Origin of the sequence: Candidatus Methanoperedens sp., assembly GCA_027460525.1 — an archaeon.
Classification (GTDB): domain Archaea; phylum Halobacteriota; class Methanosarcinia; order Methanosarcinales; family Methanoperedenaceae; genus Methanoperedens.
On record JAPZAS010000032.1, the window covers coordinates 1 to 112,885 of the forward strand.

A 112,885-nucleotide genomic window follows, 5' to 3' on the forward strand; every position below is an offset into this window, starting at 1 on the left:
GCGCCGCCGCCGTGGCCGTAAAGCGGCTTCATCACGATGTCGCCGTGCGCCGCGCGGAACGCCTTGATCTCGGCAAGGTCGCGCGTGATCAGCGTCGGCGGCATCAGCTAGGGGTTCAAGCATCCCCTCCACTGTCAAGCCGACCATAAATGTGGTAGCAGTAAGCGCGCTTGGTCAGGGACAGCTTCACAAGGTGCTTATCGATGACGATACCAAGCGCACCATATCAGTGGGAAGCACCCTGACTCTGCAGGAAGGGTATGTCCTGAAGGCAACGGACATAAGCGTAGCCGACAGGATAATGCTCATTTCCTTATTGAAGGACGGAAACGAATTGGACACAGCAACCCTCCAGACAGGTCAGACCTATGTTTATGCCCCGAGCAGGGTAGGCAATGTACAAAACCTTCCTGTAATAATGGTGAGGTTTGACAGCGTGTTCTCAGGCATGGAAGTGCAGGCAGCGTTCCTGAAAGGGGTGTTCCAGATCTCACAGAACCCGACCACGGTTAAAACCGGAGACCAGTACAACGATATGAAAGTGACAACCGTGGGGCAGGATAAAATCGTTATGAGCAACAATAATGATATCAGCCTTGATAATGGCAGGGTTGAACAACTGATGGGCAATATTAAACTGAAGGTAGGCGATACCTCAGCCACGGATGGTCGTCTTCGGTTTTACTTTGCTGTGGATGTAACCCCTGGAATGATTGCAAATCAGCTTTTGATAGAAGCCCCAGCCAAAGCCACTGCCGGCGATCCAATTAACATAAAGGTTACTGCGGGGGGAAAAGCGGTTGATGGCGCTTCTGTATCAATCGGCTCCTCTGGAATCGGGAACACAGACACAACCGGTGTACTTAACTATACCCTGCCCAGAACAATGAAGGGAGTGCAAAATATAACAGCAACCAAGCTGGGCTATCAGCAGGCTACCAGCAGTATAGACGTACTGGAATATATCGAATACAGACTGAGTATAGATGCACCTGTAAATGCTAATCAGTTTGCTACAATAACCATACGGGCTACATACAATGGCACTGCGGTAAGCGGAGTGGCTGTAGGATACGACAATGCATCTATTGGCACAACTGATAGTAATGGTGTATTGAACTACACGCTACAAACAAGCGGCACGCACACCATATCGGCATCAAAGAGCGGTTATATCACTGCTGTAAGGGATATTAATATCAGGGCACCTTTTTCCCAGTATCAGGCGCTCGATATCAATATTACGCCCAGCATGGTTTTCACAAACGAGCAGGCTTTAATCAGGTCGAATATCACAAATGTGGGCACGAAACCAGATACACTCCCTGTGGAGCTTGTTTCTAATGGCACGGTCGTGGACAACAAATCGGTCTCTCTTGCTCCGGGTGAGATAAAGGAGATTGATTTCACGAGAAAAGAAGCTCTGCCGGGCAATTATACGGTTGAAATCCTGGGGAAGAAAGGATTACTGGTGGTTAAGGTACAGCCTATGAACCTGCTTCTGATTGGAGGAATCGCCACGGTTTTTGGGGCGATTATCATATACCTGTTTACAATGAAAAGCAAGATTAGCCTCGAAGCGATTAGAAACCTTTTCGCAAATCTTGGAAAAAAGCCGCCTATGAAGTGAGAAATAGCGACGAGAGGGGGACTTGAACCCCCGAGTTCCTTGTGGGAACACAGGGTTAGCAACCCTGCGCCATACCGGGCTTGGCTATCTCGTCAAAAAGCGGTTCAGAATAAATCTGTGTTTATCTGCGGTTCCTTATTCCCTGTTTGCTATTTAACACTTTTTGCATTTAAAAGGATATATAGCCTAAGATGAATAACAAAATAACCATGAGACTCCTTGCCATCGATGTTGGAATGGGGACACAGGACATCCTTCTCTACGACAGCAATAAAAGCATCGAAAACTGCTTCAAGATGGTGCTGCCCTCGCAGACCCAGATTGTAGCACAGAGGATCTCCAGGGAGACAAGGCTGAAGCACGATATTATTCTCACCGGAGAAACCATGGGTGGAGGACCCTGCAGCGCAGCAGTGCGAAAACATATCAAGGCAAATCTCACTGTTTTCGCAACCGAAAGAGCTGCCCTCACGCTCAACGATGACATGGATAAAGTGAAGGAAATGGGCGTGGTTATTGTAAGTGAAGACGAAACGAGCGAATCAGGTATTCCGAGGATTGAATTATGCGATGTGGATAAAGATGCACTTAAAAAAGCTCTGGAACTTTTTGGAATTCCGCTTCCAGATAATTTTGCCGTCGCAGTGCAGGACCACGGATATTCTCCTTCTGTGAGCAACCGGCTATTCCGTTTTGAGTATTTTAGAGATATTCTAAAAAGGGACGGGGCTCTTAATTCGTTTGTTTATAAAAACAATATCCCTGAGCGCTTTTCAAGGATGAAAGCCGTTGAAAGAATGCTGCCTGGCGCGCTTTTTATGGATACGGGGATTGCCGCGATAAGGGGTGCTATACTTGATGAGAATGCAAAAGCTCCGTATCTTGTGGTAAATATCGGCAATGGTCACACGCTTGCTGGTGTCGTGAACGGAGGTGCGCTTCTCTCCCTGTTCGAGCACCATACCCGCCAGATGACAGCAGGCAAGCTCGATACATACCTGAAAAGGTTATGCGACGGAACACTGGATTTCCGGGAGGTTTTTGATGACGGCGGGCACGGCTGCTTTGTCAGGGAAGCAATCGGATTTAATAAACTCTCAATTCTCATCACAGGACCCAGACGCGATATAATGCGTTCTTCCAGGCTGAATGTTCGCTTTGCTGCTCCTTTCGGGGATATGATGCTTACAGGTTGTTTTGGATTGCTCGATGCTTACCTTAATTATGTTTCAGGTTAAAATCGGGAGAATACATGAACAAAGAATTATACAGACCTGCAACGAGGGCGATAATCGCTCTTTTTTTAATAGTACTAATCAAAATCGTTGCAATGCTGACGCTCAGGGACGTTGTCACGGCTTATTCCGTTACGAATGTTGTTCTTTCAATAGCGGTAGTTCTCGTTTTACTGAGATTCGGGCTGGATTTCAACAGGCAGCTCGAGATTTCAAAGCCAGATTTTCCGGAAGCTCGATCATTTGTTACGGGTATTGTGCTATTGCTGGTCATACTCACACTCTACGGGACTTTCCTTCCCTATGCAGACACGCTGCCCTATAGAACATATAACATCCTGTTCTTCATTCTGGCGCTCATTCCTGTATATACCCTCTGGAACATTCTCACTAAACACGCCGAGAGGCTGTCTCAGCTTCTTCTATTTATTTCACAGGAAGAAAACCCTGAATGCTCATGCGGCTGGAAAAACCCGGCTTCGGCTAACTTTTGCAACAGGTGCGGGTTACCCCTGGAAAAGGGTGGTAAATGATGAAGAACAGGGCACTTTCTGACCAAAAATGTCCGACCTGCGGAAGCTGGATGCGCTCTGTGCTGAAAAAAAGCGAGAAAGGAAGGGACATTATAACCTATTCCTGCCCTGAGTGCGGTCTGACCTACAGCGCAGAAGGGTAAAATAAATCATGCCTTCCCTAGTATTCGAAGGGCAAGGTGTGCAGCATTTTCGCCATTATCTATTCCCACGCACGCCACAGGCACGCCTTTTGGCATCTGGGCTATGGATAAAAGGGCATCCATTCCCCCGAGTTTTGAACTTACAGGTACACCGATAACAGGTTTTTTTGTGCGGGATGCAATTACGCCTGGAAGGGCTGCAGATAATCCTGCAATCGCTATAAAGACCTCTGCGTCACTTTTTTGTATGTAATCCTCTAATTCCACCGGGTTCCTGTGGGCTGAGAAAATCCGTATCTCATAATCCACGCCTGCGCTGTCCAGCACGTTTGCCGAAAGCTGCGCAATCTCCCTGTCGGATTCTGAACCTATCAATATTGCTATTGTTACCATAGCCTATAAAAGTCGGTTAATCCATAAAATCTTTTTGCGAAGAAAAGAGTGCATAACTGAGGTGAGGGGATGACCAGTCCCCCTCTCATGGCATCCTACCCGATTTCATCATCGTCAAAAGATTGCCTTATATGTCTTCCGAACATGGAAAGCCACATTGAGCACTTCCCATGGGATATTAATCCGCTGTTTGGGAAAGAGGTCTCGTTAAGGTAATTTGAATCCTGCCCCAGTTCTGCAGTGTCCTGAAAGCACAATCTCATCGCTCCATTTTTCTCAAAACCGAGGGAGATGTTCAGATCCTGTGCTTGCGGGTTTTGAATCTGGACAGACGTGATATATCGTATGGCTTTCATAACATACTACTCTTTATCATCGCATTTCAGATAATGATATACTGCTTTTGAAATGGCTTCTTTTACGGAGGACTCTCCCGATTTTGCCTTAAGTGCGATTACATCTTCCTGTGGAAGTACCGATTGGACATGAACTATCTTCATTTCGTTTATTCCTCCGTATGCCAGTAAACATACCATAATGATACTCATAATGCTAATCATGTATAAACCTTTCTATTAATTCATCAATTCAATCATAATATTAATAGGTAAAGCCGGTTATATATGGCACTCGAAAACATATGATCGGAAGATTCAGTAACGGAAGCGAGATTTTCTACGGCAAAATCGAAAGTGATCGGGTTATTGTTGACAAAGGGCTGTACAGCGATACGTTTTTGCTCTCGGAGCTGGAGCTTCTGCCTCCAGTGCAGCCAAGCAAGATAATCTGCGTGGGACTTAACTACAGCGACCACGCCAGGGAATTGGACATGCCGATACCCGAGAAACCATTGCTGTTTTTAAAGCCTCCGTCTGCGGTTATAGGTCATCTTGGAAATATTGTTTATCCCAGGAACACAAAACATATGGATTATGAAGCAGAGCTTGCAGTGATAATCAGCAGGCGCTGCAAGAACATCCGTGCAGCCGACGCCGATAGAGTGATAATGGGATATACCTGTTTCAATGACGTGACAGCGAGGGACTTACAGAAGGAAGATATACAGTGGACAAGAGCCAAAAGTTTTGATACTTTTGCGCCAGTTGGTCCTTATATCGCAGATCCAACATTTGATGTCAGCGACCTTCGTATCAATACAAGGGTAAATGGAGAACTAAGGCAGGAATCCAGGACTTCCAACCTGATTTTTGATGTTCCGCAGTTGATTGAGTTTATCTCCGCTATCATGACACTTGAGCATGGTGATATTATTGCTACAGGTACGCCGCCCGGGGTAGGTGAGCTTTTCATCGGGGATGAAGTGGAAATAGAGATAGAGAAGATAGGGGTATTGAAAAACAGTGTTATCCGAGCCGACTAACATCCCTTTGTTTTATTAAGAATGAAAGTAATTAAAGGTACTGACAACAATTCGAAAAAAGGTGAATATAATGTCCGATGTATACGATAACGTATGGGAGAGCCGCAAACGCAAGCCTCCTGCAAGGGAGGAAAAAAAGCTTCCTGAAGTGAAACCGCCTTCTACAGACCGCGAGAGGTTAAAAGACACCATCGAAAGGCGAAAAAAGAATGTATATGGAATGAAATAAAATTCTTAATTCCTCCATATTATGCTTTTTTGTATTTCAAATAAGGAGGCATTTAAACAGTGGAAGTTTCGATAATCCTGCCGGCTTATAATGAAGCGCCACGTATAGAAAGCACAGTTGAAAGGACTGCCGCAGCCCTTTGTGACATCACACCATCGTTTGAAATCATAATCGCCGAGGACGGAAGCCATGATGGCACGGACAGAATTTGCGCCGCACTTGCGAAAAAATATCCCTTTGTGGTACATCTGCATTCTGATGAAAGGCTGGGAAGGGGAGGCGCTATGAACCGAGCGTTGCGGGCATCAAAGGGAGACATTCTTTGCTATATTGATGTTGATCTTGCCACGGATATGAAACATTTAAAAGAGCTTGTTCAGGCAATCCGCGATGGTTATGATTTTGCTACAGGCTCGCGGCTGCTTGCGGAAAGTGATGTTAAAAGACCATTAAAGAGGGAACTTGCAAGCAGAGGTTTTAATTTTCTGACACGTCTCTTGCTGGGTTCAAAACTATACGACCACCAGTGCGGGTTCAAATCCTTCAAGCGTGATTCCATTTTTGCGATTATGGATGCCGTCAAAGATACCCACTGGTTCTGGGATACTGAATTACTCGTCAGGGCACAGCGCGCAGGATACAGGATAAAAGAGTTCCCGGTCGAATGGAAGCACGGGGGCGCAACTAAAGTTAATCTAATAAAAGATGTCTTCGGAATGGGGTCTTCGATATTCAGGTTATGGTATGAACTCTTATGGGATTGAAAATAGTCATACACTACTGCCGTATTGCTGAAGCCCACTCAACATAGCTATTAAAATTTAAGAAAACGTCACATACGATTCTATGACTGACAAAATACAGCTTCTTACTGGAAAAATGGATACAAAAGATGTATTCATAGATGCACAGGAATTTGTTACCGGAAGAACGTGCGTAATAGGTCAAAGCGGGAGTGGTAAAAGCTACTTAATAGCAGTACTCTGCGAACAACTGCTGCAGAATAATATCGCTTTTTGTATAGTTGATACAGAAGGAGAGTATTTTTCTTTGAAAGAAAAGTTTCAACTGCTATGGGTTGGCGGGGATGAAGCGGATGTTAGAATAGACATTGATTTCTATGAACTCATAACAAAGTCAATAACAAATAACGTCTCTTTAATTTTAGATGTATCGGATGTCCTGGATCAAAGAAAAGTTGTTTCTGATTTTGCAGGTAAATTATATGAAATCGAAAGCCAGATAAAGCAGCCGTATTTATTGATTATCGAGGAGGCGGACAGGTTTGTTCCACAAAGCAAGGACTCTCTAAAAGAAATCGAGGAGATTTCAAAAAGAGGGAGAAAACGGGGGTTGGGTTTGCTTGTTGCGACTCAAAGACCATCGCTTGTAAATAAGAATGTCCTGTCCCAATGCGGAAACCAGTTTATCGGGAAATTAACAACCGAAAACGATTTAAAAGCGGTAGATTTGTTTTTTGCAGACAGGAAAGAACTGGAATTATTGCCTAAATTGAACACCGGCGAATTTTTTGTGATGGGGAATGCGGTGAAAGAAAAAACCAGGATGCAGACTGTCCAGAGAATAACACAGCACAAAGGGCTTACCCCGAAACTGATTCAAAAGGCGACAGGTAAAATTACCGAACTAAAAACAAGTTTGGGCTCTGCAGGGATAGCGGAGGAGACGGAGAAAGTAAAAGAGGCTTATGAGTCTGGCGAGAGAAAAATAAGGGGAGTTAAGGCGAAAATCCCAAAAGAGCAGATAGAAGCTATCGTTGATGGCAAAAGAAGGAAAAAACATTGGTTGTCTGGGGAAAAGGAGCATGTAAAATCTATCGAGCTTATCTATCATCCACTTGTCTGGGTTGAAATAAATGCTCAGGAAGGATTTATCACGAAGAGTCTTACATCGCATTCACTTATAGTAGATTCTGCAAGCGGCGAATTTGTGGATATTAAACATGGATTAAAATACTCAACAGGTATTTCTAAATTAATCGGTTTGAATGAAAACGAGATCAGGATTCTGTTGGAAATTTATAGAACTAAAAAAATTACAATCGGAGATCTTGAACTTAAAACCAAACTGTCCGAGACGACAATTAGAACTATCGTACACCATCTACAGGATAGAAAGATGGTAACTTTTTCAAAAGAAGGAAATTTAAAATTATATTCTTTTCTTATCAACTTTGAACCCCCGGATTTAAAACTGTCTTTAAGCCGCCCTGAGATACGGCAAATTTCCGGAAGAACAAATAAACAGGCGCTTAGAGAGGATGATTTGCGAAAAATAATCAAGGGTCTGGAGGATGAAGCTGACATAACAAAATTTGAGGTTTTTTATTACCCCATATGGTTTGTAAACCTGGAAAATAGAAGCCTGAAAATAGATGGGGTCACAGGGAAAGAAATCTGAGGCTCGTTTTGGTACAGGATATTAGTTTGTCAGTTAATTGTCAGTAATCCATTGATACCATGTTTGTTATATATCTGAAAAAGGATTAAATGCCTTTGGTGTTAAGCCTTATGGGATTAAACCTGTTTGATATCTTAATCTGGTGGCTGGTTTTAGAAATAGTAGGTTTGGCAGCCTTTCCTATCGCTTCGCAAGTTGCCCGAAATTTGAAGGACCACGGATACTCCATTTCAAAGCCGCTCGGATTATTGCTCCTGACGTATATTAGCTGGATTATTTCAATGTTTTCCGGATACTCTTATTTTTCAGTTTTGGTTTCTCTGGCGGTTATCGGGGCATGTTCATTTATAATCTGCATTTTAAAGGGAAAACCACAGGTTGATAAAAAGTATTTAATCGAATTTGAACTCTTGTTTGCAGGAGCATTTGTGGCTTTTGCGATAATCCGCGCATACAGCCCCGATATTTACTGGACAGGCGGTGAGAAATTTATGGATATGACATTCATAAACAGTCTTCTGCGAACTGCGCAATTTCCGCCTCTTGACCCCTGGATGTCCGGGGCAGTGATCCAGTATTATTATTTTGGATACCTGATTGTAGCGAATCTGATAAAAATCTCCACAATTTTACCATCAGAGGCATTTAACCTCGCCACTTCTTCATTTTTTGCGCTCTCCGCTACCACAGCCCTGGGTATTGGATATAACCTCACCGGAAGAATAAAGTACGGTATTATCACTGCTTTTTTTGTAACGATAGCAGGAAACCTTGTGGGTTTTTTACAATTGCTTGATATCCTGTGGAAAGGAGACGTCGTAAACCACATTCTATCATTTGATTACTGGACGAGTTCGAGAGTGATACCGAATACCATCAATGAATTTCCATTTTTTAGCTTTCTTCAGGGTGATGTCCATGCCCATATGATATCGATTACTTTCCAGCTTCTTATTATACTTCTTTTGTTGAATATCATGAAATCCACGGCGCAGAGCTGGGGTTCCATTTTTATTCTTGGACTTTCCATAGGTTTCCTGTATCCTCTGAATACATGGGATTACCCGGTTTACCTGTTTCTTGCAATTATTGTCTTAGCTTTTCGTTTTTTTATAGATTCCACTTTTTCAGTATTAAAAAAGAAGTTCTCAAAACCAATTTTTGCAATATGTGCAGTCTCAGCCTTCAGTTATCTATTGTATCTTCCATACCATAATTCCTATAGACTTGACAGAACGGTTTCCATCATAACTTCGGGGAGAACATCGCTGATATTTTATATTGCTATTTATGGATTATTCCTTTACCTGATATACAGGTTTGTTATATCAAAATCCAAAAAATCCGGCTTAAAATCCGTGTATTTTATAATAACTCTGATTTTGCTTTCTGTACTCGCTGTATTACTAAAATTTGAATTGCTTATTTTACTTATCCCGATGCTTATTCTGTCCATCGTATCAATAATAAAGGAACAGAATAGAGACCATGCTTTTGTGCTAATCCTGATTATAACAGGTATTCTTATATCTTTATTTTGCGAGTTGTTTTATATCCAGGATGCGCTCGGAAATGCATTGCCCTCCTATTTCCGTATGAATACGGTATTCAAATTGTATGTGATGAACTGGGTTCTATGGGGTGTTTCTGCAGGCGCCATAGTATTCCAGTTCAGGGATTCTTTTTCCCGGAAAAAGACATGGGGTGTTGTAGCAGTACTACTGATTCTGATGGTTTCCGTATATCCGGTGTTTGCAACGATAGGAAAATCCGGCGGCTTCAATGGCGAACCTAATCTCGACGGCGAGACTTATGTCCAAAAACAGCATCCGCAGGAGTATATGACAATATTGTGGTTCAGGAATATAACAGGTCAGCCTGTGGTTTTGCAGGCACCCGGGGAATTGTATAAATGGAATACTTACATCACTGCGTTTACAGGGCTCCCGACAGTGATTGGGTGGTACTGGGATGAGCTTGAATGGAGAGATCCACACAGGCAGGAAATAGACGCCCGATGGTCAGATGTTAACACGATGTACACTTCTCTTAATCCTGATGAGGTTAGTTCGCTTTTGCGAAAATACAATGTATCCTATATCTATTTTGGCGAGGCAGAAGCGAAAAAATACAGCAGCCCGAGATTATTTGAGTCGCATCCCGAGAAGTTTGAAAAGGTATTCGAATACGGGGACGTCGTGGTTTATAAATTCAAGTTAGACCGTTAAAGCTTTTTACTAATAAGTTGTGCAACAGGCGGATGAAAGAAAGGTACAACCCGCATGAAACCGAGGAAAAATGGCAGCTCAGGTGGGCTGAGTCAAGAATATACGAGGCAGAGCCAGATGAGCGGAAAAAGTTCTTCATCACCATCCCATACCCTTACCTGAACGGCAACCTTCATGCAGGTCATACAAGGACTTTCACCATCGGGGATGTAATCGCGCGGTATAAGAGAATGCTTGGGTACAATGTCTTATTTCCGATGGGTTTTCATGCCACAGGTACGCCGATCGTTGGTCTGGCTGAACAGATTCAAAAAAAAGACCCTGAGACCATAAGGGTCTATAATAAGCTTCATGAAATACCCCTCGAAGTCCTGGATACCATCCAGAGCCCGGAGCAAATCGTGGAATACTTCAGCAAGGAAGCAGAAGCCGCAATGAAAAGCATCGGGTTTTCCCTTGACTGGAGAAGAAAGTTCACAACCACAGACCCGCATTACCAGAAATTCATCACATGGCAGTTCAATCTTCTCCGTGAAAAAAACAAGGTAGTTAAAGGTGCGCATCCTGTGAGATGGTGCCCGAACGATGAAAATCCGGTTGAAGACCATGACATCCTGAAAGGGGAAGATGCCACAATAATTGATTATACCCTGATAAAATTTAAACTTGGAAGCGTTGTTCTTCCCTGTGCCACGCTTCGACCCGAAACTGTATTCGGGGTTACGAACCTCTGGGTGAATCCCAAAAATATTCATGTAAGAATAAAAGTAAATGGCGAAACATGGATAGTCAGTAAAGAAGCCTATGAAAAGCTCAAGTTCACAGATAAAAAAGTGGAATTCCAAGAAGATGTCAATGGCGATGAACTGATAGGAAAAAAAGTTAAAAATCCGGTGACAGATTCTCTTGTTTTGATACTGCCTGCCTCTTTTGTAAGTCCTGAAAACGGAAGTGGAATCGTGATGAGCGTCCCGGCTCATGCGCCCTACGATTACCTTGCCCTGCGGGATTTGCGGGGCGCGGAGCTAACAAAATACGGCATCAGCGAGGATGTTTCCTCAATACCGTTTATTTCTTTGATAAAAGTGCCTGAATACGGGAAATACCCTGCAGTGGATGCGGTTTCTGAATTGAAGGTGAAAGATCAGAACGACCCCAAGGCAGAGGAAGCCACGAAGCTTGTATACAGGCGTGAGTTTCACGGTGGAACGCTTGCAGAAACCACAGGGAAATATGCAGGCATGGCGGTTTCCAAGATCAAAGACGTCCTGACACGCGACCTTGTAGCTGCGGGAATTGCTGAAATCTTCTATGAATTCAGCGAACAGCCAGTGATATGCAGGTGCGGTGCTACATGCGTGATAAAAATGGTTGAGAACCAGTGGTTTTTAAATTATTCGGAATCCTCCTGGAAGGAAGGTGTTTACAGGTGCCTTGGCAACATGCAGATAATCCCGCCTGAAATGAGGGTGGATTTTGAAAACAAAATTGACTGGCTGAAAGACAAAGCCTGCGCAAGGCGAAAAGGGCTGGGAACGAGACTCCCCTGGGATAAGGAATGGATGATAGAATCCCTCGCTGATTCCACAATCTACATGTGCTATTACATCATTGCAAAATACCTTGATAAAATCCAGCCTGAACAATTAAAGGAAGATTTTTTCAACTATTGCCTGCTCGGAGAGGGCACACCTGAATCTGCAGCAGCAAAGACAGGGATAGACATTGATGTTATCAACAAGGTTCGAAGCGATTTCCTGTACTGGTATCCGGTTGACCTGCGCTCCTCAGGCAAGGACCTTATACCCAACCATCTCCTGTTTTTCCTTTTCCACCATGTTGCCATATTCCCGGAAGTTTGCTGGCCCCGCGCTTTAGCCATTAACGGTTTCGTCTCCCTTGAAGGTGAGAAAATGAGTAAATCCAAGGGACCTCTACTCACGTTGAAATCTGCAGTAAAGGAGTACGGGGCTGATATTACCCGCCTTTATATTCTGAGCACGGCTGAGCATGTCCAGGATGCCGACTGGAGAGCTGCGGATGTGGAATCCACCAGAAAGCAGGTTGAAAGATTCTATAAAATAGCTTATGATATCCTGAATAAACAAGATGATGAGGAATTAAAGTTCATTGACAGATGGATGCTGAGCAGATTGCAGTACAGGGTACGGGAAACAAGGGATGCACTGGATAAAATACAAACACGAAGAGCGGTTCAAAATGCTTTCTATCTTCTGATGAACGATATGAAATGGTATGAGCGCCGCGGAGGCAGTGCTGCTCGAAAGCAGGTTCTGAGTACCTGGGTTCGGTTAATGGCGCCTTTTACTCCGCATATATGCGATGAGATCCAGGAAAATCTGGGCGGGAATTTAATCTCGTCAGCCCAATACCCTGAAGCCGACCAGTCACTTATTGATAGAGGCGCAGAACTTGCGGAAGAAATAACGAGCAATACACTTCGGGACATAGAAGAAATACTCAGGCTTATTAAAATAAAGCCTAAAAGGATAATTCTCTATACCTCAGCCTCGTGGAAAAAGACAGTGCTGAAGAAAGCTTTAATAATGAAAAAAGAAAATGTTCTTGATATGAAGACGCTGATGAATTCGCTTATGAACGACCCTGAGATGCGTTTATATGGGAAAGAAATTCCAAAATATGCACAGAAAGTAATCACCGACATCCAGGGCATGGATAATGAATTTATGAATTCCTTGATCGAAGTGGATTTCGATGAAGCTATTGCTTTAAATGAAGCCCTGGATTTCTTGAGCCATGCGGTGGACTGTGATATAGAGATATACAACGCCGACGCACCAGGATACGATCCGCAGGTGAAAAGCCGCCTGGCAGCCCCTATGAGACCTGCTATATATATTGAATAGGAATAATAGATTTATGATAATGCTTATCATACTAATCATAATATATAAGAAAATATATATCTAATGAGGATGGTATTAAATACGGGAGTATTATGACTACAACCGAAATGCTTGAAAAAATCCTAAATGACATTAATAACATAGGGGGTGTCGAAGCATCGGCAATAGCAAGCAGAGACGGTTTGCTTATTTGTTCAACCATACCTAAAAAACAGCATGCTGAGACATTTGTAGCAATGTCGGCTACAATGATAGGAGCTGCAGAAACCGCAACAACAGAGCTTGGCAAAGGGATTCCAGACAGGATAATCGTGGAATCCAAACACGGAAAAATATTAGGAACAGGAGCAGGCGGAAAAGCGTTGCTGTTGGTTATGACCCGACCGGATGCGGGTCTTGGATTAGTTCTGATAGAGATGGCAAAGGCATCAGAGAAGATAAAGCAGGTTCTGGGCTGATTACAAGAGTTTCACGGGTGGTTATATGAAGCAGGTTCCCACAGGCGTAAGCGGTCTTGATTCTGTGCTGGAAGGGGGGTACCTTCGTCCCTCGATTGTATTGATAGCAGGCGCTGCAGGCACGGGTAAAACCACTTTTACACTGCAATCACTGTTCAATGCAGCAAAAAATGAAGAGATTTGCATGTATATCACAGCACTTTCTGAACCAATAGCCATGATCAATAATTTCATGTCCAGATTCTCCTTCTATAATATTTCATTGATGGGAAAGGGTAATGTAAAATATGTGCCCATTGATATCGAAATCATCCATAAAGGCTCTTTCGGTATCATACAGGAAATGGAAAGGAACATAGAAACAATCAAGCCCGACAGGATCGTAATCGACCCCGTGAATGTGTTTGCCTATGGGCTGGATGAAGGGTCTCAGCGCCAGTTCTATTATGATTTTTTTTCGAGCATGAAGGGATGGAATTCTCTTGTTTTATTAACGGGTGAATTTACTGAAAATGAGCTTATTAAAAGTACGCTGAGCTATCTCGTGGACGGTATTATTTGCCTAAGCAGTGAACCTTCTTACAGGCAGAACATACGTTACCTTAATGTTCTCAAAATGAGGGGAACGGATTTTCAGGGAGGCAAACATTCCTGCAAGATAACTAATGATGGATTCGTGATATTTCCAAGATTACCTGTGAGCGTAAGAGGGTCAGTATTAAAAGAGCGGATATCCACAGGAATAAAGGGATTGGATAAGATGACAGATGGAGGTTTCATTGGAGGTTCGGCTATACTGCTTTCAGGCAGCAGCGGAACAGGTAAGACTATAATCGGGACGCAATTCATTCTGGATGGTTTGTTGAAAAAAGAACCTGGTGTGATAGTATCTTTTGAAGAAGATGCAATCCAGATACGTGAAAATTCGAAGATGTTTGGCTGGAATTTAAATGAGTTTGAAGATAAGAACATGTTGAGAATAATATCATCACTCGGATTTGATGCCCAGGAACTGGCGACTCAAGTAAAAGAAACAATTGAAGAAATTAAAGCCAAACGTTTGCTGTTTGACGGAACAGCCTGCCTTCAACGGATGCTGCCGCAGTATACGTCATTACCTGAGTTTATGGAGGATATGGTGAATTATTTAAAAAATAAAAATACTACAGCAATCTACACAAACGAGACTTCAAACCTGACCGGGGCAACGCAGATAACCGGTACGGGTATTTCCTCGATGATGGACGCTGTTATTTTACTGCGGTATGTGGAGATAAAAAGCGAAATGCGAAAGGCTATATCTGTACTTAAAATGAGAGGCAGCAATCATGATAAGGAGATCAGGGAAATTAGTATCAGTGAAAAAGGTGTTGAAGTCAGACTGCCGTTCAGCGGGTATTCAGGTATTTTGTCGGGCAGTCCGACGAAGACCCCCTCTGAAGCTTTCGTAGAAGCTTTTAAAAAATAACTTTATGGTAGATTTGATTTTTCTCCAGAAAATTATTGAGATATATTCCTGGACTGCTGCAGGTGTTATAATGATATGTATAGCAGCAATAGCTAATTTTTATCAAAAGAAATTTGGTGTAAGGACTTTTTATTATTTCTTTACTGTTCCGGTAATAGTACTGCTGGCTGCAGCAGTTCACATATTTTCATATAATACATTTTTGTCCGAATCCATAGAATTCCTGGGCTCTGCCACTTCTTTTATTGCAAGTTTTTCCTTGTATAGAATTATGGTTGGTGTAAAAAAATGAACTTTTATATCGAATCAATCGATTCCATATCATTTCTTTTGTTTACATTGATACTTTATTTTTTGAGTGTTCTTAGTAAACGATTGGGTGATGTTATGGGAACGGAAAAATATTATTATATTTATTATGCAGGCATGGTTTTTACTTTTTTAGGTTCCCTTATAAAAACTGTATCACTGGCAGGTTTTGGAAATTTGATTTTGATTGCATATATTTTTTTTGCGTTTGGATTAACTCTTGGCATAATTGCCTCGATAAAATACTGGGGATGGTTAATCAGAGAAATAGTCAGGGGATAATGTAAACGAAAAATGTATATTGCTTTCCTTCCTAATGGAACACCAGAGATATGAGGAAAGTCAAATGAGTTTCAGATACAGGATTATTATTTCGACATTAGTTATAATATTTTTAATAATAACAGGGTCTTATCTGGTCATTCAGGATATTCAAACCGGCATCATTGAAGGGGATTTTCGCGAAAAAGGCTTTTTAATAGCAAACCACCTGGCAATGGAGGTTACAAACCCATTGCTTGTAAATGATTTAACAGGAGTCAGAAAGGCGGTTGAGGATTCAAGGAATAGTTTTCCTGACATAGAGTATATTTTTGTGACAGATTCTCAGGGAATAGTGCTTGTGCATACGTTTGAGGGAGGTTTTCCAAAAGCACTTCAAAATCAGAGTAAACCTTCGAATGTTAAGAGAGAAGATGTATTTGAAACCGACAAAGGGATTATACATGAATTTGATGCATCGCTCTCTAATATAGGTTACGTTCATGTGGGCTTATCCGAAAACGGAATAAGGGCACAGATTCGTGAAGCTTCGCAAAAGCTGCTGCTACTGGCTGCAACAGCGATAGTTCTGGGAGGGTTATTTGCATATTTCATCGGGAGAAGGTTAACAGAACCTATCATGAGGCTTACTGAAGGTGCAAACAGGATAAATAAAGGTATCCTCGACCAGAAGATAGATATAGGAACTGGCGGCGAGCTGGGTGAACTTGCCAGAACATTTAATGAAATGGCTTCGAGTCTGGATCAAAAAATCAGGGATTTAGTCGCATCAAAAGAAGAAACAGAGATGGCACAGAAATACCTTGAAACGCTGTTTAACAGCATTGAAGATGGTATTGTTGTTATGAATATCAATCATGAAATTATTAAAATTAATAAATCATTTTTAAGGTTAATGGGCTTGAAGGAAGAAGATGTATTGGGCAGGAGCTGCCATGAAATAATTTTTGGCTCGCAAAACCGCAAAGAATGCCCTATAGATAATTTACTGCAAATCGAGAATCCATCCAGGTTCATACATGAGATAAAAGCCAATGGGAACAGAAAAATACTGGAAATAAATCCTTCTTTTTTCCGGGATAAAAAAGGAGCAGAAAACATAATTTTAGTAACCAGGGATATAACGCAGCAAAAAATGCTTGAGGAAGAAAATATCTCGTTTTACAATAATATAAAATATTTGAATGAGTTCAACGAAGAGATACTGAACAATGTTAATCTGGCTATCCACGTCGTGGATAAAGACATGAATATCCTTGCTGCTAATGATGAATTAATTAAACTTGGCAGGGGCAGGTTCAAAAAGGAGCAGATAATAAATAAAAACCTGTTTGAGGCATTTCCAGTCCTTAAAGAGAAACACATTGATAAAGAATACGATTATGTCCTGAAAACTGGAGAAACTTTCCTGAGCGAGGAAAAAACCGGATACTATGATGAAGAAATTTACACCAGTACAAGCAAAATTCCAATCAAGGACAAGAACGGCAATGTAGAAAAGATCATCACCGTTATCAAGGATGTTTCCGACCAGAAAAAACTTGAAGAGGAACTTAGGGATTCTTATGTGGAACTAAAATTAACCTATTCAAAGCTTAAGGAACTTTATAAGATGAAAGATAGTTTTCTCTCGAATGTATCTCACGAACTCAGGACACCGCTTACGTCAGTTATAGGATTTACAGAGCTGATGCTTGAAGAAAATTTAACGCAGGAACAGCGGCATAAAGCAGAAATAATTCTACGAAACTCAAAACGGCTATCCAGATTGATCAGAGCGCTTCTCGACACAACACTTATCGAATCCATGAATTTTCAACTCGACTGGCAGATGGTGGAAATTAATGAACTTGTTTCCTCGGTTGTAGAAGATACGAAAAATATCGCCAAAAGTAAGAACCTTCCCATAAGTATCGATATTCCGGATCACCTGATTATCAGAGGCGACAGAGACAGGTTATTGCAGGTATTTTCAAATATAGTAGATAACGCTATCAAATTCACAATAGCAGGTGAGATAAGAATAACAGCAACGCAAGAAGCTGAAAACGTACATTTAAAGTTCAGCGATACAGGCATTGGGATTCCAGAAGACAAGCTGGAGCGGATATTTGACAGATTCTATCAGCTGGATTCATCAAACTCGCGAAAATTTGGAGGCATCGGGCTGGGTTTATGGATTTCAAAAAATATCGTAGAGGCACATGGCGGGAAAATCTGGGCGGAAAGTAAAAATAGGGGAAGTACATTTCATATTTTATTACCAAAAACGGTGGAACAATGAATAACGATATCAAAAAAGTGCTTGTAGTGGACGATGAACCTGATGCGCTTGAGCTTGTTAAATTAGTCCTTGAGAGCGGGGGTTTTGAGACAATTCTTGCCACAAGCGGAACGGAAGCCCTGGCTCAAATTGATAAAATAAGACCTGATCTGGTGCTTCTCGACATTATGATGCCTGACATGGACGGATGGGATGTATTCAGGAAAATCAGGGAAAAAAATTCAAGGATACCCATTGCGATTCTGACAGCCAAGGCACAGAATATAGATAGATTGCTTGGACTGCACGTTTTAAAGGCTGACGATTATATAACAAAACCCTTTGGGAAAAATGAATTAATTGGAAAGGTAAGGAAATTAGTTGGTTTAACCAAAAATTAAAGTAAAGCAAGGATAAATGGAGAAATCATGCAGGAACAAAAACATATAATGCCGTTCTATACCGAGGAGCGGTGGCATAACTGGATAGGCAAGGTAAAAGAAAGCGGTTTTAAGATCGAGGATGAGAAAAAAGGTGCAGTTTTTGTTAATATGGAGGATGATGTGGTTCTTGCATGCCTGAAAATAATAGCAAAATACGATAAGAACCTGATATCGCGGGAGGAGGCGCTGCAATATCTTTCGGAAATCAAAGGAATAGTCCTCCAAAAAGTCGAACCCATAAGTGAAGATACCGACATGATGATCGAATCTGTGCAGTTATCATTGATGGGCGTTTTTGCATCATGTGAATGTTATGTAGAGAAGGCATTTGAAGAAACAAAATCCTTCGGCAAGCTGATAAAGGGCGCGGTCGAAGCGGAAAAAGAGGACAATATGGGTGCAGCGCTGGGCAATATTGCAGAGATTGGCGCAAATATCCTTGCCGGGAAAAAGCTCAAAGAAAAAGAGCTCGATGCCGTGCCTGAAGGGCTTGTGGCTGAATGGCTCGACGGCATAGATTCTATCAGCGCAGCAATGGTGGGCGATTCAAGCTATCGCGATGATGAACCCGATGAAGGCGATTAACCCAAGTCGCGCCTCATCTGCAGTTTATATTAAAAAACCACAGAGAGCACAGAGGACACAGAGAAAAAAATAACAACTCTCTGTGCTCTCTGTGTCCTCAGTGGTTAATTATCTGACCGGGATTGATAATCCAGAATAAAATAATATGAAATCAACTTATCTATTCAATAGCGGGATAAGAAAATGCGTTTATAAATTCCTATACGTTAAAAAATAATGTAGATTCGATATGCTTATTCACGATATTTTAGGGCTTGAGGCACATGACAACATTTATTTTGTTGAAGAAAGCTTCGCATCATTAAAAAACAACACATTGTCGCTGCAGTATTTAGAGAATATCCAGAAAGAACCGAATGAAGACATAGATGGGATAAAGGATGAAAAAGGCGAGATAACCGGATTGGTTGTTTTCAATCCTGAAACTGACGAATCGGTAGAGTTTCGGGCTATTTTCACGAACCTCATATCCTCAAGACCTGTGCCGAATGAAAGCAGCAGGAGATTTTCCAGCATTGCAAAGGATTTAGAGTTAAATAAGGTATACAATACCACCCGCAAGGAATTTAACGAAGCAATAATTGAATATTATTCCTTATCACTGGTAAACAGGCAGTTATGCGAGAATTGCCACATATCCAAGGAACCGTATGAGATGGTGTATATAGAAAGCCGGAATGTCAAATTGAAAGCATTACTGGATAAATATGAACTCAGGGGAGAGCTGCTTGAAATATGCTGCGGCAACGGCATGTCCACGCTGCCGCTTCGCGAATCGGGCTACGACCCCATAACAATAGACTACGATAAATGCCAGATATGCCAGGGACTTGAGCATAATGTGCTGGACCCGAAAAGGACGATAGTACTTGATGCTACCCGGCTTTCTGAATTTTTTCAGGACAATGCATTTGACACCATAGTTGGTTTCATGCTGGGTACGATATATCCTTTTAACAGGAATATATGGGAAAAAATGATGGCTGAGGCAGTTAAAGTCCTGAAACCCGGGGGTATGATAATGCTAACAGTAAATAAAAAGGAAGAGATAGAGGTTCTTGGAAACGCACTTGAGGAAAACCATATCACAGGGATGAAGGTTGATAATACCGATGAAAAAGGCATTTATGACCAGTGGGCGTATGTAGGTTACAAGGATGCCTCGTGATAGAAGGGATTATTTTTACAGAAAAGCCAAGGATGAGGGATACCGCTCCCGTGCCGCTTTTAAACTCAAACAGATAAACCAGAGGTTTAATGTTATCAAAAAGAGGGATACTGTTGTCGACCTCGGCGCTGCTCCAGGGGGATGGCTCCAGGTCGCCAAGGAACTCTCAGGCGGGAAAGTGGTGGGTGTGGATATGCTGCCCATCGAGGGAATCGAGGGCGTTGGTACGATAAAAGGGGATATACGTCTTGACAGCACCGTGGAAAGAATCAAAGAGCTGATTAAAAAGGAGGCGGATGTGGTGATATGCGATGCCGCTCCCAATCTTTCGGGGAACTGGAGCTATGACCACGCCCGCTCCATCGACCTTGCAACCTCAGCGCTTGAGTGTGCAAGGAAGCTCCTGAAACCAGGAGGAAGATTTGTTGTAAAGGTGTTCCAAGGGGATATGTTTCCTGATTTCCTCGATAAGGTGCGCCGGCATTTCGTGAAAGTCCAGGCTTTTTCGCCAGAGGCTTCGAGAAAGCAGAGCGCTGAGATATATGTTATAGGAAAGCGATTGCTGCCGGATGCGGTAGAATAAATACAAAATGTTTATTTAGTATAGAAATGCAACTGCTTTATTAGAAATATGGAACTACGCAAGCTTGAGCGGATTTTAAAGAAAGAACCCGAGGAAGCAGCCGAGGAATTATTGAAAGAGGTTGAAAAAGCCTACGGTGAAATCCCATATATTCTTAATTTTATGAAGCAATCTCCTGAACTGCTCATTGCGAAGGTTCTTTACGAAAATCAGATAATCCGGGAATTCAAGCGCCTCGATGCGAAAACGATAGAGTTAATCTCCATAGGCGTATCAGCAGCGCTTCGATGCGAGCACTGCCTCAAGCTGCACATCCGTGTAGCCCAGCGCATGGGAGCGACAAAAGAAGAAATATTTGATGCCATACTCATAGCAGGTTCATTATCCAACAATGCAGCGCTTGCCGAGGGCACAAGAGCGATGGATTCTGAACTGAAAGATGAATGCAAGGTATGCGGCATGCCAGAAGAGAAAGAAACGTATCAAGGCTAAAATTTCGGTCTGGTTCCAAGTACATTAATCATCTGGATTAATTCGGTGAAAGCCTCTATTTCTCTTGCGAGAACCTCGTCTTTCGCCATCGAAATGCTCATTTCCCCATCCGCGGTGAGCATATCAGGACCTCTTCTCACCAGCCTCTCTATCCCGTCACTTGATAGTATTTTCTTGATTTCAGTGTCATGAACGAACGCCCTGCCGGGGAAGAAAACCGTTTCTTTTATCTGACTTATATCCAGGGCTTTTATGTCTTCGATGGTAATCAGGCATCCCACGTCCTTTTTTACAGGGATGACATTTACCAGCCCTCCCAGCTTATCGAAAATCTCTTTCAACAGCGGCGCCGCAACTTCACCTGTTATAATAGTGGCTTCTTTCGTTATTTTTGGCAATTTCGAAAGCGCATCGCTATCATTTCTTATAGCGAACGGCGAACCGATCTCGGGGTCGTATAACGGCGTACCCGTGACCCGGAACCTGAATCTCTTTTTCATGTCATCAACGATTGACTTGAAATCAGAAAGGGTATGAGGCACAATGCCTTCAATCAAAGGCGCATTATTTAGGATCAAGCCCTGCTCGCGTGCATTGGCAAAACGCATCAGAATGAGACCTTTCACGCCCATTTCCTCAAGGTCGGCGCATGTTTTTAAAAGAACTTCGCCGTCATTCACGCCTGGAATAAGCACAGCAGCAGCATAAACATCGCATTTTTCTGCAAGGATGCGAAGCGCTTCAAGCGAATCCAAAGGTGTCCTGTCGTTCATGTATTTTTGACGAAGTTCAGGGTCGGTTGCAAAAACCGTAAATGTTACTTCACTTACCCCGTGATTGATGAAGAACAGGGCGTCTTCTTTATTCAGCCCTTTTCCGCTTGTGTAGCCGAGGTGTATGGGTTTTTTATACTGCGAGAGAAACTTCACAAGCGATTTAAGCTCGGGATAGCAGCTCACATCCCCTCCCCCGCTTACATTGAATTTTGAGACATTTTTGTTGAAAAAAACCGCCTGCTGGATTTCCTGTGCCACCATGGACAACGGTTTAAAACCAAAATAGCCTTCTTTTACGTTTTTGGTGCAGTAATTACAGCCTTTCTGGAAGGGAAGGCAGTGCTTGCAACCAAAGGCAGGGACTTCCTTTACTCCTTTGAAATAGCAATACCTGCAAAAACCCCTGCAGTCAAGCCCGGGGCGTCCTCCTATGTCTGCGAGAATTTCCATGCTTTTATGAAATGTGAGAGATTCTAATAAACCTATTGTAAGCGGTATGGGAAGCTATATGATGCTCCATGAGAAAAAGAGCTTGAAAATTTGCAATCAATCAAAGTGAACAATTAAGAAAGTAGTGACAAAATGAAATTGGTGATACCGCATCCTGGGCATTTTTTAGCACTAAAAGAAATATGCGGGGAAGCAACCAAGGAAGCGTATGAAGTTTATATGGCAGGCACCCCGGAAGTACTGGGGAGTGGAAGAATTACCTTACATGCACCATTGCTGGATGAAATAGAACAGCAAACCCAATACCTCCATGATAAAAAATTGGAAATGGGGATTGTCATGAATCCTTCCTGCATGGGCGGTCAGCATCTCACCTCGCAGGGATATAACATGTTCAAATGGTACTTTGGAAAACTGAACGATATGGGGGTGGATTCGGTGACAGTTGCAGAACCCTACTTGATAGAATTGCTAGCCAAGGAATTCCCGGATATGAAGGTTGTGGTGTCCACCATTTCACATGTGGATTCGCCTGAAAGAGCAAGGTTTTTCAAGGAACTTGGTGCGGATGCCATAACACTGGACACCAATATAAATCGAGACTTCGAGATCATGGAAGCCATAAAGGATGTTGTGGACTGTGAGCTAAGGCTGCTGGTGAATGAAGCCTGCTTATATAAATGCCCGTTCAGGTATTCCCACTTCAATCTATTCTCCCACATGACCGGGGTCGGGAACAAGCCCAATATTTTTAGCGACTACTATTATGAAAAGTGCATGTCATTCAGAGTCAGGTATCCGGAACTGGTTATAAAATCTCCCTGGATAAGACCGGAAGACCTTGGGGCATACGAGGCTCTGGGTATAGATTGCTTCAAGATGTCAGGCCGAGCCAACACCATACGCTGGATAATAGATGTCATGAAAGCGTATTCAAATCGGTCGTACGATGGAAATCTAATGGACCTGCTGGATTGCCCAAGTGAGCTGCGCGATATGTTCTATATTCCAAACAAGGAATTAGAGGGCGCAATAAAACAATGGATGAATTGCAAAAAATTTTGTCATAAGTGCGGGTTCTGTAAAGCTACTGCTGAAAGAATTATAAGGGTTTATGAATTCAAGGATATGCAAAGAAAGACCCTGCCTTTAAGAGAGGTACAAACAAAATGCGCGATTTCGTAGAAAAAATTCCAGAGAGCCGTGGAAAACTTGAAAGTACCATAAGGAAATTCAAAGGGGCACCTGTTTATGTTGCAGAATTAAAAGTGTTTGGAACCGCATGCGGATGCATCGGCATGCTCGCGGATGTGAGGGGATTGCAGACCGAGGACATAGAAGTTTATCAGGAACAGTTTGTGGGTGTTCTATCGGAAATAAGCAAAAACCTTGGCTTGAAGCCTCATTTAATCTATGCCCGTACCTTGCCAGGATCTTTCGAGGTAGTGGCATTTACGGCTCGAGAACTATGCAGCAGGTGCAGGAACGAGCTTGCCAGTTTTGAAAAACCAAGACCGGACTTGATAATACTTGCAAAGCCGCAACGATAAAGCCAGGTTTGCAGCCGGGATAAAGAATAAAAAATATATCGATAACTACATCGAGAAATGGCTGAAGCTGGATACACTTGACAAGCCGTACGTGGAATGCGAGATTTGCGGATACATAAGCAATGCCTCTATTCATCAGAATCTCCTTCTCCCAGAGAAACTGGATTCAAACAGTAACCGAATTATCCACTTATGTGCAAACTGTGAATATGAATTTCGTGCCCTGATAGATAAGTACCAGCTTAAGATGACTCCTGAAATAATACCACAGATGTACGAGGAGGCTTTTGAAAAATTAAAAGATAAGAAAAAGCGCTACAGGGAAATGCATCAGAGCATTGAGAGAGTAGAAATCTGATATCGGCAGGGAACCCTAATCATCCGTTTACAATCGCGTCAACCATCTCTATTTCGCCGCGGAAGTTATCCATATACCACTTCTGGAAGTCGTATTCTTTCTTCTTCAGCCTCAAAGCCTGTCTTTTCATGTCGATATAGTAGAGGCAATTCACCCACACTCTGCATGGACACTTGCGTTCTTTGCACCCATTCATATTCAGATTGCCCTTATTATTATAATTATCATGATATCACTTACTACTATATAATAATTTCGGTTAAATTAAAATACTGTAGAGTATCATCTGATACTGGAAGTTCTGAACTGGCCCGAATGATGTAATTGATCTTTTTATCTGTTAATTTTACAACTTTATTTCGTTTTCCCATGCCAAATGGATGGTTTATAAAGTCAAAGATTTCGGGACTACCAATAAAGCTATATCATACTAAAATTAACATAGTTTTGATGGGAACAGTAAGCGTCAGGAAAAGGCTTGAATCCATAGAAAGAGATGTTCTCCCATCTATGTTTGTGGGGGTGTTGAGCAAGGACGATGAGTGGCTGAAGCATACGCTGAATGATACGCTGCCAAACTTTGAAGAACGCGCCCTTCGCCTTGCGAAGGAATGCAAAGAAAACGGGGAATGCGCTGAGGGCGAGGCGTTGTGCGATGAGGCGCGCATCAGGGCTGTATTTGCGCAAACTAGGAGCAAGCTTGAAAAAGAGCATGTGGTCAGGGAATCACGGACGAGGTTCCACCACTGAGATGGGCACGGAGTATTCTGTGAGTTTTACCTAACGCAAATATCCCATGAAATCCTTTGAGGAGTTTGAAATTATTTAGCTTTTACAAGCGTTTCATTTTGCAATATCCGCTGGAATACGTATTTCTCATAATCAGCCGCCAAATCCAGACCATCTACAACCAACAGGTTCTCATCGTTGTTCTTCTCTGCATTGTTCGTCCAGTTGAAGCTGCCAGTGCAGATTGTCTGGCTATCGAAGATGCCTACTTTATTATGCATAAGGGCTGTCTGTCGAACGGCGAGGCGGACATCAACACCTGCCTGAATAAGTTTCTTTATCATCGCCGCCATGTTCGCATTTTTACTCTCAGTGTTATCTGCCACAACAGCTACTTTGACGCCCCGCTTATTTGCAGCTATCATCGCATTAACAATATTTGGTTCTGTCAAAGAATATATGGCAACATGTACTGTTTTCTTCGCCTGATTGAAAAGACTGATGACCGCAGAAGCGCAGTCAAATTTGGGATCGCTGGTTGCCGGTGTGGTTCCCAGGCTGAAAAACACACCGCGTACAGTCCCTGTTGCGTCTAAAGTTTCCATTTTACCCTCCTATATCTATTGTTAAATTGCAATGAAAACCCTTATTTTCTCCTTTTAATAAAATGTTCTTTTACTATATATGATTAATCTTGATTCTTTTCAAAAAGCCAGGGAACATGAGAGACAAAGAATGGAAAAATTCTCTGCCGCTAACTATTTATTCCGCTCTTGCGATTTATCATCCATGCAAAGCCTCTCCAAGGAAAAGTTCGAAGAAGAATACACGCTGTGGATAAGCTCCGCTGCAAAGGATATAGCTTTTACAGTAAACCAGTTGAAGCCCGATGAAATAAGGAGCATAATCTCCCGCAGCGAGCAGTATCTGGAAAACCCCGAATGCGTTTTCGGGACTGATGGTCTTGAACCTGCTAAAAAAATAGTGCCTCACAACATTCTGCTGCTTTCAACCGACGCTGTGGTGTTCTCGCAAAGCATCTTTGCCCCGTATCCGGGAGTGCTTGATTATGCGGTTGCTATGAACAGGCGCTATTACCTCGGTTCATGGTATTCCATAATAACCCTCAACACCACGTACGTGAAAGAAGCCAGCGAAACCATGTTGAAATATGCGCTTTTCCACGAACTGCTCCAGAAGGAAATATACGAGGAAAACGTGAGAAGCGAAAGTCGCAAATTCACACATGAGGAAAAGCGAAAAATCAGCGACGAGACTAAAAATTCAGCAATTGAAAAGAGCGGTATAACCAGAGAAGAGCTTGTCAGGGAAAACCATCTCATGCTAAAAATTTCCTACCATTCGCCGCTTATCCCCAAACCCTTTGCCGAAACAGCTCTTTACTGGTACATGGAAAAAAAACTTGAAGACTTCAAACAATTTGCCGAGGAGAGCAGGACTGAAAAGGAAGATGCCATCGGAAAGAAATTAAATTCAGACTTCAAGGGCTGGCTTGATTTCTCCACCAATACATACAGGGCTTTCCTTCACGAGGTCAAAAAAGAATTGAACTACATGGATTACGGATACGCATGAAGATAATCACGCTTGCGGATACGCATATAAAATCTGGCTCGCTCATTGCCCAGCTGCCCCGTGACCTTATCGGGTTAATAAAAGATGCCGACATGGTTATACATGCAGGCGATTTTGTCACAAAAGCAGCATACGATGAACTTTCAGAAATTTGCAGACTTACCGCAGTTCATGGAAACATGGACGAAGCAGAATTAAAGAGACTGCTTCCGCAGCGGAAGGTTATCGAAATCGAGGGCATAAGGCTCGGAATAGTCCATGAGGCAGCGCTCTCGCTTCAGGACACCACTGGCGCATGGTACATGGCAAAAGAGATGGGCGTGAATGTGCTGGTTTTTGGTCATATTCACATGCCTGTTATTGAAAGCCAGGGTGTGCTTCTCGTTTGCCCTGGAAGTCCCACAGCCCCGAGATTATCCGAACCGAGCGCAGTTTTGCTCAGTGTTGAAGATGGGAAACTCTCAGGAAAAATCATCACCCTTGAGGGAACGAGGTGCGGGGCGCTTGAGAGCGCAAGGCAATTTGGTAAACCCTAAGCTTTAATAGTTTCAGGTAAAAATAATTAGACAATGTTCGAGTACAAAGGGATTAGAATTGCGTGGTTAGGGCATGACGGATTCAGGATAGAGAGCGATAAAACAATATACATAGACCCATTCAGAATAGGCACCACGAAAAAGGCGGATGTTGTTTTCATTACACATGAGCACCACGACCACTGCAGTCCTGAGGATATTGGGAAAATAGCAACCCGAGATACCACGATAGTTACAATACCCATGGCAGAGCCTGCACTGGAAGGGTTAAAGGTAAAGGAAATAAAACTCGTAAAGCCCGGGGATGAGGTTGAGATTGACAACATCAAGGCGATAATCTTTCCTGCATACAACATAAACAAGTTCCGCTCTCCTGGAAAACCTTTCCATCCAAGGGAAGACGGTAAGGTCAGTTATCTTTTGAAGATAGGCACAGTTAGAATTTATCATGCGGGCGACACTGATTTCATACCCGAGATGCGGGACGTGGAGGCTGATATAGCCCTCCTGCCTGTGAGCGGCACCTATGTAATGACAGCAAAAGAAGCTGCCGGGGCTTCAAAAAATATGAAAATAAAACTTGCAATACCGATGCACTACGGAAGCATTGTCGGGAGCGAAAAAGACGCCGAGGAGCTCAGAAGGCTGGCTGGTTGCGAAGTGGTAATCCTTAAAAAAGAAGAGGATTGATCGGGACTCCCCAAAAGAGAAAGCGCGCAAAGATGAGAAGCACAAGTAATATAAATCAAAAATGCCATGAGTCAGCCAATGAAGATATACAGGTCATACGAGGATTTACCCAGAATCAAGCTGCCGCTGGGACAGGAGATTTTCATAAGTGACAGCACCATCCGGGACGGCTCGCAGATGCCCGGGATAGTGATGAAAAAAAAGCACAAGCTTGAGATTTACGAGTATCTTCATAAAATCGGCATTGAAAAGCTTGAAACTTTTGTCTACAATGAACGCGACAGGGAAGCAGTAAAGGGAATGCTTGACATTGGCTACGAATTTCCAGAAGTTACAGGATGGGCTCGTGCAAATCCCAGGGACATTGATTTTGTTCTCAATATGGATGGGATGAAGGAAACAGGCATACTGATGTCGGTTTCGGATTCTCATATCCTCGATAAAATGGGGCTTTCAAGCCGGGAGGAGGCATGGAAGAAATATACAGATGCTCTGCAGTATGCAGTTGATCACGGGCTTCGTACCAGGGCGCATATTGAAGACATGACCCGTGCTGACAATGAAGGTTTTGTGTTCCCGCTTGTTGAGAAATTGCTTGATATCGACCCAGATTGCATAATCCGTTTATGCGATACAGTTGGCTATGGCGTCCCTTTCCCTGAGGTGGATGAGCCGTACGGCATCCCTCGTATGGTTTGCCGGCTTCGTGAGATAGGAGCAAAAAATATCGAGACACATGTCCATGATGATTTCGGATTATCCGTAGCGTGCTCCCTTGCGGGATACTGGTACGGCGCTAACTGGTCAAGCCTGACGTTTCTTGGGTTGGGAGAGCGGGCGGGGAATGCAGAGCTTGAGAAGGTTGTCCTGTTCCTAATTCAGAGGGTGGAAGGATTCCAGAAGTACGATTTGAAATCTGTTACGGAATTTGCGCGATTCATGGAAAATGAGATCGGAATAAGGGTTCCGCGCAATAAGTCGGTTGTGGGTAAAAACATTTTTGCACACGAAAGCGGCATCCATACAGCAGGTATCATAAAGAATCCTTTTACCTATGAGCCTTACCCGCCTGAACTTGTGGGAGGGAAGAGGGAGCTGATGATAGGCGATTCCTCAGGGCTTGAGGTAATACGCTATAAAGTTGAGGAAACGCTTAACGAATTGATGCATGTCGCAACAAAGGTTGAGAAAAACGACCCGCGCGTGCGGGCTATCCAGGCTGAGATCCAGAAATTGTACGACCAGGAGCAGCGCGTTTCTGCCATCTCTGATGATGAGTTAAAGAAATATGTCGAGAAATATTTCATGCTTGAGTCGATAATCGAGAAGCACAGTACCAATGATGTGCACATGAAAAAATAAGAAGGGAAAAACCCCGATATTCAAATACGAGATTTATGCTGTCGCCTGACACTAACTCAGAACTTCATCCACTGGTTTATCCGCAGTCCATTCCGTAACCCTTGTGTCAGGCATTGTCGCGTGTACCGCATTGGGGTTGTCTGTACGGTCATCGATATTGGCTCTGCCGTTCTCCCGCAAGGACCTATCAACACGATTTTTTCCAGAATTCGTAGTTCTGGACATATTTATATTAATTTATGAGTATTTAGGGTTTATCCAGCCGGGTCAGGACTCTACAATCCGAGAATAAAACCGACAACTTTATATTATAATAGGTGATTAAAACCCTTGGGATAATATGGTAAAATTTAAATCTATCATTCTTATAACTGTCATTGGACTGGTCATTCTCTTTTCGGGATGTGTAGGGCAGCAAGGAGTTACACCAACTCCTGCACCAACGGTAACAACAACATCAACAGTAACAGCCACACCAATAGCAACAGCAACACCAACAGTAACGGTAGCAACACCTAAACCGACAACACCCATGGGACAACTGTCAGGCGCTATCTATGTGGATGCACGAATGAAGCAACCTTCGATATGGGGAAATGGCACATATGGGCTTAATTCAGTGCAAGTCCAAGTATCTAGTCTAGTAAATACTCCTATCTCAATAAAAGCACAAATTGTGAGTGATGGGCAAATTCTTGAAGAAAAATCGTTCACTCTTCAAAGTGTAGGCAGTAGTTATGCGTTTGGAAATGAAAAATCACATTTCATCAATAGCACCAATGTAACCCTGTGGATGTTGGCTGAAGGTTACCAGCCAAGTGAGTATACATTAAAAATAAATCGTTAAGACGGATTTAGACGTATTTGAGGTAAAAAGCTCTATTTCTACCTGTAATCCTTCTTTGAGGGACTTAGATAATAAGAGTGCTGGATAGATTAATATCCTGCTATCCTCGTAACATCTTCATTATATCGTGCTTTGTCATCACAGCAACTACCTTTCCTGCCTCGAGCACCAGGACTGCCGGATTTTTCTCAAGAATCCTTGAAACCGTGTTTGCATCCGCTGTGGGCGAGACAGTTGGAAACGAGTCGCCCATGATATCCCGCACATGAAGGTGGGACACCTTTTTTATATCATGGTCTGTCATTGAGCTAACTATCTGATCTGTAGAGATGCTGCCCACAGGGACGCCATTATCGATTACAGGCATCTGGGAAAAGCCGTGTTTTTCCATAATCCTGGCAGCATCCTCTATCGAATCCCCTGAACTTGTATGTATTACAGGAGAGTGCATTATATTCCTCACCACTACCCTCTCTTTTCTGGCAGCATCAAAGGCATTGAATATCTTGTGCAGGGTGGAAAGCCTTGAATCAACGTCTCCCGATTCTATGCGCGCAATCAGGGGCTGGCTCACGCCTGCGCGTGAAGCGAGCTCATGCTGGGTCAGACCGAGTTCAAGCCTGAGCTTCTTTATGTCGTCTGGCGTTGGGAGGGACATTATATTACTATGAGTAATAAGTTATATATTAGCATTACTATTGTGCAAGGAATATTATTACGAGGCAGCCTATTCTCCAGCGTCTTTGCCTTTTCCGTTAATTATAAGTCATCAATAACCTCTTTGAGGTTGCTAATCATGGAACTTAACAAATACAAAAACCTCACCCGCGGCGTCTCGGACACCTACGTCAACGTACACCCGATCCAGCGCGGGGGCGTGCTGACGGCAGAAGCGCGCAAAGCGCTGCTTGAATTCGGCGACGGCTATTCGGTATGCGATTACTGCTTTGAGGCAAGGGTGGATCTGGTAGAGAAGCCGCCTGTCCATGATTTCACGCAGGACACGGCTGAATTCCTGAATATGGACGATGTCAGGTTCACAGCAGGATGCCGGCATGCCAAATGGGCTGCCATGCGCATGATATGCGAACCTGGCGACACAGTAGTGCTGGATGCCCTCGCTCATTATACGTCATATCTTGCAGCAGAGGCGAATAAACTGAATATCGTGGAAGTGCCGCATAACGGCTATCCCAGATTTGAGATAGATATCGAGGGCTATGCCAGGAAATTCGACGAAGTCGAGCAGAAGACGGGCAAACTGCCGGCGATGGCATTGCTCACTCACGTGGATTACAGATACGGCAATCTGGCAGATGCCGAGAAGGTGGGCAGTATATGCAGGGAATATGGAGTTCCATACCTGCTCAATACCGCTTATTCCTCGGGTATAATGCCGGTGGACGGCAAGAAGCTCCATGTGGACTTCCTGTGCGGCTCGGGGCACAAGAGCTGGGCTGCATCAGCCCCCATTGGAATATTAGCCACCACATACGAGTGGAGCAGCAAGCTATTCACCAAATCCATCTGTAGAGGCGACTGGAGCGGCAGGGGATTCACGAAAAAAGAAATTGCGCTGTTTGGATGCTCGCCTGTCTTCGGTGCGCCTGTAGCAACGCTTATGGCATCGTTCCCTGCTGTAGTTGAGAGGGTAAAGCACTGGGACGAGGAGGTCAAAAAGGCACAGTATTTCGTAAACGAGCTTGAGAAAATCGAGGGCTTCCACCAGATGGGGGCGAAGCCGAAACAGCACACGTTGATGAATTTTGAGAGCCTGCCCCTTCATGAGATTGCCGATAGAGATAAGCGCCGGGGATATTTCCTCTACCACGAATTGAAGAAGCGAAAGATACTTGGAATTCATCCCGGCATGAGCAAGAATTTCAAGATCAATACATACGGCTTGAAGCGGGAACAGGTAGAGTATGTAGCCAGTGCTTTCAAGGATATTGCAAGAGAAAACGGGATAAGAGTTGAGGAATAACGATGAACAATTTTTTAAAAAAATTGATCAAACGAGGGGTATGCGAATGCATACCCCAACACCGCGTAAACTGAGGTGTCGGTTTATGGAATATGCAGAATTATCGATGAAATTCAGGAAATTTTTCGAACTGCCGTCATCTCCTGTGGCGGTCAGGATCATAACCGGTTCAGCACAGAAAACCAGCATGCAGCCAATGAGGTTCTGCGAAATGGTGAGAAAAAGTGCGGTATACGGCGAGAGTTTCGTGTTTGGCGTTGAAGAACTAACATGCACAAGCGGGGAACTTGCGCTTGGATTCACAGAACCGTGTTACGGTGAGGTCTATCCCAGGATCAAGCCAGCGAACACAAAATTCGTGAGCGTTGAGCCCCTTGAAAAAGCTGATAAGAAGCCGGATGTCGTTATAGTCGTGGGTACTCCGCGCAAGATAATGCGCATCTCCACTGTCCTGGCGCAGTTGCATGAAAAGCAGCCGTTAGAGGTGAAATTCAAGGGAGAATTTGCAGTATGCGGCGAGTGTACTGCCATACCTTTCATGGAGAAAAAAGTGAACCTCTCCATGCTCTGCAACGGTGCAAGGATGTTCTCAGGATACCGGGACGATGAAATAGTGATGGGCTTTCCACTTCCGGATTTTATTCGCCTTGCAGAGAGTACGGAAGAGAAGGAAATTACAAGCGCGCTGTGCGGCTGCATCATGGATGATATTCCCGCAAATGCGGTAGATGCTATTGAAAAGATAGGTTTTGGTAAGGGTACAGACCAGTTTTTCGGTCGCTTCGGGAATGAGATTGTGCGGCTGTACACGCCAAAGGATAAAGAGGGTAAAATTACCTCTCTGACGCTGCATATCCCGGTTAAGTTCAAGGACAGCGAGACGGCATCCAAAGTTAATGAACGGGTAAAGGAGATACTCCAGGAACCCCTGCTTCACGGGGTAAGGGATAACTGGGTTGATATCGCGCTCCCCGTAGACCTCGGCGAGACGCTGAACAGGGCGAGTATGCGCGGTGAGAGGTTCGAGGCGCTTGTCAGGGGAGGGATAGATACGATATTGAAGGAAGCGGAAAAGGTTAAGAGAAAATTTGCAAGCTAAAATTTTTACGATATATTATATATTCAACCAGCGTTTCTCTCCAATAAAACCGCCACTCCTGCCTCCACTTTAACTCTAATCGGGGCATTTATCCTCATGAAAAATGCGGAAGGGGCGCCCCGTATCATCGCTCTCTGCATCGGGTCATAGTAATCAAGGTACCATACCCCGTCGTGTGATGAGGCATTGATGGCTACAGCATAGGCTCTCCATTTGAACATCCATACCTGTGGCAGCCCACCTGCCGCATCGAGAGCCGCATCCAGATTTTCTCCGCTTGAAACTATGTTCATTCGTAGAACTGTCTCATTGTACATCGAGCTTTGCCGAAGTCCGTTGTATTCGTATATCCTGATTTTATCCTTATCTTCTCCGAGAACATACCATTCAAAAGGATTCATGGTGGGATAGGCTTCCAGGTTCGTTCCACGAAAGAATTGCTCCGCGCTGTTTTTTTCAGCAATTCGAAGACCTCCAAGCACTGCGAATGCTAAGAGGAACACAACTAAGAATTTCGTGGTGTTACGCGTCTGCAATGGTTTTTTATATAAAATTATTATAATTACCAGGCTTAATATGGTGAGATATATGTCCGTGTAGAAAAATACTTCAGCTGAGTATCTTGAAGCCTGGAAAGGATAAAAAAACGGGACACCTCTGGTTGTGGAATAGTCCAGAAAAAGATGGATGATCACCCCTGCATAGGCGAACATCACTGTGCGGAAATTTATAACTGGTTCGAAATCGACGTACTTTCGGACTATGGTTTTCACACGGTTGCGTGAAGCGAGATAAAGTACTATCATGCCAGCAAAGAACCCGAAAAACAGGGAATGGGTCAAGCCGCGATGCGTGATGAGGTAGGGAGTGGGGTACAGATAGTTAATCCACAGGAGAAAGACATCAAAATCGGGAGCTATGCCGCCGAGGATAAGGGCGGTGATTTCTTCTTTCCTTCGTTTAAAGAAATTTCCGAGCAGATACGGAAGGAGTCCATGAGAGAGAAGGTCCATTATATCGCCTCTTTAGTTTACTGTTCCCCGCTATAAAACCATACCGTGCCAGCAAGTATCCATTCTACTCCTGAGTTATACATTTTGGGGAATCTGGATATTCAAGTATCTCCAAAACCGATAATTCTATTAATCATGCAACTCATCACAGCGGCAATATGGAAATTCCCAGGGAATACGATTACAACGCTATCGAGGAAAAATGGCTCAATGCATGGCAGGACTCCATGTATTATTTTGACCGGAACTCTGAAAAACCCAGGTTCATAATCGACACACCTCCGCCTTACCCGACCGGGAATTTCCATATAGGCAATGCCTTAAACTGGTGCTATATAGATTTCGTGGCGCGATATAAGAGGATGCGGGGCTACAACGTCATGTTCCCCGAAGGCTGGGACTGCCACGGCTTGCCAACAGAAGTGAAGGTTGAAGAGGCGCATGGCATTACAAAGAGCCAGGTATCTCGCGAAGAGTTCCGGCGCCTCTGCGTTGAACTCACCACAAAGAATATCGAGCGCATGAGAAAAAGCCTGCGTCGCCTTGGCTTCTCCATCGACTGGAGCAACGAGTACATAACCATGGAGCCTTCGTACTTCGTAAAAACACAGAGGTCTTTCGTGCAGATGTACAACAGCGGCATGATATACCAGCAGAACCATCCCGTGAACTGGTGCCCGAGATGCGAAACCGCTATAGCATTCGCCGAAGTCGAATACGATTCCCGAAGTACTATTCTGAATTACCTCAATTTTGATAAACTTACGATTGCAACCACGCGACCTGAACTTCTCGCGGCTTGTGTAGCGGTTGCAGTTAATCCTGATGATGAAAGGTTTCGCGAGCATGTGAATACCGAGGTAAGCGTGCCTGTCTTCGGTCATAAGGTCAAAGTAATTGTTGACAAAAGCGTCGATCCTTCCTTTGGTACGGGCGTGGTCATGATATGCACCTTTGGCGACAAGCAGGACGTGAGATGGTGGGTTGAACATGCCCTTCCGCTTCGCAAAGCCATAGACAGGACGGGTAAGATGACGGAACTTGCAGGAAAATATGCGGGGCAAAGCACAGAGGAGTGCAAGAAAGCCATAATCGAGGACATGAAAAAGAATGGGATTCTTTACAAGCAGGAGGAGCTGCCCCAGAACGTGGGGCTTTGCTGGCGCTGCAAGACGCCAATCGAGATTCTTTCCGAGAAACAGTGGTTTGTCAAGATCATCTCTGAAGAAATACTGGACACTGCAAATACCATCACATGGGTTCCTGATTATATGAAAGTGCGGCTTGAGAACTGGACCGGCACCATGGAATGGGACTGGTGCATTTCGAGGCAGAGGATTTTTGCCACGCCGATCCCTGCGTGGTACTGCGGTAAGTGCGGTAAAACCAGGGTTGCAAAAGAAGAATGGCTTCCGCTTGACCCGACACAAAAAAAGCCGCCTGAGGCGTGTGAATGCGGTTCCTCGGAGTGGAAGGGCGAAGAGGATGTGCTTGATACATGGATGGATTCATCCATCTCGGCGCTTCACGTTGCAGGCTGGCTCAGCCCAGGCAGGGCTCCGCTTCTGCCCACGCAGCTTCGGCCGCAGGGTTATGATATCATCCGCACATGGTCTTTTTATACGATTCTGAGGGCAAAAGCACTGCTTGATACAAAGCCCTGGGATACCATACTGCTCAACGGCATGGTGCTGGGCGAGGACGGTCACAAGATGAGCAAATCCCGAAACAACTTCGTTGTGCCTGAAGAGGTGACCAAAAAGCACGGCGCCGATGCCTTCAGGCAGTGGGCTGCCATAGGAGGCACCACGGGCTCGGACATCATTTTTTCGTGGAAGGATGTAGTCGCAGGCTCGCGCTTTTTGCAGAAACTCTGGAGCATTGTGCGTTTTTCCCTGCCGCATATATCGGATAAGCCTGCGGAATTCAAGCCTGTTGATAGATGGCTCCTGAGCAAGTTGAACAGGCTGGTGAAAGACGCAACGGAAAAGATGGATGCTTACCAGTTTGATGAGACCTTCAAGGCAATCCGCGGATTTGCATGGGATATTCTTGCGGATAACTACATAGAGCTTGCAAAATCAAGGTTATACGGCGAAGCCGAAGGAAAACAGGCTGCCCAGTATACGCTTTTTGTTACGGTTGAAACACTTTCACGGCTTCTTGCGCCGTTTTTGCCGTATTTCTCCGAGGAGGTATATTCCCACATAAAGAAGGAGAGCGTGCATCTTCAGGCATGGCCGGAGGTAAATGAATCGCTCATCGATGAAGAGGCCGAGACGACAGGCGAATTGATAAAAGAGATAACTTCTGCTATCAGGCGCTATAAATCAGAACACGGCATGGCATTAAATTCTCCACTTGCGAATATAGAGATATATTCCTCTATCACAGATGGTTCTGATATTGCAGGGGCGGCAAATTCAAGAATTTCACTTAAGACCGGAAAACCCGATTTTGAGCTTGTTGCTCATGAAATCATACCGAACATGAAGATTCTCGGCAGGACATACAGGAGCAAGGCAAAACCCATTGCAGAAGCCCTCAGGAAAGCGGACCCCAAACTTGCAGATTCAGGAAGCATAGCACTTTCTGTGGACGGGGAGAACATCATCCTTGACTCCTCATGTTTCACGGTGGAAAAGGAAAAGCTTTTAAAAGGAAAAGCTGTGGATGTCTTGGAAGTGGGAAGCGTGGTTGTCGTTATTGTAAAGTGATTAAACCATAAGGTATCCAAATGCCCATCCGATTCGACAGATTCACCATAAAAGCCCAGGAAGCATTTGCAGATGCGCAGAGCATAGCAATTGATAGAAGCCAGCAGCAGCTTGAGGTGGAGCACCTCCTCCTTGCCCTCATCAACCAGAAAGAAGGCTTAACCCTCCAGATTCTCCAGAAACTCGGCGCCGGCATTGCCGGAATAATCTCACAACTTGAAGAGGAAATAGACAACCTTCCGCGCGTGGAAGGTGCTGGCGGGGGTCAGATTTACATTTCTCCGCGATTGAATACCGCTGTCGAGGCTACATTTGAAGAGATGAAGAATCTCAAGGATGAATACCTGAGCACAGAGCATCTCCTGCTCGCCATAGCGGAAGAGAAAGGGGGCATCGCCGCGCGAATCTTGAAAGAGAACGGTGTATCAAAGGACTCTCTCATGAAAACCCTGAAGGAAGTAAGAGGCTCATCCCGCGTCACAGACCAGAACCCTGAAGAGAAATACGAGGCGCTCAAAAAATATGGTCACGACCTCACAGAACTTGCTGCTCGCGGGAAGCTTGACCCTGTGATAGGACGCGATAATGAAATACGCAGGGTTCTGCAGGTTCTTTCCCGTCGTACAAAGAACAACCCTGTGCTCATCGGGGAGCCCGGCGTCGGGAAAACAGCTATAGCTGAAGGCCTGGCTCTCCGGATATTTGCTGGAGATGTGCCTGAGAATATCAAGGACAAAAGAGTGGTCGCCCTCGATATGGGCGCGCTCGTGGCCGGTACCAAGTTCAGGGGTGAGTTCGAGGAGCGCCTGAAGGCTGTGGTAAAAGAAGTGCAGGATTCGGAAGGCAAGGTCATTCTTTTCATTGACGAACTCCACACCGTAGTGGGAGCAGGAGCGGCGGAAGGCGCTATCGACGCCTCTAACTTACTCAAGCCCGCCCTTGCCAGAGGGGAACTGCGCTGCATCGGTGCCACCACGCTGAATGAGTACCGAAAATACATCGAGAAGGATGCTGCGCTTGAGAGGAGGTTCCAGCCAATACTTGTGGGAGAACCCACCGTCGATGAGACAATATCCATCCTGCGCGGGCTCAAGGAAAAATACGAAGTGCATCACGGCGTGCGGATACAGGACGCCGCGCTCATCGCAGCCGCAATCCTGTCCCAACGCTACATTACAGACAGGTTCCTGCCCGATAAGGCCATCGATCTTATCGATGAGGCTGCGTCGAAGCTCAGGATAGAGATAGATAGCATGCCTGCCGAGCTTGACGACATCGAGAGGAAGATAAGGCAGCTTGAGATAGAGCGCCAGGCGGTGAAGAAGGAAAAAGACGAATATTCCAAGGAACGCCTTGAAAAGATAGATAAAGAGCTCTCAGACCTGAAAGAGAGAAGCAGCCAGATGAAAGCCCACTGGCAGCTTGAAAAAGATTCCATCCAGAAAATAAGGAAGATAAAGGAGGATATCGAGAAAACGCGCATGGATTCTGAAAAAGCGGAACTTGAAGGAAATCTTGAGAAAGCGTCTGAACTCCGCTACGGCGTATTGATTAACCTCCAAAAACAGCTTGAAGAGGAAAATAAAAAACTCGTGGAGCTTCAGAAAGACCAGAAGATGCTCAAGGAGGAAGTGGATGAAGAGGACATCGCCGAGGTCGTCTCACGATGGACGCACATACCTGTGAGCAGGATGCTCGAGGGTGAGATGCAGAAACTGGTCCACATGGAGGAGCGAATAAAGCAGCGGGTGGTGGGGCAGGATGAAGCCGTCATCGCTGTGGCTAACGCTGTCAGGAGAGGTCGCGCCGGCATATCCGACCCCAAGCGTCCCATAGGCTCGTTCATGTTCCTGGGCCCCACGGGCGTGGGCAAGACAGAACTCGGGCGCGCGCTCGCCGAGTTCCTGTTCGATGACGAGGCTGCCATGATCCGGCTTGATATGAGCGAGTACATGGAAAAGCACACGGTTGCAAGGCTCATAGGCGCTCCACCTGGCTATGTGGGTTATGAAGAGGGCGGCCAGCTAACTGAGGCGGTGAGGCGGCGGCCGTACGCGGTCATTCTTTTCGATGAGATCGAGAAGGCGCATCCCGATGTGTTCAATCTCTTGCTCCAGATACTGGACGACGGCAGGCTTACGGACGGCCACGGGCGCACGGTTGACTTCAAGAACACTGTTATCATCATGACATCCAACATCGGAAGCCAGTGGATATTCGAACTCGGGGACAAAGAGGATGAAATGAGGGAGAAAGTGATGGAGATGGTTCACCGCCAGTTCAAACCCGAGTTCCTGAATCGCCTGGATGAGATCATTATTTTCAATTCATTAAAGCTCCCGCAGATCACGAAGATTGTGGATATCCAGTTCGGGATATTGAGCAAGCGCCTTTCTGAAAGGAAGATCACCATTTCTCTTAGCGAAAAAGCTAGGGATTTCATAGCAAAGGCAGGTTATGACCCGCTATACGGGGCAAGACCCATCAAACGCACCATCCAGCACAGGATACTTGACCCCCTCGCGTTGAAGATACTCAATAAGGAGTTCGCGGAGGGGGATGCCGTGAAAGTTGATGTGAAAAAGGATGAGCTCGTGTTCAGGAAACTCGGGAGTTAAATCAAAAAATAACGTCCTGACTGTAATTGCTTGTTGGTGGTTTAAAAGAAATAATAATTAATAAACATTTATTGTACCTTCTGCATAGGTTTTTGGTGATATACTGGGGTCGCTTGAAGGAATAACACCTTTAAAAGGGTATGTTCCCTCTTTATTAAAAGTGACAAAGGCAGCGCCGCCTGATCCTCCAAGGTATTTTTGATACGAATTGTTCAGGATAAGCGTCAGTTGGTAACGTAACGGTTGAGAAGTGATCCTGATCAAAACAGATTGTCCGGGGTGAACAGATACGGGACTCGGGATTACATTGTTGTTTTGGTCAAATGTTACTGTTGCATCCGGAATATCTGTGGATGGGTTATAATAATCCTTCACAATGAAGTCGCTTACAGTTGGAGTGACAGTCGGAGTAGGTGAAGTGGTGGGGGTTGGAGTAGACGAAGGGGTTGCAGTTGGACTGGGTGAAGGTGTCGGAACTGGTGTAACAGTTACAGTCACAATTTTCTCAATCGTCGCAGGTTTATGAGCAACATACCCTATCGCCACTCCAAAAATGAAGAATACGATAATCAAAGGGATTAATGTTTTATTTAATGGAGCCATAATCTCAAATCTTCTCAACCCCTAATGAATTCTTTATTGAGTATATAGATTTCTATCTTTTGATGAACTGTCTAAAATGACATTGGTAGAACCGTGGATCTCAAGAACATATTTAATCAATACACAGTTATTGTACCCTCTGCATACGTTCGTGGGTTTGTACCAATTTGACTTGAAGGAATGATAGCTTTAAAACTGTATTTTCCCTTATTATTAAAAGTAACAAAGGCAGCGCCGCTTACTCCAAGGTTCTTGGAGTATGACGAATTCAAGATAATTGTCATGGGATATGCCAGAGAAGTATCAGTAATCTTAATTAAGACACTCTCTCCCTGATGAATGTATAAAGAATTAGGATCTGCATACCCAAAATTTCTAAGCTGTATTGTATAAGTCGGAATATCTATGGAAGGGTTAAAGTAATCCTTTACAATAAAGTCGCTCACATTGGGAGCGGCAGTCTGAGCAGGCGTGGGGCTCGGAGTTGGAGCAGGTGAAGATGTCGGAGTTGGAGTCGGTGTCGGAATTGGTGTAACAGTTACGGTCACAATTTTCTCAATCGTCACAGGTTTATGAGCCACATACCCTACCGCTATTCCAAAGATGAAGAATATGATAATCAAAGGTATCAAAGTTTTATTTTTTGGATCCACAATCTAAATTCTCCTCACGACACCATAAATTCTTTATTCAGTAATATAGATTTCTATTTATTCGTTTATTCGGTAATCATTAAGTACTTTCCATCCAATAAAACAAATATGTTCCCGACCACTCGCATGCGAAGGCTGCGCTCGCCTAAGTTTTTACCGCTTGTACGTGAAACGACACTGGATGTTAAAGACCTGATTTGTCCTGTTTTTGCCGATGAAACCGCAAGTGAGCCTGTTGAGATAAATTCCATGCCTGGATATTTCCGCATGCCCCTTGAGATGGTTGCAGATGAGGCAGCATGCATCGCTGAGCTGGGGATACCGGCTATTATACTGTTTGGAATACCAAAAGAGAAAGACGAGATTGGTTCGCATGCCTACGGGGATGACGATGTGATCCAGAAAGCGGTCAGGGCCATAAAAAGCCAGGTCGGAGAAGATCTTGTTGTCATAACCGACCTTTGCCTGGATGAATATACATCCCACGGACATTGCGGATTGGTACGCGGTACTGAAATCCAGAACGATCCAACCCTTCCTGTTTATGGGAAGATTGCGGTAAGCCACGCCCGCGCAGGCGCAGACATGGTTGCACCGTCAGGGATGATGGACGGCATGGTTGGAGCTATACGTCGTGCACTTGACGATAACGATTTCCAGAACATTCCTATAATGTCCTATGCTGCAAAATACTGCTCTGCATTCTACGGACCTTTTCGGGAAGCAGCCTGTTCAGGTTTTACTTTTGGCGACCGTTCGTCGTATCAGATGGACCCCGCAAACACAGATGAGGCGCTGCGTGAAGTCGAACTCGATATCGAGGAAGGTGCGGACATCATAATGGTCAAACCCGCCCTCCCCTACCTTGATATCATTTACCGAATAAAGAAGAAGTTCAGGATGCCCACTGCAGCGTACCATGTCAGCGGTGAGTATGCCATGATAAAAGCTGCTGCACAGAACGGCTGGCTGGATGAGCGCAAGGTGGTGTATGAGTCATTGGTTTCGATAAAACGTGCAGGAGCGGATATGATTCTTACCTACTTTGCAAAGGACATGGCTCGTGAATTGAATTCTGAATAATGCCCGGCTATAATGTACATAGAATATTCAATTACTTGCTTTTTATCACCATTGTAGCCTTACTTTATGTCTGGAAAATACCGGTCATTAGCCTGAAACAACTGCTTGTTTTTGTTGCAGGTTTTTATATAGGCACCGATTTCATAACCCCTGACCTTGATATTGAAAGCACCGCTATGAAAAGGTGGGGTAAACTAAAAATTTTATGGCTTCCATACAAGTGGATATTCAAGCACGGGCAAAGTTCCCATAATATCGTATACGGAGCGGTTGTCAGAATATTGTATATCAGCCTTATAATTCTCGGTGTATATTATCTTCTGTTCAAGTCTTTACCGCCCGAGACGATGTTTTCATCTATTCACGTTTTTATTTTTCTGAGCGGAATAATAATAGCCAATGCACTGCATGTAATACTGGATAGTTTGTTCTGACTTTTGGCAATGGATTCGAAGCCGCCACGTTTAATATCCTCTTTCTCCATAGGTACTACCATGGCATGTTTATTGTTGCATGGTGAAAATACCAGGTGATAGAGATTTGAACAGGTATTGCCTGCTGTTTATCTTCATTTTTGTGTTATTTACAGGATGCATAACGACTGAAGAAGGCCTGAATACTTCAACAGTACCCCAAAACCCCTCTCCAACTCCTTATCCCACCCCTGTACCAGGGACGATTGCTTCTTATACGCCAGCAGCTATTGTCCAGCCAACCGAGGTTGTTCAAAAAGTTGATGACAAACCCAGTGCATCGCTATATGAAAACAGATCCAATGCCATGGAAGTCAATTATAGAGCATATGTGGACTGGTTCAGGAATCATAATCTCAATATAAGGTCGTACACGCCGCTGGAATATATCTGCGGTCAGTACACCGCTGATATGATAAACGCCTCAGAAAAGGCTGGATACAAAGCTTATTTTGCTGCCGTTACATTCTCCGATGGGTCAGGGCATGCAATTGTATCGTTCAAATCAACGGTACTCGGCTCCACATCATGGTATTTTTTTGAACCCCAGACAAACAACCTGATGACCCCGGAGACTCTTGGTGAGGAACTCGACAAGAATATGGGGAAAACGGTCGTTGAGGTTAATATTTTTGGTTATTTTGATGATGCAGGAGATAAAGACCCTTCGACTTGGCGATTTGCATATCCACTATTTAATAAAAGATATTGAAAAAATAAAAATAAGAATTTAGTTATACGCAGGAGGAATGACATTTACACATTCCCACTTTGACTTTTTTAATCTTTCTTATTGTCATTTAAATCACCCTATTAATTGTTGGTCATGGATACTTAAATAGTTTGTCCCAGAACAGCATACAATCTCATAAGGAGCTAATGAGTTCCTTCCAATTTCAACTCGTCTATGTGCGCCATTTCCTCAATATCTAGAAGTATTGACATCTCCTGCGTATCAATATCAATACCATGCTCCTGGACAAGTACCATCGGGTTTGTGCCGCCTATCACCACAATACCAAGTTTGTCCCTTCCCACCTGGACGCCCAGGATATCGTTATTGGGTTCCCCCACTTCCAGTATACATGAAAATCCTGCTTCGACAAGCGAATCAAGCACCTGTTCTATCTTATCGCGGGCATCCATTGGAGCTTCCCTCAGATTTGCCAGTATCTTGCCAGAACCTGTATTGATCATCTCGGTTACCGATGTGAGTTCCTGCGACATCAGTACATCGAGCGGGTCGATTGTTGTGCTTTCGTATGTCAGGATATCGGTAAATCGCAACGGCGAGCCGTCATGTATTTCCACCACGCCTCCGAATTTAGGTTTAACAGGTATTCCTGCCTTAAGCAACACACCGTCTATCGTGATGCTGCAGGCTGTGGCTATTCCTATCTTCCCGCGTTCGATCTTTACATTCCCGATTTTTTCACCGGGATATATTATTTTGATATAAGGGCTTACCGATAGACCGCTGTGGACAGCCTGTTTGATGAGACCAAGAACTCTCTTAAAATCGGATTCGTTTACAATGGAGATATTTACTATTATGTTGCCTTTGCGTTTTGTGGGGTCAAAGGTTACCTCATACATCATATTTTCAATTCGTGAGGTTATGAACATTATGTCGGGCATCTTCATTCAGCAATCATGTATAATTACTATGTGTTATAAATATACCGAATTTGATAATCCCGTCTAATAAGAAAGTATATCTTTGGGTTTATCAAAAAGATAAGATAAGTATTTCAGTCAGGCAAGAGGAATTATGTACATGGCTAAGCAGGCAGTAGTTGATATTGTAAGAAATATTTTTTCGCACTACGGCTACATCACGAGTTCTTCTGACATCTGCGACCTTCTTGCCGAAAAGGATACGGAGCGCCTTCTGATAAAATTTGAAAACGACCCGAATTTCAACAGCACCAGATATTTTTCCAACATCGTGCAACGGTACAGGGGTAAAGGAATCCTGATCTCGGAATCCTTTGACGATAAGACACGCGCTGCTGCTCTCGAGGATGGGCTTACGCTCTGGGACAGAGGCGAGCTTGAATCCCAGATAGGCAGGGCTGTCCTTGGAGGCATGGGACATGGGGAAAAAATACCGCTCAAAGAGAAGATTGAACTTCCAACTATGGAAGTTCCGGCAGAAGTCCAGGCTTCGAAGCAGGAATATGAAAAAACCATCAGGATACTCTTGCGTTCTGTTCCGATCAATATAGGGAAATCAGATGCTTTATCCATAGCCGAGGCGAAAGTCGGTACCGCAAAAAGCCAGGCATTGAAATTCATCCCTATCTGGCATTATAGTTATTCTTTTAATATCCAGAAAAAGTTCAAATCAAAGGCTATTGAGCTTTCTGGCGAAGGAGAGGGGAATATCCACGCTATTACTGGAGAAAATTCTTTTACCAAATACAAGGAAATCCAGGACAACACCTTCATACCCACCCAGAATTACGAGATAAGGCAGCCTCTGGTGCAGAAAAAGGATGCGGTGAGTAAAGCCCTGAACTCCATTATCAGGGAACATTTAAAAGAAGTAAGGCTGAACGAGATGATAGGCGATACGATAGTTTTTGAAAACAAGATAATTTCTCCAGATCCGGAGAATATAAACCTGAAAATGGATCTCATACATATTCCTGTATGGGAGATAAAAGGCAAGCGCGAGGTAATAGAGATAAACGGGTATGATGGTCATATAATGGCTGTAAAGCTCTATAACGATGCGGAAATGGTCTGACCAAATCCTGTATTGAATCTAATTTTGCTCTGCTCTCTCATACTTTGTGTTCCCGTTGTTTAAATCTACTACATCCTCGGAGTGAACTGGCATAAACCATTTCTGTGCTATGAATGTCGGGATTACTGCGCTGGCTATTACAGCCCCAATCAAAACCGAATACTGCACCTGATCTATAAATCCAGAAGTTAAACCAAAAACACTTGCTATTGTCCCAAAAGTCAATCCTGTGCTCATTAAGAGTGTAGTGTACACACTCCCATCAGGAATATATTTTCTTGCAAGGAAGTAAACGCCGAGAAATTTAGCCACTATTTTGAGGGCAAAAAGAATGACAAAAAGCCCAAGTGCGGATAAAATCAAAGGAAATGAAACCTTCAAACCTCCGACAATAAAAAATATGGGAGTAATAACGGCGTAAGCGACAGTTCTCAATCTATTTCTGAGCTCTTTTGTCTCAGAGGTCTCGATAAAATGTTTTGACATTAATAGCCCTAATACGAATGCCGGCAGGACGGCTTGTCCCTCTCCCAAATTTGCGAAATACATAAAAATAAACAGCATCAGGAATATATACTTTATTTCTGGTTCAATCACTTTGTTCTTCAACTTTGGATTATGGAAAACATGGTGTGAAAATTTTCCTGCAAAGTAAATAACACATAATGAAACCAAAACAAAAATGACTGTATAAAGCGTAGGCTTGACGAATAAAATGCTTAATGCAATCGCAGTTCCCATATCGGTAATAAATGTAGATGCCATAATTAATTTGCCAATTTCAGTTTTTGATAATCCCGTTTCTACAAGAACTGAATATACAACGGCAAGAGATGTTGTGGATAGTGCAGTTCCCGCAATTAGGGATGCCTGGAAATTCCAGCCCGCCACGTAATAAGTATACATAAAAACAACGACAAAAGGCAGCAAAAAAGAGAATGTACCTATAAGAAAACTCTCTTTAAATTTTTCTTTCATCAACTTTGTATCAATCTCGGTTCCTGCAAGAAAAGTCAGGAGGATTCCGCCAAAACTTGCTAAATACAGCATCCAATCGTCAGGTTGAACCCCGAAATTCCCGGCAATAGCACCCAAAATAATTTCAATTATTGCTACCGATAGCCCGACTCTCAAGGAAATTAAACTTGAGATGAAAACCAGTACGCCTGCTACCAAAATTATGTCCGCTCTCATATTCTGTCTCCTTTCAGCTCTGGTAGGAGTTATCAGCTATCAAGCGGTTAAAGGCGAACTCCATCGCCTGTTTCTGTGAAACAGCAGCTTTAAATGTATTACAGGTAATTAAGCTTTTCAGTTGGGGTATAACATTTTCAGTAATCTTTTAATCTTATGTGAACCTGTAATGGATGGTGATAATTATTCAGGAGTATTCATTTAAACGAGGTTTTTCGCAGGATGCAGGGCGAATCAGGGCAGAGCTTGAGAAAAATTTTCCAGCGCAATTAAAGGAAGAGAACGGGAAATGTACAATAAATTACGGCGCTTTTAAACGGTTAACTGTCTGGGTTGATAATAAAAAGCTGTGCGTGGAAACAGAATATAACGAAGACGTTAAAGACGATGTTATTCTCGACACCAATAAGCGCTACAGGGTCTTTCTTGAAGATGCAACAGGTTACACTGCCAAGGAACGCCTCGCAAAAGCCAAGAAAGAAGTGCAGGGATAATGTGGGATGTCATTAAAAGACCTGATGTTCCCGCATGCCTGCGGATATGTGCGGGTACGGACGGCTCGGTCACGCAGCTTCTTGAGGTGCTCACAGGGAAAACGGTAGAAGTCAAAACGCTTGAGCAGAGTCTTATAAAAGCAACGCATGATATCGCAAAGCTTTTTGATATTGATGTCGGGGAGGAGGTTAACAGCCGCCTTGTGACACTGGATGCCGGAGGGACTATTTACGTTCTGGCAAAATCCCTGGCGCCTGTTAAAAGAATGCCGCAGGCGGTAAGGGATGATCTTATGAAAGCCGATATCCCGATAGGAAGGATTCTGCGGGAGCACAAACTTGAGACAAGGCGTGATATACTGAACATCAAAATTGTGCGGCAGGATTTTTTCGGGAAGGTTCCTGTGCTTTCAAGGGAGTACAGGATAATCTATGAGAATAAGGTGCTTATGTGGATTAATGAGTGCTTTCCTGTGGATGAGAGGTGGAAGATGTGAATAATAACCATGCAGTTCCAGGCGCAAAATATGATTTGAGAGGGCTGTTAGAAACCAGCACCAAATCAACCAAGCTAAAAATATATAAATTCAAGAGGCTTAACAAGAATTAAGGAGAAACTTATGCAACTTCCTAACAATAAATCGAACCGCAAAGCTGTTGTACTCACTGCTGATAAGTTTGAGGATATGGAAGTCTTCTTCCCTGTTTTCCGCTTGCTGGAGGAAGGATGGCAGGTGGACATCGCCGCACCCGGCATGAAGGAGATAAGCGGTGAAAACGGCTACGTTTTAAAACCCGACAAAACTATTGAAGAAGTTGATTCCGGCGAATACGATCTTCTTATCATTCCGGGCGGAGCGGCGAATGGAGCGCCGGCAACCGTGCGCAAGATCAAAAAAGCGCAGGAGATAGCCAAATCATTCTTTGCCAAAAATAAACCCATCGCCTCTATCTGTCATGGCCCCTATACTCTTGTGTCGGCAGGCCTTGTGAAAGGGAGGCACCTTACTTCTTATTGGCATGATGGTGTGCCCGAGGAGATACAGGAGGCAGGCGGAATTTGGGAGGATAAAGAGGTGGTCGTTGATGGCAATCTCGTCACCTCGCGCTGGCCGATGGACCTGCCCGCGTTTATGCGAGAGGTAATGAGGATGGTTAAAAAGGTCGAGAAATAGCAGTAATGGACTCTCCGCTTTCGATAATATCTTCTATGTGCAGGTGGATGGCGTCTTTTATATTTTCAAGTGCTTCCTCATAGGTATCCCCCTGGGAGTAGCAGCCCTGTAAAGCCGGGCACATTGCAAAATAGCCGAATTCATCTTTTTCTATTACTACAGGAAGAGTATATTTTTCCATCTGATATCTCCTTATGAGTCTAATTAGACAGGCAGGTATTTAAGAATTACATCAGTCATCATTAGAGCATACCCATGCCATGATTCAATTGTTATTTTGGTTTTAATTATCCTAATGGGTGCACCTAACGCCTATCAATACAAATCTTTAAAATCCATGAGATTCTATTTACTCTCATGGATGCTGTTGCAAATCTGGATGAATTAAAATCAGAATTGAAAATGGAGCTACGGCAGGAGATTCTGACAGAGGTTCTGGATATAATTCGAGATGAGTTTTATCCTCCTGAAGAAAAAATTCGCAAAGAATTTATAAAAAAGGTTGAAGAAGCCGAGCAAAGGGTGAAAGAAGGTAAATTTTCAAAATACACCCCTGAAGAATTTGAAAAAAAGTTTCTTTGATCATGCCGTATACCATCCAAATTGAGACTGCCTTAGAGACAAAACTGGATAAACTCAAAAAGAAGGATAATTCTCTTTATCAGAGGCTAATCCACAAAATAATCGAGACAAGCAAAAATCCCGAACTGGGCAAACCACTCCGAAACGTGTTAAAAGGTAAACGGAGAATTCATGTTGGTTCATTTGTTCTTTTTTATTCGATTGATAAGAAAAACGAGATTGTAACTTTCCTTGAGTTTGAGCATCACGATAAGGCATATCGATAAAACTGCCCGACCTAAGCAAATCGAAGCAGTAGAAGCAGGCTTTATTTAACCAGCACCTTCATCTTTCTTGTTATCTCAGCCACCCTGTCAAAGAACATCTTCTCGGTATCAAGAGGTCCGGGATGCGCTTCAGGGTGATACTGCACCGATACTATATCCAGATTTTTATGCTCAAACCCCTCTACTGTGCCGTCATTGGCGTTTAATTGCGTGATAGATACCTCTTTTCCATCCATGCTGCTCTCATCCACCGCATAGCCGTGGTTCTGCGATGTGATGTAAACTATACCCCTTTTGCGGTCTTTTACAGGCTGGTTGGCTCCGCGGTGACCGAATTTCATCTTGTAGGTTTCGCCGCCGAGGGCGAGAGAAATAATCTGGTGACCAAGGCAGATGCCGAAGATAGGAAGCTCCCCAGCAAGCTCTTTTACGACCGAGATGCCGTTTGTCGCCTGCTGAGGGTCTCCTGGACCATTGGAGAGCAGCAGGGCATCTGGCTCGTAATTCATGATATCTTTTAACTTTGTATTGGCAGGAACAACCATGACATTGATTCCCCGGTTATTCAGGCTCTTGATGATGTTTCTCTTCGCACCGAAATCCATGAGCACGATATTGCCCCCGCCTTCATACCCTTTTACCTGGTACGGCTCTTTGCATGTGACCCTGCTGATCAGGTCAAGTCCTCCTATATCTGGCTGCTCCCTTGCAAGTCTTACAGCTTCCTCGCCGTCATCGTCCCCGACAATAATAGCGGCTTTCATAGTGCCGTGCTCCCTTGTTTTTATTGTGAGCATCCTCGTATCTATTCCCATGATGCCTGATTTGCCCTCGTCTTTTAAGAACTCATAGATGCTGCGTCTGGATTTATGATGTGAAGGATGGTCGCATGCTTCTCTCACCACCAGCCCTTCCGCCTGCATGTTATCAGACTGGAAGGTCTCGCCGCTTATGCCGTAGTTGCCTATGAGAGGATAGGTGAACATCAGTATCTGACCCTTATACGAGGGGTCTGTGAGAGCCTCCTCGTAGCCTGTGTACTGCGTTGTAAAAACAAGCTCGCCCTGGACAATTCCCTCCACTCCAAGACCGTCTCCTTTTACGAAAGTTCCATCCTCAAGCCCGAGTACCGCTTTCATGCTCTCCTGCTGACGTTTCTCCTTGATTACCGCTTCTCCACCTGCACAGCCTTTGCGCCGCGGTTCATCGCAATCTTTCCCGTTCTTACCATCTCTTTTATCCCGAACTGGCGAAGCAATTGCTCCATGGCATTTATCTTGCTCTCATCGCCCGTCACCTCGACTACAAGCGATTTTATGCCTACGTCCACGATTTTTGCCCTGAACACATCCACTATCTGCATCACTTCCGCACGCGTTCCGGAATCCACACCAACCTTAATTAGCGCAAGTTCCCTGTTCACCGATTCCTCTGGCGGAATGTCGCTGACCCTGATTACATCGATGAGCTTGTTTAGCTGCTTCATCACCTGCTCAAGGACGCGGTCGTCGCCTGTTACGACTATCGTCATGCGAGAGGTATCAGGATTCTCTGTGACGCCTACTGCAAGGCTTTCGATGTTAAAACCTCGGCGTGAGAATAAACCCGCCACCCTCGTGAGGACGCCGGGTTTGTTTTCCACGAGTATTGCCACTGTATGTTTCATTCCTTCTCACTCCAGGTCAAGTATTTCGTTGATGGCTGCACCGGCAGGAACCATGGGTGCGACATTTTCCTCCCTCTCGACCACGAAATCGATGATCGTCGGGCGTTCTGATTTCACGGCTTCTACGATGACATCTTTCACTTCGCTTTTCTTTGTCGCACGCAGTCCCAATGCCCCATAGGCTTGCGCCAGTTTGACAAAGTCAACGCTCTTCTCAAGACTCGTTGCCGAGTAGCGCCTGTTGAAGAACAATTCCTGCCACTGCCTCACCATTCCCAGGAAGCCGTTGTTCAGGATTGCCACGATTACCGGGATGTCGTTTTGGACAACTGTCGCCAGTTCCTGTGAGTTCATCTGGAAAGAGCCGTCCCCGGCTATGTCTATAACCGTGGATTCAGGCTTTCCCACCTTTGCGCCCATGGAAGCAGGGAACCCGTAGCCCATCGTTCCAAGGCCGCCGCTCGATATGAAGGTGCGCGGGTTCTTGAAATTAAAGAACTGGGCTGCCCACATCTGGTTCTGCCCGACTTCAGTGACTATTATCGCATCAGGACATATCTCGCTTATCTGTTCGACCACAAACTGCGGGCGCAGGCGATTATCCTTCTTATACGTGAGTGGATATTCCTTTTTCCATTTCGCTATCTTTTTATTCCATGCTTCAGTTTTAACCTGCTCCTGCTTTACATACTTGAGAAGGGCTTTCAGTATATTCTTCGCATCTCCAACTATCGGTATGTCAACGCGGACATTCTTTCCTATCTCTGCCGGGTCAATATCTATGTGGATTATCTTTGCACTGGGAGCAAAGGCAGAGATCTTACCTGTAACACGGTCATCAAAGCGGACACCGACGGCTATAATCAAATCCGATTCCTGGATTGCATAGTTGGCATACCGCGTGCCGTGCATGCCAAGCATCCCGACCGACAACGGATGAGAGGTTGGAAAGGCGCTCATGCCCATGAGAGTCGTGGTGACAGGCGCCATGATACCTTCCGCCAGAGCACGAAGCTCTTCTGTTGCATTCGAGAAAATAATGCCTCCGCCCACGTAGAAAATGGGCTTTTCGGACTTCAGGATAAGGGAGGCTGCTTTCTTGATCTGCAGCTCATTTCCCGCATAGGTTGGCTTATACCCGCGCAGTTTTACCTCCTGCGGGTATTCGAATTCTATTATTTCTGTCTGGGTGTCCTTGGGCAGATCTATCAGCACCGGACCCGGGCGCCCGGTCTGTGCTATATAAAAAGCTTCCTTGAATATTCTCGGGATATCCTTTGTGTCCTGGACAAGGTAATTGTGCTTTGTTATGGGAAGGGTTATTCCCGTGATATTGGCTTCCTGGAATGCATCATTGCCTATAAGAGGTCTCGGTACCTGCCCTGTCAAGGCTATTACAGGTATCGAATCCATGTAAGCCGTTGCAATCCCTGTAACAAGGTTCGTGGCTCCGGGTCCTGAGGTGGCAAGGCATACACCCGCTTTGCCTGTAGCCCTTGCATATCCGTCTGCAGCATGCGCAGCTGCCTGTTCATGCCTTACAAGAATGTGTCTTATATTTGCATCATAGAGTTCATCATACAGGGGCAGCACCTGACCGCCGGGATAGCCGAAGATAACCTCTACGTTCTCTTTGTAAAGTGATTCGATGACCGCCTTTGCGCCCGACATTTTTGTTTTTGTCATTTAATCTCCTACCACAGATTAATATTGTATAAATATTTCCTAAGAATTCCTGTTCTTTTCCTGTACCAGCCGGTTTATTCCCTCAAGCACTGCCTCAACCGAAGCCATTATGATGTCTGTTCGAGCGCCGCGGGCTGTTATTGTCCTTCCGCCTTTACTGAGCTTTACCCAGACCTCGACTAACGCATCAGTCCCGCCCGTTATCGCATCCACATGGTACTCATCAAGCTGGATGTCAGCCACACCCGATACGGCTTTTTTCAATGCGTTGATGGCTGCATCCACAGGGCCTGTTCCAACGCCTGCCTCGACTACATGGTTTCCATTGACCTTTAGCCGGATGGAAGCTGTGGGCATCACGGTATTGCCAGCTACTACTGTGAGCTCCTCAAGCTTGACCTTGGCTTCCTGGTATATCCCTAAAACCGTTTCTGCAATAGCCTGAAGGTCGGCGTCGGTTACCCGTTTTCCTTTATCGCCGAGTTCTTTTATTCTCGTAACTATATCGTCGATCTGCTTTTCGCTGGCAGCAAGTCCCAGCTCCTTCAATGCAAGCACGACAGAGCTCCTGCCTGCATGCTTGCCGAGCACGATTCTTCTCTCTCTTCCCACAAGTTCGGGTGTGATGGGCTCGTAGGTTGCGGTGTTTGCAAGAAGCCCGTGAACATGGATGCCCGCCTCATGGGTAAAGGCATTCCCGCCTACGATTGCCTTGTTGGGAGCTACGGGGATGCCGCTTAACCTGCTCACCAGTCTTGACGTGGTGTACAGACCCTTTATATCGATTTTTGTTTTATGCTTATACAATGAATAAAGCACCATCACCACTTCTTCAAGCGAGGTATTTCCTGCCCGCTCGCCGATGCCGTTAATGGTGACATGCGCTTCGCTGGCTCCGGCACGCAGCGCAGCAACAGTATTGGATGTAGCCATCCCGAAATCGTTGTGGCAGTGTACGCTTATCGGGGCGCGAAGCTCAGCCAGACCGCTGAAAATTTCATAACTTCTTTCAGGGACAAGTATTCCCACCGTATCGCAAAAACACAATCTGTCCGCCCCTGCGTCCATTCCTGCGTCGTACACGGATTTCAGGTAATCCAGGTCAGCGCGGGATGCATCCTCTCCGCTCAGTTCCACGAGCAACCCGTGCGATTTTGCATACTCTGTCATTTCAACAGCCATTGCACGCACAGTCTCGCGGTCTTTTTTCAGTTTTTGTTGGATGTGGAGGTCAGATACAGGTACCACAAGATGGATTGAATCAACATCGCAGCCTATGGCTGCATCGATATCCTCTTTGCGAATACGGCAGTAGCTGCAGATTTCAGCCTTCAAGCCTTCGGCGGCTATTTTTTTAATCGAGGCGCGCTCGCCTTCAGAAGTAATGGCAGAACCAGCTTCGATAATATCCACGCCCAGGGAATCAAGCTTCCTTGCTATCAATAACTTGTTTTCTGTCGTGAGTGAAACTCCAGGTGTCTGTTCGCCGTCTCTCAGCGTTGTATCCAGAATTTTTATATCGTTAAATAAAGCCATCCCTTCTGTTCATTGTATCACGTGAACTTTTTAAATAAGCTTTCTATTAGAAAAACCTATCCACAATTTCGACCGCTCTTGCAACAAGTTTAACGGCGTTCTCAAGGTCGCTCATACTCATAACTGATACAGGTGTGTGGATGTACCTTGATGGCGGGCTTATGACGCCAGTGGGGATTCCTTCCTTGGTGAGATGTATCGCCGATGCGTCCGTGGTTCCGCCGCTTCCCACTTCAAGCTGGTAGGGGATGCCGTTCGATTCTGCCGCTTCCTTAAGCCATTTCAAGACAGGCTCGGGAACGATGATGCCCCGCCCGTCTGCATCACTTACAGTAACCGCAGGTCCTTTTCCCATCTCGGTGGATGCCTCTTTCTTTTCTATGCCCGGATGGTCGCCTGTTATTGTGACATCGGTAGCCAGTGCCACATCGGGATTCAATCCGAAGGCACTTGTCTTTGCTCCCTTCAATCCCACCTCTTCCTGAACTGTAAATACGGCATGGATGGTCGCTTTAACATCCTTCATCTCTGCAAGAGCCCCGATGAGCATCGCACAGCCCGCACGGTTGTCAAACGCTTTGCCGGTGACCCTGTCGTTGCCGAGCGATTTAAACTCCGCATCAGAGGTGGCGGGAGTCCCGATCTTCACGCCAATCCTGTCTGCTTCCTCTTTGCTCGTTGCCCCAAAGTCGAGGAACATATCCTCGGCTTTTATCACCTTGTTCTTATCCTCTTCTTTAATGGCATGAGGAGGCTTTGAGCCGAGCACGCCGTAAACCTGGCCGTTCTCTGTGTGCAGTATCATCCTCTGGTTAAGGAGCGTCTGGTCGAACCATCCGCCTGTCTTGGTAAAGCGCGCAAAACCCTTATCGTCCACGTATTTTACCATAAGTCCGATCTCATCCATGTGTGCAGCGAGCATGACCACGGGTTTGTTACCAAATTTTGTGGCAATCAGGTTTCCCATTTTGTCTGTTCTTATCTCATCAACATAAGGTCTCACTTCTTCTTCGATAATTTGCCTGACGTTTCCCTCGTATCCGGAAACCCCGTGGGCATTGGATAATCGTTCCAAAAGATCTTTCAGGTCACTCATAGTATCACTCCTGTTCTAATTGTAAGGGGAAGTAATTAAATTATTGGAAAAATTCCCTGGTTGTAAGCCCTTGAATGTTTTTACTTTTTTGCAAAAGTATAAATACTAAACAGCGAATATAAAAATCTGATGACTGAGGGAAGGATGAGTAAATGAGTTTCGGACTTTTATTGAATGCAATCGTTTGTTTTGCTATTGTACTTGCTGCTTTTGCTTTTGCTGTGAGCTTGCACCAGAATAAAAAGAACCAGAAAGAAGAAAGCATGCCCACAGTCAATGCCCTCATCGTGTTCTGGTCGTTTGTTGGAGCGTTTTTTTTATTTGCAGGTTTAAGGACTCTGGCAGCATATGGGAATTTCACGGAAATCGCGGAAAATCTGTATTATGTGGGCGCGCTCCCGTTTGCATTTGTTACAGTCCCGCTCGTTTATTTTATAATATACATCATTCTCGGTGATACCCGCATCAGCCTTGCAGTATCAACCGTTTTCCTCATTTTCGGCGGGATTTACTTAGTTGCACTTTTCGGTTTCGGGATTATCGGTCCATCCACAACTGAATGGGGTTCCACTTTTGCGATAAACAGCGCCATCGCGATAAATGTATATCTCTCAGGATTATTTATCGTGCCGACAAGCATGATTATGGGGCTATTGCTGCTGATACTTCTTCGGAGGATTCCAAAAAGGCTCCAGAATAAGATCGCTTTCTCCCTCGTTGCCATCTCCTTGATCTTTGATTTCATGCTCCTCGATAATATAGCGCCTTCGGGAGCTACCCAGATGGCTGCGAGGATTTTCACATTCATAGGCGTGGTTCTGGGTTTCTTTGTATATTTCACGCCTTTATCCTTCGACCAGGATATCATGGAGGACAGGCTCGGCTTATCCCAGACCGAGCTTCTGGATTTTGAGCATGAAGACGAGTGAGGGACTATGGAAATTGATATCGAATCCGAGAAGGAAGTGGCAAACTTCTATCAATCCATGGGGATAACCACAGGTCCAGGGGATATCCAGTACAGGTTGATACTTCTTGTTCTTGCGAAAAACGGAGAAGACAGGGTGACGCGGTTCTCTGAGATCAGGGAATACACAGACAGGATTGCTGACCGGGGCAGCATAGGCAGCAAGTTAAAAGCGACTTTCCAGCTTGAAGGGCTGGCTATAAAGGTGGGGCACGGCGGTTATATAATAACGCATAAAGGACTTCTGGCAGCGGATTTTATAAAGTCCACTTCCGATTATTACAGGAAGGTTAAAACTGTAGAGAAGATAATCGAACGCATCCCGGCTTAATTCCTTGTTTGAGTTGTTCTTTATATAAGCATTTTTATGTTGTTATGTTGGCTGTTAAGAATTTGCAACCATTAACTATATATATAATAAAGCTCATAAGAATGTATGATACTCATGATAAGTATCATAAAAAGAAGGAGGAAACATATATGAAGGCATTAATAAAAAGTGAGGAGGCACAGGCTGGCGTCGGCACGCTCATCATATTCATCGCAATGGTGCTCGTGGCGGCTGTCGCGGCTGCTGTGCTTATCCAGACATCAGGTACTATGCAGTCCAAGAGTACATCAACCACAAAGGAGGCTGCATCGGCAATTGGAGAAAATATTAATGTGGAATCTGTCGATGGATATGCTGCCAATGCTGGAACATTAACTAGTATTAATGTTACAATAAGACCTGCAGCAGGTAGTTCACAGATTGACTTGAGCAAGGTTTTGATGAAAATGGGCACAAACCCCTATAGCTATAGCAATACTACAACATCAGGAACCACGTTCAGAGTGTATTCATTAAGGGATCCAAGCAACCTTACCATTACTCCAATCAATTCTTATACTGGTGCAGCTAGTCCGGCACTTGGAACTGGCGCGTTAGTGAGACTCGATGCTGATGTCTCAGGTTTATCCCTCACATCGAAGGCGAGTATAACACTTACGCTGACCCCAGAAAAAGGCTCATCATTCAACCTGCAATTGACACTTCCAGCAATTGCCGCAGGTAATAATTCGATATACCCATAAAGTATATCGGATTTTTTTCTTTTTTATCGCAACCTTTAAGTTAAAGTACATATCATGATAACAATCATAAGCATAATAGAGGACTTGAACTATGGGCGCGGAAACTTCGGTTGTGGTTGCATTGTTCTTTCTGGGATTTCTGATCGTATCTGCTTTCACATACTCATGGGTTGATCCCGATCAAAATCTTGTAACAAACGCTCAGAATGTGCATGATACCACGAAAAATGCCTGGTTGCAGACAGATATCAAGATAACGAACGTCTCATTCTTGAATTCCTCTGGAAATGTCTACCTGAATATTTCACTTAAAAATACAGGCAAGACCACGCTCAATACAGGTCTGCTGGAATTTTTTGTTAATGGGAACTATATCGATTCCTCTTACTGCCTAAATGCAGCAATAAAAACATGGGTTCCAAAAAATATCACGAACATCTCAATTTATTCCGTAGTGGGAAATATAACGTTAGATAACGCAACATCAACAGCAATCGGATCTGCTTCTTCGATTACATGGTCGCACACCGTCTGGTCCTTGTCGCACTCATTGTTGGTAGTCGGGGTCGATATTGACAAGACGAATGGTTCAGTCACGAGCATTACTTATGCCGGGGTTCCTTTGACAAGAGCAGCGTACTCTGTGGTGAACACTGGTGATACGGTGAGAGCAGAATTGTGGTATCTGGCAAATCCTAAGGCTGGAACGAACAATATAGTGGTGAATCTTAGCACGACAGAAGGAGCAGCAGCAGGAGCCGTATCCTTTTCAGGCGTGGACGGGACCACCCCGATTCCCACAACAGCGACAGGTTTTGGCTCAAATGGCAATGCATCCACCTCAATAACAACGGCCAATGCCTATGCCTGGATTATCGATACGGTAGTACGGGACAATACAGCTGCAAAGAATGCAACAAGCCCTCAGGTGGAAAGATGGAATATAGCATCAGGCATCGGCGGAGGCGGAAGCACAAAAAACACCACCACTCCAGGATCTCAAACAATGGGTTGGAGCGGCACCTCAGGGTGGGCGCAGGTTGCGGCAGAGATAAAGCCATTTATGTGTAGTACTCCCACGAAAGGTCGCATAAAAGTTGTAACAGAGAACGGTATATGGGATTATGCGATTGCATCTTAGGTGATGAATGGATATTTGATTTCATACAGGATGTGATAAGGCAGGCTTTGCACCTGAACCCTTAATTTTTGCATATCGCAACCTTTAAGTCTACGTATACCTTATAATATGATGATAAGCATAATGAGCATAATAAAGGTCATATATCATGGGCGCGGAAACTTCGGCTGTAATGGCATTATTATTTCTTGCGTTTCTGGTCGTTTCAACTGTCGGTTACTCGGCTGTTGATTACTCTAAAAACCTTGTAAAAAATGCGCAGTATGACCAGGATACTATGAAAAAAACAAAAATGCAGACGGATATCACTATTACGAACGTCACATTCACGACTAACTCAGGAAATCTCTACCTGAATATTACACTTCAAAACACAGGCAAGACCACGCTCAATACAAGCCTGCTTGATATATTTATAGATGGAGTATATTCTCCCTCTTACATCCTGTCGACGGGAAATACATTGGCTCCAGAAAATAGCACCAACATCTCATTTTATCCCAGCGGGGCAATAACATTAGATAACGCAGGAGCAAACATATCAAACAGTTCCACCAAAGTATTAAACCTCACAAGCTTTGCCATAGGAAGCGGAACCAACAGGCTCCTGGTTGTGGGTCTTAACTACAACAATACCCCTGGCACCACATCAACCGTGAAATACAACAATACAGACCTGACACTTGCAATGAGAGCTAATAACAGTAATAAAAACTACACCGAACTGTGGTATCTGGTAAACCCGCCAAGCGGCTCGTACAACATCTCCCATAATCAAACCAATGCCACTCAAATGGTGATGGGAGCCTGGTCATACACAGGCGTAGACCAGGTCACACCAATAGGAAATATCACAAACGCAACAGGTACTTCAACTAACTCCAACGTCAGTATAACAACCACTGTGGCAAACAGTGTTCTTGTAGATGTGGAGACAGACGGAAGTACGTTATTAACCGTTGGTGCTGGGCAGACTCAAAGATACAAAGCCAATACAACCAAAATCAATGGGGGAGGAAGCGAGATGAGCACCTCCGCTGCAGGAACTTACAATATGAATTGGGCATTGGGAAGTAGTGCAGCATGGGTAAATATAGGCGCTGAAATAAGGCCGTATTTGAGTAATACGGTCAATTCCACGATCAGTCGCATAAAAGTTGTAACAGAGAACGGGATATCTGATTATGCGCTTGAATCTTAGGTGATAAAATGGGATATGCAGTCACAATGTTCGGGGTTCTTCTTATCATGTCGGCGGTAATGATGACCACATATAATTACGGGATTGCGAAGGACAGCCAGACAGCACCGCTTCAGGCTAAGAATGACTATGCTGCCAGGGAGACGGGAAAAGCGCAGACTGTTCTTACTGTTGTCCAGACGTGTATATACCCCTTGGATGCCGCTAAAGATCGATATGTTACAGGCTTTACTAATAATAAGGAGAAATCAGGACCATATTCTTTCAATTTAACCGTTAGAAATAATGGGAGTATTGTATTGAATTCATCGAAACCAACAGTGATTTATATATCAAGAAATACATCAAACAAAACAGTAATTTATAATAGTTCTTATGTTGGATTTCCCAAAACTCCAAGGAACGTCTGGGCGCCCCAGACAAATGCGAGTCTGAATGTATCCGGCGTTACAATTAATACTCCTTATGACTGGGATTTTCACATGGGGACTGCGCCTTTTGGCATCGAATTGATAGATCTATTTGCAAACCCATGGGATGAATTAAGGATACTGGTTGCAGCAGAGAATGGAATTACAGTAATTCCACCAACTTCCCCCATAAATTTCACGGGCGTGGAGGGTTGGAGCGGTGTCAATTGCTGTGTTAATGTTACCTTCAGATGGAATGCCTCATACTCTGCCAATGGAATCGCATTTTATCGTCTGTATCTATTTACTACCGCTACAACAGGACATTGCCCACCTACACCTTATGCCATTATACAAATTCCAGCAAATTCCACTTCTTACTTTCTTGCTAACCCTATTTGCGAGCCTGTTGCTTACGTGACTGCTGTCGATAAACTTGGAAATGAAGGTGTGCCATCCAGAGCTCTAGACTGCGATCAAGGAGGCCCCTACCATGAGGTGCTTTGTCAAAACAAGTAGGAGAGAAAAATGGCAGGCGAAGCAATAACCCAGTTGATATTCTTCATAGGCGCCATCGTGGTAGCCGTGGGTGTCATCGGCGTGCTAACAACCAACGTGCACTCCATCACAGCGTCCTACGGCATGAGCAGCCAGACGCTGGCTGACCAGTTAAAGACCGATATCACCATAATCAATGACCCTGCGGCGATTCCCTACGATACGAATCTTGACAATTACAGTTTCTTTGTAAAAAATACAGGGAAAAATACCCTTGATCCCACTGCTGTCAGCATGTTCATTGACGGAAATTATGTAAATACAACAAAAAAATGGACTATCATGGACAACACAAGCAGTTCCCTCTGGTACCCCACCCAAGTGCTGAGGCTGAATTACACATATAGTCCAAGCCCATATCCATCGCCTGGATCTCATACAGTACGCGTGGTTGCACAAAACGGCGTATCCGATACACTCCCTTTTACGACTTGATATTTATGAGCGCAGGTATTCGTTCCTTTGAATTAAAACGCGATGAAGTGTGCAGCAGACTGGGTGGAGGCTTTCCGTCAGGCTCCATAATAGTGATAGAAGGTGGCAACGGGAGCGGAAAAAGCACTGTCTGCCAGCGGCTTGCATACGGGCTGATGGAGAATGGCTCCTCGGTGACCTATGTTTCAACCCAGTTGACAACCAAGGGTTTTATCAACCAGATGTATTCGCTTAACTACAAAGTAGCCAGTTTTTTGTTAAAAAAGAAACTGCTCTACATCCCTGTCCTTTCCCTGATAGGTCCTACGCCGGCAAGAACGGATTTCATTGAACGGTTAAGAAGCGGAAAAGAACTTTTCGATAACGATGTAATAATAATAGACACCATATCATCCCTCATCAAACACAGCGCAAATGTAAAAAAAAGTCTTGAACTTATATCGTTTTTCAAAAAATTGACCGGAATAAAGAAGACTATTATCCTCTCGATTGACCCTTCTGAGCTGGAACCTGAGATACTTTCGGAATTTGCTGGTGGAAGCGACGTAAACCTTTCTTTGAAGGTGAGCACGCTCGGCAGCAGCATCAAGAGAACGATCATAGTAAATAAATTTACCGGGGCTTCTGCTTCAGTTGAAAGTATGATCGGTTTCAGGATTGAATCAAACGTGGGTCTGGTTGTTGAAATCGCATCCGTGTCGTGATGGAAATGAACGAAACACTTGATGATGCACTAAAGCGCAACCCTCATCTTTCAGAATATCTTAACGAACTCCAAAGAAATAATAAAGCAATCCCTTCATTTGTCATCCAGATTCCCAGAGAGATGGCGCTTGAAAAAACGCCCAACATAATATACCCTGTGGGAGACCCGATATTCGTACATATCCATGGCGAATCCGGAAAGGAGATTACATATACTGCCATCGAACCGCGCCTGAAGCCGGATAAAATCGCTAAATACAACCTTATTGTTGAAAAAGTCCTTGAGAAAGGGCTTAAAAATAAAACTCCTGTTTCAAAAGAGAATCTGAAAAAGATTCTACTAACGATTCTCGACGAGACAATAAAAGTAGGACCGATCGGAAAAAAATTATCCGGGGTTTCTGCGATTCCGGTCACGAAAGAAGAATACGACGATTTCAGCTATCTTATAGTAAGGGACATTATTGATTCAGGACCAGTTGAAGCCACAATACGTGACCCGTATCTTGAGGATATACACTGCGTTGGCTTAAATCCGGTATCGCTTGTGCATAAGACATTCGGGAATATCACATCCAATATACGGTTTGACTCAAAGCAATCGCTTGATAACTGGCTGCGAACCATGAGCGAACGTATAGGGAGACCTATAGGCGACGCAAATCCAATAGCAGGCGGGACTCTCCCCAGCGGTTCACGTATCGCCATCGCTTACAGCGACGATATAAGCAGGCGTGGAAGTTCATTCACTGTTCGAAAATTCACAAAAACCCCTCTCTCCATAACCCAGCTCATCAAATGGGGGACATTTAGTTCCGAAGAAGCAGCATATCTCTGGCTCTGTCTGGAAAATGGCATGAGCGTATTTATGTGCGGGGAAACAGCCAGCGGCAAAACGGCTGCTTTGAATGCCACGCTCATATTCATAGACCCCAAAGCCAAGATATACAGCGCAGAAGATGCCACCGAAGTCACCCCTCCGCATGATGTATGGCAGCAGCTTGCCACAAAAGAGGATGGAGCAGAGGAATCACAGGTTCACATGTTTACCCTCCTTAAGGCAGCACTTCGCTCGCGTCCCAATTATATTATAGTAGGTGAGATACGGGGCGTGGAGGGTGCAGTGGCATTTCAGGCAATGCAGACAGGTCATCCTGTTATGGCAACGTTCCATGCATCATCGGTAAAAAGGATGATACAGAGGTTTATAGGCAACCCGATAAACGTCCCGGTCACGTTCATAGATAACCTCAACGTATGCGTGGTACTTCATGCCATGTACAGGAACGGCATGCTGATAAGACGTATAACGGCAGTGGAAGAACTTGAAGGGTACTACGAAGAAGCCGGCGGCGTGATAACGCGAGCCGTTTTCGAATGGAATCCTTCAACCGACAAACAGGATTTCAGGGGATTGAATAACAGCTATATCCTCGAAGAAAAGATTGCAGCAAGGCAGGGTTACACGGATAAACGAAAAATCTATGAGGAACTTGCAACCAGGGCAAGGATTCTTGATGCGATGGTTGAAAACGGGGTATTCGATTTTATGAAGACGTTTGAAATCGTGAAAGCATACCGGGAAAAAGGTCTTGAAGGGATTCCTTTTGCAGTTTGAGGCACCATGACACTTGAAGAGGCTGTCAAAAATAATCCCCATCTTGGGAAATACCTCCGTGAATTCCAGGAAAAAAACGGCACGATACCAGAGTTTGTTCCGCAGCTCTCAAGGGATATAGATAAGAAAAACGTTAATGCGATTTATCCTGTGGGAGACCCGATTTTCATTCATATTTACGGAACCCCAAAAGCCCCTGCTATTTATTATTCGATAGAACCTGAGATGACAGAGGTCGAAAAAAGCAAATATGAAGAAATTTTAGGCATAATTCTGAAAAAAACACCGCAAGAACCTGCAGCAGAAAACTCGGAAAAACTCAGAGAACATTTCAGGAGGCTTCTTGAAAAAATAACTGTTATAGGAGAAAATATAAGAGACAAGGAGAAAGTTGCATTAACAGAAGAGCAGTTTAAAAAAATCAAATATTTTATCGACAGGAATGTAGTAGGTCACGGTATAATCGAACCCATTATTCGCGACCCTTATCTCGAAGATATTAATAATATAGGCAAGCAAAATATATTCGTGGTGCATAAAATTTTTGGCATGATGGAGACGAACATTTTTTTTCCGTCGGATGATGAACTTGATGAATGGATGAGGGTGATGAGTGAGCGCATTGGAAGACCTGTGAGTGATTTCAGACCAATCGCGGATGGCGCTTTGCCCGACGGTTCCCGTATCAATATAATCTACAGCCGCGAAGTAAGCAGGCGTGGCAGCTCGTTTACCATGAGAAAGTTCAATGCCATTCCAACAAGCGTGACGCAGCTCATAAAATGGGGCAGCATCAGTGCAGAGATAGGGGCTTACCTCTGGCTTTGTCTTGAAAACGGCATGAACGTCTTCGTGAGTGGTGAGACAGCCAGTGGAAAGACAACGGCACTTAATTCCATACTGCCCTTTATAGATTCAAAGGGCAAAATATACAGCGTCGAGGACACAGCCGAGGTCATTTCCCCGCAGGCAGTGTGGCAGCAGATGATTACCCGTGAGACAGGTCCGAAAAATTCGCAGGTGGATATGTTCTCGCTGCTGAAGCTGGCTCTTCGGTCGCGTCCTACTTACGTAATCGTAGGTGAAATCAGGGGCGTAGAGGGAGCGGTGGCATTCCAGGCGATGCAGGCTGGTAATTCTGTCATGGCAACATTCCACGCCTCGTCTGTAAAGAAACTCATCCAGAGAATTACAGGCGACCCCATTAAGGTGCCTGTTACTTTCATCGATAACCTGAACGTGGTGCTAATCCTGCAGGCAGTTTACAGGCAGGGCGTGTTTCTGCGCAGATGCATCTCGGTTGAGGAAATAGAAGGGTATCAGGAAGAATCAAAGGGCGTTGTAACAAGAGCGGTTTTCCAGTACGACCCTATCCATGATAAGCATCATTTCAGGGGATTGAACAACAGCTACATCCTTGAAAATCTCGTGGCTCAAAAACTTGGATATACTGATAAAAAAAAGATTTACAAAGTGCTTGAAATCAGGGCAAAAGTGCTTGAAAAAATGGCAGAGCTGAACATAACTGATTATTATAAAGTAAAAGATATAATATGGGCTTTCGAAAGAAACGGAGTTGATGGGCTTCCTTTTGTACTATAGGTGAACAATGTTAAAAAAAGCATTCGAATGTATGGACATGACCCAGGAGCAATACACGAAGAAGTTTGCTCTGCCTATTGCAGGTATGGGTGTTCTTTTCCCGCTCATCATGCTTCTAGTTGCACCAAGCCTTGTATCAGGCATATTCCTGTACGTGCTTTTACTTGTTCCCGTGATCTGTATAGGACTTGTAATTTTTTATCCCCTTTCCGTGATGGGTGCCAAGAAAAGTGAGATTGACCTGAACATGCATTATTATATCACGCATATGGGCGTGCTGGCAGCATCCAATATGGCAAGGAAGGAGGTTATTCATCATCTTTCCATGCATGAAGCGTACGGCTATCTTGCCACGGAAACAGGTAAGATTTATTCATTGATGAACGACTGGAATCTCAGCCTTGCCCAGGCTTGCAGGTTTATTGCGAAAAGAACACCCTCAGCGATTTTTGCGGATTTTCTCGATAGACTGGCGCATTCTGTCGAAGCGGGAGAGGCCTTTGACGAATTTGTATGGACGGAACAGAAAGTCGTGATGAATGAATTCGACACCATGTATAAGAAATCCCTCGGTGAAATCTCAATGACAAAAGAGATATTCGTTGCAATGATGACCGCACTCATCTTCCTTACATCGATCTCACTGATAATGCCTGTAATAACTGGTATGTCGCCGCTTATTCTCATGGGGGGCTCTATTGTGACATTCCTTGGGGCTGAAGGGGTTATTGTGTATGTCATGAAAACGAAGGCGCCAAAAGATAAAATCTGGCACACACTTAATATCGAAACAGAGGCAGAAAGGGTTATCCGTATGTCTTTTCCGATTTCTATAATCGGAACCACAGTTCTGTCAGTCGTATTATTGCTCTTTGGGGGAGGACTCCCGGTTACCATAATGATTGCAATAGCCCTATCTCCCCTTGCCATAACAGGGTACTATGCCAGAAGGGAGGAAGAATCGATAAAAAGAAAAGATGATAATTTTTCTCAATTCGTGCGTGCCCTCGGCTCAACTTCGGGAGCAAGAGGCGGTATTATCCGCGAATCGCTCCGCAACCTGACCTACCATGATTTTGGTCCCCTCACTCCTGAGGTCAATGATTTATACAAACGGCTTGAGACAAGAATCAATAAATATATGTCCTGGAATTATTTTGCAGCAGGTACGGGCAGCAACCTCATCGAGCGGTTCGCCACGATATTTGCAGAAGGAATCGATATGGGAGGGAAACCAGAAGTTATCGGCGAGATAATCGGGGACAACTTTATGCGCATTATATCATTGAGAAAACTTCGTTATTCTCTGGCAACAAGCCTTGTTGGGGAAGTATATGGATTGACAGGCGGAATTGCCTTCACCATGTTTCTCACGCTCGGGATTGTCAAGATGCTTATAAATATATTTTCAGGTACCGACATGCCTGCCGGAATGGCCTCGATTATTTCTCTGTCCGGTGTCGTTGATATAAATCTGCTTGCACTGTTGCTTATGAGCATGATGGTAGGGCACTCTTTGCTATGTGCACTCATGTTAAGGGCTGTGGATGGGGGCAGTGTTTTCAATTCTTATATTCATTTTGTGGGCATGGTATGGCTTTCTGCTATTGCAGCAGAGGTTTCGTTTGCCGCGATGCTCCACATGCTGGGATGAGGAATAAAAATGGTATCAAAACAATTTACAACGCTCAGTATGTTAATGCCTGTAGCGATGTCCATAGGAACGCTGATTTCCGTATACGCATACAAGAACTCATATCAAAGCCTGGCATTGGTAACAATGGCAGGAACCGCACTATTAATTATATTGCTGTTCTACACATATGGCAGAAGCAGAAAAAAGATCAAGTAACCAGGATTTCACTGCTGCGGATAATCTTGTCAATATCCCGCTCAAGTCTTGAAATTATATTCTTATCTATCTTTTTACCTTTTAATTGTTCTATAAACAGGAGGGATTTTGTGTGGTCTTCAGGCAGAAGTTTCCATGTCGGTCTTTCCACATGATAATCTATCCCATTCGCATAATCCATCATTATTGAACTTACTTCTTCGCTTATCCAGCCTATTTCAATATAATATTCAAGTATATCGATTAAGTTATTTCGTCCCACCTTTTCCAAAAGGAATTGGATCCAGTTCAGTAGAATGACCGAGGTCTCAGGCCTGTTATCAAGAACAGCAAGCCTTACGCCCTGATCTTCGCTGTATCGGGATGCTTCTGATGTTTGCTGTTCAAATGCCTTCGCCGCTTGGGGGATTGTAGAAACCCCGGACTTTGGCGATTGCATCCCAGGTTTGATGTGTTCCAGAACCTGCCCTGAAACTTTTTCAACCAAAGCCTCTTCATTTACAGCATTTGACTCCGCCATTTTTTTCAAGTCTTCCATATTGCTTTCAATAGCTTTGAATTTATTATCAAGATCCGTTGTGAGATTTTCTGGTACCTCCGGGGTTTTCTGGCTCAGCTCTTCTACCTTTTTCTCAATATCAGCCAGCTTTTCAACCATTGGGTTCTCTTTATTATCCAAAAAGGGGTTCACAGTACTGGACACGACTTCATACAGCGACAATAATTCCAGGACAGTTTCATCCATCTTGTCCAGCCTTGCCTTAAAATCGTCTATGCCTTTTTTTCCTGACGATACAGCTTGTTCCAGCTTGCTGAACTGTGACTCGATGTTCTTTACCGCTTCTGCATTGGCTTTTATCTGCTCTGATTTTGAATTTATCATCTCTTCGATTTTTTTGGTAAGCTCTTCGGGGGTTTTTTTAAGCTCCTCCCTGAGCTTTTCTATTACATCCTGGGATAAGTCGCCACCCTTCGTCTCAGGTGCCACCGAAGCTTTTTTTAGCCTCTCAAGTTTTTTAATAAGAGACACTTCGGGCATTGCCAATCCAAATTTTCCCGACAAGTCTTTAAACATAGATTTCCTTAACCTTCTCTTAAATAGGTTATAATTATCATCATGAGATATAATATTATGGGTTTACTATTTAATATTTATTATTATATATTTATTTGGTGTATATATACTCTATCCGTTTTGAGGTTTAAATTCGGATATTGCATCCATTTTGCCAGTACAAACAAGAAAAAGTTTAAACCAATAGAATTCAATTATGAGCATAATGAGCATAAAAATTGTAATATGTTTCATAATAATCGGTATCCTCCCAATTGCATCTGCCAGCACAACAGATAATGTCTGGGTTGCCAAAAACTCTGGATTTATCAAATCCAACCAATCAATATCCTTTGAGAATTATCTCATAAAATCACAAACATTAGATAATACAAAAGCCGCCGTGACCGTTTACAGAGGCGGGAATCCGATAGAAACGAGAGAGTTTTATGTAAACGATTTCAATAAATACGATACCATCGGAATAACCCTGCTTGGAATTAAGGGGGATTATTCGTGGATAGCAATCAGTAAACCTGAAAATGAAAACATCTGGAGTCCGTTAGCTAAAACGGTGTTGAAATGGGGCGAGGCATACTCAATCGAAAATTATACTTTCAATATCGACACCCTTGGTAGCGATTCGGTTAACCTTATAGTATCAAACAACAGCATGACTGAAACAAATGCTTTTTCAAATAATGGCTCAAAAGACTACGGGGACCTAAGGTTTGTTGTCAGAGATATAAACAGAACAGGTTCTATAGAGCTTGAATTCTTTACAAATAAGGCTCCTGCCATTCAAGCTGAGGTTGTAACGGATAAGAATGAATATTTTCCGGATGAAACCATTCCTGTTACAATAAAAATAGCGAGCGATGCTGCCCAGAATATAGTGGGCGTAACTCTGCAAAGCAACCTGAACGCTGAAATCCTGCCAGATAGTTTCGCAGCAACAGGTTTTAACGGTACACAGTCCTTCCATTCACAAATAACTAAGCTGCCTGCTGATTCCACACTTACCGTCACTGCAAAAATCGAGACACGGGATTATTACAACAATGCCCAGGTAATCACAGCGAGCAAGGATGTATTCATCACACCCGAGCTCTCGGTAATAAAACGAGCCCCGACTGATACGGATGACGAAAACGTCACGGTGGAACTCTATGTTCATAATTCAGGATCGAATAATAAATCAATACATGTCCACGACTCGGTACCGGACGAACTTGCGGCAAAAAAACTGGACTGGGATGTCGAACTTGGGCCCAAGAATTCCACAACTATTACGTATTATGTAACACCGCAAAGACCTGGATTGTATTTTCTTCCCGCTGCAACTGCACAGTGGGATGGTGGATCATCCACTTCTAAAAAAGTGGGAATGACAATGCATATGCCCTACATAAGTATGACTAAAACAGCAGTGAACAATGGCAGCCAGACAGAGGTTAAACTTGTTATAAGCAATACAGGTGACAGGAAAGCGAGCGTGAGTGTATCTGATAACATTCCTGATGGTTATCCGGTTGCCAGTGGGATAACAACGATGTCGGGTTTTGTTGATGGGGGTGGAAGTGCTACCATCACGTATTCCTTGAAGGGTAATATCGAAAAACTTCCAGCAGCAGATGCAACATATCGGGATATTCGCGGCGTCGTAAGACAAGCACAATCAAATATTGTTGAACCCGGAGCAAAAGGAATTAATGCTAATATGGAGAAAAAAGAAGAAGCATCAACTTTAAATTCCGGGCAGTATGAGATAATGTCGTTTATGATTACATCGTTCATTGCGATTGCAGGAATTATCGCAGGCGCGGCGCTGATTGTATATTTATTAGCCACAGTTAAAAGGAGGAAATAATATGGATATTGCTTCAATTATAATATTTTTTATATATGTTATTTTAATTTTAATGATTCTGGTATACATCTCACCTATACTTTCTTTACTCGTGCTTATGCTTGTCCCTGTGGCTTCGGTCTATCTCCTGCCCGGCCTGACAATAGCGTTCTTTAAACAGCAGGAATTCTCATTTGTAGGTATATCCATACAGAATCTCCACATCCTGCTTTTAATCTGGTCTGCAATTATCGGAGTAGTTGCTTCTACCGAGATCGTATCCTGGTACCTTTTAAAAGAGGAAAAACCCGCACCAATGGTCAAGAAGCCAGAAGTGCTGGAAAAACCAGTTGCTGCATCTGTACCTTTAAAACCCGGTGAAGCACAAAAATCAGTAAAGAGTAAAGTAGAGAATCTCTTGCTTAAACTCGGGAAAATTATGAGCGGAAGAAAGAGCTAATGATAGTCCTCATGTCCGATCTCCACAGGCTCGCATTCAGCGCATTCGCATTGTAACGTGGTATGCAATATCCTGAACCTATCCTTTGCCATCCTGCTGATTTTGCTTATTAATATCTCCGTCTGCTGAACATGTATCCTGTCCACGAGAACATGGGCGCTCATGGCATGGATATTCGAACAGATGCTCCAGATATGGATATCATGTGCGCCTTTGATTCCTTCAATTTCCATCATGGCCTTCGCCAGTGTATCTGCATCAACATGCTTTGGCGCGAATTCGAGCAGGATGCGCGCCGAGCCGAATACGAGTTTGAATGCACCGTAAAACAGCATCGCACCGATTAAAATACTAAGCACAGGGTCGACAACACTTTTTCCAGTGAAAATGATAATTACTGCGCCTGCTATCACTGCCACTGAAGCGAGAGCATCGCCAATTACATGCAGGTATGCCGCCTTGATATTGAGATCATGATGCCCGTGCAACTTTAAAGCCGCCCATGTATTGACAATCAATCCTATGGTGGCTATAACCAGCACTTGAACGCCATTTACAGTCGGCGGTTTCAATATCCTCCCATAAGCTTCATAGAAGATGAAAAATGCAATCCCGATGATCGTCAATCCATTGATCATTGCAGCAAAAATCTCAAATCTGTGGTAGCCGAAAGTCACGTTCCTGTTGGAAGGACGGGTTGATATTTTTAAGGCACCGTATGAAAGAACTAATGCCACCACATCCATAAATACATGGACAGCGTCGGAGAGAAGGGCAAGGCTGCTCGAGATTATCCCGCCTGCGAATTCCAGGATAAAGACGAGTGCGGTGAGGATTATTGCAATCTTCAGATTTTTATGAATTTCTTCCATGGCATCAATCCGTATTTAAATACTGGGTCTTAAGGATTGGGGCATGATAAAATATTTCTATCGGTAAAACCACGTAGAGTTCATGCTCATTGAAGAGATTAAACTTGAAAATGGCAGTGCTCTTGGACTGAAGCTGGATATGCATGCGCCCCAAAAGCCGTTGATGTCTCAGAGGCTGCTAAGAAGCTCGGCATAACGGTCGGCATGCCTGAAAGAGAAGTTCTTAATAAGATGTTTTAATTATGGCTGGCGTCAGCCACTTTGCATACATCCAGCTTCTTGCATATTTCGCAATCTTCTTCGCATGGCTCGATGTGAATTAATATCGAAAGGTTGGGGATTTTCTCCTTGATATCTTTTTCAAGATGGTCGCAGAATTCATGCGCATCCGCAACGTGCTGGTTCTTAGGAACAACAAGATGCAAATCCACATACCTCTCGGCGCCCGACATCCTTGTGCGAAGGTCATGATATTCGGCGTACTGGGAGTAGTGCTCGGAAATTATAGACTTAATGATATTCTCTTCATCATCCGAAAGTTTTACATCCATAATTCCGGATACGGAGCGTTTTGTCAGGTCATACGATGCCTTAAGAATGATGAGCGCAACGATTATTGCCAGAATGGGGTCAAAAATCTCAATACCTGTCAGCTTGATAAGCACAAGACCGATAAAGACACCTACTGAAGTGTACACGTCTGTAGATAAGTGGTAAGCATCTGCTTCAAGGGCTATGGACTCTGCTTTTAGTGCAACCTTCATGATTTTCCTGGAAACAATTAAGTTCGCCACGGCGGATACGCCCATGATAATGATTCCTGTGCCAATGTATCCTTTCAGTAATTTTTCACCACTCATAAAGAGTAATATCTTTTGACCTGCCTCAAACAATATGATTAATGCCGCTATGAAAATAAGAATTGCTTCGATTGTACCCGATACATTTTCAAACTTGCCGTGCCCGAATTTGTGTATCTCGTCAGCAGGTTTTCCGGCCTTTCTCACCGAATAATTGGCAATAACAGCTGCCAGCAGGTCAATGCCTGAATGGAGGGCTTCTGAGAGTACGCTTATCGAGCCCATGAAAAGGCCTGCTGCAAGCTTCATGATAAGTAAAAAAGTATTGGAGTAGATTGAGAGTCTCGCAACCTTGGCTATTTCATGAGATGCTGCAAAATATTTGTTGTTATCAGGCATTTTATCAATCCCCTTATTCCCCGTATTTAAATACGGGGTCGTAAACGGGATATTTTACTTAATCTTAGTGATAGTATAAAGGGATATAGTCCCAGAATTAGTTCATGGGTATTTAACATTTCAAAACCTATTTATCACCGTAATTATTCTAACATATTGAGAGAAAACACAAAAAACGGGATTGAACAAGGTACGTGGATAGAAATGACATCTCTTGCAATAGTCCGGGCAGCTGATTTCCTGAAACTTAATTCGATGCTTCTTGAGATGAACAGGGCTGGCTTGAACTTTGAAGGAAAACCTAAGGAGATAAATCCGGCTTCGATAGAAAAATTATTGTCCTTGGAATCATCTGGCGGAAATGCTGAGGTTTGCGCTTTGGTCTGCCTGAGCCAGGATTATGAATTCTCAAGAAGCAAAGTACAGAGTCATCCACTCATATCAGATGTGCTCATCCTTGATGTCCCGCACAAATTTTTTGAATACTTTGTCAAATTGATACCAGTTCTACCCGATCTTGTAATATCACATGCATATAAACACACGGATTCAAAGGAGAGATCTTCCAGAGTTTATCTTGGAGTTTTTGTGAACAGGAAAGTAGAGGTACAGACAGTTTCCGGATCGACGCATGCAGGGGTTCTTAAACATGCAGATTCATTCGGTGTTCTTTTTGAGCCGTCTGATAGTTCAGATTCTCTTTTTGTTACCTGGCACGATATTAAAAAGATAATAATTCCCAAGGAAGAAAAAAAATTTTAACAGGTACTGAGATAGGTATAAATACAGGGTACATCATTATTAAATATTACTATCCCTAGGAGGTAAAGGTGATAAAGGGAAAAGGGAGAATAATAGCGATACCGCCCTTGAGCAGTTTCAAAGTGCTCATCGAATCAAAAGTAGTTAGCGATTCACAGTTTCCTTTGCCCCTCGAGAAAGGCGCAGAAGTCGATGTTGAAATCGAAACTGAAAAGGTTACATTGAAACGTGTGAAGCAGATATGAAATTTGTGGTATGACTAATAAATAAAAAGGAGGTGACAAAATGGTTGGACTAGAAAGCTCAATGGAGAATGCAGAAAAAGCACAGAAAGTCAAAGTTGGAAAAGAAGACTCCGCAGAGAAACAGAGACAGAATGATTTCTATGCAAAACTGAGAGCCCGAAAGGCAGAGCAGCCCAAGGGTGCACAGTATAAATGACGCTGGAGTCATTTTACACAGGTAGATATGGAGAAGTGTGACACAAAAGTCGTATGAAAGATTCCCTCTTTTGTGCCGCTTCTCTTGATTATTTTTTGAGCACACAAAAGCTTAATATGAACACTACTAATATCATATACAATCATTATAAACGGAGGTGGGAACAATGTGCAGCACATATACCCCGTTCGAAATAAAGCCTGAAGAGCTTGCGGAACTGGGAAGAGCATACGGGATGTACTGGTGCGTATCATGCAAGAAGACTTTCATGAAAAAAGGCGCAACAGAATGCCCCAACTGCGGCTCAACGAAAATAAAACCGAGGGCACCATAAGTTATATTGCAATAATATTTTTCTCGATCAACCCGGTCAAAAAGTTTTTACATTTAAATTCTGCATCGGGATAGGTCGTCTGATACTTTTGTTTAATTGTATCAACTATTTCAGATAAATTTAATTTCCCATTGCAATTATCAAGTATAAATTTTGCAAAATCCGTTATAGTAAATATCCTGTTTTATTGGTATCAAACAGCACATTTACCCTTTCGTTCTGCAACGATTTTTCCAGAAAACTTCCCGACATCATTGCATGAATTATCTGTGCAAGGTTGAAATTGAATGTACCCACAAATATCCCACATTCAGCACAGGATGGAGTTCATTATTCTCTGGATTTACAAGGCGGTGATTCTTCAATTGTTTCGTTTGTATCCTGTCAATCAGCAGAGCAAGCTCCAGGACTTTATTCTTAGAGTTCTTGTAATTACTCCAGAGAGAAAAATCCCTGTAATTGAAAGTTCATTATAGAATTCCTGAATTATCTCATCGGTATCCTTTTTTGACATGCCCTGTGATACCTCATAATCGTACTCAACAGTGCCATTATTGAACATTTCGAGCCAATCACCGCAAGCTTTATGTGACTTAATAATGATTTCATGTTAAGTGATTCCCATGGCAAATAAAAACCCTAAATACGTTGGCGAAGAATTTGTTGAAGAGGAAGATGTCGTTGAGGGGAAGGGAAACGATGTTGAGGGATTGTACGACCTGGTTTTACCCCCGGGAGTTCCTCATAAACTAATCCTTGAAGCCATAGATAAATTTAATTTAGAAGTTACCTCTCGAAGATGCGTTTTAAAAACTATCGACGTAGAACCGGAAAATCTTCTGGTACTGCGCGGAGAGCTGGAGTCGGTGAACAGCGCGCATGATTATATTTATAAGAAAATGAGTGAGAAATATAATTATAAGAAATAATTATTTCAATAATACCTATTAAGCCTTAAGACTCTTATAAAGCTCAATCTTTAATAAATAGTAGGGGAATTTTTAACCCCCATACTTCCGTATAATATTAAAACAGGCGCTCTCTGCCAATAGGTCTTGTGGCGCCAGTTCCGCCGCAATTAGTGCATGGTATGTCATGCATTAAATAACCTCTTCCCTTGCACCACTGGCACTTCCGTGATGAATCAACAACTTCTACTTTTCCTTTTCCGTCGCAGACAATACATGCCTTGCCAAAATGTTTCCCTGTCCCATCACAAAATGCACATTTCACTTCACCTGGTACTTTGGGTGTTCTTACTTTTGCTTCTGCCATATTAAATCACATCACCATGAATATCAAACTATAATATATGTTTTTCCGTTTAATCCCGATATCCCAAAAAAATAAGAAAAGTAGGCATGAAGCCTACTTATAGATTTACTTTGCTGGGATAACGAACGCTCTCTCGCCGGCGCAGCGGTCCCACTCTCTGAGTGCCGCCTTGCCAAAGCATCCTCTTGGATCCGCGAAGTCAAAGTTGACTAACTCATCTGCGAAGCAGGTTTTGACCAGCGGGTTCACACAGAATGCATCCTTCTTCCCGGCGTGTGCTGCCTGAACTACTGCGGTATATCCACCCTGATGTCCTACGTTCATTGCGTAGTTGGGGTAGTTAGCGCCTCTGAGTTCTCCTATGCAGCCCTCGTCGCTTCCGATCGAGAACACGTTGGTTGCACCGCACTGATCCTGCAGGTCATACCCGTAGAATCCGAGTCTTCCGTGTGCCTCTTTGTGGAGGTACATGCTCAGATACCATGCTGATAGACCGGCATTGCTGTGTCCGGTTGCCAGTGCTGTTGCGCCGCCTGATGCCATTGCTACGGCTGTTGCTCTCAGTGAACCACCGAAATGGTCTTCCAGTGTTGTCGGGTACTTCTCGTATGCTTCAAGACTGTACAGTGTTGTTTCTGTAGCGATATCTTTTACAGTTTCAATGGTGGCTTTTGCCTTTGCATGACCGCCGTATTTCTTTGATGCATATTCGTCGCCCCAGTACAGGAAGTCGTCAAGGATATCGTTGCAGTATGCTGGTAATGCATACATTGTGAATCCGACGCCGCCTGACATGTAGCCGCCGAGCCAGATCTGGTCATACAGCATTGTTGCTGCACTTGCTACCTGGAGAACGACGTTCACCGGGTCATCGGATTTTCTGCTTGTCTGGACGATATCTGCCATATGACCGAAGGACAATCCTCCGGGCTCATTTGGTCCCCTTGCTCTGCGTGCCGGGATCATATCACCCATTTCGACAAGTCCTGCGTGCTTGGCTGTGAATGCAAGTTCACCGACTGCCGCTTCACCGGCGCACATGTGATATGCGCTGATAAAGGTCATACCGACCTGCATTGCCATCCAGCGGCTTGTGCCTGGTCCGTCCTCAGTCCTTGTGACTATGGTCGGGATATGCACTGCCTGCCATGATGTCTTGCCTATTCCTGCCTTGATCTGCTTTGCCTGGTTTTCAGGGAACTCGTTATCGATATTGATAACGAACTGCTTGTCGATTTCATCCTGCAGGGATTCGTCGCCTGTGAATACTTTCACATAGCAGTCATCCACTAATGCCGGGTGTGTCTCGACCATGTGTTCCTGAACGATAGCTGCGCCGGGCATGGCGTGGTTTAAGACTTCAAGATAGTAGTTGATGGTCTCAGGAGTAACTTCCTTGCCCAATCTCTTCTCAAGCGTCTCGTGTGCCAGGTCAAGTCCTACGACGCATGTTCTCCTTATGTCGTCCCATTCCTGCTGCATTGCAGCATTGTTGACGAAGTGGAGATCGTCACCGTCGCATACGATATCTGTTCCAGATATTGTATACGGGGTCAACTGTCTCTGACCCATGGGGATACCGGCAAGATGCAACTTTGGATCATATGCCTGCAATCCTCTCTTCTTGGTGATTGCCGCTCCGCACTTGGTCATCTCTACCTTTCTTGGGTTCTGCGTATAGCCCAATCTAAGGTATTTGGTCTTCTTGTCGGTTATTTTGCTCTTTGCTGTGGAGCCGCATTTATTGGATCCCCATTCTTTTGCGTACTTTGTTTCCATTGATTTCTTAAATCTTGGTTCTGCCATTTTGAATCACCTCATGCCTTTGGCTGGAAGCCATATCTGGTTCTTAACTCCCAGACTCTCTGTACGTGCTCGACTACTTCCTTGTCGCTTCTGAAGGGTACATTGTCCACTCTATAGAAGGTGGTTCTCTTGGCAGCTTCGGACTCACTCATTGGCTTTCCAAGGTTGACCTTTCTGTCGATTGGTACACCAACCTGGTCCTTGTCCATTACGATAACGCCGCCTTCGAGTCTGCGCCTGTCCAGCATATCGAACATTACGCCGTCTTCCTGCAATCTGAGCGAGTGCCCGTGAACTGTACAGCCTCTCATGCCTGCAAGACCCCAGTCTGTCATTTCGGTCTCGCACTGCCTCTTAGCGTACTCTTCAAGGTCTCTCTCTCTCATTTCGTTAACCTGTCTGCCTGACAGTGTGCCTGGGTCAACTCCTCTGAAGTTGATTGCTGCATGGTACGATCTCCAGTATGGTGTAGATGGAGCATTGTACATGGAGTCAGCGAACTGTACGTATCTGACTCTGTCGCCTGCTGCTGCGCCAGGGGTTGGTTCTACAACCTCTCTTACGGGGTCATCAGGTTCGCCCATTTCCGACAGTGGTGGATGGGTGCTTGGGAAGTCAGAACCTGGTGCTCTGTGTCCCATAATTGCGGTTAAGTCCTCATCTGAGACATCACGCAGTTTCTCTACGTCATCTGACATGTGTTTTCTTCTATTCTTGGCAACTGAGGTATTGCCAGGGTAGTATTGTGGTTTATAAGCCATATTTTTTCCTCCTTATTATTTTGAATCGGTTCTTTCTACTTCCGGGGATAAACTCATGGTTTTTCCTCTGTTTTAACGATACAGAGGTTTGTTTCCGCTTTTGCATGCGGGTCGATTAAGCCGAGCATTCGTTCATCCTCAAGATTGATTGTTTCATCAGTCTTGCTTTTGAACCCATACTTGCCGTAATCGGTCAAAGTTGGTCTTCTCTTTATGAAGTGCCCACGTTTGAATTCAAAGGGGAAGGGAAGCGCTCGCTCACACGCACATTTAACCTCCTCCATGGCACTTTCATTCTCCACCTCGACTATAATCTCTCCGACTATGATATGCAATTCGAATGCACAATCCCCTACATGAATTATCTCCATATCGGGGTGGTTAACATCTGCACCCGTTCCAGGTCCGAATGTGACCTTTCTGGGCAGATTTTTCCCATTTAACAGCATTCTTATTACACCCTTGACCTGATCAATCTCGTTTAAGACTTTTTCAGCTGTCTCTGGTTGTAACAATCGCTGCGGAAATACTTTTACCTGGATGGGTTTACCCGTGACTGAAGCAGTTTTTACCATTCAATTCTCCTTATACGGCCTCCGCGATAGCATTTATCGGCTCTCTGAACTCGTCTACTGAGCTGAAGACGTCTCCTACTAACTGAGAGGTCTTTGCAGGGCTGTAGATCTGTACACCTGCGTCAAGCGCAACTGCTGCTGCTACGCATGGTACACCAAGTCCCTTTGAGTGCCTTGTGGTTACGTGGTTGCCGTTGAATGTTCCAGGTCCTCCGCCTCCATATATGGAGTGTGAGAAGAAGGAGAATCCGACTGCAACACCTTCTACCTTACCGAAGTCGCATCCTGGCAGTGAGGTCTCTTTCTCGATGATGTCATTGAAGTACAGCAATACTGCTGATACCGACTGTGGAGCTCTCATTGCACCGCAGTTAATGAGTGTTGCTACCATTGTGCCTGCTGCACAGTACGCGTTCCACTTTCCGACATCATTGGTCTTGTAGGTAGTATAGCCAGATGCAAATTTCTTATCTGCGCTTATTACCTTATCTGCAATTGCCTTTTCGACGCATGCATGGACAGCTGAACCGATGGTACCGGTCTTGCCCAGCGACTTTGTTGTGCCGTAAACCATGTTGTTTGCGTTCAAGCCCTGGTGCGAGTACGCCAGTAATCTATGCCTCTCCTGTATGCCGATTGCATCTCCCATTTCAAAGACGCCCACGGTCTCGAGGGTCGAGCACAGTGCTGCTGTGTTCATAGCATTGAACTTGCAGGTTGCTGCAAGGTGGTTTGCCATGACGTTTCGCAAGGTATAACCAAAGCCTTCATCTTTCTGCGGGATTTCGACGATTGATTTTACGTTTCCACCCACCATATCCAGTGTCTGCGGGTACTGTCCCCAGACTGCGGACTTGACGGTCGGTGAATCGAACATTCCGACATTGAACTGGTTGATTATTGCCTGTGTTACCGCTGATGCTGAGCAGGTTAATGATGATACATACTCTGCTGCTACATCGATTCTTGCAGATGGTACCTGGACGATTAACTGCTTGCCACCGTTCAATGAATTTACAACGGTGTCGTCGCCACTCTCTATCTTCACCAGATCGGCAACGGCGGCCTGAATCTTCGCTGCGTTCTTTACTATATCCAGTTTCAGTTCTCTTCCCAGAATCTTTCTGCCTTTGCCACCCAGTGTTCCGGTAGCTAAGCCTTTCTCGATTCCGGCCAAGTCAACGGCTGCTGTTCGCTTTATACCGGTGACTATTTTCTTGATAGCGGCATTTCTCATCGGGCTAATTTCATTTATGTTTACGCCTGATTTGAGTTTTGCTCCTCTGTCGCTATATAGGTCTATTGTGTCAGCCACGTTTATTTACCTCCTATTTGTATATTCCAAGAAATTGCTCACTTGGAAGCGATACAACAAACGAGCGACGCAAGGCGATAGAGTATAGAACCCAAAATAAGATGCTTACGTTCTATTTAATTCCCCTATCACATTGTTTTTTATTGTATCGAACAACCATTACAATCCCTTGTACACCCTACCAATTCCTTTAAACTACTTAAAGCTTACGAATCATTCATGATAATACATTATAAAATAAACACGTATAAAAAACTGCGGCGATGCATCAGGAATTTAATTTATAAATATAAATCTATAATTTATATTTTATCCACCACTTTCTACACTGACATCGCTCATTTCTGTTGGAGCAGCTTCCTTCTCCTTTTCTAATTTTTCGCCAACTTCCTCACGAGTGAATGTTTTTTCTCCAATTTCCTTTTCTTCGACTTCCTTTATCACTGTAAGAACCTCGGGTTTATAATACAGATTAGTCTTATCTACAAGTGCCCATGTGCCTTCCTCATCTGACATGATTTCGGTTATATTACCTTTCGTGCCTGTAGGCGCATAGAGTACCGACTTCCCTACGTGTAAAGGACTGCCTCCCGAATCAAATATCGGTGTTTCACTCATCAATTCATATTAGTACTGATACCCCTTAATTCTTGCGGTTTTCAGCATGAAATAGCTTTATCGATAGGTTTAATAGCGATTATCCACTACTGGAAAAGAACCGGGCCCGTGGTCTAGTTGGTTATGACGTCGCCTTGACATGGCGGAGATCCGGAGTTCGAATCTCCGCGGGCCCATTTAATACCCGCCTGACTTTAGGAAATCGTCAGCAAGATTTTTCCGGATATTTAGCCTGCTATCGTCAACAACCTCGGTGATTTTAAGGATTTTCTGGGCTCTTCGCTGCTCAGGCGGGCAAGCGCATTCGTAAATATAATGCAGGTAACCGGTCTTAAAATTCTCAACCGTGTTCAGATGGGTATAAGGTGTATTGCATGCATGGCAGATTCCCACCTCTGGAATAAGTTCACTGCAGAGCGGACATTCATGTACCATGATTTCCACGATTTTATTGTCGGTATTCAGGGCGGTGAGTTTAAATTCTTTCTTTTTTTTGGGTTCGTCCAAGAACATCACCTTAAAACGAATAAAATAAAAAAAATAAAGTTAAACTATATCGCAGGATATTGATTAGAAAAGTTACTGGCTTTTCTTCTTCTTTTCGCGTCTTTTCCGGATTCTTTCCATTTCTGCTGGACCGATTACTCCGCCCATGATTATCACCTTTAATTTTATAGTGAATATTGTCTTATATACTTTTCCGGATAGTAAGACCGCAGACAATACTATGAAAGCATTGGATAAAGATGTTACGTTTGAAGATAGCATGTTTAAGAAGTGGTATGAAACTGATTTAGCGAACAATAAGAACACGGCAAACGCGCTCGCTGCATCTTTACACAGTGTGGCGGGCGCAATAACGATTTTTTTATCTTCTATACCAAAGCTTACCTTATCGCCTGGATTAAGTCCGAGAGCATCGATTAACGCTCTTAGAATCACGGTAAAGTAGCTTCCGTTTGCGAACTGGAGTTTTCTGTTTACCATATAGTCTATTAAGAATCCCATACTATTTATATATTACTAACTAAATAAAAGTGCTTGAATTTTAGATTAAAAAATTCAAGTGGTTTTAAGACTGTTTTAAAGAAATAGAATAAAATTCAAGTGGTTTTTAGAAAAGCTTTAAGTTAAGTTTCACTATTATAATCTAATATGAAATCTAATGAGAATAAATCTATAAAAACCCAGATTAAAATTATTTTATCACTATTAGATGGCTCTAATAAACCACAAAGACAAATAGCCAAAGAGATAGAAAAAGAAGAATCTACCGTTTCAAAAGCATTAAGATATTTGGAGAAAGATAAAGTGGTTGCCGTCGCTCCACAAATAATCAATAGCGGAAGGCGTAATAAAGGAATGTATAAAAACAACCTGTGTCGTCTTTCCTATGAAGTCGATAGCGGTTTTTATGTTTTGAATTTTTTTAGAAGTGTTTTTGCTCAAAAAACATTTTCCAAACAGGAAGAGAACGAGCTTCTAAATACCTTACAAAAAAACGATAAGATTCTTGAAATGCTGGTTAAAAAGCAGGACTGGCTAATTGATTACGAAAAGGCGAGACAGAAGAGTGAACCGAAACCCATCGATTGCGACATGTGTTTGAGAGATTTACCAGAACCGTGCCCCTCTGGGTGCCCTTCTGGCGGGGATGAGCAGCAACGACAGTCCTGTTTAAAATTTAGGAAAGAAAATCCTAAATATATCGTTCCCACCTACCAAGAATTCGAGAAATCGAAAGCCGAATTAGAGAAAAACCTCAATGAAATGAATGAAGCACTAAAAAACGAATTGAAAAACAAATTTAAAAATCGACTCAGAATGTCTCCTTATTTTTTTAAGGCATGCTTGACCAACACCCACGAAGAGTTAGAAGAACAGCTTACAAAAATATATAATTTAACAGTGGATGCACATCTTGAAAAGCATCCTCTCTCTATTTTCTCTCTCGGCTTTCTCGAAGATGCGCCCGAAGTAAGGACATGGGTTTTTTTTGACAAGATTTTCGAGATATGTGTGGTTCATGATATTATGGAAAACGAAGCATCTGAAGAAGCAAAAAAGGATGTTTTAGAAATGAACAGGCACAAAGCTAATGTTTTGGAGGATATAGAATGCCTTGGTATAAGGACGTATTACGAAGACCCTGACTTCTTAAAATCCATGTATGAACAAGAATGGGCAATGCGCAATCCAAAGCTTAAGTCTGTAAGGCTTAAGTCTGTAAGAAATAAGCCCGAATAGGCATTACTTCTTCGCTTCTACGCCCACGCTGGACGCACCCTTAAGAATATCCAAAAGCTTTGGCTCCCACTTCATCAATTCCATGAACTCAAGCATCAGCCCCGTATCTTCCTGCATGCATAGATGTTTTCTGCATGTGAAGGTTAATTTAATATGACATAACAGCCATGAATAAAAACAATGCAGAAATGCTATAACGTAATGGTGACTGGAAAAGTCCAGGATATTGGTTTAAGAAGCCTTATAGAAGACATTGCAAGGCTGCTTGACCTTAAAGGGTTTGCCTTTAACGACCCTGACGGTAGCGTCAAAATGGTTTGTTGTGGAGACTCCAGCGAAATCAGCAACTTTTTAAAAGAAATACAAATCAGAGGGGAGCAAAAGGGCGCATTAATCGAGGACATTAAAAAAGAAGAAATCCCTTATCATATTTATCTTCCGCAGAGGTTCATAAGGTTATACACCGACGAGCTTGCTGACACCAATAGGAAGCTGGACGTTGGGATTGGCATACTAAAAGACATCAAAAGCGATACTTCGGCTCTTCCAGAAATTAACTCCAAGTTTGATTCTTTTATTACTGAGCAGAGAGAGCACAACCAAGGGATGAAAGAGCACAACCAGCGTCTTGAGAAAATCCTCGAAAAATTAGCTGAAAGATAAAAACAAGCATCCTTTTTTCAATTAAAATCGAAACGAAATTAATAAAATGATTTTTAAATATCTCAGATATTTTCATAAGAAAAGAAAAATTATAAATGCTCCGATTACCTTATTTTAACATTCTAAAAATCAACAATAATACAAAATTTATTTATACCTTTAATCAATAAGAATTCATCATAGATAAAATTAACTGAACACGGAATCTCACCACGGAGACAGAGGGAAAGAGATTGGCACCCCGTGCCTCAGCACCTCTGTGGTTTATCAAAACAAGCAAAATACAGGCATTCATTGCGTGGAATCACAGGTATATCCATGCTGCCCTCGATAAATCTAACCGGCGCATCCCTGATGAGCACCGCTGGCGTGCTCTCATCCGCCTCGCCCATTATTATCTGCGCCGCAGAAACAAGGTTATCTGCAGTGGCCCGGCGAGTGATCAATAAAGGTTTCCCGAAAAGGTCTTTTCTTCCTCTCACATCCTCCACAGGCTCCATGCCTGCGCATGCCAGCGCTATGCCCACGCATCCCAGGCGCAGCGGCTGCGTCCTGCTATCACCGATGATAACGACAATGTTGCAATTGTATTCCGCCATCAGCTTCTCCCTGATTTCAATGGCGCTCTTTTTTGGGTTTTCAGGAAGCAGCACCACGTGCCCCTCGGGCGCATTGGAATTATCTATCCCCGCGCTTGGCGAGAGCACGCCTTTGGTAATGGTTACAACCACGCCCGGAATCCCTCCGAGTATCTCATCGGATTCCTGAATTATTAATTCCATTTTTCTCGGATCATTTTCAAAAAGCTTTGAGAGTTCAATCGCTTTTTTGCCGGGCCTAATATCTTCAAGTTTGACAACACGTTTTTCTGCACTTGCAACTGCAGATTCTGCAAGCACTATTATATCGTTATCCTGCAATCTTTTGCCGGCAAAGCCAATTGCATCTATTAAAACCCCTGCAATATCATCACCCGGTTTTATGAGAGGTGTTTTTATGCCGATTACTTGCATTTGTACACCTCTTTCATTATTTTTATGGCACAGAAATCTCCGCACATGGTACACGGTCCCTCCTCTGGCGCCAGCACCCTTGCCTTTTCGCTGTCGATAGCATACATTAGCTGCCCATCCCAATCAAGTTCTGCTCTTTTTGCTGCAAGGTTCCTATCCCTTTCATTCAGCCCGTATTTTATAGAATCACCTATATGCGCAGCTATCTTAAAAGCTATAAGCCCTTCCCTTACCTGTTCAGGACCAGGGAGACCGAGGTGCTCGGACGGCGTGATATAGCAGAGGTAATCCGCGCCGGCTCCGCTTGCCATGCTTGCACCCACGCAACCAGCGATATGGTCGTATCCTACTGCCACGTCAGTGGGTAAAGGACCCGCGACGAAAAGCGGAAAATCCGACATCCGCTTATGGAACCTGACATACTCGGTTATCCTGTCGGCACGTACATGTCCTCCAATTCCTTCAATAATTGCCTGCACACCTTCCTCATGTGCCCGTTTTGCAAGTTCCACGTTCTGTCTTATTTCCTCTATCTGCGCCTTATCCCGCGTATCGTGGATGCATCCGCTTCGCATGGTGTTTCCAAGCGAGAGGACGATATCGTATTTTTTCAGTATTTTTAATATCTCATCAAAGTTCTCGATGAACGGATTTTCGCACCTGTTGAGCATCATGTAAGCGCTTGTTATCGACCCGCCTTTGGATACTATGCCCATTATCCTTTTCCTTTTTTTCAGCATTCCAAGCGTTTTATTATCTATGCAGTGGAGTACAAAAGAACTCACACCTTTTTTAGCTTGCTTTCTTATATTCTTGATAATGTCCTTCTCATCCATATTCTCAAGACCTTTTTCGGCTGCGGTCTGGTAGATGGGTACAGTGGTAATTGGAAGCGTCGTATTTTCAAGTATTCTTCGCCGTATTCCTGTGATATATCCACCCATTGAGAGGTCGGTTATGGTATCAGCCCCGTACTTTTCCGCAATTTGGGCTTTCTTTACTTCCTCGTCAGGACTGATCTTTAATGAGGAGGTGCCTATATTGACGTTCACTTTTGTTGCAAGACCTCTGCCTATGCCAACCGGTTTTTCTCCCCTGCCCATGATAACCACACTTCCACTTACAATTCGTTCAAGCAAAATCCCGATCTTGATATTCTCGACTTTCGCAACCGTTTCCATCTGCGCCGTTACATTACCATCCTTCGCCTGCTCTACCTGCGTTTTCATATAATACCTGCCATTTCAAGTATTGCCTTTGTATTTTCATGATTTCCGATTGGCATAATATGTATGCCGCCGCACATGTCGCGCAGTTCTTCGATTAACCCTGCTGCAATTTCCATCCCGGCGACTTTGGGATTCCTTGCAGTCTGCATTTTGTGGATTATATCCTCAGGGATTTTGATACCTGCTATATTTTTATTAAGAAATCTTGCACTTTTTTCCGATTTTAATGGAATTATGCCAGCTATTATTCTGCTTCGTCTAAATCCAATATCACTGATTTCAGCCACAAACATGGAAAAGCTGCCTGCGTCAAAAACAGCCTGAGTCTGGATAAACCGTGCACCCATCTTTATTTTTTTTTTAAGTTTGATAAGTGCAAGCTCGTTTGTTTCCATATTCGCAACCGCACCGGCACATAAATCCGTCCTGCTCTCTAATCTATTACCTGAAAAATCATACCCGCGATTTAATTTTTGAATCAATCCAAGAAGCTGCACCGAATCCATATCATACACAGGCTTTGCGCCTTCATGGTCACCCTTTGCAGGATGGTCTCCTGACATTACCAGTATATTGTTTATTCCAAGCGCACAGGCTCCAAGAAGTTCTGACTGGAGCGCAAGCCTGTTCCGGTCCCTGCAGGTCAGGTGCATTATGGTTTCATATCCTTCTTGCCCAAGGATACAGCATGCTACCAGCGGGCTCATTCTCATTACAGCCCTCTGGTTATCGGTGATATTGACAGCATCCACGACGTCTTTTATAAAGCTTGCGTCTTTCAGCATCATTTCTGTATCCGTCCCTTTTGGTGGGCTTATCTCGGCTGTGATTACGAATTTTCCTGAGCGAATTTTTTCACTGAAGCCCAAGCTACTTCCCCCGAAGCTTTTTTGCATGGTTTCTGGGTTCGTGTATAATTTCAAGATATTCAAGCTTCCCGAGCTTTTTCAGCTTCTCATAAATCGCATCCCAGGCGCAGGGGCGCTCATCCAGTTCGCATTTTCCCTCAACTGCGCCTCCGCAGGGTCCGTTCAGCAAGCCTTTGGCACACTGAGCGATAGGGCATATACCCCCGTACATCCAGACCGTACATTCTCCGCACATATTGCACTGTTCTTCCATTATTTCATCACTTGAGAATCCGCCTAGTGATTCTGTATCAAGAGCGGGATAAACTATATCTGCAAACCTTGAGATTGCTGCCACACCTGTGCCGCAGGACATAACAAGCAGTGCATCAGATTCTCTTATCGCCGGATTTTGGGACAGCACTTCCTTCCACGAAGGTATACTGCATGCAGAGCTTAAAACTGTCCATCCAGCTATGGTTTTACCCGCTCTCTTCAATCCTTTTTCCATTTCGAGCACTTCAGGTTCGCCGCCCACATGAAGTCTGGTTGCGCATTTCCCGCAGCCAATTATGAAAATGTTTTGCTCCTTCAGATTACGCAGGATTTCCCTGAATTTTTTTTGCCTTGATATTATCATGTTTTAGAATACCTGAAAACGGCGTCATTTTTCCTGTTCATTAATTCAGTGAGCATATCTGCAATCAAAGGCAGCTCCCTCACCTGGTATTTTATTTTTTTTATAAGACGTTCAACCTGAAGCTGCGTGCCGAAGATGACCAGATTTACTTTATCCACTTCATGGGATACTGCCCCCCGGGGAAGGGCTGCATCCCCTCCCCTTGCAAGCATCTCCTGTTTTATTATCAATGCCTCGGTTGTGGATATGTTCTTTAACAGGATATTTAAAAAAACTGTCTTACTCTTCATGACCTGGCTTCCTGCTCTTGTTGCCCCGATTGAGCTCATTAGTCTTACGGAATCTCCCTGATTTCTTATGTCAAGCAGTTCGGCTTCGAAATCGCCAGACCTCACCATTGGTATCCTTGCTCTTGTATCCTGTGCAACCCTCACGGCATCCAGAGTGGGCGCAACATCATGCGTCCTGATAATATGTGCACCGTTTCGCACCGCAATTGCAGTGGCAGCGAGGCTTCCATAAAGCCTTTCATTTGCTGGTTTATGAAGCTTCTCTCCGATAAAGGATTTCCTGGATATTGCCGCAAGTATGGGTTTTCCGAAAATACGAAGCCTCGATAGATTATCTATGGTCTCATAATCATACATGGGAAGCTTCTCTGGGGTCCATCTTCCGATGGCAGGGTCTATGATTATATTATCAGGAGCTATTCCACTTCCTTCTGCCTGAGATATTATCCTCTCCAGCGAATCCATTATAGCATCAATGCCCACCGGATCACCTGGCACTTCATTGCTTGCCATCAGTATCACAGGGCATTCGTGCTCTTTCGCCACCTCTATCATCTGTGCATCTGCCGTAAACCCGCTTACATCGTTGATAATCCGTGCCCCTGCGTCAAGTGCTTCCTCCGCTATATCGGCAAACATAGTGTCCACGGATATTGGCACTGTAACATCAACCATGGTCTTTATTGCAGGTATGAGGCGGGTTCGCTCCTCGTCTTTTGAAATTCTCACAGCTTGCGGCCATGTGGAACGTGCGCCCACATCTATGAAATCAGCGCCCTCATCGACCATCTTAAGGGCAGCATCCAGAACAGAATCCAACGATACAACAGAACCCTTATAAAAAGACTCCCTGCTTAGATTTATCACGCCCATTACTCGTGCAGGTTGAGCATCTCCGACTTTCACTCCTGCAATGGTTTTTTCTATCACGTTTTACCACAATTCTTTTTAAGTACTCATAAGGTTTGCGTATTTTCAGGGATCCTATCTCTCTAATATACCAACCTCATTATTTAACCCCTTTATTTCTTTTGGAAAAATTAAATTATGTTGATGATAATGATGATGGAAGATTGGATAAAAATTTTTAGCCAATGCTATTCGGTTGTGTAATTCTTCACGTTTGGAAAAATATTGAATTTCAAACCATTCACATCTTTCTTCATACCGACTTAAATAGCAAGCATAATTTCATCTGGAGAATACATGTCAAGGTGCATGAATTTAATATTAAAAAAATCTGGCTACTATAAGGCTGAGTTCAAATAACACCACAAGCAATGCTGCAACCATCAATTCCGATATTGCTAAAAGGTCGGGAGAAACGAATAATGCAAATAATGCAAATGCAAGAAATGCACCGTAAATTATCTTGCGTTTTCCTCCTAAGTACTCGCTCTTCACAAGTCCCATCTTAATACCAAATATCAGAAGAAGCGGGAACTGGAAAACAAGCCCAAAGCCGAGAATGAGCGTTATTATAGTGTAAATGGTATTTATAACAGAAATCTGCGGGATTGCTACATCAATCGAATAAAGTATGGTATATTTGAATATCAGAGGCACAGCCACGAAATAGGCAAGTGATGCCCCGGCTAGGAACAGGACAAAAGAAAAAGGCACAATCTTCAGGAAAAACAGTTTTTCTTTCGTATAAAGTCCTTTTCCCACGAACATGAATCCTTCGTAAACCACAAGCGGTATGCCTATAAAAAGCGCGACCATGAGGGACAGCGTGAGTTTTGTGATAATCAGTTCCATCGGTGAATATATTGTCATTGGCACGGGAACTGTTTGGTTCCATATCAGCTGCAAAAGTTTGCCCGAGAAAAGAAAAGCAACTGCTGTAATGAGCGCAACCGGAACTGCTGCAGTCATCATTCGCAAGCGCAGCTCTTTGACATGCTCAACCAGTGGCATTTCTTCGTCGCCGGGTACGCCGTTCATCGCATTTACTGAATCCTTATTATTTATAAACATGCGTAAAGAAAGTTCTATAGAGGTTGAAGTAGATTATTGTTTAATGAAAGTCGGCGAATTTAGTGAGCGTTCATTGATAGCCCGCATTTCAAACATGCTTGCAAAACCAGACGGTAACATCATCGTTGGGGCGGGTGAGGATGACTGCGCTGTGCTGGATATTGGCGGGGAAGAATATCTCCTCGCCACCACTGACATGCTTCACCGGAAAACTGATTTCCCTCTCCGTATGAGAGGTGAGCAGATTGGATGGATGTCGGTTGCGGTAAATCTGAGCGACCTGGCATCGAAAGGGGGACGACCGCTCGGTGTATTGATGGCTATGGGCGTCCCGCCTGACACCGAGCTTGGATTTGTCGAGGATATCGCCAAAGGCATGGCAGATTGCGCCTCAAGATTCGGGACTCAGATAATAGGAGGGGATACGGATTCTCATGAGGAACTCACAATGGCAGGAACTGCGCTGGGGCTTGTGAAAAAGGAATTGCTCATACGAAGAAGCGGGGCTAGGGCAGGTGACCTTGTGTGCGCCACAGGTAATCTAGGCTCGGCAGGTGCAGCGCTTCTTGCTCTGGATAAGGGAATGAAGGTCAGCCAGGAAATCCTGAATGCATTGTTTGAGCCTGTTCCAAGAATAAATGAAGGCATGGCGCTTGCACAGAGCCGCGCAGTTTCGTCCATGATGGATATAAGCGATGGACTGGCGCTTTCGCTTCACGATTTAAGCAAAGCAAGCGGCGTGGGGTTTAAAATATACGAAAACAGGCTGCCTGTTCTGCCTGAAGTAAAAAGGTTATTCAAAGGAGAGAATTTGATGAAGGCTGTTGTTTTTACAGGCGGGGATTTTGAACTGTTGTTTACGGTAGCGCCGGATAAAATTGAGAAGGCAAGAAAAGCCTGCCGATTAACTGTAATCGGGGAAGTTATTGAGGACGGGGTGTTTATCGAAAGAGCGGGCAGGCTGGAGGAACTCAAGGCGAAAGGGTATGAGCATTTCGGCAGGGATTGAGTCACGGACTCCCGACCGAGGTCGGAGGCATCTGTGGGGTACATGAGGGTTCCAAATTATATTCGTTGTTCTGATTAGTAACGAGATAAAAGGGGCACGAAATTAGCATGAAAGCGATTACACTTTATTTCTCCTTTGGTTCACTATTATTTATTGGATATAAGATACTGCCATGCAAAAAGAACCAACAATTTTGGCATTTCACCAAATACTTCCACATATTGTATGAACTTATTGGCAAAGATTTAATATATTGGCAATTCAAATAATCATTCGGTGGTAATTTAATTGTAATAATTATGAAAAATTTTACATGGAATTAAATCATGCCTAGAATGAGTCTACAAAAGGTAATTCTTTGGATAAGGAAAAATGGATTTTTCACTATTAGAGTATTGATTTTTATGGTTATAGGGTTTATAATTCTATTATCATTAGTCGGATTCATCCACCTTGAGGGTATACTCCCCATTTTGATACTAATAGAAATAGCCCTGTTGGCCTATAATATATTAGTTGACTTATACGATAAAAGTCATAAAAAACCAGAATTAAATAACTTTCATAAAAATGAAATGATTGAAAAAAATATAATAGTTGCAGGGTTGGACAATTCAGCTATCATGAATATATTGGTTGATTCTACTAAGGCCAAGTTTACCCCCTTGAAAAGAGATACACCCAAAAGTCCATTGGAACTAATTAAACAAATTCCCCAAGAAGATAATGTTCTACCTTTGTTAGCTAATATGACCAAATTCGAGAGCATTGATATGCAAATTAAATATGCTAGGCATGAAAATTGGATAAATGTATATTCTGATTCTTGGGCTGAACGTGAAGTACAATTGATAGGATTCCATCTTTTAGAAGAAATAGAACGTAGAATTGATCGATTTTCTGACATGTATGATGCAGGGTGTGCGAATTTTGGTCAATTTAAGGCTCTAATGGCTCTAAAGAAGAGGAATAACAATAAAGTTGATACTGAATTTAAATATTTTGCACAAGATTTTATTCCTGAGTGGAAACAAAAATTTCATATAGATAATGGAAATTTTTTCCCGGTGCCATTACCATTAGTAAATCTTAATCAGAATCTTGTGACACTAGTAAGTTGCACTCATACACTTCATTTTATGGAAAAGTTTCCAATTGCAATATACAGTTCGATTTTTTCTTTTAATAAATTACTGAAAAAAGATGGTTACTGTTATATAACAGTTCCAGAGAAAGATAATCAGCCAGGTATGTTGGATTTGCTTGAGAAGGCAGCAAATGACGCTGGATTTAGTAAAGTTGAATCAGGTAAGAAGAGGTTGGTTCATAAACTGAAAGAAGAACCGTTTAATGTCACTACATTTTTATATTTAATAATACAAAAACAAGAAGAAATAGATGATAATAAATGGAAAGATCTTTTAAAAGCAAGCTTCTTTAGAGCGGAATATTATGCACCAGAGCAATTTAGAATAAACAACGAAAAAGAGATTAACAGTGATATAATAATTTTAGAAGAATATCTTAACGAGATATTCAATGAGAGAACTCCTTTTCTCCGAACATTTTTATATGCTCTTGACACAATAAATGATGGACGTAAAGGAAAAATACCAGATGCAGAGATGTGTAGGATAAAAATAAAAAGTATGATAAAAGAACTTCATGAATTGATTACAGATACTAAAGAGTCTAATCAAAAAGCTGATATGCAATTGAAATGCGTTTGTTATTACTATTGGTTGGTAGGATTCTATATTAATAAGGGTACAAAGCTCAAGGAAATTGTAGACTCTATTTATCCCATTGTTAAACAAGTGTTCAACAGTTCGGAAGACATAAGAGTGCATATAGACAATCTTAACAATAAACAAAATGCAAGACTTCTCAAGCATTTATTCGAGTTCTGTCAGTATGAAAACATAGAAATTAGAGAAGCATTTGAGAAAGATGATTTTTTAAAATATCTATAGCTTTTGTTGAAATTTTATATTACAGATTGTCTTTTGGTTCGCGCTTCGGAACTTTATAATAAAATCAACCTTACATATGTACTTTAGATAAGGCAATGTTTGAGGTTTCGGGTGTGGCAACAAACAAAATTATTTACACATCCCATTTCTTCAAATGAATTTTTTGTAATTTTGCACGTGCCCTCATTTTTTATTCTCGATGGTTCTGTGGGTTCAGATATTCTTATGGATGCACATAAATGAAGGATACAGGACTTGATAGCGTTTTTTGCCTGTAAAGATTTCTCACCAGCAGCGCAGTTCTGCGAGAAACCTAAGCCAGCCTTATCGTCTCAAGGTTCATAGGGGCGCGTGTTTCTATCCTGAATTTACGATATATTGAGCTTGCAAGGTCAATGCAGTTCTTCTCATCCCCGTGCTGGGTAAGGATATGCTCTGGTCTTGGTCTCATTTTCCTGACGTATTCCATAAGCTGCATTCTATCCGAATGACCCGAGAACCCGTCAACAGTCTCGATACGCATATTGATTTTGACTGTTTCGGTCTTTCCTCCAGCCGCATGAATGGGAATTTCCTTCCAGCCCTTCTGGATGCGCCTTCCCAGCGTCCCTTCTGCCTGGTAGCCTACAAAAACAATGGTGTTCTTTTCCTCTGGCCCAAAAGCCTTCAGGTATTCCATCACAGGTCCGCCGTTGAGCATACCAGAGGTCGCCAGAACGATGCACGGCTCGCGGTCATCGAGGATTTTCTGGCGCTTTTCCTTCGAATCCACCTGCACAAAACATTTCGCAAGGAATGGATTCATGCCTTTATGGAAAATCAGGTTTCTAAGCTCGTTGTTCAGGTATTCGGGATGCGTGGTATGGATTGCAGTTGCCTCGTATATCATCCCATCAAGGTAAACCGGGACATCGTTCAACAATCCCTTCCGTACGGCTTCCTCAAGCACTACCATGACTTCCTGGCTTCTTCCCACAGCAAATGTTGGGATAACAAGGGTTCCTCCATTTTCAAGAGTTTCCTTGGCAATCTGCACAAGATGCCGCTCTGCCTCTTTTCTTGAGGGCTGCATATCCCTTGATCCACCGTACGTAGCTTCCATCACCAGAGTCTCAATGCGGGGAAAATCATTGGTTGCAGGGTCGAAAAGCCGCGTCTTTTCGTATTTCATATCTCCTGTAAAAGCGATATTGTACAGACCGTCTCCCACATGGAAGTGCGCAATCGAAGAACCCAGTATGTGACCGGCATTATGGAACGTCAGCTTCATATCCGGGCCTATGTCCGTGACATCGCCGTAGTTCAATGTTATGATATGTTTCAGAACTTCGCGGATCATGGCTGATTCGTAAGGGATTTTCCTTCCCTCACGGGCTGCAACATCGATATAGTCCAGTTGCAATAATGCCATCAGGTCGCGTGTCGGGGGAGTGCAGTAAACTGGTCCTTCAAACCCGTATTTGTACAGTAAGGGTACCAGACCTATGTGGTCGAGATGAGCATGCGTAAGAACAACTGCGTCTATCTGGCTTATCGGATGCACTTCGGGTACATAGAGATAGGGTGTTCCATTGTCTTCCCCGGCTACGTTCACCCCGCAATCGATCAATATCCGGGTTTCGGGGGTCGAGAGTAAAAAGCAGCTTCTTCCCACTTCACGGCAGGCGCCGAGCGTGGTAATTCTCACCCATTTATCCTTGGAAGAAACTCCGCGGTGTATCTTTCTGCCTATGGTTTTCAGCAAGGTCTTTCGTTCTTCTTTATTTGCACGCAGGAACTGGCGGATATTGTTCACAGTCGTAGATTTCATCGGCGGGGTTCTAACTACTTTTGCTGTCCAGCCGATGACTTTCGTGATTTCCCTCAGGGTCTCGCCGTGCCTTCCAATTACCAGCCCGGGCTTTTCGGCTTCTATTATGACCTCGCCTGTGTCCACGTCAAAGTAATGGTTGGATATCCCGGATTCTGGAGGGACGATTTTTGAAATCGCAGTAATTGCCTCTTCAGGCTGCTCCAGCACCTTTGGGTCTGGTCTCACCACCAGTCGTTTTCTCAATTCCTTGGCAAGGTTCTTTATGAGGTCGCCGTTATCAGCGAATTTTCTTGGCTCTTCTGTATAAATAACGAGCTCGGGTCCCTCGAAATCCACATCAGATATCGTGATGTCTTTGGGAAGCTGAGCTCTTATTTTTTGTTTTAGCTCATTTAATACGTCTTCAACTGTCATCGTAAGTTTCCTTTTAAAATACAAAAAATAAAATAAAAGTTTATGTAAAGGTTTCGCGCAGTTTCTTTATTTCTGTTTCTTCTACCTGTATGTATCCATCAGGAGTAATTTTTACTACATCAATGCCATCGCCCGATGCTGAATCGCGCTTCATGGCATTATGCAGGGCGCGTACTGCCAGTTCGACCCCTTCCTCTACAGGCATGTTCTCTACATATCTGTCTTCAAGCACACCGTATGCCATAGGCGAACCTGACCCCGTTGCCACAGCTTTTTTCTCTTCGATTATTCCGCCGACAGCGTCAAGAGAATAGATACCCGGTCCGTTTTTATCAACGCCTCCGACAAGAAGCTGGACAAAGTATGGAAAGTATCTGTTACCGCTCAGTATATTGGCAAGCAGACTTACTATTCCCTTCACGGTCATGGTCTCTTCCCGGCGCATTTTATAGAGTTTGGCTTCGACCTGCATCCATTTTACAAGCCTCTGCGCATCTCCTACTGAGCCTGCGGTGGTCATTGCTATCAGGTCATCTATCTGATAGACTTTCTTTGCGTCCTTACTTGCAATAAAGTGCCCCATCGTTGCTCTTCTCTCGGTGGCTAAGACTACGCCTTTATCGCAAACTAACCCGATTGTGGTTGTTCCTTTGTATTCTGTATTATCCATTTAAATACCTCTTAGATACCTCATCACAAAAAATGAGAAAATTAGCAGTCTATAATTTGCCTATGGGTATTTAAAGGTTTTTGCGTTTTTTGTCTATTATTCTCAGAAAAGTTTATAGTTAGCAGAAGCCCTATTAACTTAGGGTGAAATTATGACGAACATAAGTGAGATACATGTCACAAGAACAATAGTGAATGAATTCCTGGATGATTTTATGCAGAACATTCTCGACAGCGATGTTGTTGTGGTTGGCTCAGGACCATGCGGAGTGGCGGCGGCAAAATACTCGGCAGAAAAAGGTTTTAAGACCGTTATGATAGAGAGAAACATCTACGGCGGTGGAGGTATGTGGCAGGGAGGTTATCTCATGCCCAAGAACACAGTCGGGGCACCTGCTAACAAGATACTCGAAGAGTGCGGCGTAAATCTCAAAGACGCTGGAAACGGACTTTATGTCTGCGATTCTTTTGAGATGGTCTCAAAGATGCTGGCAAGCGCATGTAATGCAGGTGTGAAATTACTCAACTCTACGAACGTGGAAGACCTGATACTCAAGGAAGACCATGTAGAAGGCGTGGTTATCCAGTGGTATCCGGTACAACGCATGCCCAAGTTCATTACATGCATGGATCCGATTGCAATAAGGTCAAAGGTGGTAATAGATGCGACTGGACATGATTCAGTCCTTGTCAAACGCCTCTGGCAGCAAAAGAGATTAACCATCCCTGAACCGCCAGGCTGCGGCTCTCTGTGGGTTGATGAAGCAGAAAAACAGACCGTAGATCTCACCCACGAGATATATCCGGGCCTGATTGTGGCAGGCATGGCTGCCACTTCAACATACGGTGCGCCGCGCATGGGACCGATTTTCGGCGGTATGCTGCTTGCAGGAAAGAAAGCGGCAGAGCTTGCGCATGAGAAGATTATGGGAGTAAAAGTAAAAGGCATGGGCAAAGGCTTGAAAATCAGCCATCGAGCGCCTGATGTCCTCGTGACCGAGTAAATTATACAACCGGTACGATAGTTCGGGTGAGAGCCCAACCCCTATCTTTTTATAGTTCTAAAATCAATTCTTATTAGTGGAGGTTAAAATATGCAAGGAATGATGGACGGCTACGGTTATGGCTATGGCATGATGGGCGGTGGTTGGTGGATTTTAGGGCTTATCTTCTGGCTCCTTGTGCTCATCGGGCTTGTCCTCCTTATCAAATACCTGTGGGAAGGCGGCGCCAAGCGAGTGGATTCAGCCCTTGAAATCCTGAAGAAAAGGTATGCCAGCGGAGAGATAAGCAAGGAAGAGTTCGAAGAGAAAAAGAAAGACCTGGTATGAAAAGCCCGAAAATTGCAATAATCCTTATTGCAGTCGGCGTGATAGGGCTTTTTGCGGTGACCCTCTATTCGCCATCGTACAGTGCATACACAACGTCAGGTTTCAAAAGCAACGGGGAGAGGATATATTTCACAGCCACGTCGAATTCGGGTAAACCCATTATTTCATCAATAGGAACGATGGCAATGCGTGGAATGATGAGCTGCGCCGCCTGTCATGGTGTAGACGGGAAAGGAGGGCGGGGAAGGATGATGATGTGGACGTTTGATGCATCGGATATCAGATATTCTACATTGACAGCAGGGGGCGGGAATGAAACACCATATACCGACGAACTCATCAAACGGGCGATTACGCAAGGTGTTGATGCTGATGGAAAGAGGCTTGAGCCGCCAATGCCTGTATGGCAGATGTCAGATAGCGACCTTAACGACCTGCTCGAATATCTTAAGAGTCTGAAGTAACCGCTATCCTGAACTTGAACCTTTATTTCTTATCAAGCAAGTAGCTGCCGATTACTATTACGATAAGAGCCACTACACTTATCGGTATGCTCTTATCAATTGCTCCTTCCACACCGCCTATTATTCCCACTGCGTAAAGTACGTAGCCTATTATTTTTTCGTTACTCATAAAACCACCTGATATGTATATACGATATATAATTATATTTATACTTTTTCTTTGGGTAGCACAGGGATTATCCTGTAAGATTCCGAAAGCGGGCTGGGAGGGATTTGAACCCACGACCGTCGGATTAAGAGTCCGACGCTCTGCCTGTCTAAGCTACCAGCCCAATAGAAAGGGCTTTCCTCTAATCATGCTATCTAAATATATACATTTCGCAGTTACTATACCATGAAAATTGCACGCGATACATTAAATTTCATACTCGAAGTCTGCAAATCCTCGTATCCAAAAGAGTTTGCCGGCATGCTTTCCGCAGATGGCGATGTCATAACAGACGTCGTGGTCGTCCCCGGAACCGAATCAACCGATGAGAGCGCGGTAATGCAATTATTCATGCTTCCAAATATACGCACAGTGGGAACGGTGCACAGCCATCCAACAGGCGACACAAGACCATCAACCGCCGACCTTGAACTGTTCGATGCAAAAGGCCAGATACATATAATTGCAGGGGCGCCTTATACTATCGCAAGCTGGACATGCTACAATAAAGAGGGAAAACCTGTCAAACTTGAGATAGTCGATTACGAGTTTAAAGAAAACGAAGAGAACTGGTAGTTATTTCTTCTTGCGGGTTTCTATCTCTTTCTTAAGCCATGGGCCAACATCTTCCCCGTGAACAAGAGTCTTCAGGTCGTCTTTTAAATTGCTGGGCTTAACCTTGATCAGCCAGCCCTCGCCATAGGGGTCTTTTGCAAGTAGCCCGAGTTCATCCTCGATATTTTCATTGACTCCGGTAACTGTACCTGAGACAGGCATCAGCAGTCCGCCCACCCATTTTGCAGACTCCAGCGAGCCAAATGCTTCTCCTGCCTCGAATTCATCGTCTTCCATCGGAAGGTCTATGAACTCTATGTTGCCAGCCGCTTTTGCACCATATGCATCCATGCCAACAGTGACTGAACCATTCTCTTCTACTCTTGCCCATGTGTGATCTTTAGTATAATACAGATCATCTGGAAGGTTATGTCCATCTATTTCCACCATGTTTTTGCCTCAGTCAATTGAATACATGGTCATATATAAACTTAATTATCTGCATATCGTTCACGCTCTTTTGCGATTAGTTTTCTGTAGTATTCCGAGGCTTCTTTTACTTTCATTACCTTGCTCTCGCTAAGCTCGCCTTTTATTTTTACGAGCCATTCGCTGTACGGGTCGCCGTTAATGATGTTGGGGTCTTCCCACAGTTTTTCATTGACTTCTGTGACTTCTGAATCAAAAGGAATTGATATCTGCGAGACAGCTTTTATGGTTTCATAAGCCACAAGCATGTCCCCTTTCTTAATCGAATCCCCCACCTGCGGAAGGTCTATGTGTACTATTCCTTTGGAAAGGGATTGCCCGAGTTCTGTAATTCCAATGAGGATTTCCTTATCCTCCTGCTTTAACCATACATGGTTCTTGAGGTAATACCTGTCTTCAGGGAACTCAAACTCGTAAGCCTTCATGCTGCTTAGAATTTGAAGATGGGTATAAAATACTTTTGCAATGCTTGTGTGTGCTGCGCCAAAAGATTTATGAACGGACAGACCATAGTTAAAATGTTGTTCGCTTGGGGAAAGTGTATGCAATTCATCCGCTTGCTATTTCTTTCTCTTTGGACGAATTCCATGTTAAGGAGGTTAGTAAAATATGGGAGCATATGAAAATACACTTAAAGATATAGAGAAGACACTGGGTATAGTTCCTGATTTCATGAAGGCTTTGCCGAAAGAAGTCCTTGTCCAGGAATGGCCCCTTTTCAAGAAGTATAACTTTGAAGAGACCGAGATACCAGCCAAGTACAGGGAACTGATGGGGTTGGCTGTCGCAGCCAATATAAAGTGCCCTTACTGCACGCTTTTCCACAAGGGCGCAGCTATGATGAACGGTGCGACCGAGGAAGAACTTGCCGAGACCGCATTCCTTGCCAGCTACACCGCAAGGTGGAGCGCCATTATCCATGCCCAGCACTACGACTATGATACTTTCGCCAGAGAGTTCGAGAAGATAGGCGAGTATCTGAAGACGGGGGGTGAATAACAATGTTAGGGGAAATGATAGGTGAATTCAAAGGTAAGATAACAGGGTACAGAGTGCTTCCAACCGAGGGGATGTACCCCAAGGTTGAAACCTCGGTACAGATGAGCGGAAAGCTTCTTGGAGTGGATGCGACCAATTTAGTAACGTACATGTCTGTCATGAGACCCGGAGGAGGGCTCTACGGGGAGGGACAGGGAGTAATAATGACCAAGGACGGAGAAAACCTAACCTGGATAGGACATGGAGTTGGAAGGTTCACGGGGCGTGGCTCTGCTGTTAGCTTCCGGGGAGATAATTACTTACAGACAGCATCTGCGAAATTAGCGCGCCTCAATAATGTTGCCGTTATCTTCGAATATGAAGCCGATGAGAACGGGAATACGCACGCGAAATTCTGGGAATGGAAGTAATACCATGCCGTACCTGCTTATCCGGCATAAAGTCAAGGACTTTTGACAAGTGGAAGCCTGTGTTCGATGAGCACGGCTCTGCCCGCAAAACTTACGGTTCCAGAGGAGGGCGTCTCTTCCGAAATGCAGATGACCCGAACGAGACAGTGATAATCTTTAAGTGGGACAGCCTTGATAAAGCCAGGAAGTTCGTCAAATCCGAGGACACGAAAAAGGCGATGCAGAGGGCTGGTGTTGCCGACAAGCCTGACGTGTACTTCCTCGATGAGGTTGAAAAAGTGCCTGTATAAAAAATCATTGCTATCGGATATCTTTATCATATCTTCGGGTTGATATGAATCGATGCTCAAGGCAGTGATTTTCGATATGGATGGCGTACTTGTGGATTCCATGCCATATCATGCGGACGCGTGGATAGTCGTGTTTGCCGAGGCAGGCATCCATATCAGAAGGCAGGATATCTATGGCCTTGAAGGTTCAAATCATGAAGGAATAATCAGGCTGGTATTTGAGAAGGCTGGGAGGACTCCGGAGCCTGAGGATTTTTACGTGCTTGCAAAGAAAAAAAGGGAGATTTTTGCAAGGATAAATAAAATGGAGGTGTTTGAAGGAATATACGAGTGCTTGAATTTCCTGAAAAATAGGTGTCTCCTCGGAGTTGTTTCGGGTTCGGATATGGGGGTTGTCATGGAGATAATCGCGCGATTTTTCCCGGACAGGTTTAGCGCCATAGTTACTGGAAATGATGTTACTGCGGGAAAGCCGTCACCTGAACCCTACCTGAAAGCTGTCAGGATGGTTGGAATAAGCAACGATGAGTGTATAGTAATCGAGAATTCGCCGCTTGGGGTGGAATCGGCAAAGAGGGCAGGCTTATTCTGCATAGCAATCCCGACATACGTGGAAGCGCAGAGGTTGAAGGATGCAGATGTTGTGCTTGAAAAGCATAATATGCTGAAGGAATATCTAGGGCATCTGTTCTTTGGGCAATAAGGATTGTTTTTAGAAATACAACCAAAAAAGGTTGTTTTTTAATTTACAACCAAAAAAGGTTGTTTTTATATAGGGGTCACTTATTCAATAATGATAGGATTGCTAGTAAAAATCCTTATAGCGATAATCTGAGCCCACTGGAATTATTTATTAACCGCCACTGCCATTTAAGAGTTTGAGGAAAGAATTATGGAATCCGTTTATTTCTATGAAGACAAGGTAAGCAACGACGTTGCAAAAGTATTAGAGGACGATTTTTTCAAGCGCATCGGCTATACCGTCAGGGAGTGCAGGCTCATGGGCTCAGAACGCAAGGGTTATTTTCTTTTTATCAAAGCCAATTCTGAAAACATCGACCGCGCCGAGGGAAAACTTGAGGGATGCGGTCTTGAAAAACTCATGGGCGAGGAAAAGAAAATAGTTACAGCCGCATTTATCGCAGAAGAGGAGAACGCTGCAAGCGGCATGGGAATGATTTTCGGTTAGAGCTTTCCGATAATCGCATTCACCATCTCGCTTGACCCTGCGCTGCCGCCCAGGTCGTAGGTCACGTATTTACCCTCAGATATTACTTTCTCCGTGGCTTCAAAGATGGCTTTTGAATTCTCGTGCTCTCCCAGGTAATCGAGCAGCCATGCGCCTGCAAGTACGGTAGCCACGGGATTTACTTTATCCTGTCCTGCATACTTTGGCGCCGAGCCGTGCGCAGGCTCGAACATGGCATATTTATCCCCTATATTTGCCGAGTAAATGAGTCCGATGCTGCCCACAAGCGCAGAGCACTCCTCGCTCAGAATATCCATGAAAAGATTGGTTGAAAGGAGGATTTTCTGGTTGAAAATCTGCGGGTTCTTGATCAACTGCTGCGCGATATTGTCGATATGGTATTCCTCCAATTCTATGGGATAATTCTCGCCAACCTTCCTGACTTCCTCGATAAATGTCCCGTCCGTCTGCTTCAGTATATTGCTCTTATGTATTGCAACAACGCTCTTCCAGTCGCGGCGTGCCGCCTCTTCAAACGCGTAGCGCGCCACGTTCCTGCACGCTGAGCGCGTGATCTTTCTTATCGAGATAAAAACATCATCCGTCAACTGGATCTCCTTGGCAAAATAGAACCCTTCCGTGCCTTCCCTCACGCATACGAAATCAACATCTCCAAGGGGTTTTGAGGTGCTTGGAAAGGATTTTATCGGTCTTACGTTGGCATAAAGATTGAACTTCTGGCGGATTGAAACCGCCACGCTCTTCGGTGAACCCGCGCCCCCCGGCGTAGTGGTCGGACCTTTAAAAGCAGCATCTGTACTGCCCAGTATTTCCCAGGTCTCATCGGGAATAAGCGAATCCCCGCCGTGCTCTTCCCACCACTGCGCACCCGCCTCGCATACGATGAATTCGACATCCGTGCCGATTGCTTCCATTACCCGAAGTACATTATCAACAAGCTCTGGACCTACCCCATCGCCTTTAATGACCGCTGCCTTCTTGCTCATAATTTTCCTTTTGCCTCCTCATAGACCATATCGCTATTAAATTTATCCAGATACATCCTCAGCGAAATTAACGAAAGCGAGGTTGAAGTGACATTCCCCCAATTGCCATTTTCCTGTTTTTCCAGGAGCCACTGAATTGAAGGCAGGATATCCTCTTCACCTGCCAGAATCAATGCCTGTATCGCAAGGTTGCTTGTGGCGATATGAGTCCATCCTCCTGACTTCCTTTTTGAGAGGAGCCACCGTGAGCGGCTTTTTATGAATTCGATGTATTTATTTCTATCTTGTTTCAGGAGAGCTGTGATGATGAGCGATGTCGTCCCCGCATATTCCCACTTTTCCCCGTAATTGCTCAAAAGCCACCTGCACCCCGATTCATTTTTCACGCTGAAATCCCCGAGAGCTATCAGGGCATAGGCTGTATCAATCTCGTTGTTGCTCCAGTTATCGTTTTTTTGCTGTTTAAGTATCCACTGGATTGTTCTGGATTGTTTTACCCCGCATCCGGCCAGCGCACTGCATGCCCTTGCGGTATCAAGAAGAGACGAATCAGTTTCCCAGAACCCATCTTTTCTTTTTGATTGCAATAATTCAATTAACTCATGTGCGGGTTCATTCCACAAGGACAATGCCCCAAGTGCGCGGGATATATCCTTTACTGAAACAGGCTTTTGTTTTTTCAACCAATCCAAACCGCGCAGCGCTGCATTGTTTATAGCTTTTTCCTGGATCATGATTCTGCTCTCTACCACATGATTAGATAGTTTTAATAGCATTCGGATAAGTATAACGATGCCGGGGCTGTGGCCTAGTCCGGCATGGCGACGGGCTCCAGCGGAAAACCGGTTAATCCGGGTGTTATGATGAGCAACGGGTCTGCTGAGCAAGCCTGACGAGGTAAGCGATGATGAGCCGTTGGAGCACTGAACATGTGCTGCTCATGGCGTTTTCGGAGAGACCCGTCGATCGTGAGTTCAAATCTCACCAGCCCCATACAACAAAGGTTCAAATCGCTTTTTAGAGGCATTAATTTCAATCGCTCTCTGAGGACTTAAGGAATAGAGCGGAGAGTGAATAAGAGCGTGGAGATGCACCTATCATGCATGAAGTCAAAATGGGTGAAGGAGGTCACTGAGAGAATCATCTGCGTCGATGCCTATTCGCTCACGCCATATTATCTTAAGTCCGCGCTGCCAGCTAGCAGTAATGCCGGCATAGTTATTACAACCGCTATTCTGAGGGCAAGTCTTCCCACGCTCACCGGGCACCTTTCTGCGGCATGGGCAGAGGCGGCACGATCCCCGGCTCCGTCTCCTTTTCGAACTCGTGGTCCTCCCACATATCGTATGCAATCGCGACCGCGGCTGCCTGGGTGATGATCGCGAAGGCGGTGACGACATGGAAGAAAAGGATGAGCCCGTAAATCGAGACATTGATGAGCGGGATGACCGCTGCCTTGCCGACGTCAAAGAAGAGCAGTACCCCGAGGATGGCCGCCACCACTGAAAGGTTGAAACTCACCTGCACGATGCGTTTCACCCGGCCCGGGACGCGGGTCTTCCGAATCCCGGAGAAGTTGTAGAATGCGAGACCTATGATGGCGATCCCGAGAACAATGTGAAGATAAATCAGAACCGACGAGCCTCCAGGGGTCATAGCGAGGAGGAACTCGATGAGCACAATCCAGATCATCGCGTATAGAGCCACCCATAGCTTCATCCAAACCCACCTCGGGGATTGAGGGCACGTCCTCCATGAAATTTATCAGATGCCATTTTTTCACTATCCAAAAGTAAAAGTGAATGCCTGAAGACCGGGATTTTCCACAATGATCTCAAGCGTATGCTCGCCATAACCTGCAGGGTCTTCAATGAGTTTATAAAGATGAGGTTCACTCACATTAACGATGCTTAAACCGTTTTTCATCACAACATCTCCCCCGGCTTCATCACCCAGCGGCTTTCCATCCCGGAAAACCTGGATTGTCGCGCCGTCTTTTGCGCTTGCCACAAAATAAACACTCTTTGCGCTATAGCGGAAAATAATCTTTGCCAGGGAATTTTCATTTTCAGCAAATTGATCCTGGAAATTCCAGCCGCCCACAAGATAGAGGATATTTGTTTTAACCTCCATCGGTTCAGAAAGGTTTTGAATTCCAACCGTGTTTAATTTTCCATTGCCCAGATAAACATTCCTGCCAGCGCCGAAATAAACCTCAGGGCTTCCTACTTTTGTAAAATCAACATTCATAGCGCCTGCTGGTTTTGAAATTTCTGTGGTTACACTTTCATTTATCTTTAAAACCGCCATCCGCTCATTTAAAAGTTCCTGGATCTTCTGCTCGGTTTCATCGTATGCCCCCTCGCCAATGTGGTCATACACTATGAAACCATCTATGTCGATGAGATATTTATGGGGCCAGTAGAGATTGTTGTATGCAGTCCATGTTGAATAGCTATTATCCAGAACAACCGGATACTTAACACCAAATTTTTGAACTGCAGCCTGGACATTTTCATATTTTTGCTCAAAAAGGAACTCCGGGGTGTGCACACCGATAATAACAAGCCCTTTGTCCTTGTACTTTTCATACCAGCTATTGAGATAGGGTATGGTTCGCTGGCAGTTAATGCAGCTATAGGTCCAGAAATCAATAAGTATTACCTTCTTTCCAACCAGCTCCGACACCGTGATTTTATCGGTGTTGATGTAACCTGAGGGATTTACGATTTCCTTGGCGAGCGGATATTTTGCCAATTTTTCTTTATTCAGAGGTCTGACTTCTTCCTGTGTGATATTCGAAGAGTTGATCCCGGCTGCCACTGATACGTTGGGCTTGATCTGTGCTTCTTGTGGTGATATCCTCACAGGTTTCAGGGACTCCAAATAAAGGATTGCTGAAGCAATCGCAATGAGGACAAGGATAAGGGTGATTGTTTTTGCTTTCATTGTCGTAATATCAGGCGATTAAGAGGCTCAAAATTAGCTATAAGATTCAGGTTCTGGGTAAAGGCAAGGATGCCGAGGATGATAAGGATGACACCGAAAACAATGTTGACGTATTTAAATAATTTTGCATAACGGATGGTTACGTTGTTAATGAAATTGGATGCCTGGGATGTGAATAACCCGACAAGAAGGAAAGGAACCCCGAGCCCAAGCGAATAAGAAACCAGAAGATAAAATGCCTGTCCAGGCTCTATAGCAGCAATTCCCAGAATGCTCCCGAACGCAACTCCAACGCACGGAGTCCAGCCGGCGGCAAGGGCAGATCCGAACAAAAATGACGTGAGATATTTAGATTTGAATTTACCTACTTTAAATTTATACTCCCGCTCAAGAAATGGTATCTCGATAAGCCCGACCAGGTAAAGCCCGAAGATGATTATAATACCGCCGCCGATTCGAGCAAGCCATATCTGGACATCGTAGGCAACCTTCGATAGAATCGAATTTAGCAATACACCCAGGGCTGCGAAGATCAGTGAAAATCCCAGAACAAAAAATAGGCTGTTTAGAAAAATATCCTTACGTTTTGACTTTGATTCGCCAAGCGACGCTCCTGCCAGATACGCCAGGAAACCAGGAATGATCGGCAGCATGCACGGGGACAGGAAAGATACCAATCCGCCGATGAATGCTACTATGATTGAAATCTCGACCATATTACTAACCCTGAGTTTAATACTACGATTATTAAGTATATATGCAACGTGTATATATAACGACTGGGAGCTCTATCTCCAGCCCTATCTGGAATTCTTTTTGGTCTCTATCCGCTGTCCGCGTTCTTTCTCAGACGAATCATCCTCGCAGGGTGAAGAGGCGTTCGCTTCGTTTTCTTGGGTTCTCGTGCGATTTTTTATTCACCTTTTTAGAGACGCTGCCAACCTGTCTTCTGCAAACGATGGTTCTCTCGAAAACTTGTTTTCATCCCATATCCTTTTGGCTTTTTTCCTTCGATTATCTCAAGGAAGTCTTTGGAAGAGGCAATGGGGGTTGACCTGAGGCAATCCACAAATATTGATGTATCGACAAAAACTTTCATTTTACCCAATCTAATCTCTTGGATTTGCGCAGATTATCCACAAATTTCTTGCTATCCACATCATAACCCCACGCTCCTAGTGTTTCCTTCACCACATCTGTTTTTTTCTCGGTTGCTCGCTGCTCTCTGACTATGTTTAAAATGGCATGGAGTTCTTTATCCAGAGCTAGAAGCCGCGCCTCAAGGTTTATCGAAGATTCCATAAATGTCACTGTTTAAATTAGTATGCTCATGTTAATATTATTATCTATGCTCTCATCGGTGCGAAGATTCTGTGGCTTTTCCTAGCATTTTGCGGTGGCGCCGGGGTCTGGGAATGGGGATGGCAGAATTATTTTAGACTGTTCGGCGCTGGGATTTGAGGTTTGCAGCCTGAATGTTGTGGATTGGGTGCAGGGATGCCGGGAATCTCGCAGAACGGCGCCGAGGGTAGCGGAATAGATTGTTGCTGTGAGAACGCCAAGAGAAGATAGTCTTTGAAATTCCCATCTTATGCCGAATAAATATGCGTTTCAGTTTCTACAGACTTTTTTTATTTTTTCTTTTAATCTCTTAAATCTTATAGCGATGTCTTCCAACTCTGATATAAATATTTTAATAATAGCAAAGATACCAAAAAGATAAAAAGCATATTGGATAAAAATAAATTCATTCATTTTCTTCTCCACTATTAGTTATTTTTTGGAACCCTTCGACATCATATCTTTAATTGTTTTTCTGATTAAATCAGCTGGATCGATGTTCTCTTTTTCACATAATTTGAGTAATTCTTTTACTACGTTTTCATCTTCATTATCAGTAATATTTACTAATCCAGTTTCTTTTCTGAAATCTGATTCCTCTTGAGCTATTATGAATATATTTTTTCCTATGAAATTAGTTAGTCCAAGTAATTTGCCATCAGGTGTAACGCTTCTCACAAGCATTTCTGAGGGCTCAGAGACTGTAAGTGATAATTTAGTTTTTTCTGAAGGGATAATGATTCTGACACTTCCTCTTTCACTTTTTATTCCAGAAACTTTCCCATGTTTTGGAACTTTTTTAGGTAATAATAAGTCGATATTCTCTATTTTTAATTCCATATATTCTAAATTATTTTCTTCGTATAAATATGTTTTAATTTAGTACTATTATTCCTAATTAAGTACTATAATCGCATAAATAAGTACTAAAATAACATAAATTAAGCGATTTCAAGCCATCAAATCTCCCCCAAGCCTCTCCGGCAATCACACATCAGTCGCATAATCCAGCCCCTTCCCAGCAACAGCCTGCTGCTCAGCCATCTTCACCGACTTCAACTACGGGTAATCATTTACCTCATCAAAATAGAATGAAACACATGAAGCAGCATTAACATGAACAATTCAAACGCCTATGCACATTCCGCGTTGGCTCTCTGTGAACGTCTGGCTCTAAAGCCTATCAATCCCTCAACCGCAGTTCTCAGGAGTTCTTTTCCTGTAGGTTCAGGTATATCTCTCCCGTCTTTCTTGGCGGTTTCCAGCCATAAGTCAATCGCTACCTTGATTTCCTTCAACGCCTCCTCCTCGGTTTCCCCAAAAGCAGAGCACTCAGGCAGTTCCGGCACTATGGCAATATAGCCTTCATCTTCCTCGCTATAGAAAATCTCTATCGCATACCTATACATGATTTTCCTCCTTAAGGAGATTATACTTATCAATGATTTTTAAAAGCTGCCTTACCTGATAAGGTTTTGCCCATCCGCCAACATTTTGGAAATTCAGCATCTCTTTTATGCCGTCCCGTCTGTATATCACATGGCTTCCCTTTCCTCCCCTGAACCTGAACCCAAATAATTCTGCTGCGCTGCACAACCTGTTAAAACGCACATTTTTAGGATTTCTTTTTAATTCATCGTAAACAGTCCTTTTGTCGATCAAACCACCCCCATCTCCCCAAGCCTCTCCGGCAGATACGTGTCAGTCACATAATCCAGCCCCTTCCCCGCAAACGCCTGCTGCTCAGCCTTCTTCCCTATCTTCAGCATGAGATTAATCTGCTCCTTCCAGTACGGCGTATCGAACCTGGGGTCTGTAAGCTCGCTGTTTAGCGCCTTGACATCCTGCTCATTGAGCTTATCCGTGGAAAGCTCGTATTCCACTATATCCGAGGACTGCACACCTATGAACTTCGCCGCGGGGGTTGCCATGAACTCCGAAAGATGCGCGCTCTTGATGGCGCCGTATGCCACGCTTGCGTATATGCGGAAGCTCCAGGGGTCGCCGTCCGTGAACACTACGACAGGAAGCTTGAGCTCCTCGTTCATGCGCTTGATTATCCTTCGGGTGCTGCGCGCGGGCTGACCTTTCAGGTGCACAAGGATAGCATCGAATTTCTCATCAAAACCGTTCTCCATGAGCCTGTCCTGCATACCACCTGTTTCTATGGCGATGATGAACTTCGCATCATGCTCTAAGAACTTTATCGTTTCCACATTGTAGGGTATCTGGTATCCAGCCTCACCCACATCCTCCTGGCAGTGGATGGTTCGCTCGCCGCGCTTCGTTATCTCCTTGAGTTTGATGGGACCGTACAGCGTTGCGCCGTTTTCCTCAGGGCGGACGTGGAAATCCTCGCGCTGGAGTCCTGTGATGATCTCAAGGTCCTCGATGAGCCTGTCGCTTTCAGCCTGCTCGTGGAATTTTGCGATATCCCAGTTCTCGCTGATGTAATACAATTCTCTCAGGGTGGAGCTTTTGTTCTGGTCAAGATGCCCTTTGATGAGCAGCTCGACAACATGCGAGGTCTTGAGGAGCTGGTTTGCGCCCTTTACCGTCTTTGCGCTCCGCAGGCTCTCGCTGTCGCCATAAACCCATACGTCGCTGTCCTCCTTGAGTTCGATGTTCTTCTTGGTGCGCGAGGGCAGCACGATATGCGGAATCGTCTCGCTCTCGAACTGCTCGTAGAAATCCTGTATGAGCTTTTTAAGCGTGGTCTTTGACAGGGAATCACGTATCTCTTTATTGCTTTTCTCCATCAAAGCTTCACCGCCTTGGCTCCTGTGATGAGCTCCTGCTCAATCCCCTCGACCACTAACTGCGGAAGTTTTGAGGCATCTTCAACCCCCAGCTTATAGATTATCGCCTTCTGTTCCCCGGGCTTCAAGGAAATCTTCCAGACATAATCGATCTGCTTCCCTACAGGGATTTTCTTCGGCAAAGGACTCGGGGATTCGATAGGGAAAGGCAGTGTCTCATGAAGATCGAAATGATGCACGGAATCCCTGTAATTTTTAATCCTTATCTCTACGTTACACTCATTTCCGTTTGGCTGCACCACCCTGTGGATAAAAACATTCCCCATGATTTTCGCAACCACAGGCGTGATATCAGGCGCAGGTCTCTCAAGTATCTCCCCCACTTTCTTTGCAATGCGAGGGAGTATATGATAGATGATTTCCTCTTTTTCCCTTCTTTTCTCAAGGTTATCCTGCCTGGAAAGATAGAGCTTAAGCCGCCGTGCTATGTCTTTCAGGGCAAGCCCGATTTCTTCGACAATCTCAGGGACATCTGCTATTGCTTCCTTGGATTCCGATGTAAAAGGAACATGCGTAGAGGCTACATGCACTAAAATTATGGCAGGTCCTACAGGGATCCCGCCCGGCTGAAGAAGGGAGTAGTTCTTCCAGTTTAAATTCTCGACGGCATGTGTTATGGCACACGCCCCCTGCTGGTAAAGCAAAGGCACCCGGTTTGCAAACCGCAGTATCTCCACCTTCTCTTCTTTAGGGAGATTGCCCCCGTAGGCTATGCCTGCCTCCACCTGAAAAGGGTGACCGCTGTGCACCGAAGCAGGACGCGTCGTGGTCTCAATAAAATCCACAGTATGCTCTTTCCCCAAGCCTTTTCGGATTAATTCTTCTGTTATTGGAGAAAGACAATTGGTAGCCGGAGCCAGAATTTTTACCTTGCTGAATGCTTCATGCAATCTCTTGGCTTCTTCCAGGGTTACAGATTTCGGATTGGTTTCGGGACTCAGTCCGGCTTTTTTACATATCTCTTTTGCGGTTTGGGGACCTATGCGGGAAAATGAGCCGTGCAGGAATTCATCAAGTTTATCCGTTTCTGAGTACCGCAGCATCTTCATCAGCGTGCCAAGTTCAATGCCGTGCGGATGAGGCAGTATCTCCACAGCCTGCACGGGCATTTTGTCAGTCGCCCTTTCAAATACAATCTGGTTGTTGTCTGGTTCAACGAGTGTTATACGCGCATGAGGGTTCACGACTGCTGTGTCCTTGAGATATTCGTACACCGACTGCCTCCTGCCTTTCACATACGAAGCTTCCACCTCAAGTTCGATTCTCGTACCGCGCAATCTATCCCACTCGGTTATTTTATCCGCAAGGATCTCGGGTTCGTTGGTCTGGGTGTTTATGAGCAGTTCGAAATAATGGGCTGGAGCGTCCTTATCTATCTTGGAAATTATTTTCGCAGGCCTGCCCGAGGTAAGCTGCGAATACAATACGGCTGCCGATATTCCTATTCCCTGCTGCCCGCGGCTTTGCTTAACCGAATGAAAGCGTGAGCCGTAGAGCAATTTTGCAAAAACCCTCGGGATTTGTTCCCGTACGATGCCGGGCCCGTTGTCTTCAACGATGAGGGTTATGTTATTTCTTGAGGCATTTTCAAGTTTTATCAATATATCTGGAAGTATCCCCGCTTCCTCGCATGCGTCCAAGGAATTGTCTACAGCCTCTTTTACAGAGGTTAGCAGACTGCGAGGACTTGAGTCAAACCCCAGGATTTGCCTGTTTTTCTCAAAAAATTCGGCGATGCTTATTGCCTTTTGCTTCTTGGCAAGCTCTTCGGCAATGACCATTAAGTTAAAGCTCCGCCCCCACTATTGTCTGCGTTTTCGTGACGTTTTCGCTTTCCCTGATAGTGTCCACCAGTTTATTTAACGCACTCAAGCCATCGACATTGCTTATCACTACAAAATCGTATTCCCCGAACACGTGATATACATCTTTAATTCCTTTTATTTTTATAAGCTCATTATATGCAGCTTTTTCCTGTCCCGGTACTACATTCACAAGTGTAACTCCTATTACCAAGTTAAATCACCAATCCTTTAATTTTTTAAAGCTAACATGCATCAGAGTAGTGATATACTTTAAGTACTAAAAAGGCTTTGTGTATGCGGGAGTATTTGGAATTATATAATTATTCTGAATATGTCAAGGAAAGCCTCAAGTATAATAAATACATAGTCCGTAAAAAAACAATCGAGGGTGTGTTTCTATGAAATCAACGAAATCATTATGCCCTGAATGTTCTGCTGTGATAGACGCATCCATACTAGAAGAAAATGGAAAAATCATTCTTGAAAAAACATGCAGCAAGCACGGTTATTTCAAGGACATTTACTGGTCAAGTGCGAAGCAGTATAAACGCTTTGAGCGGTACTGGCATGATGGAGAAGGTGTATCAAATCCAATAGGTTCGAATGGAAACTGTCCTCATGCGTGTGGATTATGCACCTCCCATAAGACAACCACCATTCTGGCAAATATCGATGTCACCAACAGATGTAATCAGGCATGCCCTGTATGTTTTGCAAACGCCCAGGCTTCAGGCTATCTGTACGAACCATCACTTGCGCAGATAAGGGCAATGATGCAGATGCTAAGAAACGAAACGCCTGTGCCGTGCCCTGCTGTCCAGTTTGCAGGCGGCGAACCCACGATGCGCGAGGACATTGTCCAGATTGTCAAGATGGCACATGAATTCAAATTTACCCAGATACAGATGGCAACCAACGGGATTAAACTTGCAAAGAGTTTAACATTATGCCAGCAGCTTAACGAAGCAGGTCTGCATACTGTTTATCTGCAGTTTGACGGCGTTACGGAGAAACCGTATTTCATAAACCGGGGTTATAATGCACTCCCCCTCAAACTTAAAGCAATCGAGAACTGCAGAATGGGAGGCTTGACGAGCATTTCTCTCGTTCCCACGCTGGCGAAAGGCGTAAACGACATGCAGGTAGGGGATATAATCAGGTTTGCGGTCACTAACCTGGATACGGTAAAAGGCATCAATTTCCAGCCGATTTCTTTTGCAGGAAGGATAAATAAAGAGGAAAGGATGGCAAAAAGGATAACGATCCCGGATTTATTTAATCTGATAGAAGAACAGACTGATGGCGCTATAAGCGCAGAGGATTTCTATCCAGTACCTTTCGTGGTGCCAATTTCCCATTTTGTGTCGGCAGAGGAAGGTGTCCACAATGTGGAATTCACGGTTCATCCACACTGCGGCACAGGCACATACGTCTATATCGAAGATGGCAAAATGATACCAATTACCCGTTTTATAGATGTGGAAGGACTTCTTGAGCATATCAATGAACTTGCATTGGGCGGCGACAAATGGCTTGGCAAGTCGCTCGGGAAAATGAGAAGAATAGGGAGCCTTATTTCAGCACTGCCCAGGTATATCGATACAGCAAAAGCACCAAAATCCATAGATGTGAAAAAACTTTTCATCAATGTCCTTAAGGAAGGGACTGGTGAAGCAACAAAAGAATTCCACCGCCATACCCTCTTCATAGGGGCAATGCATTTTATGGATTTATATAACATGGACCTTGAGAGGATTAAACGATGCGGGGTGCATTATGCGACTCCTGATGGCAGGATTATACCGTTCTGCACATATAATACGATACACAGGGTGGAAGTGGAGAGGAAGTTTGCCACACCACTGATAAGAGTGAGAAGCAGCAAGTAATGCTTTTTCGATATTTTGATGTGATGAAGGACAAGCTTCCTTCACAGTTCAGGATTTCCCAATCGCTGAGGGTTGATTTTAAAAAAGATTCACCGCTGGAGGAACTCTGGGAAATACACGATAACGCGATGAAGTTTTTTTATGAGAAATTTGAGGAGATAAGCTCTGTGAAAGAACTTTCCCCTCCTGTCGAACCTTCGCTTCTCGCTTTGAAAGAAGCAATCGCGGACAAGATACTCGAATCCTGTCATTTTTGTGAGAGGCGCTGCGGGGCAAACCGCAAAAAAAAGGAGTTGGGTTACTGTAGATGCGAGGCTGTTTCGCATTATTCTGCCGAGTTCCAACACTTTGGCGAGGAGCCTGAACTCGTGCCATCGCATACGATATTCTTCACAGGCTGCAATTTTTCCTGCGTTTACTGCCAGAACTGGGAAATTTCAACCTCGCCCCAAAGCGGTATTTCCATATTACCGCAGGAAATGGCAAGGATAATCGCACTGAGGCGCGCTTATGGCTCAAGGAATGTGAATTTTGTAACCCCGACGCCGCATACGCATGTCATCCTTAAGATACTGAACGCACTGAAAATCAATATACCTGTTGTATGGAACTCCAATATGTATTATTCGAAGGAAATTGCAAAATTGCTTGAAGGCGTTGTTGATGTGTATCTCGGGGATTTCAGGTATGGGAACGATGAATGCGCAGTCAAATATTCAAACGCGCCTGATTACTGGGAAGTGGTGACGCGG

Annotated in this window: 129 protein-coding genes, 4 tRNA genes, 1 pseudogene and 1 riboswitch (1 of these 135 cut by a window edge); of the genes and pseudogenes, 78 read left to right on the forward strand and 56 right to left on the reverse strand. The window is 44.1% G+C overall.

Going from position 1 to position 112,885, the window contains the following annotated elements:
* Window positions 1-151: 151 nt before the first annotated feature.
* Entirely contained in the window at window positions 152-1,630 is a 1,479-nt protein-coding gene (locus tag O8C68_10925; GenBank protein ID MCZ7396305.1) for an S-layer protein domain-containing protein, read from the forward strand.
* Between the two features lie 7 nt (window positions 1,631-1,637).
* On the opposite strand, the gene O8C68_10930 is transcribed toward O8C68_10925, so the two are convergent.
* Window positions 1,638-1,724 (reverse strand) — tRNA-Ser (locus O8C68_10930).
* A 115-nt stretch (window positions 1,725-1,839) separates the two neighbouring features.
* Between O8C68_10930 and O8C68_10935 the strand changes: the two genes are divergently transcribed.
* Genes O8C68_10935 through O8C68_10945 form a run of 3 tightly spaced genes read left to right on the forward strand, consistent with a single transcriptional unit; the run spans window position 1,840 to window position 3,541 of the window.
* A complete protein-coding gene (locus O8C68_10935) occupies window positions 1,840-2,868 on the forward strand; it encodes a DUF1786 domain-containing protein (protein ID MCZ7396306.1) in 1,029 nt (342 codons plus the stop codon).
* Window positions 2,869-2,882: 14 nt separating this feature from the next.
* Window positions 2,883-3,398 carry a zinc ribbon domain-containing protein gene (locus O8C68_10940; protein ID MCZ7396307.1) on the forward strand — a complete coding sequence of 172 codons (516 nt, stop codon included), beginning with the start codon at window positions 2,883-2,885 and terminating at the stop codon, window positions 3,396-3,398.
* The gene (locus tag O8C68_10945; protein MCZ7396308.1) at window positions 3,395-3,541 is read left to right on the forward strand and encodes a hypothetical protein; all 147 of its coding nucleotides are present in this window, start codon (window positions 3,395-3,397) and stop codon (window positions 3,539-3,541) included. The genes O8C68_10940 and O8C68_10945 overlap by 4 nt, the downstream gene beginning before the upstream one ends.
* Before the next feature lie 6 nt (window positions 3,542-3,547).
* On the opposite strand, the gene purE is transcribed toward O8C68_10945, so the two are convergent.
* The 3 genes from purE to O8C68_10960 all read right to left on the reverse strand — a co-directional run bounded on the left by purE (window position 3,548) and on the right by O8C68_10960 (window position 4,470).
* Window positions 3,548-3,934 (reverse strand): 5-(carboxyamino)imidazole ribonucleotide mutase, encoded by a 387-nt coding sequence (purE, locus tag O8C68_10950; GenBank protein MCZ7396309.1) that lies wholly within the window; start codon window positions 3,932-3,934, stop codon window positions 3,548-3,550.
* Between the two features lie 95 nt (window positions 3,935-4,029).
* Complete coding sequence (locus tag O8C68_10955; protein MCZ7396310.1) at window positions 4,030-4,290, reverse strand: hypothetical protein; 261 nt, start codon at window positions 4,288-4,290, stop codon at window positions 4,030-4,032.
* A 6-nt stretch (window positions 4,291-4,296) separates the two neighbouring features.
* Entirely contained in the window at window positions 4,297-4,470 is a 174-nt protein-coding gene (locus O8C68_10960; GenBank protein ID MCZ7396311.1) for a DUF5371 family protein, read from the reverse strand.
* A 104-nt stretch (window positions 4,471-4,574) separates the two neighbouring features.
* Between O8C68_10960 and O8C68_10965 the strand changes: the two genes are divergently transcribed.
* From O8C68_10965 to O8C68_11040, 16 genes and pseudogenes are all read left to right on the forward strand, one after another.
* Complete coding sequence (locus O8C68_10965; GenBank protein ID MCZ7396312.1) at window positions 4,575-5,315, forward strand: fumarylacetoacetate hydrolase family protein; 741 nt, start codon at window positions 4,575-4,577, stop codon at window positions 5,313-5,315.
* A 70-nt stretch (window positions 5,316-5,385) separates the two neighbouring features.
* Window positions 5,386-5,544, forward strand: a complete 159-nt coding sequence (locus O8C68_10970) for a hypothetical protein (protein MCZ7396313.1) — start codon at window positions 5,386-5,388, stop codon at window positions 5,542-5,544.
* A 59-nt stretch (window positions 5,545-5,603) separates the two neighbouring features.
* Window positions 5,604-6,308: a glycosyltransferase family 2 protein gene (locus O8C68_10975; GenBank protein MCZ7396314.1), complete on the forward strand. Its 705-nt coding sequence runs from the start codon at window positions 5,604-5,606 to the stop codon at window positions 6,306-6,308.
* Window positions 6,309-6,390: 82 nt separating this feature from the next.
* Window positions 6,391-7,965, forward strand: coding sequence for a DUF87 domain-containing protein (locus O8C68_10980; protein ID MCZ7396315.1), 1,575 nt, complete (start codon window positions 6,391-6,393; stop codon window positions 7,963-7,965).
* A gap of 89 nt (window positions 7,966-8,054) precedes the next feature.
* Entirely contained in the window at window positions 8,055-10,193 is a 2,139-nt protein-coding gene (locus O8C68_10985; GenBank protein MCZ7396316.1) for a DUF2298 domain-containing protein, read from the forward strand.
* 32 nt (window positions 10,194-10,225) lie between these two features.
* On the forward strand, window positions 10,226-13,081 hold the full coding sequence (gene leuS, locus O8C68_10990; GenBank protein MCZ7396317.1) for a leucine--tRNA ligase: 2,856 nt from the start codon (window positions 10,226-10,228) through the stop codon (window positions 13,079-13,081).
* Between the two features lie 92 nt (window positions 13,082-13,173).
* A complete protein-coding gene (locus O8C68_10995; GenBank protein ID MCZ7396318.1) occupies window positions 13,174-13,539 on the forward strand; it encodes a roadblock/LC7 domain-containing protein in 366 nt (121 codons plus the stop codon).
* A 25-nt stretch (window positions 13,540-13,564) separates the two neighbouring features.
* Window positions 13,565-15,007, forward strand: a complete 1,443-nt coding sequence (locus tag O8C68_11000; protein MCZ7396319.1) for a hypothetical protein — start codon at window positions 13,565-13,567, stop codon at window positions 15,005-15,007.
* A 4-nt stretch (window positions 15,008-15,011) separates the two neighbouring features.
* Entirely contained in the window at window positions 15,012-15,299 is a 288-nt protein-coding gene (locus O8C68_11005; protein ID MCZ7396320.1) for a hypothetical protein, read from the forward strand.
* A 95-nt stretch (window positions 15,300-15,394) separates the two neighbouring features.
* Window positions 15,395-15,598, forward strand: a complete 204-nt coding sequence (locus O8C68_11010) for a hypothetical protein (GenBank protein ID MCZ7396321.1) — start codon at window positions 15,395-15,397, stop codon at window positions 15,596-15,598.
* Window positions 15,599-15,662: 64 nt separating this feature from the next.
* Window positions 15,663-17,882 carry an ATP-binding protein gene (locus tag O8C68_11015; protein ID MCZ7396322.1) on the forward strand — a complete coding sequence of 740 codons (2,220 nt, stop codon included), beginning with the start codon at window positions 15,663-15,665 and terminating at the stop codon, window positions 17,880-17,882.
* Window positions 17,879-18,262 (forward strand): response regulator, encoded by a 384-nt coding sequence (locus O8C68_11020; GenBank protein MCZ7396323.1) that lies wholly within the window; start codon window positions 17,879-17,881, stop codon window positions 18,260-18,262. The genes O8C68_11015 and O8C68_11020 overlap by 4 nt, the downstream gene beginning before the upstream one ends.
* Window positions 18,263-18,289: 27 nt before the next feature.
* Window positions 18,290-18,889, forward strand: coding sequence for a DUF2150 family protein (locus O8C68_11025; GenBank protein ID MCZ7396324.1), 600 nt, complete (start codon window positions 18,290-18,292; stop codon window positions 18,887-18,889).
* Window positions 18,890-19,118: 229 nt separating this feature from the next.
* A complete protein-coding gene (locus O8C68_11030) occupies window positions 19,119-20,057 on the forward strand; it encodes a class I SAM-dependent methyltransferase (protein ID MCZ7396325.1) in 939 nt (312 codons plus the stop codon).
* Window positions 20,047-20,622: pseudogene (locus O8C68_11035) on the forward strand (RlmE family RNA methyltransferase). The gene O8C68_11030 and the pseudogene O8C68_11035 overlap by 11 nt, the downstream one beginning before the upstream one ends.
* Before the next feature lie 66 nt (window positions 20,623-20,688).
* Window positions 20,689-21,132: a carboxymuconolactone decarboxylase family protein gene (locus O8C68_11040; GenBank protein ID MCZ7396326.1), complete on the forward strand. Its 444-nt coding sequence runs from the start codon at window positions 20,689-20,691 to the stop codon at window positions 21,130-21,132.
* Here O8C68_11040 and mmp10 read toward each other — a convergent pair.
* The gene (gene mmp10, locus O8C68_11045) at window positions 21,129-22,358 is read right to left on the reverse strand and encodes a methyl coenzyme M reductase-arginine methyltransferase Mmp10 (GenBank protein ID MCZ7396327.1); all 1,230 of its coding nucleotides are present in this window, start codon (window positions 22,356-22,358) and stop codon (window positions 21,129-21,131) included. The two genes, O8C68_11040 and mmp10, sit on opposite strands and share 4 nt — an antisense overlap.
* A 132-nt stretch (window positions 22,359-22,490) precedes the next feature.
* Between mmp10 and O8C68_11050 the strand changes: the two genes are divergently transcribed.
* The 3 genes from O8C68_11050 to O8C68_11060 are packed head-to-tail and all read left to right on the forward strand — an operon-like array spanning window position 22,491 to window position 24,266.
* Window positions 22,491-23,543 (forward strand): U32 family peptidase, encoded by a 1,053-nt coding sequence (locus O8C68_11050; protein MCZ7396328.1) that lies wholly within the window; start codon window positions 22,491-22,493, stop codon window positions 23,541-23,543.
* A complete protein-coding gene (locus O8C68_11055; GenBank protein MCZ7396329.1) occupies window positions 23,528-23,908 on the forward strand; it encodes a DUF5402 family protein in 381 nt (126 codons plus the stop codon). Before O8C68_11050 ends, O8C68_11055 begins: the two co-directional genes overlap by 16 nt.
* A complete protein-coding gene (locus O8C68_11060) occupies window positions 23,889-24,266 on the forward strand; it encodes a hypothetical protein (GenBank protein ID MCZ7396330.1) in 378 nt (125 codons plus the stop codon). The genes O8C68_11055 and O8C68_11060 overlap by 20 nt, the downstream gene beginning before the upstream one ends.
* 19 nt (window positions 24,267-24,285) lie before the next feature.
* On the opposite strand, the gene O8C68_11065 is transcribed toward O8C68_11060, so the two are convergent.
* Window positions 24,286-24,462, reverse strand: a complete 177-nt coding sequence (locus O8C68_11065) for a hypothetical protein (GenBank protein ID MCZ7396331.1) — start codon at window positions 24,460-24,462, stop codon at window positions 24,286-24,288.
* 254 nt (window positions 24,463-24,716) lie between these two features.
* On the opposite strand from O8C68_11065, the gene O8C68_11070 reads away from it, so the two are divergent.
* Window positions 24,717-25,016 (forward strand): hypothetical protein, encoded by a 300-nt coding sequence (locus tag O8C68_11070; protein ID MCZ7396332.1) that lies wholly within the window; start codon window positions 24,717-24,719, stop codon window positions 25,014-25,016.
* Window positions 25,017-25,087: 71 nt separating this feature from the next.
* Here O8C68_11070 and O8C68_11075 read toward each other — a convergent pair whose 3' ends face one another.
* A complete protein-coding gene (locus tag O8C68_11075) occupies window positions 25,088-25,600 on the reverse strand; it encodes a phospholipase D-like domain-containing protein (protein ID MCZ7396333.1) in 513 nt (170 codons plus the stop codon).
* A gap of 184 nt (window positions 25,601-25,784) precedes the next feature.
* Between O8C68_11075 and O8C68_11080 the strand changes: the two genes are divergently transcribed.
* The 4 genes from O8C68_11080 (at window position 25,785) to O8C68_11095 (ending at window position 29,179) form a co-directional block, all read left to right on the forward strand.
* Window positions 25,785-26,591 carry a hypothetical protein gene (locus tag O8C68_11080; GenBank protein MCZ7396334.1) on the forward strand — a complete coding sequence of 269 codons (807 nt, stop codon included), beginning with the start codon at window positions 25,785-25,787 and terminating at the stop codon, window positions 26,589-26,591.
* A complete protein-coding gene (locus O8C68_11085) occupies window positions 26,588-27,127 on the forward strand; it encodes a metallophosphoesterase (GenBank protein MCZ7396335.1) in 540 nt (179 codons plus the stop codon). The genes O8C68_11080 and O8C68_11085 overlap by 4 nt, the downstream gene beginning before the upstream one ends.
* A gap of 33 nt (window positions 27,128-27,160) precedes the next feature.
* A complete protein-coding gene (locus O8C68_11090) occupies window positions 27,161-27,817 on the forward strand; it encodes an MBL fold metallo-hydrolase (GenBank protein ID MCZ7396336.1) in 657 nt (218 codons plus the stop codon).
* A 78-nt stretch (window positions 27,818-27,895) separates the two neighbouring features.
* Window positions 27,896-29,179, forward strand: a complete 1,284-nt coding sequence (locus O8C68_11095) for an isopropylmalate synthase (GenBank protein MCZ7396337.1) — start codon at window positions 27,896-27,898, stop codon at window positions 29,177-29,179.
* Window positions 29,180-29,230: 51 nt separating this feature from the next.
* On the opposite strand, the gene O8C68_11100 is transcribed toward O8C68_11095, so the two are convergent.
* Window positions 29,231-29,404 carry a hypothetical protein gene (locus O8C68_11100; protein ID MCZ7396338.1) on the reverse strand — a complete coding sequence of 58 codons (174 nt, stop codon included), beginning with the start codon at window positions 29,402-29,404 and terminating at the stop codon, window positions 29,231-29,233.
* A 115-nt stretch (window positions 29,405-29,519) separates the two neighbouring features.
* Here O8C68_11100 and O8C68_11105 point away from each other — a divergent pair, with 115 nt between their 5' ends.
* Window positions 29,520-30,026, forward strand: a complete 507-nt coding sequence (locus tag O8C68_11105; GenBank protein MCZ7396339.1) for a hypothetical protein — start codon at window positions 29,520-29,522, stop codon at window positions 30,024-30,026.
* Between the two features lie 100 nt (window positions 30,027-30,126).
* Here the strand turns inward: O8C68_11105 and O8C68_11110 are convergent, their stop codons facing one another.
* Complete coding sequence (locus O8C68_11110) at window positions 30,127-30,684, reverse strand: CBS domain-containing protein (protein ID MCZ7396340.1); 558 nt, start codon at window positions 30,682-30,684, stop codon at window positions 30,127-30,129.
* Between the two features lie 138 nt (window positions 30,685-30,822).
* Between O8C68_11110 and pscS the strand changes: the two genes are divergently transcribed.
* Window positions 30,823-32,010 carry an O-phospho-L-seryl-tRNA:Cys-tRNA synthase gene (gene pscS, locus O8C68_11115; protein MCZ7396341.1) on the forward strand — a complete coding sequence of 396 codons (1,188 nt, stop codon included), beginning with the start codon at window positions 30,823-30,825 and terminating at the stop codon, window positions 32,008-32,010.
* Window positions 32,011-32,095: 85 nt separating this feature from the next.
* Complete coding sequence (locus O8C68_11120; protein ID MCZ7396342.1) at window positions 32,096-33,109, forward strand: DUF169 domain-containing protein; 1,014 nt, start codon at window positions 32,096-32,098, stop codon at window positions 33,107-33,109.
* A gap of 23 nt (window positions 33,110-33,132) precedes the next feature.
* Here O8C68_11120 and O8C68_11125 read toward each other — a convergent pair whose 3' ends face one another.
* Window positions 33,133-34,122, reverse strand: a complete 990-nt coding sequence (locus tag O8C68_11125) for a metal-dependent hydrolase (protein MCZ7396343.1) — start codon at window positions 34,120-34,122, stop codon at window positions 33,133-33,135.
* Between the two features lie 158 nt (window positions 34,123-34,280).
* Here O8C68_11125 and O8C68_11130 point away from each other — a divergent pair, with 158 nt between their 5' ends.
* Window positions 34,281-36,839: a valine--tRNA ligase gene (locus O8C68_11130; protein ID MCZ7396344.1), complete on the forward strand. Its 2,559-nt coding sequence runs from the start codon at window positions 34,281-34,283 to the stop codon at window positions 36,837-36,839.
* Window positions 36,840-36,859: 20 nt separating this feature from the next.
* A complete protein-coding gene (gene clpB, locus O8C68_11135) occupies window positions 36,860-39,457 on the forward strand; it encodes an ATP-dependent chaperone ClpB (protein ID MCZ7396345.1) in 2,598 nt (865 codons plus the stop codon).
* 57 nt (window positions 39,458-39,514) lie between these two features.
* Here the strand turns inward: clpB and O8C68_11140 are convergent, their stop codons facing one another.
* Together O8C68_11140 and O8C68_11145 are read right to left on the reverse strand one after the other, a co-directional pair.
* The gene (locus O8C68_11140; GenBank protein ID MCZ7396346.1) at window positions 39,515-40,078 is read right to left on the reverse strand and encodes a hypothetical protein; all 564 of its coding nucleotides are present in this window, start codon (window positions 40,076-40,078) and stop codon (window positions 39,515-39,517) included.
* A 98-nt stretch (window positions 40,079-40,176) separates the two neighbouring features.
* Complete coding sequence (locus O8C68_11145; GenBank protein MCZ7396347.1) at window positions 40,177-40,713, reverse strand: hypothetical protein; 537 nt, start codon at window positions 40,711-40,713, stop codon at window positions 40,177-40,179.
* A gap of 108 nt (window positions 40,714-40,821) precedes the next feature.
* Between O8C68_11145 and hemB the strand changes: the two genes are divergently transcribed.
* From hemB to O8C68_11160, 3 genes are all read left to right on the forward strand, one after another.
* On the forward strand, window positions 40,822-41,796 hold the full coding sequence (gene hemB / locus O8C68_11150; protein ID MCZ7396348.1) for a porphobilinogen synthase: 975 nt from the start codon (window positions 40,822-40,824) through the stop codon (window positions 41,794-41,796).
* Complete coding sequence (locus O8C68_11155; GenBank protein MCZ7396349.1) at window positions 41,796-42,230, forward strand: DUF2227 family putative metal-binding protein; 435 nt, start codon at window positions 41,796-41,798, stop codon at window positions 42,228-42,230. Before hemB ends, O8C68_11155 begins: the two co-directional genes overlap by 1 nt.
* 79 nt (window positions 42,231-42,309) lie before the next feature.
* Entirely contained in the window at window positions 42,310-42,981 is a 672-nt protein-coding gene (locus tag O8C68_11160) for a hypothetical protein (GenBank protein MCZ7396350.1), read from the forward strand.
* Window positions 42,982-43,145: 164 nt separating this feature from the next.
* Here O8C68_11160 and O8C68_11165 read toward each other — a convergent pair whose 3' ends face one another.
* On the reverse strand, window positions 43,146-43,913 hold the full coding sequence (locus O8C68_11165; GenBank protein MCZ7396351.1) for a DUF128 domain-containing protein: 768 nt from the start codon (window positions 43,911-43,913) through the stop codon (window positions 43,146-43,148).
* 127 nt (window positions 43,914-44,040) lie between these two features.
* Here O8C68_11165 and O8C68_11170 point away from each other — a divergent pair, with 127 nt between their 5' ends.
* Window positions 44,041-45,021, forward strand: a complete 981-nt coding sequence (locus O8C68_11170) for a hypothetical protein (GenBank protein MCZ7396352.1) — start codon at window positions 44,041-44,043, stop codon at window positions 45,019-45,021.
* A gap of 18 nt (window positions 45,022-45,039) precedes the next feature.
* On the opposite strand, the gene O8C68_11175 is transcribed toward O8C68_11170, so the two are convergent.
* Window positions 45,040-46,215: a cation:proton antiporter gene (locus O8C68_11175; protein MCZ7396353.1), complete on the reverse strand. Its 1,176-nt coding sequence runs from the start codon at window positions 46,213-46,215 to the stop codon at window positions 45,040-45,042.
* 16 nt (window positions 46,216-46,231) lie between these two features.
* Window positions 46,232-46,292, reverse strand: a riboswitch (Fluoride riboswitch).
* Window positions 46,293-46,388: 96 nt separating this feature from the next.
* Here O8C68_11175 and O8C68_11180 point away from each other — a divergent pair.
* The 3 genes from O8C68_11180 to O8C68_11190 all read left to right on the forward strand — a co-directional run bounded on the left by O8C68_11180 (window position 46,389) and on the right by O8C68_11190 (window position 47,884).
* Window positions 46,389-46,709 carry a DUF5611 family protein gene (locus O8C68_11180; GenBank protein ID MCZ7396354.1) on the forward strand — a complete coding sequence of 107 codons (321 nt, stop codon included), beginning with the start codon at window positions 46,389-46,391 and terminating at the stop codon, window positions 46,707-46,709.
* Window positions 46,709-47,206, forward strand: a complete 498-nt coding sequence (locus O8C68_11185) for a chorismate pyruvate-lyase family protein (GenBank protein ID MCZ7396355.1) — start codon at window positions 46,709-46,711, stop codon at window positions 47,204-47,206. Before O8C68_11180 ends, O8C68_11185 begins: the two co-directional genes overlap by 1 nt.
* A 123-nt stretch (window positions 47,207-47,329) precedes the next feature.
* Window positions 47,330-47,884, forward strand: coding sequence for a type 1 glutamine amidotransferase (locus O8C68_11190; GenBank protein MCZ7396356.1), 555 nt, complete (start codon window positions 47,330-47,332; stop codon window positions 47,882-47,884).
* Here the strand turns inward: O8C68_11190 and O8C68_11195 are convergent.
* Window positions 47,865-48,065, reverse strand: a complete 201-nt coding sequence (locus O8C68_11195) for a type II toxin-antitoxin system HicB family antitoxin (protein MCZ7396357.1) — start codon at window positions 48,063-48,065, stop codon at window positions 47,865-47,867. The two genes, O8C68_11190 and O8C68_11195, sit on opposite strands and share 20 nt — an antisense overlap.
* A gap of 176 nt (window positions 48,066-48,241) precedes the next feature.
* On the opposite strand from O8C68_11195, the gene O8C68_11200 reads away from it, so the two are divergent.
* Both O8C68_11200 and O8C68_11205 read left to right on the forward strand, forming a co-directional pair.
* Window positions 48,242-48,466 carry a hypothetical protein gene (locus O8C68_11200; protein ID MCZ7396358.1) on the forward strand — a complete coding sequence of 75 codons (225 nt, stop codon included), beginning with the start codon at window positions 48,242-48,244 and terminating at the stop codon, window positions 48,464-48,466.
* Window positions 48,467-48,468: 2 nt separating this feature from the next.
* Window positions 48,469-48,732, forward strand: coding sequence for a type II toxin-antitoxin system RelE/ParE family toxin (locus tag O8C68_11205; GenBank protein ID MCZ7396359.1), 264 nt, complete (start codon window positions 48,469-48,471; stop codon window positions 48,730-48,732).
* Window positions 48,733-48,773: 41 nt separating this feature from the next.
* Here O8C68_11205 and carA read toward each other — a convergent pair whose 3' ends face one another.
* From carA to O8C68_11230, 5 genes are read right to left on the reverse strand one after another with little or no spacing between them, the layout of a single operon-like run.
* Window positions 48,774-49,871, reverse strand: coding sequence for a glutamine-hydrolyzing carbamoyl-phosphate synthase small subunit (carA, locus tag O8C68_11210; protein MCZ7396360.1), 1,098 nt, complete (start codon window positions 49,869-49,871; stop codon window positions 48,774-48,776).
* 26 nt (window positions 49,872-49,897) lie between these two features.
* Window positions 49,898-50,398 (reverse strand): acetolactate synthase small subunit, encoded by a 501-nt coding sequence (ilvN, locus tag O8C68_11215; protein ID MCZ7396361.1) that lies wholly within the window; start codon window positions 50,396-50,398, stop codon window positions 49,898-49,900.
* A gap of 6 nt (window positions 50,399-50,404) precedes the next feature.
* Window positions 50,405-52,084 (reverse strand): acetolactate synthase large subunit, encoded by a 1,680-nt coding sequence (locus tag O8C68_11220; GenBank protein MCZ7396362.1) that lies wholly within the window; start codon window positions 52,082-52,084, stop codon window positions 50,405-50,407.
* A 39-nt stretch (window positions 52,085-52,123) separates the two neighbouring features.
* A complete protein-coding gene (locus tag O8C68_11225) occupies window positions 52,124-53,620 on the reverse strand; it encodes a 2-isopropylmalate synthase (GenBank protein ID MCZ7396363.1) in 1,497 nt (498 codons plus the stop codon).
* A gap of 46 nt (window positions 53,621-53,666) precedes the next feature.
* Entirely contained in the window at window positions 53,667-54,716 is a 1,050-nt protein-coding gene (locus tag O8C68_11230) for a M42 family metallopeptidase (protein ID MCZ7396364.1), read from the reverse strand.
* A 152-nt stretch (window positions 54,717-54,868) separates the two neighbouring features.
* Here O8C68_11230 and O8C68_11235 point away from each other — a divergent pair, with 152 nt between their 5' ends.
* The 12 genes from O8C68_11235 (at window position 54,869) to O8C68_11290 (ending at window position 66,279) form a co-directional block, all read left to right on the forward strand.
* Entirely contained in the window at window positions 54,869-55,645 is a 777-nt protein-coding gene (locus O8C68_11235; protein ID MCZ7396365.1) for a hypothetical protein, read from the forward strand.
* A gap of 6 nt (window positions 55,646-55,651) precedes the next feature.
* The gene (locus tag O8C68_11240) at window positions 55,652-56,014 is read left to right on the forward strand and encodes a hypothetical protein (protein ID MCZ7396366.1); all 363 of its coding nucleotides are present in this window, start codon (window positions 55,652-55,654) and stop codon (window positions 56,012-56,014) included.
* A gap of 149 nt (window positions 56,015-56,163) precedes the next feature.
* Window positions 56,164-56,757, forward strand: coding sequence for a hypothetical protein (locus O8C68_11245; GenBank protein MCZ7396367.1), 594 nt, complete (start codon window positions 56,164-56,166; stop codon window positions 56,755-56,757).
* Between the two features lie 91 nt (window positions 56,758-56,848).
* Entirely contained in the window at window positions 56,849-57,898 is a 1,050-nt protein-coding gene (locus O8C68_11250; GenBank protein ID MCZ7396368.1) for a hypothetical protein, read from the forward strand.
* 148 nt (window positions 57,899-58,046) lie between these two features.
* Entirely contained in the window at window positions 58,047-59,099 is a 1,053-nt protein-coding gene (locus O8C68_11255) for a hypothetical protein (protein MCZ7396369.1), read from the forward strand.
* An 8-nt stretch (window positions 59,100-59,107) separates the two neighbouring features.
* Window positions 59,108-60,028, forward strand: coding sequence for a hypothetical protein (locus O8C68_11260; protein ID MCZ7396370.1), 921 nt, complete (start codon window positions 59,108-59,110; stop codon window positions 60,026-60,028).
* Between the two features lie 9 nt (window positions 60,029-60,037).
* Complete coding sequence (locus O8C68_11265; GenBank protein ID MCZ7396371.1) at window positions 60,038-60,502, forward strand: flagellar protein G; 465 nt, start codon at window positions 60,038-60,040, stop codon at window positions 60,500-60,502.
* A 5-nt stretch (window positions 60,503-60,507) separates the two neighbouring features.
* Window positions 60,508-61,206 (forward strand): ATPase, encoded by a 699-nt coding sequence (locus O8C68_11270; protein MCZ7396372.1) that lies wholly within the window; start codon window positions 60,508-60,510, stop codon window positions 61,204-61,206.
* A gap of 5 nt (window positions 61,207-61,211) precedes the next feature.
* The gene (locus O8C68_11275) at window positions 61,212-62,825 is read left to right on the forward strand and encodes a type II/IV secretion system ATPase subunit (GenBank protein MCZ7396373.1); all 1,614 of its coding nucleotides are present in this window, start codon (window positions 61,212-61,214) and stop codon (window positions 62,823-62,825) included.
* A 6-nt stretch (window positions 62,826-62,831) separates the two neighbouring features.
* Window positions 62,832-64,427, forward strand: coding sequence for a type II/IV secretion system ATPase subunit (locus O8C68_11280; GenBank protein ID MCZ7396374.1), 1,596 nt, complete (start codon window positions 62,832-62,834; stop codon window positions 64,425-64,427).
* A 7-nt stretch (window positions 64,428-64,434) separates the two neighbouring features.
* Complete coding sequence (gene flaJ, locus O8C68_11285) at window positions 64,435-66,081, forward strand: archaellar assembly protein FlaJ (GenBank protein ID MCZ7396375.1); 1,647 nt, start codon at window positions 64,435-64,437, stop codon at window positions 66,079-66,081.
* Between the two features lie 9 nt (window positions 66,082-66,090).
* Entirely contained in the window at window positions 66,091-66,279 is a 189-nt protein-coding gene (locus O8C68_11290) for a hypothetical protein (GenBank protein MCZ7396376.1), read from the forward strand.
* Here the strand turns inward: O8C68_11290 and O8C68_11295 are convergent.
* Window positions 66,272-67,354 carry a hypothetical protein gene (locus tag O8C68_11295; GenBank protein ID MCZ7396377.1) on the reverse strand — a complete coding sequence of 361 codons (1,083 nt, stop codon included), beginning with the start codon at window positions 67,352-67,354 and terminating at the stop codon, window positions 66,272-66,274. The genes O8C68_11290 and O8C68_11295 overlap by 8 nt on opposite strands.
* Window positions 67,355-67,559: 205 nt before the next feature.
* On the opposite strand from O8C68_11295, the gene O8C68_11300 reads away from it, so the two are divergent.
* Together O8C68_11300 and O8C68_11305 are read left to right on the forward strand one after the other, a co-directional pair.
* A complete protein-coding gene (locus O8C68_11300) occupies window positions 67,560-69,203 on the forward strand; it encodes a hypothetical protein (GenBank protein ID MCZ7396378.1) in 1,644 nt (547 codons plus the stop codon).
* A gap of 1 nt (window position 69,204) precedes the next feature.
* On the forward strand, window positions 69,205-69,642 hold the full coding sequence (locus tag O8C68_11305; protein MCZ7396379.1) for a hypothetical protein: 438 nt from the start codon (window positions 69,205-69,207) through the stop codon (window positions 69,640-69,642).
* On the opposite strand, the gene O8C68_11310 is transcribed toward O8C68_11305, so the two are convergent.
* Window positions 69,639-70,514 (reverse strand): cation diffusion facilitator family transporter, encoded by an 876-nt coding sequence (locus O8C68_11310; protein MCZ7396380.1) that lies wholly within the window; start codon window positions 70,512-70,514, stop codon window positions 69,639-69,641. The two genes, O8C68_11305 and O8C68_11310, sit on opposite strands and share 4 nt — an antisense overlap.
* Window positions 70,515-70,750: 236 nt before the next feature.
* Window positions 70,751-71,713, reverse strand: coding sequence for a cation diffusion facilitator family transporter (locus O8C68_11315; protein ID MCZ7396381.1), 963 nt, complete (start codon window positions 71,711-71,713; stop codon window positions 70,751-70,753).
* Window positions 71,714-71,869: 156 nt separating this feature from the next.
* On the opposite strand from O8C68_11315, the gene O8C68_11320 reads away from it, so the two are divergent.
* The 4 genes from O8C68_11320 (at window position 71,870) to O8C68_11335 (ending at window position 73,250) form a co-directional block, all read left to right on the forward strand.
* Window positions 71,870-72,475 (forward strand): hypothetical protein, encoded by a 606-nt coding sequence (locus O8C68_11320; protein MCZ7396382.1) that lies wholly within the window; start codon window positions 71,870-71,872, stop codon window positions 72,473-72,475.
* A 68-nt stretch (window positions 72,476-72,543) separates the two neighbouring features.
* Window positions 72,544-72,720, forward strand: coding sequence for a hypothetical protein (locus O8C68_11325; GenBank protein MCZ7396383.1), 177 nt, complete (start codon window positions 72,544-72,546; stop codon window positions 72,718-72,720).
* A gap of 40 nt (window positions 72,721-72,760) precedes the next feature.
* Entirely contained in the window at window positions 72,761-72,916 is a 156-nt protein-coding gene (locus O8C68_11330) for a hypothetical protein (protein MCZ7396384.1), read from the forward strand.
* A 166-nt stretch (window positions 72,917-73,082) separates the two neighbouring features.
* Window positions 73,083-73,250 carry a hypothetical protein gene (locus tag O8C68_11335; GenBank protein ID MCZ7396385.1) on the forward strand — a complete coding sequence of 56 codons (168 nt, stop codon included), beginning with the start codon at window positions 73,083-73,085 and terminating at the stop codon, window positions 73,248-73,250.
* 388 nt (window positions 73,251-73,638) lie between these two features.
* Here O8C68_11335 and O8C68_11340 read toward each other — a convergent pair whose 3' ends face one another.
* A complete protein-coding gene (locus O8C68_11340; protein MCZ7396386.1) occupies window positions 73,639-73,812 on the reverse strand; it encodes a hypothetical protein in 174 nt (57 codons plus the stop codon).
* Between the two features lie 61 nt (window positions 73,813-73,873).
* On the opposite strand from O8C68_11340, the gene O8C68_11345 reads away from it, so the two are divergent.
* Entirely contained in the window at window positions 73,874-74,179 is a 306-nt protein-coding gene (locus tag O8C68_11345; GenBank protein ID MCZ7396387.1) for a hypothetical protein, read from the forward strand.
* Window positions 74,180-74,276: 97 nt separating this feature from the next.
* Here the strand turns inward: O8C68_11345 and O8C68_11350 are convergent, their stop codons facing one another.
* From O8C68_11350 to O8C68_11375, 6 genes are all read right to left on the reverse strand, one after another.
* A complete protein-coding gene (locus O8C68_11350) occupies window positions 74,277-74,525 on the reverse strand; it encodes a hypothetical protein (protein MCZ7396388.1) in 249 nt (82 codons plus the stop codon).
* A 105-nt stretch (window positions 74,526-74,630) separates the two neighbouring features.
* Window positions 74,631-76,331 (reverse strand): coenzyme-B sulfoethylthiotransferase subunit alpha, encoded by a 1,701-nt coding sequence (gene mcrA, locus O8C68_11355; protein MCZ7396389.1) that lies wholly within the window; start codon window positions 76,329-76,331, stop codon window positions 74,631-74,633.
* Between the two features lie 11 nt (window positions 76,332-76,342).
* On the reverse strand, window positions 76,343-77,092 hold the full coding sequence (gene mcrG / locus O8C68_11360; protein ID MCZ7396390.1) for a coenzyme-B sulfoethylthiotransferase subunit gamma: 750 nt from the start codon (window positions 77,090-77,092) through the stop codon (window positions 76,343-76,345).
* A 53-nt stretch (window positions 77,093-77,145) separates the two neighbouring features.
* Window positions 77,146-77,667: a methyl-coenzyme M reductase operon protein D gene (mcrD, locus tag O8C68_11365; protein MCZ7396391.1), complete on the reverse strand. Its 522-nt coding sequence runs from the start codon at window positions 77,665-77,667 to the stop codon at window positions 77,146-77,148.
* 10 nt (window positions 77,668-77,677) lie between these two features.
* Window positions 77,678-78,982, reverse strand: coding sequence for a coenzyme-B sulfoethylthiotransferase subunit beta (mcrB, locus tag O8C68_11370; GenBank protein ID MCZ7396392.1), 1,305 nt, complete (start codon window positions 78,980-78,982; stop codon window positions 77,678-77,680).
* Window positions 78,983-79,291: 309 nt separating this feature from the next.
* Entirely contained in the window at window positions 79,292-79,600 is a 309-nt protein-coding gene (locus O8C68_11375) for a DUF2098 family protein (protein ID MCZ7396393.1), read from the reverse strand.
* A gap of 102 nt (window positions 79,601-79,702) precedes the next feature.
* On the opposite strand from O8C68_11375, the gene O8C68_11380 reads away from it, so the two are divergent.
* Window positions 79,703-79,776: transfer RNA gene (locus O8C68_11380), tRNA-Val, on the forward strand.
* A 1-nt stretch (window position 79,777) separates the two neighbouring features.
* Here the strand turns inward: O8C68_11380 and O8C68_11385 are convergent.
* Together O8C68_11385 and O8C68_11390 are read right to left on the reverse strand one after the other, a co-directional pair.
* The gene (locus O8C68_11385) at window positions 79,778-80,113 is read right to left on the reverse strand and encodes a hypothetical protein (protein ID MCZ7396394.1); all 336 of its coding nucleotides are present in this window, start codon (window positions 80,111-80,113) and stop codon (window positions 79,778-79,780) included.
* Window positions 80,114-80,179: 66 nt separating this feature from the next.
* Window positions 80,180-80,587, reverse strand: a complete 408-nt coding sequence (locus tag O8C68_11390; protein MCZ7396395.1) for an AbrB/MazE/SpoVT family DNA-binding domain-containing protein — start codon at window positions 80,585-80,587, stop codon at window positions 80,180-80,182.
* A 168-nt stretch (window positions 80,588-80,755) separates the two neighbouring features.
* Here O8C68_11390 and O8C68_11395 point away from each other — a divergent pair, with 168 nt between their 5' ends.
* Window positions 80,756-81,847 (forward strand): hypothetical protein, encoded by a 1,092-nt coding sequence (locus tag O8C68_11395; GenBank protein ID MCZ7396396.1) that lies wholly within the window; start codon window positions 80,756-80,758, stop codon window positions 81,845-81,847.
* A gap of 180 nt (window positions 81,848-82,027) precedes the next feature.
* A complete protein-coding gene (locus tag O8C68_11400; GenBank protein ID MCZ7396397.1) occupies window positions 82,028-82,510 on the forward strand; it encodes an acylphosphatase in 483 nt (160 codons plus the stop codon).
* Window positions 82,511-82,758: 248 nt separating this feature from the next.
* On the opposite strand, the gene cofE is transcribed toward O8C68_11400, so the two are convergent.
* The 6 genes from cofE to O8C68_11430 all read right to left on the reverse strand — a co-directional run bounded on the left by cofE (window position 82,759) and on the right by O8C68_11430 (window position 88,477).
* Complete coding sequence (cofE, locus tag O8C68_11405; protein ID MCZ7396398.1) at window positions 82,759-83,523, reverse strand: coenzyme F420-0:L-glutamate ligase; 765 nt, start codon at window positions 83,521-83,523, stop codon at window positions 82,759-82,761.
* Window positions 83,514-84,752, reverse strand: coding sequence for a phosphomethylpyrimidine synthase ThiC (gene thiC / locus O8C68_11410; GenBank protein ID MCZ7396399.1), 1,239 nt, complete (start codon window positions 84,750-84,752; stop codon window positions 83,514-83,516). Before thiC ends, cofE begins: the two co-directional genes overlap by 10 nt.
* On the reverse strand, window positions 84,749-85,621 hold the full coding sequence (locus O8C68_11415; protein ID MCZ7396400.1) for a methylenetetrahydrofolate reductase: 873 nt from the start codon (window positions 85,619-85,621) through the stop codon (window positions 84,749-84,751). Before O8C68_11415 ends, thiC begins: the two co-directional genes overlap by 4 nt.
* 1 nt (window position 85,622) lies before the next feature.
* The gene (locus O8C68_11420) at window positions 85,623-86,240 is read right to left on the reverse strand and encodes a methylenetetrahydrofolate reductase C-terminal domain-containing protein (protein ID MCZ7396401.1); all 618 of its coding nucleotides are present in this window, start codon (window positions 86,238-86,240) and stop codon (window positions 85,623-85,625) included.
* Entirely contained in the window at window positions 86,237-87,460 is a 1,224-nt protein-coding gene (folP, locus tag O8C68_11425) for a dihydropteroate synthase (GenBank protein MCZ7396402.1), read from the reverse strand. Before folP ends, O8C68_11420 begins: the two co-directional genes overlap by 4 nt.
* A 300-nt stretch (window positions 87,461-87,760) precedes the next feature.
* Window positions 87,761-88,477, reverse strand: coding sequence for a twin-arginine translocase subunit TatC (locus O8C68_11430; protein MCZ7396403.1), 717 nt, complete (start codon window positions 88,475-88,477; stop codon window positions 87,761-87,763).
* A gap of 76 nt (window positions 88,478-88,553) precedes the next feature.
* Here O8C68_11430 and thiL point away from each other — a divergent pair, with 76 nt between their 5' ends.
* Complete coding sequence (gene thiL / locus O8C68_11435; GenBank protein MCZ7396404.1) at window positions 88,554-89,519, forward strand: thiamine-phosphate kinase; 966 nt, start codon at window positions 88,554-88,556, stop codon at window positions 89,517-89,519.
* Window positions 89,520-89,845: 326 nt separating this feature from the next.
* Window positions 89,846-91,492 carry a hypothetical protein gene (locus O8C68_11440; protein ID MCZ7396405.1) on the forward strand — a complete coding sequence of 549 codons (1,647 nt, stop codon included), beginning with the start codon at window positions 89,846-89,848 and terminating at the stop codon, window positions 91,490-91,492.
* A gap of 313 nt (window positions 91,493-91,805) precedes the next feature.
* Here the strand turns inward: O8C68_11440 and O8C68_11445 are convergent, their stop codons facing one another.
* The gene (locus O8C68_11445; GenBank protein ID MCZ7396406.1) at window positions 91,806-93,719 is read right to left on the reverse strand and encodes a beta-CASP ribonuclease aCPSF1; all 1,914 of its coding nucleotides are present in this window, start codon (window positions 93,717-93,719) and stop codon (window positions 91,806-91,808) included.
* A gap of 40 nt (window positions 93,720-93,759) precedes the next feature.
* On the reverse strand, window positions 93,760-94,389 hold the full coding sequence (gene psmB, locus O8C68_11450; protein MCZ7396407.1) for an archaeal proteasome endopeptidase complex subunit beta: 630 nt from the start codon (window positions 94,387-94,389) through the stop codon (window positions 93,760-93,762).
* Between the two features lie 151 nt (window positions 94,390-94,540).
* On the opposite strand from psmB, the gene O8C68_11455 reads away from it, so the two are divergent.
* The 3 genes from O8C68_11455 to O8C68_11465 all read left to right on the forward strand — a co-directional run bounded on the left by O8C68_11455 (window position 94,541) and on the right by O8C68_11465 (window position 96,183).
* Window positions 94,541-95,392, forward strand: a complete 852-nt coding sequence (locus O8C68_11455) for a sulfide-dependent adenosine diphosphate thiazole synthase (protein ID MCZ7396408.1) — start codon at window positions 94,541-94,543, stop codon at window positions 95,390-95,392.
* 90 nt (window positions 95,393-95,482) lie between these two features.
* Complete coding sequence (locus O8C68_11460) at window positions 95,483-95,719, forward strand: SHOCT domain-containing protein (protein MCZ7396409.1); 237 nt, start codon at window positions 95,483-95,485, stop codon at window positions 95,717-95,719.
* Complete coding sequence (locus O8C68_11465; GenBank protein MCZ7396410.1) at window positions 95,716-96,183, forward strand: cytochrome c; 468 nt, start codon at window positions 95,716-95,718, stop codon at window positions 96,181-96,183. The genes O8C68_11460 and O8C68_11465 overlap by 4 nt, the downstream gene beginning before the upstream one ends.
* 22 nt (window positions 96,184-96,205) lie before the next feature.
* On the opposite strand, the gene O8C68_11470 is transcribed toward O8C68_11465, so the two are convergent.
* Window positions 96,206-96,352, reverse strand: a complete 147-nt coding sequence (locus O8C68_11470; GenBank protein MCZ7396411.1) for a hypothetical protein — start codon at window positions 96,350-96,352, stop codon at window positions 96,206-96,208.
* 89 nt (window positions 96,353-96,441) lie between these two features.
* Window positions 96,442-96,515 (reverse strand) — tRNA-Lys (locus O8C68_11475).
* A 62-nt stretch (window positions 96,516-96,577) separates the two neighbouring features.
* On the opposite strand from O8C68_11475, the gene O8C68_11480 reads away from it, so the two are divergent.
* The gene (locus O8C68_11480; protein MCZ7396412.1) at window positions 96,578-96,967 is read left to right on the forward strand and encodes a Mov34/MPN/PAD-1 family protein; all 390 of its coding nucleotides are present in this window, start codon (window positions 96,578-96,580) and stop codon (window positions 96,965-96,967) included.
* Here O8C68_11480 and O8C68_11485 read toward each other — a convergent pair whose 3' ends face one another.
* Together O8C68_11485 and O8C68_11490 are read right to left on the reverse strand one after the other, a co-directional pair.
* A complete protein-coding gene (locus O8C68_11485; protein MCZ7396413.1) occupies window positions 96,968-97,396 on the reverse strand; it encodes a glycine cleavage system protein H in 429 nt (142 codons plus the stop codon). It lies immediately after the preceding gene.
* Window positions 97,397-97,437: 41 nt separating this feature from the next.
* Window positions 97,438-97,860: a glycine cleavage system protein H gene (locus O8C68_11490; GenBank protein ID MCZ7396414.1), complete on the reverse strand. Its 423-nt coding sequence runs from the start codon at window positions 97,858-97,860 to the stop codon at window positions 97,438-97,440.
* A gap of 184 nt (window positions 97,861-98,044) precedes the next feature.
* Between O8C68_11490 and O8C68_11495 the strand changes: the two genes are divergently transcribed.
* The 5 genes from O8C68_11495 to O8C68_11515 all read left to right on the forward strand — a co-directional run bounded on the left by O8C68_11495 (window position 98,045) and on the right by O8C68_11515 (window position 100,323).
* Window positions 98,045-98,434 carry a carboxymuconolactone decarboxylase family protein gene (locus tag O8C68_11495; GenBank protein MCZ7396415.1) on the forward strand — a complete coding sequence of 130 codons (390 nt, stop codon included), beginning with the start codon at window positions 98,045-98,047 and terminating at the stop codon, window positions 98,432-98,434.
* 2 nt (window positions 98,435-98,436) lie between these two features.
* On the forward strand, window positions 98,437-98,844 hold the full coding sequence (locus O8C68_11500; GenBank protein MCZ7396416.1) for a hypothetical protein: 408 nt from the start codon (window positions 98,437-98,439) through the stop codon (window positions 98,842-98,844).
* A gap of 59 nt (window positions 98,845-98,903) precedes the next feature.
* Entirely contained in the window at window positions 98,904-99,134 is a 231-nt protein-coding gene (locus O8C68_11505) for a hypothetical protein (GenBank protein MCZ7396417.1), read from the forward strand.
* A 52-nt stretch (window positions 99,135-99,186) separates the two neighbouring features.
* Window positions 99,187-99,837, forward strand: coding sequence for an HAD family phosphatase (locus tag O8C68_11510; protein MCZ7396418.1), 651 nt, complete (start codon window positions 99,187-99,189; stop codon window positions 99,835-99,837).
* 189 nt (window positions 99,838-100,026) lie between these two features.
* Window positions 100,027-100,323 carry a hypothetical protein gene (locus O8C68_11515; protein MCZ7396419.1) on the forward strand — a complete coding sequence of 99 codons (297 nt, stop codon included), beginning with the start codon at window positions 100,027-100,029 and terminating at the stop codon, window positions 100,321-100,323.
* Here the strand turns inward: O8C68_11515 and O8C68_11520 are convergent.
* Both O8C68_11520 and O8C68_11525 read right to left on the reverse strand, forming a co-directional pair.
* Entirely contained in the window at window positions 100,320-101,330 is a 1,011-nt protein-coding gene (locus O8C68_11520; GenBank protein ID MCZ7396420.1) for an isocitrate/isopropylmalate dehydrogenase family protein, read from the reverse strand. The genes O8C68_11515 and O8C68_11520 overlap by 4 nt on opposite strands.
* Entirely contained in the window at window positions 101,327-102,064 is a 738-nt protein-coding gene (locus O8C68_11525) for a hypothetical protein (GenBank protein MCZ7396421.1), read from the reverse strand. Before O8C68_11525 ends, O8C68_11520 begins: the two co-directional genes overlap by 4 nt.
* Window positions 102,065-102,127: 63 nt before the next feature.
* On the opposite strand from O8C68_11525, the gene O8C68_11530 reads away from it, so the two are divergent.
* A tRNA-Trp gene (locus O8C68_11530) sits at window positions 102,128-102,323 on the forward strand.
* Window positions 102,324-102,587: 264 nt separating this feature from the next.
* Here the strand turns inward: O8C68_11530 and O8C68_11535 are convergent.
* From O8C68_11535 to O8C68_11580, 10 genes are all read right to left on the reverse strand, one after another.
* Window positions 102,588-103,049, reverse strand: coding sequence for a hypothetical protein (locus tag O8C68_11535; protein MCZ7396422.1), 462 nt, complete (start codon window positions 103,047-103,049; stop codon window positions 102,588-102,590).
* A 63-nt stretch (window positions 103,050-103,112) separates the two neighbouring features.
* Window positions 103,113-104,279, reverse strand: a complete 1,167-nt coding sequence (locus O8C68_11540; protein ID MCZ7396423.1) for a redoxin domain-containing protein — start codon at window positions 104,277-104,279, stop codon at window positions 103,113-103,115.
* Window positions 104,276-104,995, reverse strand: a complete 720-nt coding sequence (locus O8C68_11545) for a sulfite exporter TauE/SafE family protein (protein ID MCZ7396424.1) — start codon at window positions 104,993-104,995, stop codon at window positions 104,276-104,278. The genes O8C68_11540 and O8C68_11545 overlap by 4 nt, the downstream gene beginning before the upstream one ends.
* Before the next feature lie 379 nt (window positions 104,996-105,374).
* Complete coding sequence (locus O8C68_11550; protein ID MCZ7396425.1) at window positions 105,375-105,581, reverse strand: hypothetical protein; 207 nt, start codon at window positions 105,579-105,581, stop codon at window positions 105,375-105,377.
* A 471-nt stretch (window positions 105,582-106,052) separates the two neighbouring features.
* Window positions 106,053-106,460: a hypothetical protein gene (locus O8C68_11555; protein MCZ7396426.1), complete on the reverse strand. Its 408-nt coding sequence runs from the start codon at window positions 106,458-106,460 to the stop codon at window positions 106,053-106,055.
* 293 nt (window positions 106,461-106,753) lie between these two features.
* The gene (locus O8C68_11560; protein ID MCZ7396427.1) at window positions 106,754-107,029 is read right to left on the reverse strand and encodes a type II toxin-antitoxin system HicB family antitoxin; all 276 of its coding nucleotides are present in this window, start codon (window positions 107,027-107,029) and stop codon (window positions 106,754-106,756) included.
* Window positions 107,022-107,282: a type II toxin-antitoxin system HicA family toxin gene (locus tag O8C68_11565; protein ID MCZ7396428.1), complete on the reverse strand. Its 261-nt coding sequence runs from the start codon at window positions 107,280-107,282 to the stop codon at window positions 107,022-107,024. The genes O8C68_11560 and O8C68_11565 overlap by 8 nt, the downstream gene beginning before the upstream one ends.
* Window positions 107,279-108,379, reverse strand: a complete 1,101-nt coding sequence (locus O8C68_11570; GenBank protein ID MCZ7396429.1) for a DNA topoisomerase IV subunit A — start codon at window positions 108,377-108,379, stop codon at window positions 107,279-107,281. Before O8C68_11570 ends, O8C68_11565 begins: the two co-directional genes overlap by 4 nt.
* The gene (locus O8C68_11575) at window positions 108,379-110,220 is read right to left on the reverse strand and encodes a DNA topoisomerase VI subunit B (GenBank protein ID MCZ7396430.1); all 1,842 of its coding nucleotides are present in this window, start codon (window positions 110,218-110,220) and stop codon (window positions 108,379-108,381) included. Before O8C68_11575 ends, O8C68_11570 begins: the two co-directional genes overlap by 1 nt.
* 4 nt (window positions 110,221-110,224) lie before the next feature.
* Window positions 110,225-110,455 carry an Lrp/AsnC family transcriptional regulator gene (locus O8C68_11580; protein ID MCZ7396431.1) on the reverse strand — a complete coding sequence of 77 codons (231 nt, stop codon included), beginning with the start codon at window positions 110,453-110,455 and terminating at the stop codon, window positions 110,225-110,227.
* Between the two features lie 187 nt (window positions 110,456-110,642).
* Between O8C68_11580 and O8C68_11585 the strand changes: the two genes are divergently transcribed.
* Both O8C68_11585 and O8C68_11590 read left to right on the forward strand, forming a co-directional pair.
* Complete coding sequence (locus O8C68_11585) at window positions 110,643-112,133, forward strand: radical SAM protein (protein ID MCZ7396432.1); 1,491 nt, start codon at window positions 110,643-110,645, stop codon at window positions 112,131-112,133.
* Window positions 112,133-112,885, forward strand: partial view of a radical SAM protein gene (locus O8C68_11590; protein MCZ7396433.1) — the 5' portion only. The gene runs 261 nt beyond the window's last position; the window shows 753 of its 1,014 coding nt (coding positions 1-753); its start codon is at window positions 112,133-112,135; its stop codon lies off the right edge, out of view. Before O8C68_11585 ends, O8C68_11590 begins: the two co-directional genes overlap by 1 nt.

Coding starts and splice junctions, on each gene's coding strand:
- O8C68_10935 (MCZ7396306.1), top strand. CDS start 1,840: ATGAGACTCCTTGCCATCGATGTTGGAATGGGGACACAGGACATCCTT.
- O8C68_10940 (MCZ7396307.1), top strand. CDS start 2,883: ATGAACAAAGAATTATACAGACCTGCAACGAGGGCGATAATCGCTCTT.
- O8C68_10945 (MCZ7396308.1), top strand. CDS start 3,395: ATGATGAAGAACAGGGCACTTTCTGACCAAAAATGTCCGACCTGCGGA.
- purE (MCZ7396309.1), bottom strand. CDS start 3,934: ATGGTAACAATAGCAATATTGATAGGTTCAGAATCCGACAGGGAGATT.
- O8C68_10955 (MCZ7396310.1), bottom strand. CDS start 4,290: ATGAAAGCCATACGATATATCACGTCTGTCCAGATTCAAAACCCGCAA.
- O8C68_10960 (MCZ7396311.1), bottom strand. CDS start 4,470: ATGGTATGTTTACTGGCATACGGAGGAATAAACGAAATGAAGATAGTT.
- O8C68_10965 (MCZ7396312.1), top strand. CDS start 4,575: ATGATCGGAAGATTCAGTAACGGAAGCGAGATTTTCTACGGCAAAATC.
- O8C68_10970 (MCZ7396313.1), top strand. CDS start 5,386: ATGTCCGATGTATACGATAACGTATGGGAGAGCCGCAAACGCAAGCCT.
- O8C68_10980 (MCZ7396315.1), top strand. CDS start 6,391: ATGACTGACAAAATACAGCTTCTTACTGGAAAAATGGATACAAAAGAT.
- O8C68_10985 (MCZ7396316.1), top strand. CDS start 8,055: ATGCCTTTGGTGTTAAGCCTTATGGGATTAAACCTGTTTGATATCTTA.
- leuS (MCZ7396317.1), top strand. CDS start 10,226: ATGAAAGAAAGGTACAACCCGCATGAAACCGAGGAAAAATGGCAGCTC.
- O8C68_10995 (MCZ7396318.1), top strand. CDS start 13,174: ATGACTACAACCGAAATGCTTGAAAAAATCCTAAATGACATTAATAAC.
- O8C68_11000 (MCZ7396319.1), top strand. CDS start 13,565: ATGAAGCAGGTTCCCACAGGCGTAAGCGGTCTTGATTCTGTGCTGGAA.
- O8C68_11005 (MCZ7396320.1), top strand. CDS start 15,012: ATGGTAGATTTGATTTTTCTCCAGAAAATTATTGAGATATATTCCTGG.
- O8C68_11010 (MCZ7396321.1), top strand. CDS start 15,395: ATGGGAACGGAAAAATATTATTATATTTATTATGCAGGCATGGTTTTT.
- O8C68_11015 (MCZ7396322.1), top strand. CDS start 15,663: ATGAGTTTCAGATACAGGATTATTATTTCGACATTAGTTATAATATTT.
- O8C68_11020 (MCZ7396323.1), top strand. CDS start 17,879: ATGAATAACGATATCAAAAAAGTGCTTGTAGTGGACGATGAACCTGAT.
- O8C68_11025 (MCZ7396324.1), top strand. CDS start 18,290: ATGCAGGAACAAAAACATATAATGCCGTTCTATACCGAGGAGCGGTGG.
- O8C68_11030 (MCZ7396325.1), top strand. CDS start 19,119: ATGCTTATTCACGATATTTTAGGGCTTGAGGCACATGACAACATTTAT.
- O8C68_11040 (MCZ7396326.1), top strand. CDS start 20,689: ATGGAACTACGCAAGCTTGAGCGGATTTTAAAGAAAGAACCCGAGGAA.
- mmp10 (MCZ7396327.1), bottom strand. CDS start 22,358: ATGGAAATTCTCGCAGACATAGGAGGACGCCCCGGGCTTGACTGCAGG.
- O8C68_11050 (MCZ7396328.1), top strand. CDS start 22,491: ATGAAATTGGTGATACCGCATCCTGGGCATTTTTTAGCACTAAAAGAA.
- O8C68_11055 (MCZ7396329.1), top strand. CDS start 23,528: ATGCGCGATTTCGTAGAAAAAATTCCAGAGAGCCGTGGAAAACTTGAA.
- O8C68_11065 (MCZ7396331.1), bottom strand. CDS start 24,462: ATGAATGGGTGCAAAGAACGCAAGTGTCCATGCAGAGTGTGGGTGAAT.
- O8C68_11070 (MCZ7396332.1), top strand. CDS start 24,717: ATGGGAACAGTAAGCGTCAGGAAAAGGCTTGAATCCATAGAAAGAGAT.
- O8C68_11075 (MCZ7396333.1), bottom strand. CDS start 25,600: ATGGAAACTTTAGACGCAACAGGGACTGTACGCGGTGTGTTTTTCAGC.
- O8C68_11080 (MCZ7396334.1), top strand. CDS start 25,785: ATGCAAAGCCTCTCCAAGGAAAAGTTCGAAGAAGAATACACGCTGTGG.
- O8C68_11085 (MCZ7396335.1), top strand. CDS start 26,588: ATGAAGATAATCACGCTTGCGGATACGCATATAAAATCTGGCTCGCTC.
- O8C68_11090 (MCZ7396336.1), top strand. CDS start 27,161: ATGTTCGAGTACAAAGGGATTAGAATTGCGTGGTTAGGGCATGACGGA.
- O8C68_11095 (MCZ7396337.1), top strand. CDS start 27,896: ATGAAGATATACAGGTCATACGAGGATTTACCCAGAATCAAGCTGCCG.
- O8C68_11100 (MCZ7396338.1), bottom strand. CDS start 29,404: ATGTCCAGAACTACGAATTCTGGAAAAAATCGTGTTGATAGGTCCTTG.
- O8C68_11105 (MCZ7396339.1), top strand. CDS start 29,520: ATGGTAAAATTTAAATCTATCATTCTTATAACTGTCATTGGACTGGTC.
- O8C68_11110 (MCZ7396340.1), bottom strand. CDS start 30,684: ATGTCCCTCCCAACGCCAGACGACATAAAGAAGCTCAGGCTTGAACTC.
- pscS (MCZ7396341.1), top strand. CDS start 30,823: ATGGAACTTAACAAATACAAAAACCTCACCCGCGGCGTCTCGGACACC.
- O8C68_11120 (MCZ7396342.1), top strand. CDS start 32,096: ATGGAATATGCAGAATTATCGATGAAATTCAGGAAATTTTTCGAACTG.
- O8C68_11125 (MCZ7396343.1), bottom strand. CDS start 34,122: ATGGACCTTCTCTCTCATGGACTCCTTCCGTATCTGCTCGGAAATTTC.
- O8C68_11130 (MCZ7396344.1), top strand. CDS start 34,281: ATGGAAATTCCCAGGGAATACGATTACAACGCTATCGAGGAAAAATGG.
- clpB (MCZ7396345.1), top strand. CDS start 36,860: ATGCCCATCCGATTCGACAGATTCACCATAAAAGCCCAGGAAGCATTT.
- hemB (MCZ7396348.1), top strand. CDS start 40,822: ATGTTCCCGACCACTCGCATGCGAAGGCTGCGCTCGCCTAAGTTTTTA.
- O8C68_11155 (MCZ7396349.1), top strand. CDS start 41,796: ATGCCCGGCTATAATGTACATAGAATATTCAATTACTTGCTTTTTATC.
- O8C68_11160 (MCZ7396350.1), top strand. CDS start 42,310: ATGGTGAAAATACCAGGTGATAGAGATTTGAACAGGTATTGCCTGCTG.
- O8C68_11165 (MCZ7396351.1), bottom strand. CDS start 43,913: ATGAAGATGCCCGACATAATGTTCATAACCTCACGAATTGAAAATATG.
- O8C68_11170 (MCZ7396352.1), top strand. CDS start 44,041: ATGTACATGGCTAAGCAGGCAGTAGTTGATATTGTAAGAAATATTTTT.
- O8C68_11175 (MCZ7396353.1), bottom strand. CDS start 46,215: ATGAGAGCGGACATAATTTTGGTAGCAGGCGTACTGGTTTTCATCTCA.
- O8C68_11180 (MCZ7396354.1), top strand. CDS start 46,389: ATGGTGATAATTATTCAGGAGTATTCATTTAAACGAGGTTTTTCGCAG.
- O8C68_11185 (MCZ7396355.1), top strand. CDS start 46,709: ATGTGGGATGTCATTAAAAGACCTGATGTTCCCGCATGCCTGCGGATA.
- O8C68_11190 (MCZ7396356.1), top strand. CDS start 47,330: ATGCAACTTCCTAACAATAAATCGAACCGCAAAGCTGTTGTACTCACT.
- O8C68_11195 (MCZ7396357.1), bottom strand. CDS start 48,065: ATGGAAAAATATACTCTTCCTGTAGTAATAGAAAAAGATGAATTCGGC.
- O8C68_11200 (MCZ7396358.1), top strand. CDS start 48,242: ATGGATGCTGTTGCAAATCTGGATGAATTAAAATCAGAATTGAAAATG.
- O8C68_11205 (MCZ7396359.1), top strand. CDS start 48,469: ATGCCGTATACCATCCAAATTGAGACTGCCTTAGAGACAAAACTGGAT.
- carA (MCZ7396360.1), bottom strand. CDS start 49,871: ATGAAAGCGGTACTCGGGCTTGAGGATGGAACTTTCGTAAAAGGAGAC.
- ilvN (MCZ7396361.1), bottom strand. CDS start 50,398: ATGAAACATACAGTGGCAATACTCGTGGAAAACAAACCCGGCGTCCTC.
- O8C68_11220 (MCZ7396362.1), bottom strand. CDS start 52,084: ATGACAAAAACAAAAATGTCGGGCGCAAAGGCGGTCATCGAATCACTT.
- O8C68_11225 (MCZ7396363.1), bottom strand. CDS start 53,620: ATGGCTTTATTTAACGATATAAAAATTCTGGATACAACGCTGAGAGAC.
- O8C68_11230 (MCZ7396364.1), bottom strand. CDS start 54,716: ATGAGTGACCTGAAAGATCTTTTGGAACGATTATCCAATGCCCACGGG.
- O8C68_11235 (MCZ7396365.1), top strand. CDS start 54,869: ATGAGTTTCGGACTTTTATTGAATGCAATCGTTTGTTTTGCTATTGTA.
- O8C68_11240 (MCZ7396366.1), top strand. CDS start 55,652: ATGGAAATTGATATCGAATCCGAGAAGGAAGTGGCAAACTTCTATCAA.
- O8C68_11245 (MCZ7396367.1), top strand. CDS start 56,164: ATGAAGGCATTAATAAAAAGTGAGGAGGCACAGGCTGGCGTCGGCACG.
- O8C68_11250 (MCZ7396368.1), top strand. CDS start 56,849: ATGGGCGCGGAAACTTCGGTTGTGGTTGCATTGTTCTTTCTGGGATTT.
- O8C68_11255 (MCZ7396369.1), top strand. CDS start 58,047: ATGGGCGCGGAAACTTCGGCTGTAATGGCATTATTATTTCTTGCGTTT.
- O8C68_11260 (MCZ7396370.1), top strand. CDS start 59,108: ATGGGATATGCAGTCACAATGTTCGGGGTTCTTCTTATCATGTCGGCG.
- O8C68_11265 (MCZ7396371.1), top strand. CDS start 60,038: ATGGCAGGCGAAGCAATAACCCAGTTGATATTCTTCATAGGCGCCATC.
- O8C68_11270 (MCZ7396372.1), top strand. CDS start 60,508: ATGAGCGCAGGTATTCGTTCCTTTGAATTAAAACGCGATGAAGTGTGC.
- O8C68_11275 (MCZ7396373.1), top strand. CDS start 61,212: ATGAACGAAACACTTGATGATGCACTAAAGCGCAACCCTCATCTTTCA.
- O8C68_11280 (MCZ7396374.1), top strand. CDS start 62,832: ATGACACTTGAAGAGGCTGTCAAAAATAATCCCCATCTTGGGAAATAC.
- flaJ (MCZ7396375.1), top strand. CDS start 64,435: ATGTTAAAAAAAGCATTCGAATGTATGGACATGACCCAGGAGCAATAC.
- O8C68_11290 (MCZ7396376.1), top strand. CDS start 66,091: ATGGTATCAAAACAATTTACAACGCTCAGTATGTTAATGCCTGTAGCG.
- O8C68_11295 (MCZ7396377.1), bottom strand. CDS start 67,354: ATGTTTAAAGACTTGTCGGGAAAATTTGGATTGGCAATGCCCGAAGTG.
- O8C68_11300 (MCZ7396378.1), top strand. CDS start 67,560: ATGAGCATAAAAATTGTAATATGTTTCATAATAATCGGTATCCTCCCA.
- O8C68_11305 (MCZ7396379.1), top strand. CDS start 69,205: ATGGATATTGCTTCAATTATAATATTTTTTATATATGTTATTTTAATT.
- O8C68_11310 (MCZ7396380.1), bottom strand. CDS start 70,514: ATGGAAGAAATTCATAAAAATCTGAAGATTGCAATAATCCTCACCGCA.
- O8C68_11315 (MCZ7396381.1), bottom strand. CDS start 71,713: ATGCCTGATAACAACAAATATTTTGCAGCATCTCATGAAATAGCCAAG.
- O8C68_11330 (MCZ7396384.1), top strand. CDS start 72,761: ATGGTTGGACTAGAAAGCTCAATGGAGAATGCAGAAAAAGCACAGAAA.
- O8C68_11335 (MCZ7396385.1), top strand. CDS start 73,083: ATGTGCAGCACATATACCCCGTTCGAAATAAAGCCTGAAGAGCTTGCG.
- O8C68_11340 (MCZ7396386.1), bottom strand. CDS start 73,812: ATGTTCAATAATGGCACTGTTGAGTACGATTATGAGGTATCACAGGGC.
- O8C68_11345 (MCZ7396387.1), top strand. CDS start 73,874: ATGGCAAATAAAAACCCTAAATACGTTGGCGAAGAATTTGTTGAAGAG.
- O8C68_11350 (MCZ7396388.1), bottom strand. CDS start 74,525: ATGGCAGAAGCAAAAGTAAGAACACCCAAAGTACCAGGTGAAGTGAAA.
- mcrA (MCZ7396389.1), bottom strand. CDS start 76,331: ATGGCAGAACCAAGATTTAAGAAATCAATGGAAACAAAGTACGCAAAA.
- mcrG (MCZ7396390.1), bottom strand. CDS start 77,092: ATGGCTTATAAACCACAATACTACCCTGGCAATACCTCAGTTGCCAAG.
- mcrD (MCZ7396391.1), bottom strand. CDS start 77,667: ATGGTAAAAACTGCTTCAGTCACGGGTAAACCCATCCAGGTAAAAGTA.
- O8C68_11375 (MCZ7396393.1), bottom strand. CDS start 79,600: ATGAGTGAAACACCGATATTTGATTCGGGAGGCAGTCCTTTACACGTA.
- O8C68_11385 (MCZ7396394.1), bottom strand. CDS start 80,113: ATGTTCTTGGACGAACCCAAAAAAAAGAAAGAATTTAAACTCACCGCC.
- O8C68_11390 (MCZ7396395.1), bottom strand. CDS start 80,587: ATGGTAAACAGAAAACTCCAGTTCGCAAACGGAAGCTACTTTACCGTG.
- O8C68_11395 (MCZ7396396.1), top strand. CDS start 80,756: ATGAAATCTAATGAGAATAAATCTATAAAAACCCAGATTAAAATTATT.
- O8C68_11400 (MCZ7396397.1), top strand. CDS start 82,028: ATGCAGAAATGCTATAACGTAATGGTGACTGGAAAAGTCCAGGATATT.
- cofE (MCZ7396398.1), bottom strand. CDS start 83,523: ATGCAAGTAATCGGCATAAAAACACCTCTCATAAAACCGGGTGATGAT.
- thiC (MCZ7396399.1), bottom strand. CDS start 84,752: ATGAAAACGCAGGTAGAGCAGGCGAAGGATGGTAATGTAACGGCGCAG.
- O8C68_11420 (MCZ7396401.1), bottom strand. CDS start 86,240: ATGATAATATCAAGGCAAAAAAAATTCAGGGAAATCCTGCGTAATCTG.
- O8C68_11430 (MCZ7396403.1), bottom strand. CDS start 88,477: ATGAACGGCGTACCCGGCGACGAAGAAATGCCACTGGTTGAGCATGTC.
- thiL (MCZ7396404.1), top strand. CDS start 88,554: ATGAAAGTCGGCGAATTTAGTGAGCGTTCATTGATAGCCCGCATTTCA.
- O8C68_11440 (MCZ7396405.1), top strand. CDS start 89,846: ATGCCTAGAATGAGTCTACAAAAGGTAATTCTTTGGATAAGGAAAAAT.
- O8C68_11445 (MCZ7396406.1), bottom strand. CDS start 93,719: ATGACAGTTGAAGACGTATTAAATGAGCTAAAACAAAAAATAAGAGCT.
- psmB (MCZ7396407.1), bottom strand. CDS start 94,389: ATGGATAATACAGAATACAAAGGAACAACCACAATCGGGTTAGTTTGC.
- O8C68_11455 (MCZ7396408.1), top strand. CDS start 94,541: ATGACGAACATAAGTGAGATACATGTCACAAGAACAATAGTGAATGAA.
- O8C68_11460 (MCZ7396409.1), top strand. CDS start 95,483: ATGCAAGGAATGATGGACGGCTACGGTTATGGCTATGGCATGATGGGC.
- O8C68_11465 (MCZ7396410.1), top strand. CDS start 95,716: ATGAAAAGCCCGAAAATTGCAATAATCCTTATTGCAGTCGGCGTGATA.
- O8C68_11470 (MCZ7396411.1), bottom strand. CDS start 96,352: ATGAGTAACGAAAAAATAATAGGCTACGTACTTTACGCAGTGGGAATA.
- O8C68_11480 (MCZ7396412.1), top strand. CDS start 96,578: ATGAAAATTGCACGCGATACATTAAATTTCATACTCGAAGTCTGCAAA.
- O8C68_11485 (MCZ7396413.1), bottom strand. CDS start 97,396: ATGGTGGAAATAGATGGACATAACCTTCCAGATGATCTGTATTATACT.
- O8C68_11490 (MCZ7396414.1), bottom strand. CDS start 97,860: ATGAAGGCTTACGAGTTTGAGTTCCCTGAAGACAGGTATTACCTCAAG.
- O8C68_11495 (MCZ7396415.1), top strand. CDS start 98,045: ATGGGAGCATATGAAAATACACTTAAAGATATAGAGAAGACACTGGGT.
- O8C68_11500 (MCZ7396416.1), top strand. CDS start 98,437: ATGTTAGGGGAAATGATAGGTGAATTCAAAGGTAAGATAACAGGGTAC.
- O8C68_11510 (MCZ7396418.1), top strand. CDS start 99,187: ATGCTCAAGGCAGTGATTTTCGATATGGATGGCGTACTTGTGGATTCC.
- O8C68_11515 (MCZ7396419.1), top strand. CDS start 100,027: ATGGAATCCGTTTATTTCTATGAAGACAAGGTAAGCAACGACGTTGCA.
- O8C68_11520 (MCZ7396420.1), bottom strand. CDS start 101,330: ATGAGCAAGAAGGCAGCGGTCATTAAAGGCGATGGGGTAGGTCCAGAG.
- O8C68_11525 (MCZ7396421.1), bottom strand. CDS start 102,064: ATGATCCAGGAAAAAGCTATAAACAATGCAGCGCTGCGCGGTTTGGAT.
- O8C68_11535 (MCZ7396422.1), bottom strand. CDS start 103,049: ATGAAGCTATGGGTGGCTCTATACGCGATGATCTGGATTGTGCTCATC.
- O8C68_11540 (MCZ7396423.1), bottom strand. CDS start 104,279: ATGAAAGCAAAAACAATCACCCTTATCCTTGTCCTCATTGCGATTGCT.
- O8C68_11545 (MCZ7396424.1), bottom strand. CDS start 104,995: ATGGTCGAGATTTCAATCATAGTAGCATTCATCGGCGGATTGGTATCT.
- O8C68_11550 (MCZ7396425.1), bottom strand. CDS start 105,581: ATGGAATCTTCGATAAACCTTGAGGCGCGGCTTCTAGCTCTGGATAAA.
- O8C68_11555 (MCZ7396426.1), bottom strand. CDS start 106,460: ATGGAATTAAAAATAGAGAATATCGACTTATTATTACCTAAAAAAGTT.
- O8C68_11560 (MCZ7396427.1), bottom strand. CDS start 107,029: ATGTATAGGTATGCGATAGAGATTTTCTATAGCGAGGAAGATGAAGGC.
- O8C68_11570 (MCZ7396429.1), bottom strand. CDS start 108,379: ATGGAGAAAAGCAATAAAGAGATACGTGATTCCCTGTCAAAGACCACG.
- O8C68_11575 (MCZ7396430.1), bottom strand. CDS start 110,220: ATGGTCATTGCCGAAGAGCTTGCCAAGAAGCAAAAGGCAATAAGCATC.
- O8C68_11585 (MCZ7396432.1), top strand. CDS start 110,643: ATGAAATCAACGAAATCATTATGCCCTGAATGTTCTGCTGTGATAGAC.